Genomic DNA, 82,389 nt, shown 5'->3' with positions numbered 1-82,389 from the left:
GGAGGCCACCTGACGCTGCGGACAAAGCCGATCAAGCAGCACGCTTGCGGTAGACACCCCCCCCGTTCGACATGTGGCCAAGGCATTCGTATTGACCAAACAGCGCGTCGAAACGCGGGGTGATCTGCGACAACCAGCGCCGCGCCCGCGCAGTGCGGGGATGGCGCCAGTCACTCTCCCAATAAGGTCCATCCTCGCGCTCGGCCATCCACACGGCGACGAGACTGCCGTACATCGACATCCCGAAATCCGCATAGGCGTTGCGCAGCAGAATGCGGTCTTCACGGCCGCGCCATCCTTGCTGGGGTTCCAGCGACGGAAACGCTGCCCTTGCGCGCTCGACAAGGTCATCGCGCAGCCATTCGAGTTCGAAATCCCAGTCGCCGTCATCGTCGATGTCGAGCACCTGAAATGCGACGACCGCACCGGCGGGATAGCTGACAGAACGTCCCATCAATCCTCTCCCCTCAGGCGGCCAGCGCGTCGGCGGCGTCATCGCCGAGCGCATCGCTGATGTCGTCGCCGTCGTCAGCGAGGGTGGTTCGGCCGCCAAGCTTCAGCAGCAGACTGGCCGCCTCCTCTGCACGCGCCGCTGCGGTCAGGATCGCGCGGTCGTCGTCCTTCAGGAGTTTGAGCCAGTGTTCGATGTAGCTGGCATGATTGTCGAGATGCGCCACCGGAAGGCCGAGTTCGGCTCCGAGCATCGCGCTCGACAGCTCGGCGATCAGCTCCTCGGCGGCATAGGCCGCGCTGCCGAAGCGGTTCTTGAGATCGCGGCCCAGACGGCTGTGGTGCCCGGTCCAGTGCGACATCTCGTGTGCGAGCGTCGCGTAGTAGTGGTCGAAGCCCGTGAACAGGCTTGCCGGCGGCATCGTGATCCGGTCGATGCCGGGCTCGTAGTAGGCCTCTGAGCCAGCGTTGCGGAGGTTTGCCGGGATTGCCGCGAAGAACCGGTCGAGGTCGTCCTCGCGGCCCTCCGGCTCAACGAGCTCGAGCGATGCGACGGGACGAAAGTAGGTCGGCAGGCCTTCCACCTGATCGGCATTGAAGACCGGGTAAGATTTGAGCACGCGGCGGGCTTCCTCACTGCGCTCGCCGGTATCCGGTGCCTCGACCTCCTTGGTGTAGCTCTTGTAGAAAATCGCGATCGTCGACTTCTCGCCCTTGCGGACTTGTCCGCCGAGTTCCTGCGCCTGGCGATAGGTCATCCAGAACGGAGAGGCGTAACCGCACATGTCGGCGACCATCCAGAGCCAGAAGCAATTCATGCCACGATAGGGAATCCCGCAGGCCCGCAAGGGCCGCGAGACCGGCACACCGCGCCATGGCTGGACCCAGGGCTTGGTGCCGGCTTCGAGCCGGGCGATGATTTCCTGGGTGATACGTGCGGCGGGCGAAATGGCACTGCGCTCGCGAGAACGGAACTTGGACATGGGGCTTCTCCTGATCGGTATCCCCGTGGGCGCTCCTGCCCACGGCTTCCGCCCTCAGGGGCGCCTCCTCTCCTCTGGCCAAAAAAGAGAAGCCGCCCCTCGGGATGTGCCCGAGGGACGGCTTCGAGGTTCGCGACCATCAGCCTGTCAGGAGGAGGTCAGGCTGCCAGATCGCGGGGGGACTCATCGGCTTGTTGGAGTTCGGGTTCGGCGTCCGGACTAACGCTGAGCGGTTCACCGGACAGCAGTTCGGACGAAGCGACCTGTTCGTCGCCGGCAGCAAGGCTGGGGAACCGCATGACATCGGGCACCCAGGCCAGCGCGCGTTCCCGTTCCGCGACTTCGGCAATCGTCGCTCCGGCAAAGATGCGCTCGGCGCTTGCTGCAAGATCCGCCTTCTTGACCGAGACATAGCGCGCCGCGAGCTCCGCGCCGCCGACTTCGCCCAGCGCCTCGAGAATGACCTGCTTCGGCACGCGGTCGAAGAAGTTTGCCGCCGTCGGCCGCCACCACTGCGCGATGTCGATGCCGATCAACGCGCCGAGATGATCCTGGAACGGGATCCGGCGTTCGCCGCTCATGTTGAGGCTGGCTTCCAGTGATCGGGCGACAACGTGCCCAAGCCAAGCCGCACGGGCCTGGTCACCGAGCGCCCGGAACCGGTCGAAGCGCTCAAGCTGATCGGACCCGGCACGCCAGCTTTCATCCAAGGCCGACCGGAGTTCTGCAAGTGCGCCGGTTGCAGCCGCGTCGGCAGGCTCGAAGCCGACCAGCGGACCACTGGGGACACCGCCACGGATGGTCGATGCGCTGCGCGCCTGCCAGTCGTGGCTGTCGGCATCGGCGAGCGTGAAGACCATGACGTCGAGTGCAAGCGCCGGGTCCGATGCCAGGTGCAGCGCAAGCACGTCGCGGCGCTGCATGGCAAGTTCGTCCACGAGACGCCGCGAGAGCGTCGCGCGGCGCGGTCCCGCATCACCCTCGGAGCTGACCACTTCGATGCCATCGCCATCGCCTTGTGCCGATTGCTCCCGCTCGCCGTAGAAGACCGGCTGCAGCACGGGCGTGCCGTCGCGCGACAGCGTGAGGATCATGCCTGCCGAACCCTTCTGCTCCTCAGGCAGGACCGGCTTGCGACTGCGGATGTCCTGCGTCTCGCGTTCGATCGCCGCGATGGCCGCTTCCGCGGCTTCGACCGCTTCGGGCGCGCTCTGCTCATCCTCGAGGATCGCGGCGTGTTCGTCCCACGAAGCATCGAGCTCTTCCAACCGGGTCATTTCGGCTTCGCTGAGCGGCGCAGGCTCCGCCGGCAGCCGCACCAGACCCTCGACAAGATCATGGCTGGCGTAGGGATCGAGCGTCGGCTTGACCCAGGCCACGCCGTGCTCAGCGGCGAGCGCGCGGGCTTCCTCTTCCATCTTCGCCGCAGCCAGTGTCTCCAACAGGGTAACATCGACCCATGTCTCGGTGTCGGCATCGTCGAAGAGTTCGCGCTCGATCCGGCCGCCCGCCGCAAGGTAGGCGTCGCGTCCGACAAGCTTCGCCCGCGGATCACTGCCGCGCACTGTGCCGGTAAGCACCATCCGCCGGATGCTGTCGGCGTTCGGCGCGTAGTAGGCACCTGACACCTCCGAGAAGACGCGTGCCTGGATCTGTTGGTCCGACGTTGCACCATAGGCCTTGGCCATATCGAGCGTGATCTCACCGGCAGCCAGTGCTTCGAACACCACCGGTGCGAGCGTCGCCAGACGCAGGCGACCTTCGACGAAGCGCACCGTGAGGCCGAAGCGGCGCGCGACCTGTTCGGTCGACGCCCCGCCCTCGACGAGCGCGGCGAAGGCCTGCGCTTCGTCGGCGGGGTTCATGGCGAGACGGTGGAAGTTCTCCGCCAGGCTCGCTTCGGGTGCGGTTTCGTTGTCGGCGCTGAGCACGAGGCACGTGACCTGATGGTCGCGGGGGAGGACCTTGTCATCGACCAGCGCGAGCATTGCGCGGCGGCGGCGCTCACCGGCTTCGACTTCGAACCGGCCCTTGGGCGCGGCTCGAACCACGAGGTTCTGCAGCAAGCCGTGCGCCGCCATGCTGGCCTTGAGTTCGGCATCTGCGGCCGGGTCGCTATGACGGCGGACATTGCGGGGGGAGGCAACTAGCTTGCCGAGAGGAATTGTCTGGAACATCGGTTTCACTCCTGAACTGAGCCGTTCGCGTGCGCCGACCATCGACGCCTGACAGGCTCAATCAGGGCAAAGCCCCCTCCCCTCTTCGATCAAAGCAGAGCGGTCTCAGATTTCTGTTTTGGCCAATGACTATATTGGCGGCCGATCAGGACCGGCGGCTTCGAAAACGCTGCTACCGGGGAAGCCGACATTCGGATGCATCAGGGCGCGCTCCTGGATCCGACCGAGGCTGGGTACAGATGCACCTAGGCGATAGCGGAAAATTCTGGTGGAATGAGTGGCTGGGGCCCATTTTGCCTAAGGCTTTGGCCGCGATCAGGTGTGGATCGCTGCAATGAGTGGCCGAATGGCCATGAACTTGATCATCCCTTTCATGTTGTAGGCCAATTTTCTCGGAGGTGGCCTGGCGAATCTGCACAGGGTGATAAGTGGATATTCTGCCTGACGGTGGCGACTGTGGCCGCATCGCATCGAAGTGTTCAAACTTGAAAACTCAACTCTCGCCAAATCTGCGGCGACCGTCCTTGACTTCACGGTGCTCGGCGGGCAGCCGCCTATATCGATAACGGAAGAAACCACGGGGGCAAATTTATGAAGTTTTTGACGAGCGGACCCGTCGCGTTTCTGTTGCTCACGACTGGTGCGCAAGGCCAGGTCTCGCCAGCGCCTGCGCAAGCCATGACCGTCGCGCCGGTTTCCGACAATGTCCTTCGAACCGGAACAGAAGTTCAGCTGAAGCTGAGTGAGCCGCTTTCGACAAAAGGGAAGAAACTGCGTGTCGGACAGCATTTTCAATTGTCTGTCCTGGAAGCCGTGTCGGTGGGCGGCAATGTTGTGATTCCGGTGGGATCGCCAGCCGTTGGGGAAATCACCGAGGTCCGAAACAAGGGAATGTGGGGCAAGTCCGGCCACCTGACCGCAAGTCTCCTCCACGTAAGCGTGAATGGCCGCCAAATTCGGCTCAACGGTACGTTTGACGATAAGGGCGTTACAGGGACTGCTGGCGTCGTTGCGGCTGTAGCTTTCGTGCCAGTCGTTGGCTTCTTCACCACCGGCACCAGCGCCCAAATCGATGCTGGAACGCAGATCAAGGGTTTCGTCGGCGAGGACGTGCCGTTGGTTTTTGCTGCTGCCCAATCTCCCAAACCGCTTGAAGTGCCGGTTGCAGTTCCGGCCGTTCAAGTGGCTGCCCCGTCAGCCGCTACGCCGACTATCGGCTCTGCCCCAAACCAAAACTAGGGCCAGCGCGAGCACGCAAACCCGACGAAACGACAGGAACCTAAGCAAATGCGTCTAGCCCTTTTCGTAGCAATGAGCCTCACCGCCACTTTCCCCGCTTACGCTGAGACAGCTCCGGCCGGACCGGCAGCTGCCGCTGCAACGGGCGAGTTCGGGGTGCCCGTCTATCCATATGATATCACTGACCGCGCTTACGTCGTTGTCGGCGAGGTCCAGGCGGGCGTGCGCAAGGCCACGGTGTTTTCAAAGTCGCCGTCACAAGAAAAAATCTATCGGGAATTGTGGGAACGCGCCAAGAAGCTCGGGGCAGACGCTGTTATAAAGGCCCAATATGGTGATGCTCATGTCTCTGCCATGAGTTGGGGTAAAACCAATGCAACTGGTGTTGCGATCAAGTTTACTCCTCCAGGCACAACCAGCGGATCACCCCAATCTGCTCCGGCGAATTGACACAAGCCAATGCGCACGACGACCTCTCTGGTTGCCATGCTGGCGCTTTGCCTAGCCGCGTCTACAAAAGCTCAGACTAGTATTTCTTCTCCGGCACCGGCCGAGGCTACTGGTTCCAACGCCGCGCCACGCTGGATCAGAGGCACAGCGATCGAGCTGATGGTACTCAAGGAGGTCAACAGCCGGACTGCGAAGGCTGGAAACAGCGTAATCCTTCGCGTGAACGCGCCGGTTAAGATTGGTGGGGTGATTGTCATCCCGGTCGGCGCGGCAGCTCGCGCTGAGGTCATTGCTGTATCTGGAACCAGCGCAGCTGGCGGCAAAGGCCAGCTTAGCCTTCGATTGAGCAGCGTCGACACCCAATGGGGCTCAGTCAGGTTAGCTGGAACCAAAGGAACCCAAGGTGCGAGCAACACGGGCGGCGTCGTTCTGGGTGTGCTTGGCTTTGGCTTGGCTGGCCTCCTGACTAAGGGCGGCAACGCCACCTTCAAAGGCGGCGAAATCATCACAGGATTCATTGACGAAGGTGTAGATCCTATCGGCGAGCCGCTTCAGGTTCCGACGTCAAACCCACCGCCGCTATCAAACTGAATGGCATAGTCTGTCGATGGCCGTGGACCTCAACGGTCGCCTCGTCCCACTACTGCCGATTCAAAGCAAACAGCAGCAAGCGACCAGAGCCGGTCGCTCAGATCAGCCAACGCGAACGTCTGCTCCTGACAAAAGCTGCCGTTTGGATGTCCGAAGCGGACAGTCGGCAAAGCGCCCCGATTCAAGACGCCCGGCTGCCCCAAGTCAGATCCCAAAAGCCGCCTTTCATTGAGGGTGTTGATTTCCGCTGTGAGTTGACCCGGGATTTGCAGCGGATCCGGCGTATGAGAGAGAGGCCGTTCAGGGAGCGCCGGCCGTCTTTCGATCGTTCCATGAAAACGAATAGCTATTGTCAGGCGGAGAGCCAGACGCCGATCGGAAGATTGGTGTTGGAAAGCTGCGGGGTCTTGGCATGACCGCTCCTACCACCCATGCTGATATCATGCGGCCCGAAGATATGCAGGAAAGGCTGGTGGCAATGGACGAAGGTCTAGGCAGCGATCACGCAATGACAGTGGCAACAAAGCCGGGTCTTGAGGCTGCAAAGTGAGCATCCGGTCTGTCGACACCGGCTATGTGCATGAACTGCTGCGCATGGTGGCGCTGCTTGTCGATGTCACTGCCGCTTGTTTCTACTTCGTCGACAAGGCCAATCGGCCCCACGGGCATATCCTGCACAACCTCGATTATCGCGCCCTTTCGGATTATGTGAACGCCTATCAGGCACTCGATCCATTCCATCCAAGCCGCCTTGCAAGTTACAAGCGCAGCATCGCGACGCTTGAGGATATCTCGCCGGTCTCCGCGCTGACCAGCCAGGCCTATTTTCGGGATTTCATGCACGGCCAGCAGATCGAACATGAAGCCGAAGTCCTGTTTCGCGACCAAGGCGTGCTGGTTGCAGGCATTTCGTTGTTGCGCTCGGGAAAGCGCGGCCCGTTCCTGAAACCAGAACTGACATCATTGTCGAAGGTACATGCGTTTCTCGAATACTCTTTGGTCAAGCTGTATCTGCCGCATGTGCACGCAGACCAGGCGCGGCTGGAAAACGACTTTGGCTTCAGCGAGCGGCAGATCGCCATCGTCCGAATGCTGCGCAATGGCGCCAGCAACGACGAGATCGTGCGCAGTCTCTCGATCAGGTTGCCGACGGTGAAGACCCATTTGCAGAAGATTTATGCCAAGGTAGGCGTAAGTTCCCGGACCGAGCTCGTCGCCAAAATCTATCTCTCCGACCGCCAAGCAAAGGAGTAAAACCATACTTTAGGATGATTCCACAGCCGGTTCGGGCCGACCGATAAGCTGCTTTGACGCCTAGCGAAGGATATGGTCATGGTTGAGGAAACATCGCGCCCCGTTCTGGTGTCCGGCGGCACCATCCTGACCGGCGGGCCCGAATGGAGCAGCGCGGAGGCGCTCGTTGCGCGCGATGGGCGAGTGGTGGCCACGGGCACTCTGGACGAGATGCAAAACCTTGCCGGCAACGATCCCCGGAATATCGATCTTGATGGCGCAACGGCCATGCCAGGCCTGATCGACAGCCACCCGCATGCCATGCATTTCGCCGCCTTTCAGACCGGGCAGGTCGATCTGCTCAATGCTATCGATCATGCCGATATTCTGGCACGCATCCGGGCGAGGTTGCCGATGTTCCCGCCGGGTAGCTGGATCCAGTGCACGCCAGTCGGCGAACCGCATTACTTCATCCGGCGCTGGTACACCGATCTTGCCGAAGGTCGCTTGCCAAACCGCTGGGAGCTTGACCAGGCGAGCAGCGTGCACCCGATCATCATAACCGCCTGGGGACCGCGCACACCCAATATCGTCGCGATGAACAGCCTTGCGTTGATGATGGTCGGAATCGGTTCGATCACGCCCGACAGGGTCTGCGATGTCGAAATCGAGAAGGACGCCGCCGGCATTCCGACCGGCATTCTGCGCGGCGCGGTCAACAATTATTACACGCTCGATCCTTACTGGATGTCGATCAATACCCGTCTGGGCGCGCCGCCGCCCGAACTGTGGGAGATCGGCGGCCTTGTCGGTCAGCAGCAGATGCATGCGCTGGGGGTCACCGCAGGCTATGAAGCGCATGCGATGGAGCGTGATCACGTGCTTGCCTGGCGCGCTCTGCGCGACAAGGGCCAGTTGACGATGCGGGTGCATTGCGCGGTCGACTATGCACTGGTGTTCCAGCCGCAGGTCGATCCGAGCGAGGAGGAGATCCTGGCCCGGCTCGCCAATGCGCTGACGCTGCGCGGCGGCGATGACGACATGTATAGTTTCGAAGGGCTGTCGTACGGCAATGGCGGGCCATGCGCGCCGGGGTTGATGCGCACCACCTTTCCCTATCGTGACCATCTTGGGAGGGAGACCTTTGGCCACCAATTCTTCTCCGATGCGACCGAGCGCCGGATCATCGAATTTTGCCTCGACAATGATGTCCGGCTGAATGTCGTCCAGGGAGGCGACAGGGATCAGGACATGTTTTTCAAGCTGCTGGCCGAGGTGCTGCAGGGCCGCACCCCCAAGGGCCGTGGCTGGGTTTCACAGCACAACATCATCATCCGCGAACAGCATATCCAAAAACTCGCTGAACTCGGCATCGACGTTTCCTCGAGTATCAGTTTCCTGTGGGGCAAGGGCGATCTTTATGCCGAGCGTATCGGGGCACATATCCATGACGACCAGGTGCCGATGAAACGGATGTGGGATCATGGCCTGACGGTCGCCAACGGCACCGATTGGGGACCGAAGAATGTCTTCGAGCACATCGCGCTTCAGGAAAGCTGCCGGTTTTGCGGTAGCAACCACAGCGTCGCGCACTTGCCCGGCCACGGCCTCACCCGCCAGCAATCGCTCAGCGGCTGGACGGCCAATGGTGCCAAAGTGATGGGGCGCAGCGACATCGGCGCGCTGCGGCCGGGGATGCACTTCGACATGACCATCGCCGACCGCAACCCGTTGACCGCGAGACTTGAAGATCTGCCGGGGACCCAGGTTCTGCAAACCATCGTTGGCGGCCGAACGGCGCATTCCGCAGGTGCCCTGGCAACTCTATAACGCAGCTGTTCAGGCGGCAAAAATTCCCGGACGCCGGCCGGACCAAGGCCGGGATACCTCCAGCTCTGCGGCAATCGACAGCAAAAGCGCCTCGCCGCCAAGGTCGGCCGCCAACTGGATGCCGATTGGCAGGCCGGCGCTGCTCTGGTGCAACGGTACCGAAATTGCTGGGCCGCCCGTTACATTGAACAGCGATGTGAAACCGACATAGCCGAACAGTTCGGGGCCCCATTCAGCGAGACTGCGGCCAGCAAGGACGACGGCGGGTGTCCCGATACGCGGGGTCAACCGCGGCACCACTGGCGAGAGCAGAAGATCGAACCCGCCCATTTGCGCGGCAATGTTCTGCCGCACCACATTGAGCGCCGCGTAAGCGCCGAAGATTTCCGTCGCCGAGAGCGACTTGCCGTGGTGATAGGCCTGCAGATTGGCAGACTCGATCATCGTCTTATTGATGGGGCGGCCGGTCGCCGCCGCAACGCTGTCGATGATGAATGCAATGCCGCCACACCAGATGGCCATGGTCGCCCAGACGTAATTGGACCAAGGCACACCGAACGCCAATTCGATCCGTTCGACGCCATGGCCAAGCGCCGCCAGATGATCAGCCGTATCCCGCAGCGCGGCGGCGATGTCGGGATCGATTGCACTGCCATCGAAGGACTGTTCGACAACGCCGATGCGCATGCGCCGATGGGGCGGTCGCACTGCTTCGACAAAGGGCACGTCCGGGCCGGCGATGCCATAGGGATCACCGGGGCACTGACCGTGCGAGATATCGAGCAACAATGCGGCATCGCGCACGGTTCGTGTTACGACATGATCCACGCCCAACCCGCCAACCGCCTCGGCCATGCCTGGCCCGACGGAGATCCGTCCGCGCGATGTTTTCAGGCCGACAAGGCCGCAGAATGCCGCCGGAATCCTGATCGATCCGCCGCCGTCATTGGCATGGGCGGCCGGAACGGCGCCGGCTGCAACCGCCGCCGCCGAACCGCCGCTGGAACCGCCCGGTGTGAACAGCGGATTCCACGGATTGCGCGCCGGCCCATAGAGCAGAGGCTCGGTGGTCGCACTGAAACCGAATTCGGGAGATTTGGTGCGGCCAAGAATGACAAGCCCGGCGCCAAGATAGCGATTGACGAGGTGCGAGTTGGTTTCGGGCACATACCCCTGGCACAGGCGGCTGCCGGCCTCGGATTTCATACCGGCCAATGCTGGCCCCAGATCCTTGATCAGGAACGGCACGCCAGCGAGCAGCCCGTCGCCTGCCGGGTTCGGCACTTCGGCCGCGACATCGAGCACGGCTTCGATCTTCGGATTGACAGCGGCAATCGCCGCAAGCGCGGCCGCGCCGACTTCGGCTGCCGAAACCGCGCCCGAGCGAATCAGCGCTGCGAGGCCCGTTGCATCCTGGCTGGTGTATTCGTCGATCTGCACGGGCGTCTCCTATTCAAGTGCCGAAAGATTTTCCGGCAGCAGTGCGCCGCCATCGACGATGATCGTCTGACCGGTCACAAACGCAGCAGCATCTGACGCCAGATACTGCATCGCGAAAGCGATCTCTTCGGGCCGGCCAAGACGGCGCAGCGGAATGGCACGGGCCATGCCGGCGACAGCGTCGGCATCACCCAGTGCGTCGATCGCATCCGTATGGATCAGTCCTGGTTCAACGCCGTTTACGGTGATGCCTTCACGCGCATACTCCATCGCGGCGGCGCGGATGAAGCCATTGAGTCCGGACTTGGAGGCCGCATAATGGGCCAGCCCCGGGAGGGCCACGCGCGGGCCGGTGACCGACGAAGTGACCAGAATGCGCGGCGCCGGTGATTTGCGCAGATGCGGCAATGCCGCTGCCGTCAGCCAGAACGCGGCCTTCAAATTGACCGCCAGCGTCTCGTCGAGCATGTCTTCACTGAGCTCGGCTATCGGACACATCGGATAGACAGCAGCGTTGTGCAGGACAATGTCGATGCGGCCAAAGCGCGACAGCGCCGCATCGACCAGCAAGGCTGCGGTCTCACGCTTTGCGACATCACAGACAATCAGGCTGGCGTTGCCGCCTTTTGCGGTGATTTCGTCAACTGTCGCCTGGCCATTTGCTTCGGTTCGTGTGCCGACAACGATGGACGCACCCGCCGCCGCAAAGACCATGGCAATGGCGCGGCCAATGCCCTTGCCGGCGCCGGTGATGATCGCAACACGCCCGGCGAGACTGAACGCCTGAGCGGAGCCGGCGAGGGGAGCGATGATCGTCATCGGTCATTTGCTAATCGGCACTGCTCGCTGCCGACATCGTCCGAAAGGATGATAGCAACGAATCCGCGATCTAATAGCTTTGGTACCAGACGCGAGGATCCGCAAAAGGAGTGACAATGGCCCTGTCAGCAGTGGCATGAACGCTGCCTTGGCCGCCACGCTCGAGGCCGAAACCGCTGGGCACGGCATCTCGTTACTGGCGCTGACCTTGATTGCTACGAAGTGATCTTTGACGCGCTCATCACCGAACTTCAAACCTGAGGATTAAACATCGATGCCGTTCATCCGCAACCTCTGGTACGTCGCCGCCTGGAGCAACGAACTTGGCGAAGTGCCGATTGGCCGTACCATTCTGGGTGAGCCGATTGTGTTGTTCCGGACGGCCGACGGGACCGCAGCAGCCATGGAAGACCGTTGTCCGCATCGCCATGCGCCGCTGTCGCTCGGCCGTGTCGAGGGGGATTTCCTGCGCTGCATGTATCATGGCATGCGTTTTGCTGCCGACGGCAGTTGCGACAAGGCACCCGGCACAACGACGACCCCCGCAGGATGCCGCACGCGCAGCTTTCCGATTGCCGAAAAATCAAGCTGGATCTGGGTATGGATGGGCGATGCGGCACTGGCCGATCCGGAACGCATCCCCACTGGCTTCGGGCTCGATAGCCCCGAATGGGCTCTGCGCGAAGGTGTGCTCGACTACGCCGCCAATTACGAGCTGATCAACGACAACCTCTGCGATCTGTCGCACCTCGATTTCGTTCACGAGAAGACACTTGGCTACGCGACAGGCGCCAAATGGATGCCGGTGCAACCGCGAGTCACCAGTGTCGAGGACGGACTCACCGTCGAACGCTGGTTTTGCGACCACCTCTTGTCGCCGATGGCGCCCGACCGGGTCGATTCCTGGAACATGTATGAATATCTGTTGCCAGGCGTATTTCTGATGACGACCCATGCCTTTCCTGTCGGCACCGCGGCGGCGTGCAATTTTGAACGCAGCACCGCAATGCCGGTCTATCGCCGCGTTGAACAACAGGCGGTGACCCCCATCGATGAGCGCCAGACGCGCTATTTTTATGCCTCTGGCGTCGATGCGCGGATTGCCAGCCCGGAATTCCTCGATGGCCTGATGGTCGTGATCAACGCTGCCTTTGCCGAAGACCGCGCCATGATCGAAGCCCAGCAACGCATCTGGGACCGGACGCCGGCAGACCTGCAAAAGGTATTCATGCCGCATGACAAGGCGCCGGCGCTGTTCCGGCGACTTGTCGCCCGTCGGCTGGCCGCCGAAGCACTGGATTCCCGATCAACCAGAGAGGAGGACGATGCCGCATGCTGAATCCGTCGATCGGATGGCTGGCCCGGTACAGTTCTGGCAATTGCGCCCGGGTTTTCTGAAGGTCGCCGAACATACCGGGCCAAGAGCCCTTAACGACCTCAAGCCGGCGACCGGCACGCTCGACATAGATGGCCGCTTACCTTCATGGCGGACCCGAAAACTGCCAGTCCGAAACCGGCCCAGCTTAAGTCGTTCTGCAATGCTGGTCGGCGGGCGCTGAACGACGACTTCTGACAAGAGCTGCCGTTCGACATGCCGCATACGAACGGCGGAAATGTCCCAAACCCGGTCGATCAATGGCGCTCAATGCTCGCCACAACCTCAGCAGCACCCTCCAGCGGAACGAACAGACGCGTCTGGAACCGGATAATGTCCGTGAAGCAGCCCTGCGCCTTGTACCAGTCGAGCCGGCTTGCCGACCAACCGGTCAGTTCAAGCCGCTGCGCGCCGTTGACGAGGCTCCGTTTGAGCAGAAGCGTCTCCCTCGCCTTGACCGGCATGGTACGGCCACTCGTAAGAACCGCCGCAATGAGGCTCTCAGGTGCAATCTCGGGTGCGGCATCAAGACCGAGCGCGTTGCATATCTCGCCGACGGCATGCAGTGGGACCTCGCGGCCCAGCAGCGAGCGGCCATCGCTTGCGGAGATGCGGCTCACCCGAACATAGTCAGTTGGCAGCTTATCCCAGACCGGGAGTAGCAGGCCCGTAGCCAGATGCAGGCGTTCGCGCTTGAGCGAGGACAGAGCTTCGTCGACTTCGCTTTGCCATGCACCGCGGAAAGCGGGCTCATCGACCGGCTCCCAGCTGCTCTCTGCAAGTTGATCGTCGGACAGGTATCCACGCTTCAACGGGCGCACCAGTTCGTGGCGCGTGATGCGGCTCCCGTCATCGGCAAGCAGGCTGCGCGCTGGCACCACCAACGCCGCCCTGCCCGAGCGCGTGTTACGCAGGAACCGATGGCGATGGCCCGATGCTGCTTCCAGCTGAACGAGCCGCTCCAGCGTTAGCGGTTTGAGCGCGCGGGCGATCTCGAGTTCAAGCAGGTGCGTCGTGGCCCCGGACACATTGTCGGTCCTGAGGAGAGTGTCAGACACGACCTCGAAGCTCTCGACCGCGATGGTCTCGAGCCCGAGATCGAGCGTGCCGGCGGCGCGGGCCGCGTCGATCCTCGCTTCGACAAGGCCGAGGAATTCGTCGAAGATCCCGTTCTGGAGTCCGATCGGCAAGGCAAGGATGCGGTTGAGCCAGCGCTGGATTGTCGGCAAGTCGTCGACCATGCCGCCGTCGGGACTTTCGATCTTGAGACCAGTCAGGTCCTGGAAACGGGCGAGGCCCACGGCCTCGAGCTTGCCCTGGAACAGCAGGCCGAACCAGCGGTTGAGCGCATCCTTCGCGTATACGCTTTCGAGATTGTCGGCGGGGTCAAACAAGTTCTGCCCGCCGGTCTGGCGCTGGCCGCGTGTGAGCGCACCAAGGCTGTCGAGGCGCCGGGCGATGGTCGAGATAAAGCGGCGCTCGCCGCGAACATCTGTGGTCACGGGGCGGAACAACGGGGCTGAGGCCTGATTGGTGCGGTTCGTGCGGCCAAGGCCTTGAATGGCCGCATCGGCCCGCCAGCCTGGTTCGAGCAGAAAGTGGACGCGGCGGGCCTGGTTCTTGGCGGCAAGATCGGCGTGATAGCTGCGCCCCGTGCCGCCGGCATCCGAGAACACGAGAATACGCTTGTCGCCGTCCATAAACGCCTGGGTCTCGGCAAGGTTGGCGCGCGGGGTGCGGGACTGCAACTTCTGGCGCCCGTCAGATCCGACGACGAGCCGCTTGGTGCGGCCAGTGACTTCAGCGACTTTGTCGGTGCCAAAGCGTTCGATGATGGCATCGAGCGCGGTGGCGATCGGCGGCAGCGCGCAGAGCTGCTCGACCATCCGCTCGCGCGCGGCGAGCGCTGACTGGCACAGCACGGGTGCGCCGTGTTCGTCGCTCATCGGCTCGGAGCGCGGATTGCCGTTCTCGTCGGTGAAGACAGCCATCAGCCGCACGGGGAAGCTCTTCATCAGGTAGTCAACCACGTATTCACGGGGCGACAGGTCGATCTCCAACTCTTCGCGTTCTTCATCGGACAGATCGGCGAGGCGGCGGTCAAGCATGGCCTCGGCCGTCGAGACCAACTGCACGACGACTGCGTGGTTTTCCTGCAGCGCCGCGTCGATTGCCGGGAGCAGACTCGGCAGCTTCAGCGACAGCAGTAGCTGCGCGAAGAAGCGTTGCTTGGTGCCTTCGAAGACCGAGAGCGCGGCCGATTTTGCTCCGCTGTTGAGCGTCCCTCCGGTTTCACAATCGACAATGCGTGTGGCCTCGAGCGCCTCGCGCAGATTGGCGTGGATGATCGCCCAGGCATCGGCATAGGCATCGTAGACCGCGATTTGATCTGCGCTGAGGTGATGCTCGAGGATCTCGTATTCGACACCCGCGAATGAGATAGCCCTCGCAGTGTAGAGCCCGAGCGCTTTCAGATCGCGGGCGACGAGTTCCATCGCGGCAATGCCGCCTGCGCGGATGTCGGTGACGAACTCCTCGCGGGTGGCAAAGGCCGTTTCCGGTCCCCAGAGGCCGAGACGTGTGGCGTAAGCGAGATTGTTCACGTCCGACGCACCGGTGGCCGAAGCATAGAGGACGCGTGCTCGCGGCAGCAGGTTCTGGAGGCGTACGCCAGCGACACCTTGTTCCGAGCCCTTCGTTTTGCCTCGCGAGCCTTCGCCGCCCGCAGCGTTGGCCATGGCGTGGGCTTCATCGAAGACAATAACGCCGTCGAAGTCTTCGCCCGCCCAAGCGAGGATCTGATCGAACCGGGTGGCGTCCGCACGTCCCGAGCGAAGCGTCGGATAGGTCACGAACAGGATGCCCTCCTGCATCGTGACAGGGCTGCCGAGCTTCCAGGTCGCGAGTGGCTGGATATCGATCGCCAAGCCGCCAAGCGCCGACCAGTCGCGGCGTGCGTCTTCGAGCAGCGCCTCATTCTTGGATATCCAGATATGGCGGCGCCCGCCCTGCACCCAGCGATCGAGAATGACGCTGGCGACCTGACGCCCTTTGCCAGCGCCAGTCCCGTCACCCAGGAAATAACCCATGCGGTACGCCTTGCCTTCGGCGCTGGCCTTGATCGTGCAGCCTTTGTCCTCGGGCGCAAACAGGCCGGGCAAGTCCCGCGCGTGAGCGCTGACGGCGTAGACAAGAGTCTCGATCTGCGCTGCCGAGAGCAGCCCGCGCGCTACAACCCCGCCGGGCAGCTTCGGCACTATCGTGGGCACTGGCGCTGTGATCGAGCCCATAGCGACTGATTCAACCAGAGGCGTGGGGTGTTGAGCAGCCCCCGCAATCTCGATCCGACTGGGCCGGTAGGGCAAATAGTGACCGACCTGCTCAGGCGTCGGGGCCGGCACATCGAGCGCTTTGTAGGTTACCGGCGCGGCCGCTCCACTTGCTGCAGGAGACTTCGCCACCACTCGCAATGGACGAAGCCCCGGGCGCAGCCGCGGCAGGCCCTTGAGAGGGAAAAGCGGCGTTGCCGCTACAGCTGGGGTTGTGGCGCGAGCTGGGACCGCATCCACCAGAGCACAGAGCTCTGCAAAGTCCGAGGTCCGAGCGATGACCGGTTCGCTGGCCGCATCGACCTTGTCGAGCACCAGCAGCCGCGTGGTGATCGAGGTGCCCTGGGCAACGAACCCGCGCTCGATGGCGACGTTGAGGCGGAGCGCCGCTGGGCCGGTCATGCGGCGCAAAAACCGGCCGATGTCGAACCACTCGGGCATGATCGCGGTGAGCCGCCCACCAGAGGCAAGGCGGTTCCATGCTGAACGCAGGTGCCGCGCGCACGTGCGGCCGTCGTGACCGCGTTCTGCGCCCATGGAATAGGGCGGGTTCATCAGGACTACCGCTGGCCGAGGCGCCGCGCCCAAGAGGTCGTCGATCAGTTCTGCGTCGTGGCCCGTAATGCTGGCCGCTGGAAACAGGCGACCGAGACAATCCCGCCGCAGCGCGGAGATCTCGTTGAGTGCAAGCTTTGCTCCCGCCTTGTCCGCCCAGAGGGCCAGCATTCCGGTTCCGGCGGAAGGCTCGAGGACCAGATCTCCGCGTTCGACGCCACAGGCTCGTGCCGCCAGCCAGGCAAGACGTGGTGGGGTTGCGAACTGCTGTAGCTCGATCTGCTCGTCGCTGCGCGTGGTCTGACGCGGCACCAAGACATCAAGAAGGCCGAAGAATTCTGCAGCTGCGATGGGATCGGCACGCAGATCAAGTGTCGTCTGATCCTGCAGCCATACGACTTGCGCCAGTTCGAGCGCTGCATGCGCGTCGCGCACAGACCAGCGGCCAGCTGCATCGCTGCCACCAAAATACGCGGACAGCTCACCATTGAGGGTAGGGCGTGTGATGGCCTCGGATCGGGTAAACCGAGCTGCAAGGGCATGCGCGACTGACAGCACAAGGGGCTGCCCACCAAACGGCAAGGCGAGAACGGGGAAAGTGGACATGCGAAACCTCCTGACGAGACCAGCGCCATGCAGGGCTCAAAAGGCCCCAAGCCACCTTTCCTCTCTGCGACGCTCAAACCGTCGCGCGCAATCGCCGCATAAGCACGTCATTCCAGTCCTCGTCAGCACGCTCAGGGCGCTGGGTTACGATCCGCCGATCCATTTGGGCATAGGCTTCACGAGCGCGTTCTTCTGCGAGCAGGCCGCCAGCATCGTTGTCGACGAACAGAATGAGTTCGCGCACCGACTCCGGGATCGTGACCAGTCCGAAACGCTCGTTGCCCAGAGTCGCCCAGCAAGGAATTCCGAAAAGTTGCATTGCTGAAAGCGCGCTTTCGGCACCTTCGGCGAGGCCGAGGCGCGCCGTTCGCGGGAACGCCAGGCGCACCGCGCCAGAACCGAGACTGCCCAGTGCTCGCTTGGGCTGGTCGAACTTTGCAAGACCGTCGCCATCGGGGTTGAGGAAGGTGCGGTGCAGCGCCAAGATTCCGGCATCATTGCGCACCGCCGCCACCATCGCCGGAAGGAACTGCACGGAGCCCTTGGGGCCAAGCGGCATACGCGGATGAAAGCGCAGCTCGGACGATGCGACCGTGATACCTCTTGCCGAGAGGTAGCGAGCGGCCGAGCTGCCCGTAAGGGGTGAGGCCTCGAGCCATAGCCTGAGTGCGTTGCGGTCGGCGATTTCGTGACGCGGCTTGGCTGCGATCGGGCCGCCCGAACCGTCGAACAGGTCCGAAATCCGCACCCCAAGCTTGGCCATGCTCTGTATGACGGCCTCATTGGTGCAGCCAGCAAAGCAATGAACCAGGATCGCGCGCTTACCAAGCGTGATGCTGAGTGATGGGGTACGATCAGCGTGGGCCGGGCAGCAACACATACCGCGCGAACGGGACCACTTCCCACTCAGTGCCTCGACGATCATGCGAGCGCGGACTTCGAGCGTTTCGCGACTGTGAACTTGGGGCATGGGACATCTCCATTCTGGCATGCCTCCACCCGCGCAGCCTCCGCTCTGCGCTGCCATCAATGCGTTTTCCTACACATCTTGTTCTTTATATGTTCCAGACCGATTCGGATATAGAAGGAATCGATTCATGAGGCTGAGATGGGCAACGTTTGCTGCGGCGGTGACGGGACTAGCGGTTATCGCCCCCGCTCAAGCGCGGGAGGAAGCGATCACTGGAGTTGCCACTGCCCCTGAGATGAGACCTCAGGGCTTCCATGTGGCCGAGGCGTCAAACGGTTTCCAATTGGTCGAGCATGGTATCTGGAAACGTCCCAAAGATAATACCTTGCCCGCCGCCGCTATCGTCGAAGCTGGCCGGATCCACTTTCCCTATCGCTATGCGAAATCCGAAAGCAGGGGACCGTCGGGTTTTCGCCGAGCAAGTTACCTCCCCCATGTCTACGCTGCTGAGACGCAATATGCGTTACCGGCGGGCCTTCTCGACGCGTTGGTATGGACAGAGTCCCGGTATAATCCATTGGCGATTAGCAAGGCTGGTGCCGCTGGGTTGGGACAGCTAATGCCCGGAACTGCTCGCGATCTTGGCATTTCAAACCGCTTCGATCCAATGCCCAACATCTTCGGCGCAGCGCGGTATCTGCGCCAAATGCTCGACAAGTTCGGGGTAGTGCATCTGGCTATCGCTGCCTACAATGCTGGTCCTGGCGCAGTAGAACGAGCTGGCGGCATCCCGCACAATGGCGAGACGCCGACCTATGTGCGCGATGTGCTGCGTCATTGGCGTTTCTGAAAAGGAGGTGGTTGTGAGTTCCAGTCGAATACGCGTGTCTGGAATGCTGAGCCGCGGCAGTCGCGGGATGATCCTGACCACGAAAGCCGACGAGGTCTGGATTGTCGAAAGCGAGATGCCCACTGATAATCTCGTTGGCTCAACGATTGTCGTCGAAGGTACCATCGCGGGCATCGACCGCTTGCGTGCAGATTGGATGGGCGTCGCAGAGACCAGTGCGTAACAAGCGTGGCTATGCGACTGCCGACAGAGGTGGACTGCCGTCGGCGGCGAGCGGGATAATTGCCTGAGCCGCCAAGGTATCAAGACCATCTGCAATATGGCGAGCGTAGTGCCGCTCGATCATGACGATGCTAGTGTCATGGATGGCAGCAACCAGACGAGTTGGGAGGTTCGCGCGGATGCCTCTCACAATCGAGGAATGCCGAAGGGCGTAGGGAATGACGTCGGGAAGACCGGCTTTCTTTCGGATGTCTCCCCAGGGACGCACGATCTCGCCTGGTGTCTGCCATGGTCCCCGCAAAGACCGAGCCCAGCGTATCGTTCCGGGCTGCTGACTGTAGCGCCAGCGCTCAAACAAGGGCGCTCCCTTGGGCCGCCCCACAACTATGGGGACCAGAACCTCAAGAACGTCACGTCCGATCGGCACAGGGATCAAGCGCGCCTTCCCTCCCCGCCCTTTTCGGCTTGGCGGCATCATCAAGCGCCCCGACGCGGTTTGAACGTCCATCACTCTTAGCCGAGTAACCTGAGAAAAGCGGGCACCGGTTGCTGCCATGACCAAGATGAGCCGGTATAGGTCACCTTCCCAACCTTTCGCGCGATCGATTTCAAGCGTTGCCGACATTAGACTGGCGACCTGGTCGTCAGAAAGGATCTGGTTTTCCCGGGCAACCAAAGCATCATCGTCTTCGTCCGCCTCGTGGACGATTGTGCGCAATCCGCGCTTGATGGTGCTCATGAGGCCTGATGGCAGACGGGAGTAGTGTCGCTCAGCACAGCTATTCAATGCAGCCTTGAGGTCATTCACTACCCTCTGAATTCCGGTCGGCTTGAAGTCAGTTGGCAGGCTTGCCCGCCAAGATTGAAGATCATCTTCGGTCAGCTTGTGAAGGGGAATCTCCGCTAAGCTGCTAGCAACTATTGCTGCCCGCTTACCGCGGGAAGGACGCCCAATGACCAACTTTTCCAGCCGGCGTGCTGCGTCCGAGCGAATATCCCTACCGGTCCGACGTCTCTCGCGCGCATCGCGGGATTCAATATAAATCTCGACGGCTGAACGAACCGTCAGCGGCGGTCCGTCGGCAGCGGCCTTTGCTTCTGTACGAGCATCCGCAACCTGCGCGACGGCAGCTTTAGCGGCCGATCGATAATCGAGGGTGCCCACATCGATTGTGTCGTCGGCGGTTCCAAGAGAAGACTGACGATATCCCTGACCGGTTCTCCAGCGAACGAGCCAGGTGCCGGCGCGCTTTCCCTTGCGGTAACCCAAGTGTATGTCAGCGTCCAAGCTACGCCAGTGAAGACCGACGTCCAAACGACGGCGAGCTTCGCGGGTGGTCAGTGGTGCATCGTCGATCGTTCGGGACATGTCGGATTCCGCAAAAACGTCAAATATACGTCAAATAAGCCCATGCGTGATTTTGAGGATAGATGTGGACGTTTCGGATTGCAAGTGGATGATAAATATGGATGTTTACGGAAGCGAGCGGACCAATCAGATGGTCAAAAAACGCCGATTTTTGTACCCTCTCACGGCTGAAACACGGGTTCGATTCCCGTAGGGGTCACCAGCCGGGCAGGCTGGTGCTGCATCACACCGATCTGTAACAATCGTCCGCCATCGCGGCGCGGCGTCCGGACCGCATGGCCGACGATGGCCCGGGGACATCATGGAATTAAATTCAGTCAGCTACTTTGCCGCTTTCGCCGGAACAGGTGCGACTGCGGTTGTGGCAGCGCTCTTTGCCATGCTGCGCGAACGCGCCCAGCGGCGGCGGCGCGATCTCGACCGGGTCAGCCTGGTGCCCTGGGGCTTGCTCTCGGTTCTGTTCCTGCTGCTGGCGATCATTCTGCTGGCAACGGCGGCCAAGATCGCGTTCACGTCCGAAGCCTGAACCGGACCGGGCGATGTTGCAGCTCCGTGTCGCCCGCGCGCCCTTACGCAAAACTTGTTTCAGAAACCGACACAAAAGCGCAGCCTTTTGCCGTAATGACCGACTTCGGCCCGCGGATTGGCCGGTACAGGAATAGAGCGGCGGATATGTACGGCTTGAAGGCAGATATTGGATGACAGGCCCGTCACTCCCCTGGCCAAGCGTGATTGTCGCTATTGGCACCTGCCTTGCCATGATGATCGTCGGCGCAAGTGCGGGCCTTGCCATTGCAGTGCTCATCGTCTGGCTCGGCACGCTCTGGCTCTCGCGCCCCGAACCGGTGGTCGAGGTGCGCATAAGCGACGAGGGCTCGGTCTCGCGCCAGGCCATGGTGGAACTGGTCGAACCATTCAGCGTGCCAGTGCTCATGCTCGATCGCCAGCGCATCGCCGCTGCCAATGCCGCTGCGCGCGAGGCGCTGGGCCCGCATATCGTTGGGCAGGACGCCCGCGTGGCGCTCCGCCACCCCGAGGCGATCACCCTGCTCGACAAGCCGCAAGGCACCGCCATGGTGCGCGGCCTCACCGGCTCGCGGAGCATCTGGCAGGTGCGCCGCGTCAGCATCGACCAGCGCTACTCGCTGATCGAAATGGTCAATCGCACAGCCGAGGCGGACATCAGCCGCTCGCATACCGATTTCGTCGCCAATGCCAGCCACGAACTGCGCACGCCGCTCGCCTCGATCATCGGTTACATCGAGACGCTGGCCGACCCTGACGCCAAAGTCGATGCGGCGACAGCGACCCGCTTCCACGCCACCGTGCTGCGCGAGGCCAAGCGGCTGCAGAGCCTCGTCGAGGATCTGATGTCGCTCTCGCGCATCGAGGCGGAAAAGCACGATCTCCCGCGCGAGCAGATCGACCTTGCGCAGCTTGCCGCAAGCATCGGCTGCGAGGTTGGCGCCACAGTGGGCGAGGACCGCATCACGGTCAGCGTGGCCGATGCGGTCGTCACCGGCGATCGCCAGCAGCTCGACCAAGTCATCCGCAACCTGATCGATAACGCGCTCAAGTACGGCGATCCGGCCCAGCCGGTGCGGGTCGAGGTGACGCGCGAAGGGACTGAGGCGGTACTCTCGGTGACCGACCGGGGCGAGGGCATCCATGCCGACCACATCCCCTACCTGACCCGGCGCTTCTACCGCACCGACCCCGGCCGCAGCCGGGCGGCAGGCGGCACCGGGCTTGGCCTTGCCATCGTAAAGCACATCGTCGAAAGACACCGCGGCAAGCTCGACATTTCAAGCCGTCTGGGCGAGGGCACCACCGTTACGGTGCGCCTCGCGCTGGTGGTGACAGCGCTGAAGGAAGTGTCATAGGCCTGTCACCGAGTGGTCGCATTGCCCGGGGGGCCGGGGATGTAGGGGAAACAGACAATGCCTGCGAATCGTTTCACTGCCGGATCGGTACTGGTGCTTGCCACGCTGGGCCTGGCCGCCTGCGGCGGACAGCAGAGCTCCACCCGCGATCAGGTGCGCGCAGTCGGCTCTTCAACCGTCTATCCCTTCGCCAAGGCGGTAGCGGAATCGCTCGCCAAGTCCGATGCCACGATCAAGGCCCCGATCATCGAATCGACGGGCACGGGCGCAGGCATGAAGCTGTTCTGCGCCGGCGTCGGCCCGCAGCACCCCGATATCGAAGATGCCTCGCGCCGGATGAAGAAATCCGAGTTCGACGAATGCGTGAAGAACGGGGTCAAGGAGATCGTCGAGGTCCAGGTCGGACTTGACGGCGTTGCCTTTGCCGAGGGCACCAATGGTCCCGGCATCGTGCTCACGCCGGAAGATGTTTACAAGGCGCTGGCCAAGACCCCCTTCGGCAAGCCCAATACCGCCGTCACCTGGAAGGACGTGAACCCCGCCCTCCCTGACGAGCGGATCCTGGTCTACGGCCCGCCCTCCACCTCGGGCACGCGCGATGCCTTCAAGGAACTCATCCTGGTCAAGGGCTGCGAGAGCGATCCCGCGATGAAGGCGCTCAAGGATACCGACAAGGACAAGCACGACGCCTTCTGCGGCGAAGTGCGCGAGGATGGCGCCTACGTCGATGCCGGCGAGAACGACAACCTTATCGTCCAGAAGATCGAGGCCAATCCCAAGGCCATCGGCATTTTCGGCTTCTCCTATCTCGAGGAAAACCGCGACCGGCTCAAGGGCCTGACGATGAGCGGGATCGCGCCTTCATACGACACGATCAGCAACTTCACCTATCCCGGTGCGCGGCCGCTCTACATCTATGTGAAGAAGGCCCACATCAAGGCGATCCCGGGCCTGCAGGCCTACGTGAACGAGTGGTCGAAGCTGTGGAGCAAGGGCGGCGTGCTCGCCAAGGCGGGCATGGTGGTCGCGCCCGACGACGTGCTGGCCGCGAGCGCCAAGGCGGCCAGCGAGCTGCCGGTGCTTGACGGCACGCAGCTGAAGTAAGGACCGGTCAGGGACCATGTCGCCGTCAATTCTGTTCTTTCTGGCCTTCGGGCTGGGGCTGGTCGGCTGGCTGGCAGGGCGCTCGCGGGCCTGGGCGTTCCGCCGCGCCGCGCCGGGCGGGCGCATACACTCGCTGCCCGATTTCCATGCCTGGTACGTTGGCCTCTGGGTCGCGGTGCCCGCGCTGCTGTTCGCGCTGCTGTGGGATGCGATCAGCCCCGCGCTCATCCTGCAGCACGTGCTTGCCGATCCCGCCGCCGCCGCGCTCCCCACGTTCGGCTTTGAGCGCGAGGCCCTGATGGGCGAAGCGCGCGCAGTGGCCTCGGGCGCGGCGCGCGCTGTGTTCAACAGCGAGGCCGAAGGGCTGGTCGAACCCTATCGCCTCGCGCTCACGCGCTACAACACGATCGGCCTTGTCGTAACGCTGGTAATCGCCTTTGCCGGCGGCGCCTTCGCCTTCCTGCGGCTGCGCCCCGATTTCACTGCACGCACCCGGGTCGAACGCGCGGTCATGTCGCTGCTGCTGATCGCCTCGCTCGTCGCGATCCTCACCACGGTGGGCATTGTCGTCAGCCTGGTGTTCGAGACGGTTCGCTTCTTCGGCATGGTCTCGCCGGTCGATTTCCTGCTCGGCACGCACTGGGCGCCTGATCCGATGAGCAGCGGCAAGGCCGATGGCAGCGCTTTCGGCGCGATCCCGCTGTTCTGGGGCACGATCTACATCGGCGCGATCATCGCCATGGCGGTTGCGATCCCGCTCGGGCTGATGAGCGCGGTCTACCTCACCCAGTATGCCGAACCGGGCGTGCGCCGCATCGTCAAGCCGCTGCTGGAGATACTCGCCGGCGTGCCGACCGTGGTCTACGGCTATTTCGCTGCGCTTACCGTGGCGCCGGCAGTGCGCGACGCGGCACAGGCGGTCGGCATCGCCAATGCCTCCACCGAAAGCGCCATGGCTGCCGGCCTCGTCATGGGCGTGATGATCATCCCCTTCGTCTCCTCGATGGCAGACGACAGCATTGCCGCGGTTCCGCAGGCCATGCGCGACGGCAGCCTCGCGATGGGCGCCACCCGGGCCGAAACGATCCGCAAGGTGCTCATCCCCGCCGCGCTGCCGGGCATTGTCGCGGGCATCATGCTCGCCATCAGCCGCGCGATCGGCGAGACCATGATCGTCGTCATGGCCGCAGGCGCCTCGGCCAACCTGACTGCCAATCCCTTCGCCTCGATGACCACGGTGACCTTCCAGATCGTCGCCATGCTGACCGGCGAGGGCAGTTTCGATCATCCCGCCACGCTGTCGGCGTTCGCGCTCGGCATGGTGCTGTTCCTGGTCACGCTCACGCTCAATTTCATCGCGCTGCGCGTGGTCAAGCGGTACCGCGAAGCCTATGAGTAACGCTATGATTGAGCTCGCAAGGTACAGGGCATGAGCCTCACCTCCGATCCGGCCGCGCTCGAGGAGCTGCGCGCGCGGCGCCTGGCGCGCATGCAGGCAGGCCTCGCGCGCCGCTACCGGGGGGACCGCCTGTTCCGCTGGCTCGGCTTTGGTGCGGTCAGCTTCTCGGCGCTGATCCTCGTGCTGCTGCTCGTCTCGATGGCCTCAAGCGGCTGGGCCGGGTTCCACCGCAGCGAGTTGCGCCTGACCGTGCCGCTGAGCGGGCGTATCCAGATCGATCCCGCACGCCTTGCCCAGCCCGATCCGCTCGGCGGGCTCGAAGTGGCAGGCCTGCCGGCGCTGGTCGATGCGGCCGCGAACCAGACCTTCGGCAAGGGTGGTGACGAACTGCTCGCAGACGGAGCCTGGCGTGAGATGGGCGCAAAACTCATCGCCGATCCTGCGCTGCTGACAAGCAAGGACATTGCCGTGTCGCTGCCCGCAAGCGACGATCTCGCCAATGCCACGCGCGGCGGCGGCGATCCGGCGCTGCAGCAGACCGCGACCGACCTTGCGCGCAAGGGTCAGCTGGTGCGCGCGTTCGATACCGGCTTCCTCGTCCGCGCCGATGCCACCAACCCGCAGAGCGTCGGTATCTGGGGCGCGCTCAAGGGCTCGATGATGACCATGCTGGTCACCCTGCTGCTCGCTTTCCCGGTGGGCGTGCTCTCGGCGCTCTACCTTGAGGAATACGCCGGGCGTAACCGCTGGACCGACCTGATCGAGATATCGATCAACAATCTTGCGGCGGTGCCCTCGATTATCTTCGGCCTGCTCGGGCTTGCCGTGTTCCTTGCGTTATTCCCGAACTACCGCTCCGCCCCGATCATCGGCGGTATGACGCTCGCGCTGATGACCATGCCGGTCATCGTCATTTCCGGGCGCAACGCGATCAAGGCGGTGCCGCCCTCGATCCGCGACGCCGCTTTGGCCATGGGCGCCAGTCCGGTGCAGGTCGTGTTCCACCACGTGCTGCCGCTTGCCCTTCCCGGCATTCTCACCGGCACGATCATCGGCATGGCCCGAGCCCTTGGCGAGACCGCACCGCTGCTGATGATCGGCATGCGCGCCTTCGTCGCCAGCCCGCCGAGCGATTTCACCTCGCCCGCCACGGTGCTGCCCGTGCAGATCTTCCTGTGGTCCGACGAGATCGACCGCGGCTTTGTCGAGCGCACCAGCGCCGCAATTGTCGTCCTGCTGATCTTCCTGCTCCTCATGAACGGTATCGCGATCTACTTGCGCAACCGCTTCGAGAAACGGTGGTAGTAACATGAACGCGCCCGTCCCTCCTGCCGACATGCCGGCCTCGCCGGTGTTCCCCGATCCGGTTGGTCCGTCCAAGATCAGTGCGCGCAGCGTTTCGGTCTTCTACGGCCAGAAGCGCGCGATCGACACTGTCTCGATCGAGATCCCGCAGAACTACGTGACCGCCTTCATCGGCCCTTCGGGCTGCGGCAAGTCCACGTTCCTGCGCAGCCTCAACCGCATGAACGACACCATCACCAATGCGCGCGTTGATGGAGAGATCCTGCTCGACGGGGTCGATATCTACCGTTCGGGCATGGATGTGGTCCAGCTGCGCGCGCGGGTTGGCATGGTCTTCCAGAAGCCCAATCCCTTCCCCAAGTCGATCTACGAAAACATCGCCTATGGCCCGCGCATCCACGGGATCACCGGCAGCAAGGGCGAGCTTGACGGGATCGTCGAGCAATCGCTCCAGCGCGCCGGCCTGTGGGACGAGGTCAAGGACCGGCTGACCGAAAGCGGCACCGCGCTGTCCGGCGGCCAGCAACAGCGCCTGTGCATCGCCCGCGCCATCGCGGTCGATCCCGAGGTCATCCTGATGGACGAACCCTGCTCCGCGCTCGATCCCATCGCCACCGCGCGCATCGAAGAACTGATCGACGAACTGCGCGGCCGCTATGCTATCGTCATCGTCACGCACTCGATGCAGCAGGCCGCCCGCGTTTCGCAGCGGACCGCGTTTTTCCACCTCGGAAAGATCGTCGAATACGGTACCACCTCGGATATCTTCACAAATCCGCGTGAGGAAAAGACCAAGGATTACATCACCGGCCGGTACGGCTAAGGATCATGATGACCGAACACACCGTCAAGGCCTTCGACGAGGACATCACCCGCTTGCGCGGCCTGGTCGCCGAGATGGGCGGCCTCGCCGAGCTTTCGGTGGCTGAGGCGATGGATGCTCTGGTCAGCGGCAATCAGGACATGGCCGACGGTGTGATCGCGCGCGACAAGCGCATCGACCATCTCGAGGCCGAAGTCGACCGACTCGCCGTCCGCGTGCTCGCGCTGCGCGCGCCGATGGCCGATGATCTGCGCGAAGTTATCGCCGCGCTCAAGATTGCCGGGGTGATCGAGCGCATCGGCGACTACGCCAAGAACATCGCCAAGCGCGTCGGCCATATCGAGGGGCGCAAGCGCTTCGAACCGCTTACGCTGCTGCCGGTGATGAATGAACTCGCAGGCGACATGGTACATGATGTTCTGACCGCCTATGCCGCGCGCGATCCCGTGGCGGCGGCCGAAATCGTCAAGCGCGATGCCAAGGTCGATGCCTTCTACGACAGCGTGTTCCGCAATTTCGTCTCCTACATGGTCGAAAACCCGGCCACGATCAGCTCGGTTGCGCAGCTCATGTTCGTCGCCCGCAATATCGAACGGATCGGCGACCACGCCACCAACATCGCCGAAATGGTGCACTACGCCGCGACCGGAACCTACCTGCCCGAGCGCGACGAAGTCATTCCGCCGGTCTGACCGGGCCCTACAAGGGCCAAGTCACAACGCGGTAACAAATGTCGTGTCTGCGCAACTTGACCGTCATGACTGTCACATCAGGGGTAATCGATGTCCGCGCCGAAACTGCTTCTGGTAGAGGATGATACGGCGCTGGCCGAACTGGTCGAGTACCGGTTCCGCGGCGAAGGGTACGATGTGCGTACCACCGACGACGGTGACGAGGCATTGCTGCTCGCCGCAGAGGATACGCCTGATCTCGTGCTGCTTGACTGGATGATCGGCGGCACCAGCGGAATCGAGGTCTGCCGCCGCCTGCGCCGCAGCAAGGCGACCGCGCATGTGCCGATCATCATCCTCACCGCACGCAGCGACGAGGACGACCGCGTGCGCGGGCTCGAAACCGGCGCCGACGACTATGTAACCAAGCCCTTCTCCCCGCGCGAGCTGATCGCCCGCGTCGGCGCGGTGCTGCGCCGCGTGCGCCCGGCGCTGGCCGGCGAGACGATCACTGTCGGCGATCTCTCGCTCGATCCCACCGCGCACCGCGTCACCCGCCGCGGCCAGTCGATCAAGATCGGGCCGACCGAATTCCGCCTTCTGCGCCACTTCATGGAGCATCCGGGCCGTGTGTTTTCGCGCGGGCAACTGCTCGATGCGGTGTGGGGCAGCGGCAGCGACATCGAGCTGCGCACGGTCGACGTCCATATCCGCCGCCTGCGCCAGGCCATCGCGCTTCCCGGCGCAGCCGACCCGGTACGCACGGTGCGATCTGCGGGATATGCGCTCGAAGGGGTCTGATATCCCTATCCACCCCACTACTGCTCACCCAGAGCCAGTCGAAGGTGGTTGCCTCAAATCCCCAGCAGGGGCGCGATATCGAGGTCCTCGATCGTGATCCAGCGGTTCACATAGTTGGCGTAATAGAGGCCGCACATCACGGCCGAAAGCAAGGTCGCGCGCAGCGCGACCCGGCGGGGGTTGAAGTTCGCCGGGGCACTCAGTGCCTGCCCCGGCACTTTCTCGACGCCCATTTCATCATGGGTCCGCACGCCAAACGGCATCACGAGGAACGCCGCCAGCACCCAGAACAGCGCATAGATCGCGATGATCGATGTCCACTTCACCGGCTCACTCCTCCCGCAGCAAGACCTGGACAACCGGCTTCTTGCCCGACCAGCGCTGCGCCGCGCGCCGCACCGTCAGGCGCACCGTCTCGGCAATAGCCGCCCGGTCGCGTGCCTTCTCACCCTTGAGGCTGCGCACCGCCTTTTCAACGTCGCCCTGCGCCTCGGCCACGAACTCGTCCATGTCCTCTTCGAGCGGCAGCCCCACCGCGGCGATGTTGACCGCCGAAATCAGTTTGCCCGCCGCCGTCACCGCGAGCGTCGCCACCACGACGCCGCTCTCCCCCAGCTTGCGCCGCTGCGCCATGGCCCCGCCATCGGCCGGCGCGATGATGTCGCCATCCAGCACCAGCCGCCCGGCGCGCACCGAGGTCACCTTGTGCGGACCGTCGGGAGCAAGGCGGACGACATCGCCGTTCTTCTGCACGATCGTCCGCTTGATCCCTTCGGCCTTCCCCAGCCGCGCCTGCTCGGCCATGTGGCGCATCTCGCCATGGACGGGGACCAGCATTTCGGGCTGGATCCACTTGTAGAGCGCGGCAAGTTCCGGCCGCCCGGGGTGGCCCGAAACGTGAATCATGCCCTGCCGGTCGGTCAGGATTTCCACGCCCTTCTCTGCCAGCATGTTCTGGATACGTCCGATGGCCAGTTCGTTGCCGGGTATCTGGCGGCTCGAAAAGATCACCGCATCGCCCTTCTCGAGCCGCACCGGATGCGTGTCCGAAGCGATGCGCGCCAGCGCCGCGCGCGCCTCGCCCTGGCCACCGGTCGCGAGCACAAGAACCTCGCCGCGCGGCAGGTCCATCGCCTCGTCCATGCTCACCGTTTCGGGAAAGTCCTTAAGGTAGCCGCTCGCCTTGGCAACGCCGATGATCCGATCGAGCGAGCGCCCTGCCACGCACAATTGCCGCCCGGTCGCCTCGGCGACTTGCGCGAGCGTTTGCAGCCGCGCCACGTTGGAGGCGAACGTTGTCACCACCACGCGCTTGCCCTTTAGCCCCGCCACCATCTCCATCAGCCCGTCGCGCACCGCGCCTTCCGAACCCGACGCCTTGGGATTGAACACATTGGTCGAATCGCACACCAGTGCGAGCACGCCCTCATCACCCAGCGCGGTCAATTCGGCTTCGGTCGCCGGCACGCCGATCAGCGGCTCGTCATCGAGCTTCCAGTCACCGGTGTGGAAAATCCGGCCATGCGGCGTGTCGATCACCAGTGCGTTGCCCTCGGCAATCGAGTGCGCGAGCGGCACATAGCGGATGTCGAAGGGCCCGATGCTCAGCGAGGAATCATTGGGCACCATCTTGAGATCGACTTGCTTGGCGATCCCCGCCTCGTTCAGCTTCTCCTGCACCAGCCGCGCGGTGAACGGTGTTGCATAAAGCGGCACCCCCAGATCGAGCGCGAAGTAGGGCACGGCGCCGATATGGTCCTCGTGCGCATGGGTCAGCACCACGCCGAGCAGGTCGTCCAGCCGTTCCTCGATGAACGAGAGGTCGGCAAACACCAGATCGACGCCCGGATAATACGGGTCGGCAAAAGTCATGCCGAGGTCGACCATCAGCCACTTGCCGTTGCAGCCATAGAGGTTGACGTTCATGCCGATCTCGCCCGATCCGCCGAGCGCGAGAAACAGCAATTCGTTACCGGGTTTCACAAGAATTTCCGTTCAATTTTAGGTTCTATCAGACACTTGCTCCCTCCCCTTGAGGGGAGAGACACGAAGGCTTGGCAGCGTTCTGCCCAGCCGGAGTTGAGAGGGAAAGGACCTGCTCAGGCCCTTCTCCCGGGCCAACTCCCATGAAAGGGAGAAGGCTTCGTCTCCGCAAACTCAATCAGCGCGCGGCAACGCGTTCCGCCAGAATGGCGATGCCATCCAGCGTCAGGTCGGTATCGACATGGTCGAAGATCGTGGTGTGCTGGTCGAAGAGCACGGCAAGGCCGCCAGTGGCGACGACCTTCACGGGGCGCCCGATTTCGGCGCGCAAACGGGATATCAGGCCTTCCATCATCGCCACATAGCCCCAAAACACCCCGATCTGCATCTGATCTTCGGTGTTACGGCCGATCACGCTGCGGTTGTTCCCCTGCGGCGGCGCAATGGCGATACGCGGCAGCTTGGCCGCGGCCGTGACCAGCGCGTCGAGCGAGAGATTGATGCCCGGCGCGATGATTCCGCCCTTGTAGGCCCCGTTCGCGTCCACAACGTCGAATGTCGTGGCAGTACCGAAATCGACCACGATCAGATCGCCGGCATACTTCTCGTGCGCGGCGACCGTGTTGACCGCGCGGTCCGCCCCCAGCGAGCGCGGCTGCTCGACATCGGCGATGAAGCCCCACTCAACCGGCGGCTGGCCAGCCACCAGCGGATCGATCGCGAAATACTTCTGCCCCAGCACCTGCAGGTTATGCAGCGCACGCGGCACCACGGTCGAAATCAGGATCTGCCGCACCGAGTCGGGCTCGAAGCCCTGAAGCTTCATGAGCTGCAGCAGCCATACTGCATATTCGTCCGCAGTTCGGCGCGGGTCCGTAGCCACGCGCCAGCGCGACTTGATCTCGCGCCCCTTGAACAGGGCGAAGACGACATTGGTGTTGCCCACGTCAACCGCGAGAAGCATCGTTTCCTCCTCCCGCCCCTGCTGAGCTTTGGCCGATCAGTTCGACATCCCCGGCGTGGATGGCACGGACCGCACCATCCGCCAAGCGCAGAAGCACTGCCCCATCGGGCTCGAGCCCGGCAAACCCGCCGATGACATGACCCTCCTCCGCCAGGTTTACGCCCAGCAGCGTGCCCCGGGGCAATGCGCGCGCCAGCCATGCCTCGCGCAGCATCGGCCAGCCGCCGGCATGCCACGCCGCCAGATCCTCGGCCCAGCAAGCGGCAAGTGCCGCAGCGAAGGCATCGCGGCCGATCGCATGGCCCAGCGCCGCCAGCGAGACCGTTTGCCGCCCCGGTACCTGGGGCGCTTCGGCCAGGTTGATGCCGATGCCGACGACCACAGCGTCGCTCTGCCGCTCGAGCAGGATGCCGCCGATCTTGGCCTCGCTTACCAGCAGGTCATTGGGCCACTTGAGCACGAGGCCCGCCAACTCAGGCACCACGCTAAGCAGCGCGCGGTGGGCAGCGACTCCCGCCACCAGCGCCAGCGTCTGCGGCAGCGCCTCGCCATCGCGCAGCGCCACGGCGGTCGACCCCATGAAATTGCCAAACCCGTCGGTCCACACACGCCCTGCGCGCCCGCGCCCGGCGGTCTGGCGGTCGGCCACCAGCCAGTGGCCTTCCGCCGCAACCTCACCCGCCGCCAGCCGCGTTAGCAGCGCCGCATTGGTCGAGCCGATCTCGGCGACGACCTTTATGAGCGGATCGGGAATCAGAGGATCACCCGAAGTGGAACAGCGCGGCGGCGGCATGCCCCGCCAGCACATCGAGCGCGCCGGTCAGGCGATAACCGAGCGGCGAGATCGCCACCACCGATACGAACAGCAGCACTCGCTGCGCCAGATCGCTCTTGCCGCGCACCACATTGGCCGCCTCGTCGAAGTACATCACTTTGACGACCTTGATGTAGTAGAACGCGCCAATCACCGAAGCAGCGATACCGATGGCCGCCAGCGACAGCAGGTTCGCTTCGACTGCCGCGCGGAACACGAGGAACTTGCCCCAGAACCCGAACAGCGGCGGAATGCCGGCAAGACTGAACATGACCGCCGCCAGCGCCAGCGCCAGCATCGGCCGCGTCGTCGAAAGCCCCGCCATCGCCGCGATCGATTCTACCGGTGCGCCGTCCTCGTCGCGCAGCATCAGCACCGCGACAAAGGCCGCGACCGACATCGCGACGTAGATCAGCAAATAGACCAGCATCGCCGACGCACCTGCCTGCGTCGTGCAGGCAAGGCCGATCAACATGAAGCCGACGTTGTTGATCGAGGAATAGGCAAGCAGGCGCTTGATGTTGTCCTGCCCGATCGCGCCCAGCGCGCCGATCACGATCGAGAGAAGCGCAACGAAGATAACAATCTGCTGCCAAGCCCCCGGCTGCGTGCCGAAGGCATCGAGGCTGACGCGCATGAGCAGGCAAAGCGCCGCCACCTTTGGGGCGATGGCGAAGAAGGTCGTCACCGGGGTCGGCGCGCCCTCGTAGACGTCGGGCGTCCACATGTGAAATGGCGCCGCACTTACCTTGAAGGCAAGGCCCGCCAGCACGAATACCACGCCGAAGGTCGCGCCCATCGACAAGGGGCCGGAAAGCGCCTCGCGGATGCCGGCAAAGCTGGTGCTGCCGGTGAAGCCGTAAGTCAGGCTTACTCCGTAGAGCAGAATGCCCGAGGCAAGGCTGCCCAGTACGAAGTACTTGAGCCCCGCTTCAGCCGAACGCTCGTCGCTGCGCAGGAAAGCCGCCAGAACATAGGCGGCAAGGCTGTTGAGCTCGAGCCCGATATAGAGCGAGAGCATGTCGGTCGCAGACACCATCATGCCCATGCCCATCGAGGCGAAGAGCACGAGCAGCGGGAACTCGGCACGCATCGCGCCGGTGCGTTCGAAGAAGGCCGGAGCCACGATCAGCGTGACCGCCGCGCCCACGTAGATCAGCAGCTTGGCGAAGGCGGCAAAGGCATCGCCCTTGAACTGCCCGCCCCACGCGGCCGTCTCGGCCCCCATGGCGCCATGCCACAGCGCCGGCACGGTCAGCACGGCACAGACGGTGAGCACAGCCACCGCCGCGATCGAAATCACGCGGCTGGCCTTGTCACCGCCCCAGGCGGCGGCAAGAAGCAGGATCAGGCCGGATACGCTCAGGACTTCCTCGGTCCCGGTGATGGCCAGCGAACGCAAGAGGTCCATCAGCGTGCTCCCCCGTGCGCGGCTTCAGCCCCGTGTTCCATTGCTTCCCCATGTTCCTGTTCCGCGCCAGCGAGCGGGAGGGCGCCCGCCCGCCATTCGGCATCGCCCTTGGGCCGCGCCTGCGCCAGCCGCGCCTCGAGCCCGGCGATATCCTTGCGCATCGGCGCGAGGAAGGTTTCGGGATAGACGCCCATCCACAGCACCGCGAGGCCCAGCGGCACCATCATCGCCCATTCGCGCCTGTCGAGATCGGGCATGGCCGCAGCGTCAGCGTTCTTCTGCACACCGAACACGACGCGGCGATAGAGGTAGAGCATGTAGGCCGCGCCGAGGATGATGCCGGTCGTGCAGACCAGCGCGACCCAGCTCGACTGCGCGTAGATCCCCATGAGCGAGAGAAACTCGCCCACGAAACCGCTCGTGCCCGGCAGACCGACCGAAGCCATCGTGAAGAGCATGAAGAACAGTGCATAAGCCGGCATGTTGATCGCAAGCCCGCCGTAGCGGTCGATCTCGCGGGTGTGCAGCCGGTCGTAGATCACACCGACCGCAAGGAACAGCGCGCCCGAGACGATGCCGTGACTGAGCATCACGATCATCGAGCCTTCAAGGCCCTGCCGATTGAAGGCGAAAAGCCCCACCGTCACGATCGCCATGTGCGCGACCGAGGAATAGGCGATCAGCTTCTTCATATCGTGCTGCACCAGCGCGATCAGCGAAGTGATCACCACCGCCGCCATCGAGAGCCCGTAGATCAGCGGCGCGAACTGGGCGGAGGCCTCTGGAAACATCGGCAGCGAGAAGCGAATGAAGCCGTAGCCGCCCATCTTGAGCAGCACGCCCGCAAGGATCACCGAGCCCGCCGTAGGCGCCTGCACATGCGCATCGGGCAGCCAGGTGTGTGTCGGCCACATCGGCATCTTCACCGCAAAGCTGGCAAAGAAGGCCAGCCACAGCCACGTCTGCGCTTTCACCGGGAAGCTGTATTCCATCAGCGTCGGAATGTCGGTCGTGCCCGCCTCGTTCGCCATCCACATCATTGCGATGAGCATCAACACCGAGCCGAGCAGCGTGTAGAGGAAGAACTTGTAGCTCGCGTAGATGCGGTCCGCCCCGCCCCAGATGCCTATGATGAGGTACATCGGGATAAGGCCGGCCTCAAACATGATGTAGAACAGGAACAGATCCTGTGCGGAGAAGACGCCGATCATCAGCGTCTCCATCACGAGAAAGTTGGCGTAATACTCACCCGCGCGCTTCTCGATCGCGTTCCAGCTCGCACCGATGCAGATCGGCATGAGGAACACTGTCAGCGCGATCAGCAGCAGCGCGATCCCGTCAATGCCCAGCTTCCATTCGAAGCCGGAAAAGACTGCGGCATGTTCCTGGAACTGCCACTGCGGCCCTCCGATCTGGTAGTGCGACCAAAGCACCGCGCCCAGCACGAGATCGACCAGCGTCGCCGCCAGCGCAATCGCCCGCGCCTGTTCACGCCCGGCCATGAGGCACGCCACCGCGCCGATCAGCGGCACGAGCAGCATGAGGGAGAGAATGGGAACCCCGTTCATTTCGCAATCACCCAGCTGACCGCGCCGACAAGGCCGACGAGCATGACCAGCGCATAGCTGTTGAGATATCCGGACTGCAGGCGCACCGCGATCCGGCTGCTGCGGGCGACCACCCAGGCCGCGCCGTTGGGCCCGAAGCGGTCGATGATCCCGATGTCACCGATCTTCCAGAACACCCGGCCCAGCGCCATCGCGGGCTTCACGAACACTGCATTGTAAAGTTCGTCGAAGTACCACTTGTTCAGCACGAACCGGTAGAGCGGCCCGATGGCACCGGAGAAAGCGGCCGGAATGCCCGGCTTGGCGATGTAGGCTACATAGGCCGCAGCAAGGCCGGTGGCCATCACAGCAAACGGCGCCCACTTCACCCATTCCGGCACTTCGTGCATCGCGTGGATCAGGTGCTCGCTGAATGCGACGCTGCCCTTCCAGAACGCGCCCTCGCCGTCGCTGATGAAGGCGCCGTGGAACACAAAGCCCGCAAGCACCGCGCCGACCGACAGCAGCGCAAGCGGCAGCAGCATCGAAAGCGGGCTCTCGTGCGGGTGGTACCCGGCGGTGCCATCATGGCTGTGCGCATGCCCGTGGCCGTGATCATCATGCCCGTGCCCATGTGCATCGTGAACCGCATGCTGGATATGCTCGGACTGATCCCAGCGCGGCTTGCCCCAGAACGTCAGGAACATCAGGCGCCACGAATAGAAGCTCGTCAGCAGCGCCGCGGTGATGCCCATCCAGAAGCCGAAGTGCCCGCTTGCCGTGCCTGACCCATAGGCCGCCTCGAGGATCGAATCCTTCGAATAGAAACCCGCAAACCCGAACACGTCGACAATGCCGACGCCGGTGATCGCCAGCGTGCCCATCATCATCGCCCAGAACGTCAGCGGGATGTGCTTCCGAAGGCCGCCGTAGAACCGCATGTCCTGCTCGTGGTGCATGGCATGGATGACCGAGCCGGCGCCGAGGAACAGCAGCGCCTTGAAGAAAGCGTGCGTGAAGAGGTGGAACATGGCCGCCCCCGGCGCGCCGACGCCCGCCGCCACGAACATGTAGCCGAGTTGCGAGCAGGTCGAATAAGCGATGACGCGTTTGATATCCCACTGCGTCGTGCCGATCGTCGCCGCGAAAAACAGCGTCGCCGCGCCGACATAGGTCACCACATGCATCGCGGTCTCGCTCGCCTGGAACATCGGCGAAAGGCGGCAGACCATGAACACGCCCGCGGTCACCATGGTCGCCGCGTGGATCAGCGCCGAAACCGGGGTCGGGCCTTCCATCGCGTCGGGCAGCCAGGTGTGGAGCCCGAGCTGCGCCGATTTGCCCATCGCGCCGATGAACAGCAGGATGCACAGCACCGTCATCGTGTCGAAGCGGCTCCCGAGGAAACCGATTGTGCTGCCCGCCATGCCCGGCGCCGCCGCCAGGATCGCCGGGATCGAAACGGTGCCGAACACCAGGAACGTTCCGAAAATGCCCAGCATGAAGCCAAGGTCACCCACGCGGTTGACCACGAAAGCCTTCATCGCGGCGGCGTTGGCCGAGGGCTTGCGGAACCAGAACCCGATCAGGAGATAGGAGGCCAGGCCCACCCCTTCCCAGCCGAAGAACATCTGCACGAGGTTGTCCGCCGTCACCAGCATCAGCATCGCGAAAGTGAACAGCGAGAGGTAGGCGAAGAACCGCGGCTGATCCGGGTCCTCGTCCATGTAGCCCCAAGAGTACAGGTGGACGAGCGCCGAGACGCTGGTGATTACCACCAGCATGATCGCGGTCAGCGTATCGACGCGCAGCGCCCACGCAAAGTCGAGATCGCCCGAACGCACCCACTGCAGCACCGGCGTCACGCTTTCGTGGCCGCTGCCGGTCAGGAACGAAAGGAAGATCGGCCAGGACAGCGCGCACGAGGCAAACAGCGCCCCCGTCGTCACCACCTTGGCTGGCACCTTGCCGATCAGCCGGGCGCCCAGCCCTGCGACCAGCGCTGCCAGCAGCGGCAGGAATACGATCAACTGGATCGGATGCACGGTTCGATTACCCCTTCATCCGGTTGACGTCATCGACCGCGATCGTGCCGCGGCCGCGGAAGTAGATGACGAGAATGGCAAGGCCAATCGCCGCCTCACCCGCCGCCACGGTCAACACGAACATCGCGAAGATCTGGCCGACAAGGTCGTGCAGGAAGGCGCTGAACGCGACGAAGTTGAGGTTCACCGAGAGCAGGATCAGCTCGATCGCCATGAGGATGATGATCACGTTCTTGCGGTTGAGGAAAATCCCCAACACGCCGAGCACGAACAGGATCGCGCTCACGACGACATAGTGCTCGATGCCAATCACAGCGTAACCCCCTGGCCCACGGCGGGCTTCACATTCACTGTCGCCTCTTCCGGACGCCGCGCGACCTGCCGGCCCACGTTCTGCCCGCGCGTGTCGCGGCGCTGGCGGTGCGTCAGCACGATGGCGCCGATCATCGCGACAAGCAGGATGATCCCCGCCGCCTCGAACAGGAACAGGTAGCGCGTATAGAGCAGTGCGCCGATCGCGGCGGTGTTCGAAAGGCCCTCTGGCGTCGCCGATGCGCCGTTCGCGACGCCCAGCGGAAGCGCGCCGGTCTTCCAGGCGCCCACGCCCAGAACCAGTTCGCACAGCAGCACGAGCGCAATCATCAGCCCCAGCGGCGCGTTCTTGATGAAGCCTGCACGCATTTCCGAAAAGTCGATGTCGAGCATCATCACGACAAACAGGAACAGCACCGCGACCGCGCCGACGTAGACAATGACCAACAGCATCGCGATGAATTCCGCGCCCACCAGCACCATCAGCCCCGCCGCGTTGAAGAAAGCGAGGATCAGCCACAGCACCGAGTGCACCGGATTGCGGGCGAGAATGGTGATCGCGCCCGAGGCAATCACGAGGCTCGCAAAAAGGTAAAAGGCGAATGCCTGTATCATGTTGCGCGGCCCCTAGCGGTACGGTGCATCGGCTTCAAGGTTCGCGGCGAGCGCCCGCTCCCACTTGTCCCCGTTCGCGAGCAGCTTGGTCTTGTCGTAGAGCAGTTCCTCGCGCGTTTCGGTCGCGTATTCGAAGTTCGGCCCCTCGACGATGGCATCAACCGGGCAGGCTTCCTGGCAGAAGCCGCAGAAGATGCACTTGGTCATGTCGATATCATAGCGCGTGGTGCGGCGGCTGCCGTCCTCACGCGGTTCGGCCTCGATGGTGATCGCCTGCGCCGGGCACACCGCCTCGCACAGCTTGCACGCGATGCAGCGCTCCTCGCCGTTGGGATAGCGGCGCAGCGCATGCTCGCCGCGAAAGCGCGGGGAGAGCGGGTTCTTCTCGAACGGGTAGTTGATCGTCGCCTTGGGCTTGAAGAGGTACTTCAAGGTCAGCCAGTGCGCCTTGACGAACTCCCACAGCGTGAAGCTCTTGATGATCTGCGAGACGGTCATTCTATTGCTCCACCGGCTTGGCCGGTTCGGTCACGGACTGACACCCATATCCGGGCATCTGGAACAGAGATGGGTGCTTCATTGAAAGCCAGAAGAACGCCCCCTGACCGTCTGAATGAACATCGGAAAAGCAAGTAAAGGCAACGCGGCGCTTGGCACCTTCGGACCAGACGAGGCCATTGGACCTGCCCATGCAGCCAAACGACACCTCGGCCTGTGCTGCGGCCACGGTCCGGTTGTCCGGCCAAGTCAACGTCCAGCTCTTTCCGTCGCCATGTTCAACCAACGTCAGGTCTACGCGCGAAGCAGCCTTCTTGAGTTGGCCGGGGCTGGTGAAATACTGGCATGAGTAGATCTGGTCAGCGGCATAGGCGTTGGCAGGTGCCCACCCGGCACAAAGGGCAGCCGCCAGGCTCATGACCAAGGAGCGTGTGGAGGTAGCGTGCATCACGCGAAATGCCCCGTAGCCATCAGCCAACCGCTGATCACGACGACGAAAAACAGCGAGAGCGGCAGGAAGATCTTCCAGCCCAGCCGCATGAGCTGGTCATAGCGGTAGCGCGGCACTGTCGCCTTGACCCAGCTGAAGATGAAGAAGAAGCCGCAGATCTTGATCATCAGCCACACCACACCGGGCACGTAGTAGAGCACCGGAATGTCCAGCGGCGGCAGCCAGCCGCCCCAGAACAGCGTGGCGTTGAGCGCGCACATCAGCAGCACGTTGGCATATTCGCCCAGCCAGTAGAGCGCGAAGGCCATCGACGAGTATTCGGTCTGATAGCCCGCAACGAGCTCGCTTTCCGCCTCGGTCAGATCGAACGGCGCGCGTGCGGTTTCGGCCATGCCGGAGATCAGGAACATCACCCAGACCGGGAACAGCAGCGGGTTCGCAACGAAGCCGTTGATGATCCAGACGTGATTCTTCTGCGCCTTGACGATGTCGTTCAGATTGAACGAGCCTGCCCAGAGCACCACGCAGATAAGGATGAAGCCGATCGAGACTTCATAGGAAATCATCTGAGCGGACGCCCGCATCGCGCTGAAAAACGGGTATTTCGAGTTCGACGACCAGCCCGCGATCACCACCCCGTAAACCCCCAGCGACGAGATCGCGAGGACATAGAGCAGGCCGACATTGATATCCGCCAGCACCGCGCCCGAATTGAACGGGATCACCGCCCAGGCCATCAGCGCCACGGTAAAGGTGATGATCGGCGCGATCAGGAACAGGCCCTTGTTCGCCGCCGAGGGAATGATGGTTTCCTGCAGGAACACCTTGAGGCCGTCAGCAAACGACTGGAGGATGCCGAACGGCCCAACCACGTTGGGCCCGCGCCGCAGCGCCATCGAAGCCCAGATCTTGCGGTCCGCATAGATGACCAATGCCACCGCCAGCATCACCGGCAAGGCGATCAGCAGGATTTCCGCAATCGTCGAGACGGTCCACGCTGTCTCGAACGACAGGCCCCGCGCTTCAAAAAACGGGATCACAGCGCACCCCCTTCAACAACACTTATCGTCACCCCGGACTTGATCCGGGGTCCCGCTTGCCGCTCACGCCGCGCCTGAATGGCAGCGGGACCCCGGGTCAAGCCCGGGGTGACGGGATTGGTATGGGGAGATGCTGCGCCCATCATTCCGCGGCCTCCGCAAAGCTTTCCCCATGCAGCAGCTCCGCCGAACAACGCTGCAGCGTCGGGCTCGAACGCGCGATGGCATTCGTCAGGTAGTGATCCTTGATCGGATAACCCGCGATCACGCCCTCAGCCTTGGGCCCCGCAGGAGCCGCAGGCAGCGCGCCATATTCGGCCAAACCTTCCGAACCCAGCGCCGGCACTTCGGCAATCATCGCCGCGCGCAGCTGCTCGAAGCTGTCGAAGGCGACCGCAACGCCCAGCGCATCGGCCATCGCGCGCAGGATCGTCCAGTCCTCGCGCGCGTCGCCCGGCGCATAGACCGCGCGCTCCGAATACTGCACCCGGCCCTCGGTATTGACGTAAGTGCCGTCCTTCTCGGTGAAGGCCGCCGCCGGCAGGATCACATCGGCCGCATGCGCCGCCTTGTCGCCGTGATGGCCGATATGGACGATCATCGAGCCCGCGAACGTCGTGTAGTCCACCTCGTCCGCACCCAGCGAGATCACCATCTTCGGCTTCGCCGCGACCAGATCATTGAGGCCGCCCAGCTGCGCATAGCCCAGCATCAGCCCGCCCATACGGCTCGCCGCCATGTGGAGCACGTTGAAGCCGTTCCACTCATCGGTCACCAGCTTGAAACGCTCGGCAAACACCAGACCCGCTTCGAGCGCGCCCTTGGCCAGCCCAGCCCCGCCGATAATGATCGCAGGCTTCTTCGCGCCCTCGAACGCGGCGACAACTTCAGCCGGCACATCATTGAGAAGCCCCGCATCTTCGCCAAGGAACGTCGCCGGATACGTCGGGTCCCACGCCGCGCCGATCACGAAGACCTTCCCGCCCTTCTTGGCCGCCTTGCGCAGACGCGTGTTCACCAGCGGCGCTTCGTCGCGCACGTGGCTGCCCACGATCAGCACCGCATCGGCTTCCTCGATGCCGTTCAGCGTCGAATTGAACGCCACCGCCGCCATGTTGCTCGCGGTATAGGCCAGCCCCGTCTGACGGCCTTCAAGCAGGCTCGAACCCAGCGCGCGCGCCAGTGCCTTGGCGGCAAACATCGTCTCGCAATCGACCTGATCGCCTGAGATGACCGCCACCGAAGCGCCCGGGTTGATCGCCGCAACCGCGCTGAACGCCTCGGCCCAGGTCGCCGCCGTCAGCTTGCCATCCTTGCGCAGCCACGGCTTGTCCAGGCGGCGACGCGTCAGCCCGTCCACGACATAGCGCGCACGGTCCGACAGCCATTCCTCGTTCACGTCATCGTTCACGCGCGGCAGGATGCGCAGCACTTCGCGGCCCCGGCTGTCGATGCGGATGTTGGAGCCGACCGCGTCCGACACGTCGATGCCCAGCGTCTTCTTGAGCTCCCACGGCCGCGCTTCGAACGCATAGGGCCGCGAAGTCAGCGCGCCGACCGGGCACAGATCGATCACATTGGCCGAAAGCTCGTGCTTCGCCGCGCCCTCGAGGTACGTCGTGATCTGCATCCCCTCGCCGCGATAAAGCGCGCCGATCTCGTCCACGCCCGCGATCTCTTCCGAGAAGCGCACGCAGCGGGTGCAGTGGATGCAGCGGGTCATCACGGTCTTGATCAGCGGACCCATGTACTTTTCGGTGACCGCGCGCTTGTTCTCGTCATAGCGCGACTTGCCGCGGCCATAGGCGACCGACTGGTCCTGCAGATCGCATTCGCCGCCCTGATCGCAAATCGGGCAATCGAGCGGGTGGTTGATGAGGAGAAACTCCATCACCCCTTCGCGCGCCTTCTTGACCATCTCGCTGTCGGTGCGGATTTCCTGCCCCTCAGACGCGGGCAGCGCGCACGAAGCCTGCGGCTTGGGCGGCCCGGGCTTCACTTCGACCAGACACATGCGGCAATTGCCTGCAATGGACAGCCGCTCGTGATAGCAGAAGCGGGGGATTTCCTTGCCGGCCAGCTCGCACGCCTGCAGGACCGTCGCGCCTGCGGGGACTTCGAGCTCTACGCCGTCTACTTTGAGCTTAGGCATTCACCAGCCCCTCGAAAAAGATCATCGTCACCCCGGGCTTGACCCGGGGTCCCGCTTGCCGCCCGCACCGCGCCCGCAACGCAGCGGGACCCCGGGTCAGGCCCGGGGTGACAAAGGAAGGCAGTTGGAAGGTCAACGTCACTCTGCCGCCTCCCGCTGGTTCTCGGCAATCCGGCGCTCAATCTCAGGCCGGAAGTGCTTGATCAGCCCCTGGATCGGCCATGCCGCCGCGTCGCCCAGCGCGCAGATGGTGTGGCCTTCGACCTGCTTGGTCACCTGCTGAAGCATGTCGATTTCCTCGACCGCCGCATCGCCGGTGCGCAGGCGTTCCATCACGCGCCACATCCAGCCGGTGCCCTCGCGGCACGGGGTGCACTGGCCGCAGCTTTCGTGCTTGTAGAAGTAAGAGAGGCGGGCAATCGCTCGGACGATATCGGTGGACTTGTCCATCACGATCACCGCCGCCGTACCGAGGCCCGAGCCGACGGCCTTGAGCCCGTCGAAGTCCATCGGCGCGTCCCAGATCTCCGCCGCCGGCACCAAGGGCACCGAGGACCCGCCGGGGATCACCGCGAGCAGATTGTCGCGACCGCCGCGAATGCCGCCGCAGTGCTTCTCGATCAGCTCGCTGAACGGGATGCTCATCGCTTCCTCGACCACGCAGGGCTTTTCGACATGGCCGCTGATCTGGAAGAGCTTAGTGCCCTTGTTGTTGTCGCGCCCGAAGCTCGAAAACCACGCCGCACCTCGCCGCAGGATCGTCGGCGCGACCGCGATGCTCTCGACATTGTTCACCGTCGTCGGGCAGCCATAGAGGCCCGCGCCGGCCGGGAATGGCGGCTTGAGGCGCGGCTGGCCCTTCTTGCCCTCGAGGCTCTCGATCATCGCGGTCTCTTCGCCGCAGATGTAGGCGCCCGCGCCGCGGTGGACGAAGACGTCGAAATCATAGCCCGAACCGCAGGCGTTCTTGCCCAGCAGCCCCGCCTCGTAGGCTTCGGCGACCGCGGCAAACAGCGTCTCGGCCTCGCGGATATATTCGCCGCGAATGTAGATATAGGCCGCCCGCGCGCGCATCGCATAGCCTGCCACCAGCGCGCCCTCGACCAATTTGTGCGGATCGTGGCGGATGATCTCGCGGTCCTTGCACGAGCCCGGCTCGCTCTCGTCGGCATTGATGACGAGGAAGCTCGGACGCCCGTCCTTCGATTCCTTGGGCATGAACGACCACTTCATGCCGGTGGGGAACCCCGCCCCGCCGCGCCCGCGCAGGCCGCTCGCCTTGATCTCGTCGATGATCGCGTCCTGCCCGCGCTCCATCAGGGCCTTGGTGTTGTCCCAATCGCCGCGCGCCTGCGCCGCCTTCAGGTTCCACGGCTGGTAGCCGTAGAGGTTGGTGAAAATCCGGTCCTTGTCAGCCAGGCTCACAGAGCGCCTCCAGAAACACGCACCACACTCGTCATTGCGAGCGTAGCGAAGCAATCCAGGGCGGCAGTGCGCAGCGCTCTGGATTGCTTCGTCGCTTCGCTCCTCGCAAAGACGAGGCAACGCATTGCAGGAACTTCAGCGAGCATCGTTCGCTCCGTTCTTCTTCGGCGCATCGCCGCGCGTCGCAAAGGCGATCAGCACTGCGGCAACGGCAATCGCCCAGCTTCCCAGCGAGCCGTCACGCGCCAGATCGAGGAGCCCCAGCCCCATCAGCACCGCACCCACGGCAATCAGGATCTGATTGAGGGCCATCACCATTCCCCCCGGTAGTCGTGATTGGCCTCGGCCATCGCCGTCAGCGTGCTGAGCGCGCCCACCGGCTCGACCGTATGGCGCCCCGGCAGCTGTGTGCCCGTCTTGGGCTGCTTGCCCGCCGCCAGTTCATCGAGGATGCGCGTCATGTCTGCCGCGGTCAGGTCCTCGTAGTTGTCGTCGTTGATCTGGACCATCGGCGCAGAGGCGCAGTTGCCCATGCATTCCACTTCGGTCAGCGTGAACAGGCCGTCCTCGGTCGTGTGGCCCTTGTGAAGCCCGCGCGCCTTGCACGCCGCCATGATGTCGTCAGAGCCGCGCAGCATGCACGGCGTCGTCGCGCAGACCTGCACGTGGAACCGGCCGATCGGCGCGATGTTGTACATCGTGTAGAACGTCGCGACTTCGACCACGCGGATGATCGGCATGTCGAGCTCTTTGGCGACATACTCCATCACCGGAATCGGCAGCCAGCCTTGCGTGTTCTCTTCCGCGCCGACCTGACGCTGCGCCAGATCGAGCAGCGGCATCACCGCCGAGCGCTGCCGCCCCGCAGGATAGCGCGCGATGATGTCCTTGGCCTTCTCGGCGTTTTCCGCCGTCCAGGCAAAGCTGCCCCAACGCGCCCGGAGCTCGGGGGTATCAGGTTCGATATGACGGTCAGCCATCAGCGAATGAACTCCACGCGAGAGCACTTCTCGCCTTCGAAAGAATAGACCGCGACGACGTCGAACGGCTCGACCAGCGCCGAACCGTCGGCCGCAGGCCCGCGCGTCACGTGTTCGCGCATCAGCACGTAGTTGCCGATGGCCAGCGCGTGCGTGATCTCGGCATGGTTCTGCGGCCAGCGCGCAAACGCGGCGGCAAGGCCCGAACGCGTGCCCTCCTTGCCTTCGCGCACGACATCCCCGCGATAGTTCGCCTCGCAGGCATCGTCGGTCATGTACGAGACATACGTGTCCACATCCTGAGCATTGTACGCGGCGATCATGGCCGTGGCGGTGGCGAGTTTGCTCACCGGTCGCACTCCCCGAACACCACGTCGATCGCGCCCAGAATGGCGGTCGCGTCGGGCAGCATGTGGCCCTTCGACATGAAGTCCATCGCCTGCAGGTGGCTGAACGCCGTCGGGCGGATCTTGCAGCGATACGGCTTGTTCGAACCGTCCGAGACCAGATAGACGCCGAATTCGCCCTTGGGGCTTTCGGTGGCGACGTAGACTTCGCCCGTCGGCACGTGGAAGCCTTCGGTGTAGAGCTTGAAGTGATGGATCAGCGCTTCCATCGATTGCTTCATTTCGCCGCGCTTGGGCGGCACGACCTTGCGGTCGCTGCTGGAGATCGGGCCTTCCGGCATCTCGGCCAGGCACTGCTTCATGATCCGCGCAGACTGGCGCACTTCCTCGACGCGGACCATGAACCGGTCGTAGCAGTCCGAGCGCGTGCCCACCGGAATCTCGAAATCCATCCGGTCATAGACATCGTAGGGCTGGCTCTTGCGCAGGTCCCACGGAATGCCCGCCGCGCGGATCATCGGGCCGGAGAAGCCCCAGGCAATCGCGTCCTCGCGGCTCACAATCGCGATATCGACGTTGCGCTGCTTGAAGATGCGGTTGTCGACCACGAGGCTCATCGCGTCCTCGAACAGTTGCGGCAGGCGGGTATCCAGCCAGTCAGCAATGTCGGTCAGCAGCTTGAGCGGCACGTCCTGGTGCACGCCGCCGGGGCGGAACCACGCCGCATGCATCCGCGCGCCCGAAGCGCGTTCGAAGAAGTTGAGGCAATCCTCGCGGATCTCGAACATCCACAGGTTCGGCGTCATCGCGCCGACGTCCATGACGTGCGAACCAAGGTTCAGCATGTGGTTGCAGATGCGCGTCAGCTCGGCGAACAGCACGCGCAGATACTGGGCGCGCAGCGGCACCTCGATATTGAGCAGCTTCTCGATCGCCAGCACATAGGAGTGCTCCATCGCGAGCGGCGAGCAGTAGTCCAGCCGGTCAAAATAGGGCAGCGCCTGCAGATAGGTCTTGTGCTCGATCAGCTTCTCGGTGCCGCGATGCAGCAAGCCGACATGCGGATCGATCCGCTCGATGATCTCGCCGTCCAGCTCCATCACCATGCGCAGCACGCCGTGAGCCGCCGGGTGCTGGGGCCCGAAGTTGATCGTGTAGTTGCTGATGACCTCGTCGCCGGTGGTCGGCGACTGTTCAAGGCTCAGGCTCATGCTCGGTCCTCCCCGTTTTCGCGGAGCGCAAATGGGGAGGTGGCAGCACGAAGCGCTGACAGAGGGGTAAAGACCCCACCACCACCCACTGCGTGGGCGGTCCCCCTCCCCATTTGTCCTGCGGAAAAATGGGGAGGACAAAGAAGAGACACAGCGCTCACGCCTCGTCCTCCTTCTTCTTGCGAGTCCGCTTGGGCTTCTCGGCCGCAGCCTCACCCTCGGCGGGCGCAGCCTTCTTCGCGCGCGGTTTCTTGGCCGGTGCAGGTGCCTCGTCGGTCACGACCGGTGCCGGTTCATCCTTCACCGGTTCCGGCTCAGGCGCGGGCGGCGGAGGGGGTGGCGGCGGCGGAGGTGGCGGCGGCGGAGGAGGCGTCGCAGCCTTCTCGTCACCCGGCAGCACGTAGTCTGCGCCTTCCCACGGGCTCATGAAATCGAACTGCCGCAGGTCCTGCGCCAGCTCGACCTTCTCGTAGACGACGCGCTTGTCTTCTTCCGAATAGCGCAGCTCGACATAGCCGGTCAGCGGGAAGTCCTTGCGGAACGGGTGCCCCTGGAAGCCGTAGTCCGTCAGGATGCGGCGCAAGTCCGGGTGCCCGGCAAACAGCACGCCGTACATGTCGTAGACTTCGCGCTCGTACCAGTTAGCGTTCGGCCACAGCACCGTCGCGGTCGGTACCGGCGTCGCCTCGTCGGTCGAGACCTTGACGATCAGGCGGTGGTTCTTCGTGAGCGAAAGCAGACAGTAGACCACCTCGAAGCGCTCGGCGCGCGAGGGATAGTCCGCGCCCGCGATATCCATCAGCTGCTGATACTGATGCGTGTCCCGCAGCGCCTTGAGCGCCTCGATCACCCGCTCGCGCACGACATGGATCACGATCTCGCCATGCTGCTCGCGCGCGGAGACGACCATATCGCCCAGTGCGGCGGTCAGCGTCTCTAGCACTCCGTCGAATGGAGCGTAGCGGGGGGCGGAATGATGCACGGTCATCTCTGCAGGGCCCCTCAGCGCTCGATCGTTCCAACGCGGCGGATTTTCCGCTGCAGCTGCATCACGCCGTAGAGCAGCGCCTCGGCGGTTGGCGGGCAGCCCGGCACGTAGATATCGACCGGCACGATCCGATCGCAGCCGCGCACAACCGAATAGCTGTAGTGGTAATAGCCGCCGCCATTGGCGCAGCTGCCCATCGAGATGACGTACTTGGGGTCCGACATCTGGTCGTAGACCTTGCGCAGCGCAGGGGCCATCTTGTTGCACAGCGTGCCTGCCACGATCATCACGTCCGACTGGCGCGGGGAAGCGCGCGGGGCGACGCCGAAGCGCTCCATGTCATACCGCGGCATGTTGACGTGGATCATCTCGACCGCGCAGCAGGCGAGGCCGAAGGTCATCCACCACAGCGAGCCGGTGCGCGCCCACTGGAACAGCTCCTCGGTGCCGACGACAAGGAAACCCTTGTCCGAAACCTCGGCATTGAGGCCGTCAAAAAAAGCCTGATCCGGCGCGGTCGGCAGGCCTGCCGCAGTCGCCGGGATGATCGAAGAGTTGGCCGCAGAGGGTGACATTGTGCTCATTCCCAGTCCAACGCCCCTTTCTTCCACGCGTAGATGAAGCCGATGATCAGTTCGAACAGGAACAGCATCATCGTGCCCCAGCCAGCCCAGCCGCTTTCTTTCAGGCTCACCGCCCAGGGAAAGAGGAACGCCGCTTCAAGGTCGAAGATGATGAACAGGATCGCGACAAGGTAGAAGCGCACGTCGAACTGGCTGCGCGGGTCCTCGAACGCGGGGAAGCCGCATTCATACTCGCTCAGCTTCTCGGCGTTGGGGTTGTGCGCCCCAGTCAGCCGCGCGACGCCCATCGGAAGGAACACGAAGGCGCAAGAAAGCGCGAGCGCGATGCCGAGAAAGATGAGGATCGGCAGGTATTGCGAGAGATAGGGCAGTTGCTCGGCCAAGGGATTGACTCGCCTGTTTCCAATGCCCCGCGCCCTAGTCCCGGGCGGGATCATGTGCAAGTGCGGCATGACCCGATGAGGCTCAAAATCCAAGCTTTTGTCTGTGGATGGCTTGCTCTGCCCCGGTTTTCAGTGCCGTTCGGGGGTGCACGCGGATGATCAAGGCGTAATAATGATTTGCAATATCAAAGCCCCTGCCACAGGTACACCGGCCAAGCCGCTGCGGCCAGCAAGGTCCCCAGCGGCAGCATCGTGTCGGGCGCGATGCGCCGACCCACGCGGTGAAGCACGGCGGCGACCGCCAGCCCGCCAAGGCTCGCCACCAACAGCGTGTGGATCACCCCCAGCGGCCCCAGCCAGAGCCCGATCGCGCCGAGCAGCGGCGGATCGCCCCCGCCCAGCCCCTCGCGCCCGCGCCAGGCCAGATAGCCCTGCCCTAGCAGCCATAGCGTCGCAAAGCCGAAGACACCGCCTACCATGGACTGGACGAGGATCATGACGTCTCCGGTCCAAGAGGTCATCACGAGCGCGAACAGCGCACCGCTGGCTGCCAGCAGGGCGGATAGCTTGCGCGGCAGCCACATGTGGCCGAGGTCCAGCAGGGCGAGTAGCAGGAGTTGCCAGCCGAGCAGCATTGCCCAGACCGGAAAAGGGCTGAGGCCCATTGCCACGGCGCCGATCAGCGCACCGCCCAGCTCCGCCGCCAGCTGCCAGCGGTTGATGGCCGAGCCGCATGCCCGGCATTTGCCGCCCTGCACAACCCAGGAAACCACCGGGATCAGCTCGGCCGGCGTCAGCGCCTTGCCGCAGCCGTCGCAGGCCGAACGTCCGGTCAGCACCGACCGCCCTTCAGGCAGGCGCACCAGCGTCGCGCCGATGAAACTGCCGATCACGGCACCCAGCACCGCGGCGGCAAGGATCAGCATACCTGTCATGCCGCCAAGTCCCCGGCCCTTCCTCTCATCGACCGCGTCCCCGCGAATTGAATTCGTGCGCCCCGACGGCTACATGAAGGCAAGCCCCGGGACCGCACAGCGTCCCTAGCACAGGAATCGCCCCTATGGTCCAGTTCTCCGCCGCAGATCCCGTCGTCATCCTGTCGTTCGCGCGCACGCCGATGGGCGCCATGCAAGGCTCGCTCGCCGATGTCCCCGCGACCCAGCTTGGCGCCACCGCGGTGAAAGCCGCGGTCGAGCGCGCCGGCATCGCGGGAGACAAGGTCGAGCGGCTCTATATGGGCTGCGTTCTCCCCGCCGGTCTTGGCCAGGCCCCTGCGCGTCAGGCTGCGATCCACGCGGGCCTGCCGACTTCGGTGCAGGCCACCACAGTCAACAAGGTCTGCGGCTCGGGCATGCAGGCGCTGATCATGGGCGCCGAGGCGCTTGCCTCGGGCAGCATCGACATAGTTGTCGCGGGCGGCATGGAAAGCATGACCAACGCGCCCTACCTCCTCAAGAAGCACCGCTCGGGCGCACGCATCGGCCATGATACCGCCTATGATCACATGTTCCTCGATGGCCTTGAAGATGCCTACGAGCCCGGCCGCGCCATGGGCACCTTCGCGCAGGACACCGCCAACGAATACCAGCTGACGCGCGAGCAGCAGGATGCCTACGCGATCGAATCGCTCCGCCGCGCGCAGACCGCAATTGCCGAAGGCGCCTTCGTCGCCGAAATCGCACCGGTAAAGGTGGTCAGCCGCAGTGGTGAAACCGTGGTCGATACCGACGAGGCCCCCGGCAAGGGCAAGCCGGACAAGATTCCGGCCCTGAAGCCTGCCTTCGCCAAGGACGGCACGATCACCGCCGCCACGTCGTCCTCGATCTCGGACGGTGCCGCCGCGCTCGTCCTCACCCGCGCCAGCGTCGCCGAAGCCGATGGCCTGAAGCCCGTCGCCCGCGTCGTCGCCATGGCCGCACATGCACAGGCACCCAAGGACTTCACCACCGCCCCGGTCGGCGCGATCACCAAGCTGCTCGAGCGCGCGGGGTGGAGCGTGGCTGACGTCGATCTGTTCGAAGTGAACGAGGCGTTCGCCTGCGTCGCCATGTTCGCGATGCACGATCTTGGCATCCCGCATGAGAAGATCAACGTCCACGGCGGCGCCACCGCGCTCGGCCACCCGATCGGCGCTTCGGGCGCACGCATCGTCACCACGCTGATCGGTGCTCTCCAGCGCCACGGCAAGAAGCGCGGCGTCGCCAGCCTGTGCATCGGCGGCGGCGAGGCCACTGCGGTCGCAGTCGAACTGATGTGAACGGATAGAGGGGAAGATAGGGCCCAAATACCGGAACGGGCCCTATTCTTCCCTCAATCAGCGCCCCACACTGCGGCTTTCGCCACAAACCCGCGCCGCCCGTCGATATCGAACTTGCACCACGCCGGGCCGCAATCGCCCAGTTTGCCCGTAACGCCCGGCTCCGCACGCCACAGCAGCCGGCCCGTGCCATCGGCGTTCTCGCGGATTTCAGCCATGCCGCCTTTGACCGTCGCGCTGCGGGTGCGGACGAGAAACTGAGACAGCATCCAGCCCCGCGCGCCGTCGATATCCTCGACCAGTCGCCACCCGCCAATCGTGCGCAAGACTTTCATCGGCAGCCCGGCGCGCATGTAGACCCAGCTGATGCGGTATTCACGCCCCGGGCCCACGCGCAGGTTCGCCGGCTGGTTGCGCAGCGAGGCCCAATAAGGGGCATTGTCCTCGTCCGCCGCTTGCGCCGGAGCTGTCGCGAAAAGGCCGGGCACGGCCGCCAGTGCCAGAAGGAAAGCAAACGGGGTTACGGACCGGGGCACGACCAACCTTCCTCCATCAACACGGCCAAAACACATTGTTGCGATACAGCATTCGCAGCGCTCGGCAACCGGGTGCTTGACCGAGCGGCGATTGGCGGCATAGCGATAGTACATGCCCGCTGCCAACCAGAGCGACTATCGGCCCACGCGCCGGATCGAAGGCCGCCCCCGCGTCTTCGTCACTCGCCGCCTGCTGCCCGAGACCGAGGCACGCATGGCCGAACTGTTCGACGCCACGCTTAACCCTGACGATCGTCCGCTCTCGGCCGATGAGCTAAAGGCTGCAGTGCAGGACGCTCATGTCCTTGTTCCCACGGTGACGGACCGGATCGACGCTGAACTGATCGCCGCCTGCGGCCCACAGCTTGGCCTCATCGCCAGCTTCGGTGCGGGGACGGACCACATCGACCTTTCGGCGGCGCGTGCGCGGAAAATCCTCGTCACCAATACTCCCGGCGTCTTCACCGACGATACGGCGGACATGACGATGTCGCTGATCATCGCAGTCTCGCGCCGCCTGGCCGAAGGTGGCCGCGTGATCCGCTCGGGCGACTGGGCCGGCTGGGCGCCGTCCACGCTGCTTGGCCACCGCATCAGCGGCAAGCGGCTCGGCATCATCGGCATGGGCCGCATCGGCCAGGCAGTTGCGCACCGCGCGCGCGCGTTCGGGCTCGAAATCGTCTACAACAACCGCCAGCGCCTGCCCGAAGCGTTCGAGCGCATGGTCGGCGCGCGCTACGAGCCCGATCTCGACACCCTGGTGCGCGAGGCGGACATCGTCACGCTCCACTGCCCTTCTACACCCGAAACGCATTTCCTGATGGATGCGCGCCGCATCGCGTTGATGAAGCCCGAGGCCTATCTCGTGAACACCGCCCGCGGCGACGTCGTCGACGAGAACGCACTGATCGAGGCGCTGCAGGCAAACCGCATCGGCGGTGCCGGGCTCGATGTCTTCGCGCACGAACCGAAGATCGATCCACGCCTGCTCACGCTCGGCAATGTCTCGCTCTTGCCGCACATGGGCAGCGCCACGTTCGAAGGACGCACCGCCTCGGGCAGCAAGGTCATTGCCAATATCCGCTTCTGGGCCGACGGCCATCGTCCGCCCGATCAGGTACTTGAAGGCTGGGCATAACCGCAAAGAAGCCAGCCCGGGAGAGAGACAGAACAATGAAAAAGGCTTTTGCGATGGCCCTTGCGGCCAGCGCCCTCACTCTGCCCGGGCTGGCCCATGCCCAGGTGACCGAGGCACTTGATGTAGGCGACAGCGGCGATACCGCGTGGCTGCTCGCTTCGTCCGCGCTCGTCCTGCTGATGACGCTTCCGGGCCTCACGCTGTTCTATGGCGGACTGGTGCGCGCCAAGGGCTTCCTTGCCGTTGCGGTGCAGATCGGCGCCATTGCGGCAATGGCCTCGCTGCTCTGGATCGCGGTGGGCTACACGCTTGCGTTCGGCCCGGTCTCCAGCGGCTGGATCGGCGGCGGGTCAGCCTGGATGCTGCTCGTACTCGGCAATGTCCGCGAAGGCACTGCCGTCCCGGAAAGCGCGTTTGCGCTGTTCCACATGATGTTCGCCGCGATCACGCCCGCGCTCATGGTCGGCGCATGGGTCGACCGCGCGCGCTTCGGCTGGGTTATTGCCTTCACCGCGCTGTGGAGCCTTATTGTCTATGCCCCTGTCGCGCACTGGGTCTGGGGCGGCGGCTGGCTGGCGAGCCGCCTCGGCACCATCGATTTTGCCGGGGGCATAGTCGTCCACACCACCGCAGGCGTCTCGGCGCTGATTGCCGCCCTGCTGATCGGCAAGCGCACCGGCTTTCCCAAGATGCAGATGCTGCCCCATTCGCCCGCACTCACCATGGTCGGCGCAGCCATGCTCTGGGTCGGCTGGTTCGGTTTCAACGGCGGCTCGGCGCTTGCCGCTACCGATGATGCCGCCTCCGCCATCATCAACACGCACGCCGCCGCAGCCGCCGCAGCGCTCGCATGGCTGCTGATGGACAAGATCAGCATCGGCAAGCCGACCTCGGTGGGCTTTGCTACCGGCGCGGTCGCGGGCCTTGCCGCAGTTACGCCGGCGGCGGGCTATATCGCACCGGGCGCGGCCATCCTCTTCGGCCTTGGCGCCGCGGCGCTGTGCTACCCGATGATTCTCCTCGTCAAGCGCCGCCTCGAGATCGACGATTCGCTCGACGTCTTCGCGGTCCACGGTGTGGGCGGCATGTTCGGTGCGATATTGCTGGCGGTGTTCCTCGAGCCCTCGCTCGGCGGCACCGGCTATGGCGAGGGCATGAGCCTCTTGCGCCAGCTCTTCGCGCAAGGCGCAGGCGTTGGCATCGTGGCGGCATGGAGCGCACTTGGTACGGTCATCTGCGCGCTTGCGGTCTCGATGGTCATCCCGATGCGTGTAACCGAGGACGAGGAGCGCGAAGGGCTCGACTTCTCCAGCCACGGAGAACGCGCCTGGGAGTTCGAGTGAGGTGAGCGGGCGCAAGGCCAAACTCGCCGCCTTCATCGAGGCTGTGTGGAACCGGGGCGATGCCGCTGCCGTGCCTTGCTATCTCGCAGACGCCTACACCATCCACCACGATCCCGGCGATCCGTGGGAAGGCCGCACGCTCGACCCCGCCGCCTTCACCGAGCGCCTGCTGCAATCGCGCGCGCCTTTCCCCGACCAGCGCTTCACCGTGCTGCGCATGGCTGCGGACGCCGATTCGGTGATCATGACCTGGACCTGGGCCGCAACCCACCTCGGCGACTTTCCCGGCTTCCCCGCCACCGGCCAGACGATCCGCATGTCCGGCGCGACGGCCTACGGCTTCAATGCGGACGACCGCCTTACCGGCCACTGGCAAATCGCCGACCGCCTCGGCGTGTTCCAGCAATTGCAGGCGAACCGGGGCTGAGTTGGTCGGAGACTCGCGCAAAGGGCGGAGAGAGAGTCTGGCTCGCCAAAGGACGCGAAAATCCGGAAAGAAGGTTTCGCGGAGAGACCGCTGAGTTGTCCGACTTTCGGCGCAGCCGCTATGCGAGCCGTGCAGCGTTTCGATCATCTCGAGTGATTTCTTGGCGGTCCCTGCGATCACGGCACGAACGAGAAAAAAGGACCCGGCGCTACCCCAATTCCTCGCGCAAGATCCGCAAGATCTCCGCCACCGCCCCGCGCGCGCTTGCCAGTTCGAAGTGCTTGTAGGGCACCTCGATCACCCGGTCCGATTGCCCCGCCTCGCCCGCCGCGCAGTGCGGCGCCACGATCCCGTCACGCGCCGACCAGACCGCGACCGTGCGCACAGACGGCTTGGCGCCCGGGTCCTCCGCAAAAGGCGGCTCGTCTACCTTGTGGTTGTTGAGCGCTTCATAAAGCCGCCAGGCGTTGTTCGCGCGCCGGTCGCCGGAAAAGGGCGAGCCGAGCGTCAGCACCAGCCGACACGCTTCGGGATGGCGCTGTGCCAGCACCCGCGCAAAGAGCCCGCCAAGGCTCCAGCCGATCAGCACCACCGGCTCGCCCGAATGCGCCGCCAACTGGCAGAGCCGCTGTTCCAGCCGCGCGATCTCGGCAGGCCGGGCTCCGGTATTCATCCCTTCTTCCCAGCCATGCGCGTCGAAGCCGGCGGCCTTGAGCGAGGCGCGCAGCAACGCGGTTGCGCGGTCGGCCGACATCATGCCCGGTATCACGATCACCGGCCGACCCCGCCCGAATGGCGCAACACGCACCGGCGCGCGGAAAGGCGCGGCGTGGATCTTGGGCAGAGCGAGGAATTCCAGCGCCCAGCGCCAGCGCGGCGGAGCCCCGGTCATGGCAGCGCAGGGCCCATCCCCACAGGCTCAATCGCCCGTGAGAATGCGGTCCACCAGCTGCTTCACAGTGGGCGTGAAGTTGTTCGAATAGAACGGGTCCTGCTTGAAGCGGTAGGCCGCGTGTCCGGCGAACATCAGGTTCTGGTCGATCGGTCCGCCGTGCGCGATGTCCTGCAGCGTCTTCTGAATGCAGAAGCTGCGCGGATCGGCCAGCCGTCCGGTGGTATAGTCGTCGTGGTCCTTCCACGAGGAGAACCCGCAGTGCGAGAGGCAGCCCATGCAGTCCTTCTGGTCCTGCTGGATCTCCTCACGCTCCGCCGTTGTCACGAACACCACCGTATCGTCAGGCGTGCGCAGCGCATGGACAAAGCCCGCGCCGTGCCAGGTGCGCGCCCGGTCGCGGTCGGCAGGCGTGACCCAGAAGTTCTTGCCCTTGACGCCGACGTCGAGCTGCACCGTGTGCTCGCCCGCCGAAACCTTGGAATAGGGGACCTGCCGCTCCGAGCGTGCCTCCAGCGCGCGCAGATAGGGGTTGCGCACCGCAGAGGAATAGAAGCCGGTGGGCGAGAAGCGGTGCAGCAGCACGTCGCCCGGCTCGAGCGTGCGCAGATGCTCCTTCCACGCCAGCGGGATCGGGCTTTCCTCGGTCAGCAGCGGACGCGTGCCGAACTGGAAGGCGATGCCGCCGAGCTCGGGATTGTCGATCCAGTTTTCCCACTCGCGCAGGAACCAGACGCCGCCCGCCATCACGATCGGTACGCTGTCGGGCAAGCCCTCGGTGCGCATAACATCGCGCAGCGCTTTCACGCGCGGATAGGGGTCTTCGGGCTTCCTCGGATCCTCGGCATTGGAAAGGCCATTGTGCCCGCCGGCAAGCCACGGATCTTCATAAACCACCGCGCCGAGAAGATCCGGCACCTTGTGATAGGCCCGCTTCCACAGCGCCCGGAACGCGCGCCCTGAAGATACGATGGGCAGGTAGTTCACCCCGTACCGCGCCGCGATCTCGGAGAGCTTGTAGGGCATGCCCGCACCGCAGGTCACACCGGCGACGAGGCCGCGAGTCTTCTCCAGCACGGCTTCGAGGATCGGCTGCGCGCCGCCCATTTCCCATAGCACGTTGATATTGATCGCGCCCTTGCCGCTGGCCAGATCATAGGCGCGGCGCACCTGCTCGACCGCGCCGTCGATGGCGTAACGGATGAGCTGCTCGTGGCGTTCCTTGCGGGTGAGCTGGGCATAGACCTGCGGGACGATCTTGCCCGTTGCGTCATAGCTGTCGGCATTGACCGCGCTGACCGTGCCGATGCCCCCGGCCGCAGCCCACGCGCCCGAGCTCATGTGGTTGGTCGCGGCCACACCCTTGCCGCCCTCGATAAGGGGCCACACTTCGCGGCCGCCATATACGATCGGCTTCAAACCCTTGAACGCAGACATTTTCTTCCCTTAGAGACCCCCGCCCTTATCCATGCCGGCACCGGTGCCCGCATGGCAGGATCGCATTCGGCTCGGCTCAGGCGGCCCGCTGCCTGCGGGTACGAACTGAGCGTAATAGCCTGACACGTGCGGCTTACGGCGAAACGCAGCCAAGCGAAAGCCCGCTGTCTCGAATTCGCAAAAAAGCAGCGCTGCGGGCGTGCCATGCTTGTCGGTCGGACGGTCGGCATCGATCACGATGACCGAACCACCCGGCTTGAGCGCGGGCCACAGCCGCCACAGGAATGGATAGGGCTCGGCGATCTCATGGTACATGTGGATCATGAAAACGCGGTCGAAGCTATTCGCCGGCAGCCGTGGATCATCGGGCGCGCCCTGCTTGATCGAGACAGTCGCAAGTTGCTCGCGCTCGATCCGCGCGCCCAGTCGCCGCAACGCGCCCGCGTCGATATCCTGCGCCAACACGCGCCCCTTGGGGCCGACTCGCGCAGCGAGGCGCACGGTGTAATAGCCCTCGCCCGCGCCGATATCGGCAACCGTCATGCCCGGGGCGACCTCGGCCTCGTCCATCACGCTCTGCGCCTCACCCTGCTTGTCGCGCTGCTCCTCTGGCGCCCACTGGGTCGAGACGACGCTCGCCACCGGCCGCTCGGGGCGCGGGAAGGCACGGTCTTGCGGCGCGCGGTCATCCGGCGCCGCGCCGCGGCACGCCGCCAGCATCGCCACCATGGCAAGGAGGGCGCCGCCCCGCCTCAATCGTCGTCTTCCACAGTCACCTTCTCGCCTGTCACCCGCTGGGCGAGCGCGGCGGCCATGAATGGATCAAGCGCGCCGTCGAGCACGTCGGTCGGGTTGGTGCTGACGACACCGGTGCGCAGGTCCTTCACCTGCTGATAGGGCTGCAGCACGTAGGAGCGGATCTGGTGACCCCAGCCGATCTCGGTCTTGGCGGCATATTCCCCGCTCGCCGCCGCCTCGCGCTTGGCCAGTTCCGCTTCGTAGAGCCGCGCCTTCAGCATGCCCATCGCGGTTGCGCGGTTCTTGTGCTGCGAGCGGTCGATCTGGCTCGCCACGACGATGCCCGAAGGCACGTGGGTAATGCGCACAGCCGAATCGGTGGTGTTGACGTGCTGCCCGCCCGCGCCGGATGCACGGTAAGTGTCGATCTTGAGGTCGGCGGGATTGATCTCGATGTCGATGTTGTCGTCGATTTCGGGATAGACCCAGACCGAACTGAACGAAGTGTGCCGCCGCGCCGAACTGTCATAGGGGCTGATCCGCACGAGCCGATGCACGCCGCTCTCGGTCTTCGCATAGCCGTAGGCGTTCTCGCCCTTGATCAGCAGCGTCGCGCTCTTGATGCCCGCAGCTTCGCCTGCATGATAATCGAGCAGGTCCACCTTGAACCCGTGCCGCTCGGCCCAGCGCGTGTACATGCGCTGCAGCATTTCGGCCCAGTCCTGGCTTTCGGTGCCGCCCGCACCCGCGTGGACTTCGAGGAACGCGTTGGAGCCATCCGCCTCGCCTGCCAGAAGCGCCTGGACCTTGTCCGCATCCGCCCGCTCGGCCAGCGCCGCAAGGCTTGCCAGCCCCTCGGCCACGGTCGCCTCGTCGTCTTCCATTTCGCCCAGTTCGACGAATTCGATCGCATCGGCCATTTCGGCGCTGATCTGGTTCACCGTGCCGATCGAGGCGTCCAGCCGCCGCCGCTCGCGCATCACCGCCTCGGCCGCCTTGGGATCGTCCCACAGCTTCGGGTCCTCGACCCGCGCGTTCAGCTCGTCGAGCCGCCGCACTGCGCGGTCCCAGTCAAGGAACTTGCGCACGAGCCGCAGCGCGGCTTCGATGCGGTCGATATGGGCCTGCCCTTCGGCACGCATGATGGGTCTCACTCCAGGTTCCGGGAGCCAAGCCGCTTAGCGAAGCGGCGCGCCTTGTAAAGCCCCGCGCGGAGCCCGGCGCGGCGTTCAGCCAGCCGTCTTGAGCTTCTGCACTGCCTCAAGCGTCAGCCGCACATGGTCGCGGTAGTCCATGTCCGAATGGACCATGACGATATGACCGTCCTTTGCGATCACATAGCTCGTGCGCTTGGTGAGGCCGCTCGGCACGCCGGCGATCTTGAGCGCCACGTCATAGGCCTTGATCACGGCCGGAGACGCGGCAGCCACGGTAAACTTGTCGCGGCATTCGGCGGTGGAAAACTTCTGCAGCGTCGGCAGATCGTCGTTCGACATGCCGATCACAGTCGCGCCGGCTGCAGCGAAATCACCGCTCGCCTCGGCAAATGCGTGCGCTTCCAGCGTGCAACCTTGGGTGAAGGCCTTGGGATAAAAATAGAGCACCACCGGCCCCTTCGCCAGCAGCGCCTTGAGGCTGACCGACAGCGGCTTGCCCGCCAGCGCGCCCTGCGTCGTGAAGTCGGGGGCCGTGGCTCCCTGATTGAGCTCGGCCATGGCTGAACCGGGGACGATGAGGGCGAGCGCTGCTGTGGCGGCGAGGAGGATCTTGTTCATGACTGCAAGACTATCAGCAAGAAGGCGGGGCGTGAACCGGCAATTGGTGCAGGCGGGCACGCCTAGTAGATCCCGCCCTTGTCCTCGACGAAATCACCTTCCTCGACCGGCACGTCCTCGCCGGCAGCGTCGCCCTGCGCGGCTCGCGCCTTGCGGATCGCCTCGAGCACCGCCTCCTTCAAGGTCTGGTCCTCGGGCCGGAAAGTGCGCGCCGGTTCGCTGTTGGGCTTGAACGCCTCCCAGATCACCGAGGCCTGGCGTACATAGTCCTGCGGCTCGCCGCCAAACACCTGCCGGCCGGTCACCCGGTCGATCTTCACCATGCGAATGCCCTCGGGCACGGTAAAGGGCGCGTCGCTCCAGCGCTTGCGGGTCAGTTCCACGAACTGCTTGAAGATCGGCGCGGCGATGCGCCCGCCCTGCGCATAGCCGCCCAGGCTGCGCGGCTGATCATAGCCGAGATAAAGCGAACCTACGATGTCTGGCGAACCGCCGGCGAACCACACGTTGGTCGGGCCCGAAGTCGTGCCCGTCTTGCCGAAAAGCGGCAGCTTGAGGTCCGCAAGTGTCAGCGCGGTGCCGCGCACCACCACGCCTTCCAGCATATGCACCACCTGGTAGGCAGTGCGCGGGTCCATCACCTGCTTGCCGGTCGGCGCGATCCGCGGCATCGGTCGCCCATCCCACTGCGCCATGTTGCACCCGGCGCAATCGCGCGTATCCGCCTTCCAGATCACCTTGCCGTCGCGGTTCTGGACGTAATCGACCAGCGTCTGCTCGTGCTGGCGGCCATGGTTTGCAAGTGCGGCATAAGCATTGGCCATGCGCGACGCGGTCGTATCGCCCGCGCCCAGCGCCATCGAGAGATAGGGCTGGTAGTTCCCGATGCCCACGCCCTTGATCGTGCGCACCACCTTGTCCATGCCAACGTCATTGGCGATGCGCACGGTCATCAGGTTGCGCGATTGCTCAAGACCCCAGCGCATGGTGTGGCTGCCCGAGCCGCCTTCGCCGCCGAAATTCCTGAAGCACTTCTGCCCCAGCGCCGCGCCCTGATAGACGCAGAACGTGCCGTCGAGCACCATCGAGGCGGGCGTCATCCCGTTGTCTAGCGCGGTCGCATAAACGAAAGGCTTGATCGTCGAACCGGGCTGACGCACCGCCTGCGTCGCGCGGTTGAACGAGCCCAGCCGCGAATCGAAGCCGCCCTGCATGGCGAGCACGCGCCCGCTCTGCGGCGCCTCGACCACCATGCCGCCCGAAACTTCCGGCACCACGCGCACCGCCCAGCCGCCACCCGAAGGCGCCGCAGCAATCACATCGCCCGGCTTCATCGCGCTCGGCATGGCCCAGAGTGGCCCCGTGCTGCCGTCGGAAAAACCGATCCGCCCATCGTTTCCGCGTCGCTCAAGCACCACGCCGATCCGCCAGTCGGCATAATGGATCGAAAGGTTGCTTGTAATGAGCTCGGTCTGCCAGTTGCCCGAAACATCGAGCTTCGCGATCGGTCCGCTCCAGGCCCGACCCGCGCTGAAGCGCAGCAGCCCTGCCCGCAGCGCCGTCTGGGCGCCGGTCTGCAGTTCGGTATCGAGCGACGTGCGCACCCAGAGGCCGCCCGCATAGACGCTGTTGGGCCCATTGTCGGCATTCTCGCCGAACTTGTCGATGAGCTGGCGGCGCACTTCCTCCAAGAAATAGCCCGCATCGGCCGTGTAATTCTCGGCCCGCCGCTGCACCAGGCCAAGCGGCTGCGCCTTGGCTTCAGCGGCTTCGGCCGGAGTGGCCCAGCGGTTCTTGACCATCTGGTCGAGCACATAGCTGCGCCGTTCGAGCGCCTTGTCGGCAAACTTTGCGCGGCCGTATGTCTCAGGCGCCTTGGGCAGGATCGCCAGGAACGCCACCTCATGCAGCTTGAGGTCGCCCACGTCCTTGTCGAAATAGGCCCGCGCCGCCGCCTGCACGCCGAAGCTCTGCCGCCCCAGCGGGATCTCGTTGAGGTAGAGTTCGAGGATCTGCTGCTTGTTCAGCACGCTTTCGATGCGCCGCGCGAGGATCATTTCCTTGAGCTTGCGCGTGACGGAGTATTCGTTGCCGATGAGGATGTTCTTGGCAACCTGCTGGGTAATGGTCGAGCCGCCGCGTGCCCGCTCGCCCGATCCGTACTTGGTCGCGTAGTCCACCATCGCGCCGACAAGCCCGGTGAAATCGACGCCGCCATGGCTGAAAAACGACTTGTCCTCGGCCGCGAGGAACGCATTGATCAGCGGCTCGGGAAAATCGACGAAGCGAAGCTGCACCCGCCGTTCGCGCGCATAGCTCGAGACGATCTCCCCGTCGTTGCCGCGCACCATGGTCGGCAGCGGCGGCTGGTAGGTCAACAGCTTGTCGGCCGATGGCAGCGTGCGGATTACCGCGACCCAAAGGATCAGGTACAATACCGCCAGCACGCCAAGCGCATAGCCCGCGCGCCGCACCCATACCTGCCCGCGCCACAAGTCACGCGCGCGGGAAAGCAGCCCCGCAGCGCCGCGCCGGATACGCCAGCGCGCCGAAGTGCCATCGGGCCCGGGAAGGGAAGGATCATTCGCCATCTGCGCCGCGCCTTAGCATGGCCTTTTGCCGCAAGGCCAGTGGGGAGCAACAGCCAAATTCCCCGGCCTTGCGCCGGTGCCCGGGAAGCCGGGCAGCCTAGCCCCCGCCATCCCCGGCAGTGGTGCGCGCAAGGTATATCTCGATTGCCTCGGCCACCGCTTTCGAGAAACCCTTGCGCCACGCCGCATTGCCCAATGCGCGCGCGTCGTCGGGGCTGCTGATATAGCCCGCCTCGATCAGCGCCGAAGGCAGATCGAGCGATTTCAGCACAACGAATGCTGCCTCGCGCTCGGGGTCGCTGTGAAAGCGCACCGAGGTGGCCCCCTCACGCAGCACCAGCGCGGCGAAGCGCTTCGAGCGCTCACGCATTTCGCGCTGCGAGAGATTGACGAGGATCGCGGCGACCGCATCGGATTTGCCGCCGAGTTCGACCCCGTTGACCATATCGGCGCGGTTCTCGCGCGTCGCCACCGCATCGGCCACCGCGTCCGATCCGCGGTCGGACAAGGTATAGACAGTCGCCCCGGTCGCATCCGGCGATTCCGAGGCATCGGCGTGGATCGAGACAAAGAGGTCCGCCCTCAGCCGCCGGGCAATGCCCGATCGCTCCTCGAGCGCGAGAAAGCGGTCGCCGTCGCGGGTCAGCGCCACGCGCACCCGTCCGCCTTCGAGCAGCGCATCGCGAAGGCCGAGCGCCAGCGCGAGCGTGATCGTTTTTTCCTTTTCGCCGCCCAAGCCGCTCGCACCGGGATCGTGCCCGCCGTGCCCCGCGTCGATCACCACCAGCGCACGGCTCGCATCGGCAGGGCCCTCGATCCGGGGCAAGCCGATTTGGGCGGTGCGCTCTGGCAGCACGATCCGCACGACGTAGTCGGGTACATAGTCGGGCGCGGCCGAGGCCAACGCGAACAGAATGCCAAGCGCGGCCAGCGCGGCCAACGGCACGCCAAGTCCCACGGCGATCAGGGCACCCCACTTCATGACGTCAGGCTATGCAATGCCGGGATCATGCCGGTCCAGCACCAATTGCGGCGGAAGCGGACCGGGCCGACATCCCACCGCAGCCATCCTGTCATGGTTTTAATTGCTGGTTGGCAAATGAGGTGCTAGCAGAGCCGATCTGGAACGAGCCCCGATCGGCCTCGGCTCCGCCCCAAATCCTGCGGCCCCGCGCTTTTCCGTTCGGTTTGTCGCTGCAGGTACAAGGCGTTGCCTCGGCGCGGATTATCTTGCCCGCTCCGGAAACGCACGCGTCAGGAACCGGCCACGAGCCATCCCTGTTCGCGCCAGAGGTTGATGTCTTGATGGAAAGCCGTGCACCGTTAGAGCCGAGGCCCCTTTACGGGGACCGTGCGGGCTTGGCGGTCATCGGTCCGTGCCAGTCGCCACGGACCGTCCACAAGGCAGACACGCACCAACCGCCGCCGGGCGGCGAGCGCACAAGGCCAGCAACTGTGGCCTTCCCCGCGCTCCGAACCGGCACATCCGCATTCGCGAAACGCCCCGCTCCGGCTCCGGCCCAGTGCAATTCTGGGTCCGGGCCCGGCCATGGCGGCTATCGCGCTTTCACATTGAACCGCGCCCAGTTCCCGGGTTCCGACCCGTGGCCGCGCGGCTGGAGACTTTATAATGACCACGCGCATGCTTATCGATGCGCGCCACCAGGAAGAAACCCGGGTGGCGGTGCTAAATGGCAACCGGATTGAGGAATTCGATTTTGAATCTGCCGATCACAAGCAGATCAAAGGCAACATTTACCTCGCCAAGGTAACTCGCGTCGAACCGTCGCTTCAGGCGGCCTTCGTCGATTTCGGCGGCAATCGCCATGGCTTCCTCGCATTCAGCGAGATCCATCCCGATTACTACATGATCCCCAAGGAAGACCGCGAGGCGCTCCTTGCCGAGGAAGCTGCCCACGCCGAGGAAGAAGCCGCGCTGCGCGCCGCCGACGAGGCCGAGCACGGTGATCTCGACGAAGAGGGCGGCGACGACCGCTACGACTACGATGGCTACGATGGCGACGAGGGTGTGACCGAGGTCGATACCTCGGAAAAGGACCAGGTCGCGACGATCGAAGGCGGCGTCGTTGAAAACGGCTTCGAGGACGAAGACGCCAACGGCAACGGCGATGACGGCGAGGATCGCGACGGCGAAGAGGACAATGATCGTCCCCGCCGCCCCCGCCGCCAGCGCGCACCCCGCGCCCAGGCGCGCGAGGCCGACGACTTGCGCGCCCGCCGAATGGCGCTGCGCCGCCGCTACAAGATCCAGGACGTGATCCAGCGCCGCCAGGTGCTGCTCGTCCAGGTCGTCAAGGAAGAGCGCGGCAACAAGGGCGCCGCCCTCACCACCTACCTCAGCCTTGCCGGCCGCTACTGCGTGCTCATGCCCAATTCGAGCCACGGCGGCGGCATCAGCCGCAAGATCAACTCGGCCGCAGACCGCAAGCGCCTGAAGTCGATCATGGCCGAGCTGGAACTGCCCCGCTCGATGAGCTGCATCGTGCGCACCGCAGGCCTCCAGCGCACCAAGCCGGAAATCAAGCGCGACTTCGACTACCTCGCCCGTCTGTGGGACGAGATCCGCGAACGCACCTTGAGGTCCTCGGCGCCCGCGCTGATCCATTCGGACAGCGACCTGATCAAGCGCGCGATCCGCGACATCTACAATCGCGACATCGAGGAAGTGGTGGTCGAGGGCGAGCACGGTTACCGCGCCGCCAAGGACTTCATGAAGCTCCTCATGCCAAGCCACGCCAAGCGGGTGAAGCAGTACGCCGATCCGGTGCCGCTGTTCCAGCGTTACGGTGCAGAGGATCAGCTCACCGCGATGTATGATCCGGTCGTGCAGCTCAAAAGCGGCGGCTACCTCGTGATCAACCCGACCGAGGCGCTTGTCTCGATCGACATCAACTCGGGCCGCTCGACCAAGGAGCACGGGATCGAGGCGACTGCGGTCAACACCAACCTCGAAGCTGCGCGCGAGATCGCCCGCCAGCTGCGCCTGCGCGACATGGCAGGCCTCGTCGTGATCGATTTCATCGACATGGAGTACGGCTCCAACGTCCGCAAGGTCGAGAAGGCGATGAAGGACGCGCTGCGCAATGACCGCGCGCGCATCCAGGTCGGCCGCATCTCGGGCTTCGGCCTTATGGAAATGAGCCGGCAGCGCCTGCGCACCGGCGTGCTCGAGGCCACCACCCGCGCCTGCCCGCATTGCGACGGTTCGGGCCTCGTGCGCACCGCTTCCTCGGCAGGTCTCTCGGCCCTTCGCATGATCGAGGACGAGGCTGCCAAGGGCAAGGGCACGATCATCACACTCTATGCCAGCCAGGAAGCGGCGATCTACGTGCTCAACGCCAAGCGCGCCGATCTTGCCGAGATCGAGATGCGCTACGGTGTCACCGTCGAAGTGATCCCCGAAGGCGAGAACGAGGGCGCCAAGATGCGCGTTGCCTCGCGCGGGCCCAAGCCTTCATTCGTGCCGCGCTTCGAACCGATCGTGGAGCCCGAAGAGGACAACCTCGACGAGGAAGAATACGCCGAGGACGACGAGGACGAGGAAGCCCAGGACGAAGGCCGCGGCGAGCGCCCGCAGGGCCGTGACCGCGAGGAGGGCGATGGCGATGGCGGTCGCCGCAAGCGCCGCAAGCGCCGGCGCGGCCGTGGCCGCGACCGCGAGGGCGGCGAGGCTGCTCCTGCCGGCGAGACCGGGAGCGATGCGGCGGACCTCGATGGCGATGACGACGAGGAAGGCAGCGAAGGCGCCCCCGAGAACGAGGAGCGGGGCGAAGAACGGGGCGGCGAGGAACGCGGTCCGCGCAAGCGCCGCCGTCGCGGTCGCCGTCGGCGCGGTGGCCGTGAAAACGGCGAAGGTCAGCCTGGCGACGCACAGGCTCAGGACGAGACCGGAGCCGAAGGCGATGATGGCGAGCCCGCCGAAGTCGCTGCCGAAGTGCCCGAAGCAGCGACTGAGCCCGCTGCCGAAGCACCTGCGAAGCCCAAGCGTACGCGCCGCAAGAAGGCCGATGCCGAAGCCGGCGAGGCCGAAGCTGCTGCGCCTGTCGCCGCGCCGGAGCCGGCAGTCGAGCCGGTGAGCGCCGAGGCCGAAGCCCCCGCCAAGCCCAAGCGTTCGCGCCGCAAGAAGGCCGATGCGCCTGAAAGCGAAGCGGTCGATGCACCGGCTGCCGAAGCCCCTTCGGCCGAGGTGCAGATCGAGGCACCGGCAGAAGCCGAAGCCCCGGCCAAGCCCAAGCGCACGCGCCGCAAGAAGGCTGATGCGCCCGAAAGCGAAGTGATCGCCGCCGAAGCACCGGCAGCGGCCGAGCCTGTCGCCGAGGCCGAACCGGCGCCGGCAACCGTGGCTGCAGAGCCTGCTCCGGCTGACGAGCCTGCCCCGGCTGATGAAAAGCCCGGCGAGCCGCGTCGCGGCTGGTGGCAGCGCACCTTCGGCGCCTGACATCAGGCAGCCTCAAGGCGAATCAGGCCCTCCCCGCTCAGCCCGAGCGGGGAGGGCCTTTTCTTTTCAGTCGGCCCGGGTCGCCACGCCCCATTCCATCCACGCCGCCCAGCGCGGATTGCCGGGCAGATAGCCCTTGCCCAGCGGCTCGACCGCAAAGCCGGCGTGGCGCACAGCGGCGGTGACCGGCCGGGTCAGATGGCAGCCGCCGGCGATCGGTTTCCAGAACGGTTCGATGCGGTCCTGCCAGCGCTGCACGTCGGCATCGGGCGCGCTGCCATGCTCGAGGAACAGCATCCGCCCGCCGGGTTTCAGGATGCGGCGCATTTCGGAAAGCACGCGCTGCGGGTCCGCGACGGAGCACAGCGTATAAGTGCACACCACAGTGTCGAAGCTCTCGCTGGCGAAGGGGATCGCCTCGCCCACGCCGGCGCGTATGTCGGCCGCCCAGCCCTTCTTCGCCGCTTCCGCACGGGCAAAGTCGAGCAGCTTGTCGGAGGGGTCGATCCCGGCAAAGGACGTTACCGCATCGCGGTCGTAGAACCGCTGGTTGTAGCCGCCGCCGCAGCCGATCTCGAACACCGCGCCCCTCGCACGGGGCACTACTTGCCCGCGCAGCTCCATGATCGCCTCGGCACCGCAACATGTGCGGATGAGGCGCGGCACCATGTGCCTGTCCCAGAAGGCCTTGAAACCCATTCCTGTATCCTTTTCCCACCGCTCTGCCGCTTATCCTGCACGGCCCGGCGCCACCACGCAAGCGGCTGGGCGGGCCGGATTCCCTGAGTCGTTTTTTGCTGCATCATGTCTTTTGCTCTTACCAATTCCCCTGAAGCATCCATCTAAATATCGGTTTTATTTATGAATATATCTTGTTTCAGAATTGACATGAGCGCCCGGGCGTTAGGGGATTCTTAGAAGGTTGTGCGTAGATAAGACCTTGCTCACCACGGAAGACACAGGGGGTGAGTGGCGCGTGGGGCGCCAACTCAGGAGATCGAACATGACGCTTTTCAAGAACCTGCTCGCTAACGAAGATGGTGCCACCGCGATCGAATACGGCCTGATCGCCGCTCTTATCGCTGTCGCCGCGATCACCGCCATGGGCGCGCTCGGCAACTCGCTGTCGAACACCTTCAACCTGGTTTCGACCTCGATGAACAACGCTTCGGACGGCAAGCTCTAAGAGCTAGTCGCAAGCGACAACGTTTGGGGGCGGGGAACGAAAGTTCCCCGCCCCTTTCGTTTGTGGAGAGCAAACACGCCGGCGCTTGCCCTGTCACCTTGGGCAGGGATTCAGGCCGTCCTGCCCCTTGCCCGGCGCGACGGTTTCGCTAAGGACTGTTCATTCGAATTTTCGAACCAGATCAGCGAACCAGCTTAGAGAGGGACGGCGCGATGGCGACCTTCACGCTTCCGAAGAATTCCAAGGTCAATGGCAAGTCGCGGCATTTCCCGGCGGCCACGCAAGGGAAGATCCAGAAGTTCAAGGTCTATCGCTACGATCCCGACAGCGGCGAGAACCCGCGCTACGATACGTTCGAGATCGATCTCGACCAGTGCGGACCGATGGTGCTCGATGCGCTGATCAAGATGAAGAGCGAGGCGGACCCGACGCTCACCTTCCGCCGTTCCTGCCGCGAGGGCATCTGCGGCTCGTGCGCGATGAACCTCAACGGCCGCAATGGCCTTGCCTGCACCACCGCGATTGCCGACCTCAAGGGCGAAATCCGCATCACCCCGCTGCCGCACATGGAAGTGATCAAGGACCTCGTCCCTGATTTCACGCACTTCTACGCGCAGTACGCTTCGATTCGCCCCTGGCTGCAGACCGTCTCGCCCACGCCTTCGGGCAAGGAGCGCCTGCAGAGCCCCGAACAGCGCGAGAAGCTCGACGGGCTCTACGAATGCATCCTTTGCGCCTGCTGCAGCACCTCGTGCCCCAGCTACTGGTGGAATTCCGACAAGTTCCTCGGCCCGGCGATCCTGCTTCAGGCTTACCGCTGGCTGGCCGACAGCCGCGACGAGATGACCGGCGAGCGGCTTGACGAGCTCGAAGATCCCTTCCGCCTCTATCGCTGCCACACGATCATGAACTGCGCCAACGTCTGCCCCAAGGGCCTCTCGCCAGCGCGGGCGATCGCGGAAATCAAGAAGATGCAGGTCGAACGCGCGCTCTGAGGCGAGCGACTTGCCGCTGCCTGCCATGCCCGTCGATAACGCCGCCTTCACCTATGGCCCCTCTGCGGACCATCCCGGCTGGTATACCTGGGACCTGAAGGATCAGGACCGGTTCAACGCCTATGTCATGGGCCCGTTGCTGGTCCGGCTCGAGGACCTGCCCAGTGGCGGCCCGGCGGTGCGTCTCCGGATGTTTCCGGAGCGTCGGCACAGCAACCTGCTCGATGCGGTCCACGGCGGGATCACGCTGTCGCTGATCGACGTTTCGCTGTTCGCCTGCATGCGCCACGCGATCGACGGCGATGCCGCGGGATCGGTCACGCTTGATCTCTCCACCCAGTTCATCGGCGCAGGCATTGTCGGCAAGCCGCTTGATGCAGTGGTCGAAGTCCTGCGCGAAACCCGCAGACTTCTGTTCTTGCGCGGCACGGTGGTCCAGGAAGACCACCTCGTAGCCGCCTTCAACGGAACCGTGCGCAAGCCCTCGGCGCGATGAGCGGACTTGCGGCCCGCTACGCCGCGCTTGTGGCAGCGGGCGAATTGAAGCCCGATCCCGAACAGGCCGCCGCTGCTGCCCGCCTCGATGCCCTCCAGCAGGAACTGGAGCGCCCGGCCCAAAAGCCCGGCTTCGTGAGCTGGTTGCTCGGCAGCAAGCCCGCGCCGCCGCCGCGCGGCCTCTACCTGTGGGGCGGCGTCGGGCGCGGCAAGTCGATGCTCATGGATCTGTTCCACGACACGCTGGAAGCAGGCCCCAAGCGCCGCGCGCACTTCCATGAGTTCATGCTCGACGTTCACGCGCGCCTGCGTGTCGAGCGCCAGAAGGAGCGCGGCGATCCCATTCCGCCGGTCGCCGCTGCGATCGCCGCCGAGGCACGCGTGCTCGCCTTCGACGAAATGGTGGTGAACAACAGCGCTGATGCCATGATCATGGGCCGCCTGTTTACCGCGCTGATCGCCGATCTCGGCGTTACCGTCGTCACCACGTCGAACCGGGCGCCAGGCGAACTCTATAAGGACGGGCTCAACCGCGAGCATTTCCTGCCCTTCATTGCCCTCATCCAAAGCCGACTCGATGTTGTCGCGCTTAATGGCCCCACCGACTACCGCATGGCCCGCATGCAGGGTGTGGGCACATGGCACGTACCCAACGGGCCGGAAGCCACCGAAGCAGTGCGAGAGGCGTTTTTCCGCCTCACCGATTATCCGCCAGAGGACAGTGTCCACGTGCCCACAGGCGCGCTCGATCTGGGTGGCGGGCGAGTGCTGCATGTGCCCAAGAGCCTCAAGGGCGTTGCGGTGTTCAGTTTCAAGCGCTTGTGCGGCGAAGCGCGCGGCGCGGCGGACTACCTCGCCATTGCGCGCAATTATCACACGGTCATCCTCGTCGGCATTCCGCGGCTCGGGCCTGACCAGCGCAACGAGGCGGCGCGCTTCGTCACGCTGATTGACGCGCTCTACGAGCACAAGGTCAACCTGATCGCTACCGCCGATGCCGAACCGGCAGAGCTCTATCCGGCTGGCGACGGACGCTTCGAGTTCGAACGAACCGTCAGCCGCCTGATCGAGATGCAGAGCCGCGATTACCTCGCGCTCGGCCACGGCGAGGATTGAGGATACGCGAGCGGAGGGGAACCCGCCCTTCCCGCATGACTACCGCCAAAATCGAAGCGATTCTTGATCGCCTTCCGGCCAGCCAACGCGCCCAAAACAGCGAATCACACCCTCAAAAACGAAGGCCCAAAGTTAACACCTTGGGCCCCTGATTCGCTTTTTGCTATTTGCGCCAGGTTCAAAACCACCCAAAACTGGGCGGTTTTGCCATGCTCACTTGTAGAACCAGTGCCAGAACATACGTGCCTCCTGAAGATCGGATGGCATCGAATTATCATTAATGGCCTTGGTTAACAACTCTTAAACAGACTGGCGCCTCCCCGAGAGGCTGGCGTCGTACTCTATCTCGAACTGCGCGTAAGGCAGCGGCTTGCCAAGATGATAGCCTTGCGCACTGTCGCAGCCCAGGTCCCGCAGCAGGCCAAGCGTGGCCGCATCTTCGATCCCCTCGGCCACTACAGATTGGCCAAGAGCATGAGCCAGAGTGATTGTGTTGGCCACGATCGTGCGGTCGCGCGAGCTAGAGGTGATCTTCGAGACAAACCGCCGGTCAATCTTCAGTTCGTCGCTGGGCAGATCGGCAAGGTAGGCAAGGCTGGCCTCGCCAGTTCCGAAGTCGTCGATGGAAAGCCGGAAGCCGAGTTCGCGCAGCCGGGTCAGGTTCTGGCAGGCCACGGGCCGATTGCGCACGCTGCAGGTTTCGGTGATCTCGACGGTCAGCAGCGAGGGTTCGATCCCGCGCCGACGCATGATCTCGGCAAAGTTCGCGACCAGGTCGGGCTTGTCCACCATCTGCGCCGATAGGTTGATACTCATCTGGAAGCGCGGCCCGCGGGCATTGAGCGCGATCGCGGCAGTGATCGCCAGATCGAGCACCCAATACGTCAGGGCATCGATGCGTCCGGCACGCTCGGCCTGGAGGATGAAGGCATCGGGTGCAATGGGGCCGCGCGTCGGATGGTTCCAGCGGATCAGCGCCTCGCCCCCGGAGATGCGGTTCTCGCGCAGATCCCATTGCGGCTGGAACGCGAGCCAGATCTCGCCGTTCCTGAGGCCCTCCTCGATCCGCGCATGAAGCGAAAGTTCCCACGGCGCTTCGGCCAGCCGGCTCGCCTCGAACAGCTCGATCGAACGTCCGCTCGCCATGGCCTGGTTGGCACTGGCAAGCGCCGAGTTGACCCGGGTCGGAACATCGAGCCCCTCGTTCCGGTCGAGGCCGAAATGAATATTGGTATCAAAGGTATGCGTACCGATCTGCAGGGGCGACGCAAACAGGGCCCTGAGGCCCTCCAGATGGTCGAGCTGCATGTCGAGCGGGCGCGCTTCCTCGCACCACGCGAATTGGCCGCCCTCGCCGTGGTAGATCGTATCCGCACCGGAACCGGCGGTAATGCGCCGCGCAATATGGCGGGCAAATTCGCCGTGCAGGTCACGCGGCAACGTGGCCAGCATTTCCTCATAGCGCGCGACAACCGCCACCACCATGTCAGAGCCGACGGGAATTAGGCCATTGGTCAAGGCGAGCAGGTTGGGCAGCCCCGAGGCGCTGGTCAGCTGAATGCGGCGCGCACGCTTTTGCCAAAGGCGGATGACACTGTAGATGACCATGAAGATCAGCGCGCAGTCGGGCGCGAATACGATGCCGTGCGTGCGCAGGATCACCGGCAGCACCAGCGCCGAGATCACCGCCAGGCTATAGTAGGCCAGCTTCAGCCGCCGCTTGGCGCGCCCACCGCGCGCCACGAGGAGTGCAGCCAGCAGGAGCATCGGGATCGAGCCGTACTTCGGCCCGAGCGAGAGCGAGAACGGCAAGGCGAGGCCCTCTGCGCCCGCGACATCGAGGGCGACTGCCGGGGCGAGCCGGTGGCCGAAGTAAAGCACGGGGGCCACCCGCTCGAACGAGCTGACGATCACCGTGCGCCCGGCAAGCTGCTCGGGAAGGGTCTTGCCCTGCAGCAGGTCCTGCGAGCGGACCTGCGGAATGGATTGTGGCGCAACCGAGAAGTCGGGATAATAGTCCGCTTCGAAGCCGTCATGGATTCCGGCAATCTCGGCACTCAGGGTCGGATAGTTGTGCCCGCGGATCGCGATCTCGAACGGTGCCGAGATAGCATAATAGACGAAGTTGCTGCGCCATGCCGACGCGACGATCTTCGTGCTCCGGACAATGTCGGCCGGTGGAAACGAAAAGGACTGATCGTCGAAGTCATCGACTTTCTCGGCCCGCGCTACGACCGCGATATCGGGTCCGAAGCTCTGGAAGGCTTGTGCCAGTGCGGCATCGCCGGTGCGGCTTTCGCCAGCTGGAATGGCGGCATCAAAGAACACCCGCCGCGGCATTTGGCGCCGAATCTTCTCGACCAGATCAGCCTGCTCAGCAGTCGTCCAGCCCCGGTGGTCGTCAACGGTGACGAGAACTGTCGACGCCGAAGCATTGCGCCGCACGCTTTTGAACACGACGTTCCAATAGCCATGCGCCAAAGGCTCACCGGCCGCAAACACTGCCAGAAGCAGCGATGCGAGCAGGGAGAACCCTAGTGTGGAACGCAAAAACTGCCGCATGGGCCGCCCAGAACGGTTGGTGACGATTGGGCCTAGTCCGAATTGGTTGAGATTGCTTTAACAATTTGCGCCCAGATTCACGTGTGTATGCAAATATCTTTTTGATTTCAAATGACTATTTGCAAACTGCGCTCCAGCATCAATAATTGCCAGATCAGCCGGCTGTGATCGCTCGTTCCAGCGATATGCGCCTCGGCCAGCTTGGCCAGACGCGCGGTGTCGAACCAGCCGGAGCGCGCCAGCGCTCCGCCCGATGCCACGCGGCGAGCTTCCCCGGCAAGCGGCCCGCGCAGCCATGCGGCGATCGGGGTGACAAAGCCCATCTTCGGCCGGAACAGGATATCCTCGGGCAGATAGCGGCGCATGGTCCGCTTCATCAGCCATTTGCCGGTCGCGCCGCGCACCCGCATGCTTTCGGGCAAGCTGGCCCCAAACTCGATCAGGCGGTGATCGAGCAGCGGTTCGCGCGCCTCCAGGCTGACAGCCATGCTAGTGCGGTCGACCTTGGTCAGGATGTCGCCCGGAAGGTAGAACTTGAGATCGGCATATTGCGCGCGATCGAGCCCGCTGCGCGCCGGGGCGCATCGCATCAGGTCGACAAACGGCTGCTCGGCCCGGTAATCGCCGCGCAGGCGGCGAAATTCGTCCGAATAGAGACTGGCGCGCAGTTCCGGCCCCGTCACCGCCAGCGCCCGGGCATAGCCTTCCTCCCCGCTTGCCGCGAGGCTCAGCAGCGTGGTCTTGGCGCGCAAGGGGCGCGGCGCCCAGTCGAGCTTGGGATAGAGCGCACCGAGCCCGCCCAGCAGCGGGCGGCGCAGGGCGGCAGGCAGGAACGCGCGGGCCTGCTCTTCACGGTGATGGAAGGTCTGGCGGCGATATCCGGCAAAGGCCTCGTCCGCCCCGTCGCCCGAAAGCGCCACGGTCACATGCTCGCGCGCCAACTGCGAGACGCGGTAGGTCGGCAGCGCCGAAGCATCAGCGAAGGGCTCGTCGAACATCGCGGCAAGCTTGTCCACGAGCACGAAGTCATCTGCACCGACGGTGCGCTGGTGATGTTCGGTGCCATATTGCTCGGCGATCCGGGAGGCATATTCGGTCTCGTCGAGCGCCTTGACGTCAAAACCGATCGTGCAGGTCTTGACCGGTTCGCGGCTCGCCTCGGCCATGAGCGCGACGACGCTCGAGCTGTCTACCCCGCCCGAAAGAAATGCGCCGAGCGGGACGTCCGCGACCATGCGCGAAGTCACCGCCTCGCGCAGATGGTGGAGAAGATGCGCGCCGAGATCGGCCTCGCTCCCGCGCTCGCGCTTTTCGAACGACACGTCCCACCACTGGACCGGCGGCGGCGGCGGCGCATCATGGCGCAGCAGGCGGTAATGCCCGGCCGGCAGCTTTTCGACGCCCTTCAGGATCGAACGGGTATCCGGCACGAAGCCCCAGGCGAGATAGTCCTCCACCGCCATGGGATCGAGCTCGCGCCGCAGCGAGGGATGCGCGAGGAGCTGCTTGAGTTCCGAACCGAAAATCACACTGCCATCGGCCAGAGTGGCCATGTGCAGCGGCTTTACCCCAAGCCGGTCGCGCGCCAGCAGCAGCGTGCGCTGCCTGAGGTCGTAGAGCGCGAAAGCGAACATGCCGTGGAGCCGCGGCAGGCAGTCCACGCCCCAGCGCTGCCATGCCGCGAGAATAACTTCGCTGTCGCCATCCGTACGGAAGGTCGCACCCTCTGCCTGCAGCTCGCGGCGCAGCTCGCGGAAGTTGTAGATCTCGCCGTTGAACACCAGCATCGCCGACCCGTCCGCCGAAGCCATCGGCTGGGGCGATCCGGCAAGGTCGATGATCGCAAGGCGCAAGTGGCCCAGCCCCAAACCAGGTGCGGTCCAGACCCCCTGCCCGTCCGGCCCGCGATGCGCCGCGACCGCGCACATCCGCGCGACCCGGTCCGGATCGACGGGCTTGAGGCCCTCGGTATGGAAGATCCCGGCAATGCCGCACATGGGCTCGCGCTTACCGGATGCGCGCCATGCGGTCCATCCATGGCGCGACCGGTCCGGTGGCGTCGAGGAAGGCTCGGATGGCTTCGTCGGACGAGGGGCCGGCCCCGGCCTCGGCGGATAGGATCAGCGTCATTGTCGGACGCGGGCGCAAGAGCAGACGGTCCTCCATATTGGCGAGCTTCAACCGGGTGTTGCTTCCGGTCAGGAGATCGCCCGAACGCAGCCACGTCACGGCAAGGCGGTGGACCGGCCCCGGCGCCTGTATCACGTCGCTCTTGGCATCGGCAAAGGCCGGGCCAGGCGCTTCCCAGGCCCAGTGGCTGCCAAGTGGCTGCGCACCCTCGCCAAAGCCGCCCGCTTCCTTGCCATCGCCTTGCGCCGCATAGAGCGCGAAGGAGAGATCGACGGTATGGCCCTTGCCATCTGCATAGCGAGCCTTCAGCCGGTGATCGGCGCCAGTGTGGAGCGGCGCCCATTCCGCCTTCGGACTGCCCGGATCGAGCTGCCAGCCAGGCACTTGCGGCAGCACGATAAAGTCGGGCATCGGTGCGGCAATCCGGCTTGCTGCCGCGCTCCAGGCAAGGCCGGCCAGCGCCAGCGCCGCGATCACGCCAAAGGCCGCCGGCGCCGGCAGCGCCATGCGTTCGAGCCGGCCGAGCAGCGGCGAGGCTGCGATGGCCGCGCCGTCGATCAGCGGCGCATCGACTTGCCGGTCAAAGAAACGCCAGCCTGCGGCCATGACCAAGCCCATGACCAGCGCGAAAAACACCCAGCCGTAGAACACGTGGTCGAAGCTTGCGGCAAACTCGATCCCGCGCCAGCGCGCGATGTAGATCGTTCCCCAAGCACGCACACCGTTCGCCAGCACCGGCACGAGGAGCGAAAGCACCATGAACGCGGCGCGCCGCCCCCAGCTGGCAAAGCACACGTTGCACACGAGGATGCCATAGGAGACCATGGCGATCAGGAACTTCACCCCCGAACAGGCCTCGGCCACCTCGAAATAGCCGAAACGAGTGGAGATGAACACGCCGTCGATGCTCGCGGGCACCTGGCTCAGTGCCAGCAGCACCATGGTCAGCTTGGCGGTTATCGTCTGGAGGAAGGGAATGAGCTCGTCGCCGAAGGGCACCAGCGTCAGCATGTAGCCCAATGGAAAGAGCTGCGCTGCCGCCACGCGGGGGCCCAGCAAGGCCAGCGCCGCGCCTTGCAGCATCACTACCACGCCGAGTTGTCGCGCGAGGTTGAGGCCCGAAAAGTCTCCCAGCACCCACAGGAACACCGCGCCGCCGAGTACAACCAGGCCGGGCCACCACGCCCGCGGGACAAGCAGCGCCGTCTCTGTCCCGCGCTGCATCGCCAGCCACACGAGGATCGGCGGAATCAGGAGGATATGGTTGTAGGTGGAGCTGTCCCACCACTGCCAGGCCATATCGCGCCAGTCGCCGAAGAACAGCACGACAAGCGCCGACCACGCCGCCGCCAGCTGCAGCAGCGGCGCGCGCCAGTGCATGGGCACGCGGGCCATGAAGGCCATCGGTGCCGCGGCCGGCATAACGGCGCTTTCAGGCGGCATTGCCGAGACTTTCCGGCGCGCCTTGCAGTAAAGTACGCAAGGGCGCGAGCACACGATCCCAACCGCATTCCGCAATGACATAGCGCCGGGCCGCCGCGCCCATGCTTTCGGCCGCCGCGCGGTCCGAAAGCAGCGCCAGCGCCTTTTCCGCCAACATGGCCGGCGCTTCGGCCAGCGCAAACTGCACGCCGTCCGCAGCGCCGATGCCGGTGGCTGCCGCAGGCGTGAGCAGCACCGGGCGCGCCATGGCCATGGCTTCGAGCACCTTGTTCTGCACGCCGCGCGCAATGAGGAGCGGAGCAGTCACCAGATCGGCGCCCGCCAGCCACGGCCGCACATCAGGCACCGCGCCGGTCACGACCGTGCCATGCAGCCCGCCCAGTGCCCGCACCGCCGCCGTCGGCGCGCGGCCCACCACGGCGAAGCGCGCCCCTGGATGAACATCGCGAATGCGCGGCATGACCTCGTGCGCGAACAGCTCCACGGCGGTCACGTTGGGCGGATAGTCCATCTGCCCGGTGAACACGATACCCGGCCCCTCACCCGCCAGTTCCGGCGCCGGGTTCACGGCAGCAGGGTCGAACAGCTCGGTGTCGATCCCATTGCCCAACGCGCGAACATCGGGCAGCGCCCCCTGCTCCAGCCGACTCTCGAACAGCGCGCGCTCCTCTGCGGTGATGAACAGGCTCGTCGTGACCCGCCGCGCGGTTGCCTCCTCGAAGCGCCGCAAGAGCCGCGCCTCGCGCGCATAAAGCAGGCGGCGTGGCAGCGCGCCGGTCTGGGCATAGGCCTCGAACTTGGCCGAATCGACATCGACAAAGTCCATCACCACCCGCCCGCGGAAGGCAGGCGGGACATATTGCGCCATCTGCCCCGAAAACACGAAGATCGCCGCGATGGGCCGCGTTTCCAGCACATGCGCCACCCAGCGCTTCAGCTTGGCCGAAGCAAATGCGGCAAGGCTCACCGGCACGCCCTGCCCCAGCGCCGCCAGCGCGGCGAGCGGCAGCGGCGCGGTGCGGCGAACGAGGCAGTGGCTCGCGGCAATCGCGGCCAGCTCATGCTCCTGCGCCATATCCGCCGCATCGTCGGCAAGCGCACCGACATGCACCGGCGCGATCGAGGCAATGCGCCGCAGCAAGTGGTTAGAGCGGATCTTGTCCCCCCGGTCAGGCGGGAACGGCACGCGGTGCGCGAGGAACAGGATCTCGCTCATGCAAGGCCTTGCGCGATCAGCGGCCCAATGCGGTTGGCAAGGCTGAGGGGCAGCTTCTGCCACAGCGCGATCTTCGCCTTGTAGCGGGGCGAGAGCGGATTGACGTCACGCGGCGCGGCGCCATCGGCGGTCCAGACCGCATAGCTGAGCGGCTGCGGCGCAAAGCCCCAGTTGCGCTTGAAGTGATAGGCGCCGGTATCGGTTTTCGAGCGGCCGAAATCGAACCTGTCGCACCCCCGCGCACGGGCATGGCACATCAGCGCGTAGTACATGACGTCGTTGGCGCGCAGACCTCGCGCCGCGTTCACGCCTCCGCCCCAGTAGGGCATGACCGCGCCGCGGTGATAGAGGCTGAGCACCGAAGCCACGGCGCGGCCTTCATGCAGCACCGTCAGGATATCGGCATCCTCGCCGAAGGCATCCAGAACCGCCTCGAACAGCGCGCGCGGGAACACCGGCGTGCCAAGATTGCGCACTGACTCGGCATAGACCGCGTAGTGCAGGTCCCGGTCTTCGGCCCCGCGCCCGGTGCGCACCGCCATCGCGTTTGCCAGGCCCTTGCGCACTTCGGCGCGCTGTTTGCGGGGAATCCAGGTGAGCTGCGCCTCGTCGTCGGCAGCAAGCGGCGCGACGAATCCGGCGTGGCTGTCCTGCTTGATATGCCAAGCGCCATCCTCGGGCATCACCCCGCCGCGCACCTCGAGCGTCGGGCAGCTGAGCCGCCGCGCCAGCTCGCACGCCGCAGCGAGGAGCGCAGGCGCCGCATCGGCATCCCCCAGCACGCCTCCGCCCACGGCAAACCCGCTTGAAACCAGCGCCCGGCCAAACAAGGGCGAATGCACCGCGTGGCACGGTAGCAGCGCAGACAGCGATCCGCCGCGCTCGGCCAGCAGCACATGCGCCGGATGGCCCGCTGCGCGCGTCACGGCCTCGAGCCACTCGGGCCGGTGAAACGGCGTTGCTCCCTCCGCCTCGGCCACAAAGCGCGCGATCGCGCCCCGGTCACCCGGATCGGCAAGGCGAACCTGCATCAGCGATGGGCGGAACGGCGCGTTCATGCCGCCACCCGCTCGGCATCGAGCCGTGCCGCTTCGGCCGCGACCACTTCATCCATGCGCCCCCATGCGAAGGCGCCGAGCAGGCGCTTGAGCTTGCCCGCCATGGCGGAAAGGTTGGTGTAGTGCCGCAGCCGCGAGCGCAGCGGCGCGTCGTTCCGGCGCGGCTGCCCGGGATCGACTTCCCAGGGATGGAAATAGAATGCCGCCGGCCGGCCATCGTGCCGGTTCACCCGCTCCACCGCCCAGTGCGAGACGCCATAAGGCAGCAGCCGGAAGAACCCGCCGCCTCCCGCTGCCATGCGCCGCCCGGCGAGTTCCACCGTCGTCACCGGCACTTCAACAAGGGCCGATCCCGCCACCGGGCGAAACGCAAAGCGCGGGGCCTCGCGCCAGCCGTAGTGATCGTGGACAATCGGCGCGACGCTGGAGGAATAGGCATAGCCCTGCCGCGCCAGCACTTCATGCGCCCAAGGCGTGCGCGCATCGATCGAGAAACTCGGCGCCCGGTAGCCGGTCACCGCACAGCCGCTGGTGTCTTCGAGCACCGCGCGGGCCCGGGCGATATCCTCCGCAAAGGCCGCCTCGCCCATCACGAACACGCGCTGGTGGTCCCAGCCGTGGCTGGCGATTTCGTGGCCGGCGGCAGCGATCCGGCGCATCATCGCCGGATGCCGCTCGGCCACCCAGCCCAGCGTGAAGAACGTCGCCTTGACCCCCGCTTCGTCGAAAAGCGCCAGCACCCGGTCGCAGTTCGCCTCGACGCGGCGTTCAAGACCGTCCCACTCACCGCGGGCGATCACGCGCTCGAACGCGCCGACCTGGAACCAGTCCTCGACGTCGACCGACATGCCGTTCAGCATGCCGCCTGCGGGGATTGATGGTAGCGGACCGGGACCGGACATTGCGGTATCAAACCTTTCAGTCTGCGCGGATCAGGCCGCGCGGCGCGGCGATTCGCTCTCGAGCCACTCGATCAGCATGGTCAGCACATGGCGGATCGCCTGCTCCTGCTCGGCGCCGCGCGCCTCGATCGCGACGATGCGCTGCTGCAGGGCACCCAGTGTATCGGCCAGCGCGTCGAGCCGGGCATCAACCACCAGACTGGTGCCGGATGCAGCGGGCATGTCGGCGAGTTCGAGTACGGCTTTCTGCAGCTCCACGATCTGCTCGGCATGCGCGGCGATCGCCTGCTGCAGCCCGGCGAGCCCGGCCAGCGCGGCTGCGGGCAGCACGGCCTGGGGTGCCGCAGACGGAACCGGCGCGGCCAGCGGCGCCGGAGCCGGTGCGGGCGCATCGGGATCCGACAGCGTGCCGTCTCGTTCGAGATCGGCGATCACTTCTGAAAGCATTGCCGGCTCGATCCGCGCCTTCTGCTCGACCGCGCCCATCAGCAGTAGACGGCCGACGACCTGGTTGATCCGGCGCGGCAGGCAGCCGGTCGCGCGGGCGAGATCGGCGAACACGCGGCTGTCAAACGCCGGGTTGCCGTTCCAGCCGACGCAGGCAAGCCGGTGCAGGACATAGGGACCGACCTCTTCGGGCTCCATCGCCTCGAGGTGGTGCGTCGCGATCACACGCTGGCGAAGCTGCTCGAGCCGCGGCGAGGTCTGGAGGAGGTCGCGGAACTCGGGCTGGCCGAGCAGCAGGATCTGCAGCAGGGGATGGGCACCGAGCTGGAAGTTGGAAAGCATCCGCAGCTCTTCCAGCGCCTCGACCGCAAGGTTCTGCGCCTCGTCCACCACCAGCAGGCAGCGCCGCCCTGCGCGCGCTTCCTCGTGGAGGAACGCCTCGATCAGCGCCAGCGCGCTGGCCTTGTCATGACCCGCGACACCAAGGCCAAAGGCCCGCGCGGCCATATGCACCAATTCCTGCCCGTCGAGCCGGCTCGTCACGATCTGCGCAGCGGTCAGGCGCTGGCGGTCGATCGTGGCAAGCAGATGCGCCGCAAGCGTCGACTTGCCCGCGCCCACCGCGCCGGTGATGACAATGAAGCCCTCTCCCTGCGCGAGGCCATAACCAAGGTAGGACAAGGCCTTGCGGTGCGTTCCGCTCTCGAAATAGAATTCGGGATCGGGGGTAAGCTGGAAGGGCCGCCCGGTCAGCTTGTAGTAGGTGTCATACATCTTGGGGCACGCCCTTCTTCAGAAATTGTAACGCAGACCGACCTGCCCGGTCGCAACCAGCTCGTCGGGCAGAACCTTGCGGTTGAGCGAGTCGAGCCCGACCGCCGCGCTGCCCACCAGCCGGTTGGTGAACTGGCGCGAGATGCCGCCATTGATGCCCGCCGTGTTGACGTCGGCGAGCGGCGAGACGCCCGAACGATACCAGCTGTCATAGACACCAATGGTAAAGCCGGTGAACCGGTCGATCGGGCCGGAGAGCGAGCCGTTGACGTAGATCGTCTCGTCCGTGCGGCCATTGGCGCCGGCGAGCACGGTGCCGCGCGCGCCGATGAACTTGCGGCGCATGTAACCCGCGCCAAGGCCCATGCGCAGGCGCCCGGCCATGTGGCTGTAGGAGGCCGAAACGCCGCGGCTGCGGAACGAGGACGAAGCGATAGACCCCAGCGCGCCGTTGACGCATCCGCCGCCCTGCGCGCCCGCCGCGCAGCCGGAGATATCGCCGCTGAACGGGTTGCGGTCGGTGGTGAAGTCGGTCGGCAGCCCGCGCACCGCGTTGCCCACGGTCGAACCGAAGCCGGAGACCCCGTCGAACACGTTGATGTTGAGCGAGCTGCGCTCGTTCGGGTTGTAGGCGAGCGAGCCGTAGTAGGTCATGCTGTCATAGCGGCGGCCGACAAAGGCGCCGAGCGAAGTGCGCCGGCTCGGGCGCCACATCACGCCAACATCCCAGGTCAGCCCGCTCACGTCGTAAGCGATCTGGCGCGGTTTGGACTTGTCGGTCACATAGCGCCCGTCGCTGCCGACCACCGGCACGCCGCCGGGGCCGCGCACCGCATCGCGCGAGGAAACCTTGACGTCTTGCCAGCCAACATCGCCCACCACCGCCAGTTCGGAATTGACCGGCAAAGTCGCCTGAACCCCGGCACGCAGTTCGCGCACGCGCTGGTCAAGGTTGGAGATATCTTCCTGGTTGTAGCCCGCGCTGGCGCTGAGGCCGACCGGCAGCACCGTGCCCGGCGCGAACCCGGCCGAGACTTGCGCCGACTGCGCCACCGAATGATCAAAGATGTCGCCCTGCGGCTGCGGCTGCCCCTGCGGCGCGCCCGTCGCCTTGAGGCGCGGCGTGTTCACCTTGGTATAGCCGAGCAGGTACGAACCCTTGAGCGCAACATCACCCACATGAGTCGAAACTGCGGGCCCGGCGTAGAGCGAATAGACCTGCGCCACCCGGTCGCCGGTTTCCACCGATGCGCCGAGGCTGGAGGCCCCGCTCGCTTCAAAGCGCGTACGCGTGGCAAGGCCGCCGGCCTCGATCGTCAACTGGCGCGGGATCAGGTCATGGCGCACTCGCGCCAGGCCCGAGATCGTGTCATTGCTGGGAACACTGCCGACACTGCCGGAATTGCGCGTTTCGGCAAACCGCCGCTCATAACGCACCGAGACCGAACCCTCGGTGCGCCGCCCCGCGAGCGACATGTCGACGCCCGCCGCCACGCTGCTGTAGGTCAGCACCTCGTGCGTCGGCTCGAGCCGCGCGAGCACGCTTTGGCTGATTTCGATGTAAGGCTGAATCCGCATCCGCGCGCCGCCGCTGGCAGTGCCGATGCTGCGACTGCCGCGTGCGCCGGATGCATCACCCCGCCCGCTATCGCCGCCGGAAACGGTGTCGCTGTCACCAGGATCGCCATAAGGCAGCGACTGGGCGTGAAGGTCTCCCGCCGCGAGGGCAAGAGCCAGTACGCCGGCCGCGAATGCATGGGTCGAGATGCGGACCATGGTCATTCCTTGTACCCGTAGTAGGTGCCGAAGCGGCGACCGGTGGGTGAGAAGCGGGTGCAGTTGAGCAGCAGCTTGATGTCATCGCAGCCCGACAGCATGCTCACCGCATCGCGCAGTGCGGCCTCGCCGGTCTGGTCAGCGCGCACCACCATCAGCGTCTGGCCGACATGATGTGCCAGTTCGGACGCGGGCGAGGCGGCCAGCACCGGCGGACTGTCGAAGATCACGATGCGGTTGGGCGCCTGGAAGGTCAGCCGGTCGAGCACCTGCACGGTATGCGCCGCGGCAAGGTATTCGGTGTCCGACCCGGTGGAATTGCCTGCGGGCAGCACGAACAACCCTGCTATGTCGGTGCCGATGATGCAGTCCTCGACTGCGACCGTCGGATCGGCCAGCGCGTCCATCAGCCCCGGGCCGCCCGGCAGACCGAGCGCCGAAAGCACGCTCGGCTTGGCAAAGTCGGCATCGACGAGAAGCACCTCGGTGTCCTTCTCCGCCGCCATCGAAAGCGCGAGATTGACCGCACAGA

General features: G+C 64.7%; 74 protein-coding genes (1 of these 74 running past the window's edge). 26 read left to right on the top strand and 48 right to left on the bottom strand.

Features of this window, described 5'->3' with window-relative positions; genetic code table 11:
- Positions 1–31: 31 nt before the first annotated feature.
- From WCL10_RS09610 to WCL10_RS09600, 3 genes are all read right to left on the bottom strand, one after another.
- Entirely contained in the window at positions 32–454 is a 423-nt protein-coding gene (locus WCL10_RS09610) for a hypothetical protein (protein WP_336895406.1), read from the bottom strand.
- A 13-nt stretch (positions 455–467) separates the two neighbouring features.
- Positions 468–1,433, bottom strand: a complete 966-nt coding sequence (locus WCL10_RS09605; RefSeq protein WP_336895405.1) for a zincin-like metallopeptidase domain-containing protein — start codon at positions 1,431–1,433, stop codon at positions 468–470.
- A 158-nt stretch (positions 1,434–1,591) separates the two neighbouring features.
- Positions 1,592–3,610, bottom strand: coding sequence for a ParB/RepB/Spo0J family partition protein (locus WCL10_RS09600; RefSeq protein ID WP_336895404.1), 2,019 nt, complete (start codon positions 3,608–3,610; stop codon positions 1,592–1,594).
- Between the two features lie 678 nt (positions 3,611–4,288).
- On the opposite strand from WCL10_RS09600, the gene WCL10_RS09595 reads away from it, so the two are divergent.
- From WCL10_RS09595 to WCL10_RS09570, 6 genes are all read left to right on the top strand, one after another.
- On the top strand, positions 4,289–4,849 hold the full coding sequence (locus tag WCL10_RS09595; protein ID WP_336895418.1) for a hypothetical protein: 561 nt from the start codon (positions 4,289–4,291) through the stop codon (positions 4,847–4,849).
- Between the two features lie 72 nt (positions 4,850–4,921).
- Positions 4,922–5,299, top strand: coding sequence for a hypothetical protein (locus tag WCL10_RS09590; RefSeq protein WP_336895403.1), 378 nt, complete (start codon positions 4,922–4,924; stop codon positions 5,297–5,299).
- Between the two features lie 9 nt (positions 5,300–5,308).
- A complete protein-coding gene (locus tag WCL10_RS09585) occupies positions 5,309–5,890 on the top strand; it encodes a hypothetical protein (protein WP_336895402.1) in 582 nt (193 codons plus the stop codon).
- A 412-nt stretch (positions 5,891–6,302) separates the two neighbouring features.
- A complete protein-coding gene (locus WCL10_RS09580) occupies positions 6,303–6,440 on the top strand; it encodes a hypothetical protein (protein WP_336895401.1) in 138 nt (45 codons plus the stop codon).
- Entirely contained in the window at positions 6,437–7,144 is a 708-nt protein-coding gene (locus WCL10_RS09575) for a helix-turn-helix transcriptional regulator (RefSeq protein ID WP_336895400.1), read from the top strand. Before WCL10_RS09580 ends, WCL10_RS09575 begins: the two co-directional genes overlap by 4 nt.
- 72 nt (positions 7,145–7,216) lie before the next feature.
- Complete coding sequence (locus tag WCL10_RS09570; protein ID WP_336895399.1) at positions 7,217–8,953, top strand: amidohydrolase family protein; 1,737 nt, start codon at positions 7,217–7,219, stop codon at positions 8,951–8,953.
- Between the two features lie 9 nt (positions 8,954–8,962).
- On the opposite strand, the gene WCL10_RS09565 is transcribed toward WCL10_RS09570, so the two are convergent.
- Complete coding sequence (locus WCL10_RS09565; RefSeq protein WP_336895398.1) at positions 8,963–10,393, bottom strand: amidase family protein; 1,431 nt, start codon at positions 10,391–10,393, stop codon at positions 8,963–8,965.
- A 9-nt stretch (positions 10,394–10,402) separates the two neighbouring features.
- Positions 10,403–11,212 (bottom strand): SDR family oxidoreductase, encoded by an 810-nt coding sequence (locus tag WCL10_RS09560; RefSeq protein ID WP_336895397.1) that lies wholly within the window; start codon positions 11,210–11,212, stop codon positions 10,403–10,405.
- Positions 11,213–11,486: 274 nt separating this feature from the next.
- On the opposite strand from WCL10_RS09560, the gene WCL10_RS09555 reads away from it, so the two are divergent.
- On the top strand, positions 11,487–12,551 hold the full coding sequence (locus tag WCL10_RS09555; protein WP_336895396.1) for an aromatic ring-hydroxylating dioxygenase subunit alpha: 1,065 nt from the start codon (positions 11,487–11,489) through the stop codon (positions 12,549–12,551).
- Positions 12,552–12,844: 293 nt separating this feature from the next.
- On the opposite strand, the gene WCL10_RS09550 is transcribed toward WCL10_RS09555, so the two are convergent.
- Both WCL10_RS09550 and WCL10_RS09545 read right to left on the bottom strand, forming a co-directional pair.
- Positions 12,845–17,077, bottom strand: coding sequence for a strawberry notch family protein (locus WCL10_RS09550; RefSeq protein WP_336895395.1), 4,233 nt, complete (start codon positions 17,075–17,077; stop codon positions 12,845–12,847).
- A 73-nt stretch (positions 17,078–17,150) separates the two neighbouring features.
- Positions 17,151–18,047 carry a toprim domain-containing protein gene (locus WCL10_RS09545; protein ID WP_336895417.1) on the bottom strand — a complete coding sequence of 299 codons (897 nt, stop codon included), beginning with the start codon at positions 18,045–18,047 and terminating at the stop codon, positions 17,151–17,153.
- Positions 18,048–18,174: 127 nt separating this feature from the next.
- On the opposite strand from WCL10_RS09545, the gene WCL10_RS09540 reads away from it, so the two are divergent.
- Positions 18,175–18,837 carry a lytic transglycosylase domain-containing protein gene (locus WCL10_RS09540; RefSeq protein WP_336895394.1) on the top strand — a complete coding sequence of 221 codons (663 nt, stop codon included), beginning with the start codon at positions 18,175–18,177 and terminating at the stop codon, positions 18,835–18,837.
- Positions 18,785–19,060: a DUF5818 domain-containing protein gene (locus WCL10_RS09535; RefSeq protein WP_336895393.1), complete on the top strand. Its 276-nt coding sequence runs from the start codon at positions 18,785–18,787 to the stop codon at positions 19,058–19,060. Before WCL10_RS09540 ends, WCL10_RS09535 begins: the two co-directional genes overlap by 53 nt.
- 9 nt (positions 19,061–19,069) lie before the next feature.
- Here the strand turns inward: WCL10_RS09535 and WCL10_RS09530 are convergent, their stop codons facing one another.
- Entirely contained in the window at positions 19,070–20,428 is a 1,359-nt protein-coding gene (locus WCL10_RS09530; protein ID WP_336895392.1) for a tyrosine-type recombinase/integrase, read from the bottom strand.
- 301 nt (positions 20,429–20,729) lie between these two features.
- Here WCL10_RS09530 and WCL10_RS09525 point away from each other — a divergent pair, with 301 nt between their 5' ends.
- The 8 genes from WCL10_RS09525 (at position 20,730) to phoB (ending at position 28,414) form a co-directional block, all read left to right on the top strand.
- On the top strand, positions 20,730–20,954 hold the full coding sequence (locus tag WCL10_RS09525) for a hypothetical protein (RefSeq protein ID WP_336895391.1): 225 nt from the start codon (positions 20,730–20,732) through the stop codon (positions 20,952–20,954).
- A 172-nt stretch (positions 20,955–21,126) separates the two neighbouring features.
- A complete protein-coding gene (locus tag WCL10_RS09520) occupies positions 21,127–22,311 on the top strand; it encodes an ATP-binding protein (protein WP_336895390.1) in 1,185 nt (394 codons plus the stop codon).
- A gap of 57 nt (positions 22,312–22,368) precedes the next feature.
- Positions 22,369–23,415, top strand: coding sequence for a substrate-binding domain-containing protein (locus tag WCL10_RS09515; RefSeq protein ID WP_336895389.1), 1,047 nt, complete (start codon positions 22,369–22,371; stop codon positions 23,413–23,415).
- Between the two features lie 16 nt (positions 23,416–23,431).
- On the top strand, positions 23,432–24,814 hold the full coding sequence (pstC, locus tag WCL10_RS09510) for a phosphate ABC transporter permease subunit PstC (RefSeq protein ID WP_336895388.1): 1,383 nt from the start codon (positions 23,432–23,434) through the stop codon (positions 24,812–24,814).
- 90 nt (positions 24,815–24,904) lie between these two features.
- On the top strand, positions 24,905–26,119 hold the full coding sequence (gene pstA / locus WCL10_RS09505) for a phosphate ABC transporter permease PstA (RefSeq protein WP_336895416.1): 1,215 nt from the start codon (positions 24,905–24,907) through the stop codon (positions 26,117–26,119).
- Between the two features lie 31 nt (positions 26,120–26,150).
- Complete coding sequence (pstB, locus tag WCL10_RS09500) at positions 26,151–26,942, top strand: phosphate ABC transporter ATP-binding protein PstB (RefSeq protein ID WP_336895415.1); 792 nt, start codon at positions 26,151–26,153, stop codon at positions 26,940–26,942.
- Between the two features lie 5 nt (positions 26,943–26,947).
- On the top strand, positions 26,948–27,634 hold the full coding sequence (gene phoU, locus WCL10_RS09495) for a phosphate signaling complex protein PhoU (protein WP_336895387.1): 687 nt from the start codon (positions 26,948–26,950) through the stop codon (positions 27,632–27,634).
- 90 nt (positions 27,635–27,724) lie between these two features.
- Positions 27,725–28,414, top strand: coding sequence for a phosphate regulon transcriptional regulator PhoB (phoB, locus tag WCL10_RS09490; protein WP_336895386.1), 690 nt, complete (start codon positions 27,725–27,727; stop codon positions 28,412–28,414).
- Between the two features lie 53 nt (positions 28,415–28,467).
- Here phoB and WCL10_RS09485 read toward each other — a convergent pair whose 3' ends face one another.
- The 22 genes from WCL10_RS09485 to WCL10_RS09380 form a co-directional block, all read right to left on the bottom strand.
- On the bottom strand, positions 28,468–28,740 hold the full coding sequence (locus tag WCL10_RS09485; RefSeq protein ID WP_336895385.1) for a DUF1467 family protein: 273 nt from the start codon (positions 28,738–28,740) through the stop codon (positions 28,468–28,470).
- Between the two features lie 4 nt (positions 28,741–28,744).
- Positions 28,745–30,397 (bottom strand): ribonuclease J, encoded by a 1,653-nt coding sequence (locus tag WCL10_RS09480; RefSeq protein WP_336895384.1) that lies wholly within the window; start codon positions 30,395–30,397, stop codon positions 28,745–28,747.
- Between the two features lie 178 nt (positions 30,398–30,575).
- The gene (locus WCL10_RS09475) at positions 30,576–31,361 is read right to left on the bottom strand and encodes a type III pantothenate kinase (RefSeq protein WP_336895383.1); all 786 of its coding nucleotides are present in this window, start codon (positions 31,359–31,361) and stop codon (positions 30,576–30,578) included.
- Positions 31,345–32,154: a biotin--[acetyl-CoA-carboxylase] ligase gene (locus tag WCL10_RS09470; protein WP_336895382.1), complete on the bottom strand. Its 810-nt coding sequence runs from the start codon at positions 32,152–32,154 to the stop codon at positions 31,345–31,347. The genes WCL10_RS09475 and WCL10_RS09470 overlap by 17 nt, the downstream gene beginning before the upstream one ends.
- Positions 32,123–33,586, bottom strand: coding sequence for an NADH-quinone oxidoreductase subunit NuoN (gene nuoN / locus WCL10_RS09465; protein ID WP_336895381.1), 1,464 nt, complete (start codon positions 33,584–33,586; stop codon positions 32,123–32,125). Before nuoN ends, WCL10_RS09470 begins: the two co-directional genes overlap by 32 nt.
- A complete protein-coding gene (locus WCL10_RS09460; protein ID WP_336895380.1) occupies positions 33,586–35,154 on the bottom strand; it encodes an NADH-quinone oxidoreductase subunit M in 1,569 nt (522 codons plus the stop codon). The genes nuoN and WCL10_RS09460 overlap by 1 nt, the downstream gene beginning before the upstream one ends.
- A complete protein-coding gene (gene nuoL / locus WCL10_RS09455) occupies positions 35,151–37,178 on the bottom strand; it encodes an NADH-quinone oxidoreductase subunit L (RefSeq protein ID WP_336895379.1) in 2,028 nt (675 codons plus the stop codon). The genes WCL10_RS09460 and nuoL overlap by 4 nt, the downstream gene beginning before the upstream one ends.
- Positions 37,179–37,185: 7 nt before the next feature.
- Positions 37,186–37,491: an NADH-quinone oxidoreductase subunit NuoK gene (gene nuoK, locus WCL10_RS09450; protein ID WP_336895378.1), complete on the bottom strand. Its 306-nt coding sequence runs from the start codon at positions 37,489–37,491 to the stop codon at positions 37,186–37,188.
- Entirely contained in the window at positions 37,488–38,105 is a 618-nt protein-coding gene (locus WCL10_RS09445; RefSeq protein ID WP_336895377.1) for an NADH-quinone oxidoreductase subunit J, read from the bottom strand. The genes nuoK and WCL10_RS09445 overlap by 4 nt, the downstream gene beginning before the upstream one ends.
- 12 nt (positions 38,106–38,117) lie before the next feature.
- Positions 38,118–38,603, bottom strand: a complete 486-nt coding sequence (gene nuoI / locus WCL10_RS09440) for an NADH-quinone oxidoreductase subunit NuoI (RefSeq protein ID WP_067908828.1) — start codon at positions 38,601–38,603, stop codon at positions 38,118–38,120.
- Position 38,604: 1 nt separating this feature from the next.
- Entirely contained in the window at positions 38,605–39,021 is a 417-nt protein-coding gene (locus WCL10_RS09435; protein WP_336895376.1) for a hypothetical protein, read from the bottom strand.
- Positions 39,022–39,050: 29 nt separating this feature from the next.
- Positions 39,051–40,094, bottom strand: a complete 1,044-nt coding sequence (nuoH, locus tag WCL10_RS09430) for an NADH-quinone oxidoreductase subunit NuoH (RefSeq protein ID WP_336895375.1) — start codon at positions 40,092–40,094, stop codon at positions 39,051–39,053.
- A gap of 142 nt (positions 40,095–40,236) precedes the next feature.
- Positions 40,237–42,246 carry an NADH-quinone oxidoreductase subunit NuoG gene (gene nuoG, locus WCL10_RS09425; protein ID WP_336895374.1) on the bottom strand — a complete coding sequence of 670 codons (2,010 nt, stop codon included), beginning with the start codon at positions 42,244–42,246 and terminating at the stop codon, positions 40,237–40,239.
- Between the two features lie 138 nt (positions 42,247–42,384).
- A complete protein-coding gene (nuoF, locus tag WCL10_RS09420; protein WP_336895373.1) occupies positions 42,385–43,671 on the bottom strand; it encodes an NADH-quinone oxidoreductase subunit NuoF in 1,287 nt (428 codons plus the stop codon).
- 135 nt (positions 43,672–43,806) lie between these two features.
- Complete coding sequence (locus WCL10_RS09415) at positions 43,807–43,983, bottom strand: hypothetical protein (protein WP_336895372.1); 177 nt, start codon at positions 43,981–43,983, stop codon at positions 43,807–43,809.
- On the bottom strand, positions 43,983–44,651 hold the full coding sequence (locus tag WCL10_RS09410) for an NAD(P)H-dependent oxidoreductase subunit E (RefSeq protein WP_336895371.1): 669 nt from the start codon (positions 44,649–44,651) through the stop codon (positions 43,983–43,985). Before WCL10_RS09410 ends, WCL10_RS09415 begins: the two co-directional genes overlap by 1 nt.
- Positions 44,651–45,001 carry a nuclear transport factor 2 family protein gene (locus tag WCL10_RS09405; RefSeq protein WP_336895370.1) on the bottom strand — a complete coding sequence of 117 codons (351 nt, stop codon included), beginning with the start codon at positions 44,999–45,001 and terminating at the stop codon, positions 44,651–44,653. The genes WCL10_RS09410 and WCL10_RS09405 overlap by 1 nt, the downstream gene beginning before the upstream one ends.
- Positions 44,998–46,209, bottom strand: a complete 1,212-nt coding sequence (locus tag WCL10_RS09400; RefSeq protein ID WP_336895369.1) for an NADH-quinone oxidoreductase subunit D — start codon at positions 46,207–46,209, stop codon at positions 44,998–45,000. The genes WCL10_RS09405 and WCL10_RS09400 overlap by 4 nt, the downstream gene beginning before the upstream one ends.
- Before the next feature lie 157 nt (positions 46,210–46,366).
- Complete coding sequence (locus WCL10_RS09395; protein ID WP_336895368.1) at positions 46,367–47,197, bottom strand: NADH-quinone oxidoreductase subunit C; 831 nt, start codon at positions 47,195–47,197, stop codon at positions 46,367–46,369.
- Between the two features lie 14 nt (positions 47,198–47,211).
- Positions 47,212–47,772: an NADH-quinone oxidoreductase subunit B family protein gene (locus WCL10_RS09390; RefSeq protein WP_336895367.1), complete on the bottom strand. Its 561-nt coding sequence runs from the start codon at positions 47,770–47,772 to the stop codon at positions 47,212–47,214.
- A 5-nt stretch (positions 47,773–47,777) separates the two neighbouring features.
- Positions 47,778–48,152, bottom strand: coding sequence for an NADH-quinone oxidoreductase subunit A (locus tag WCL10_RS09385; protein WP_336895414.1), 375 nt, complete (start codon positions 48,150–48,152; stop codon positions 47,778–47,780).
- A 197-nt stretch (positions 48,153–48,349) separates the two neighbouring features.
- Positions 48,350–49,099: a prepilin peptidase gene (locus WCL10_RS09380; protein WP_336895366.1), complete on the bottom strand. Its 750-nt coding sequence runs from the start codon at positions 49,097–49,099 to the stop codon at positions 48,350–48,352.
- Between the two features lie 125 nt (positions 49,100–49,224).
- On the opposite strand from WCL10_RS09380, the gene WCL10_RS09375 reads away from it, so the two are divergent.
- On the top strand, positions 49,225–50,421 hold the full coding sequence (locus tag WCL10_RS09375) for an acetyl-CoA C-acyltransferase (RefSeq protein ID WP_336895365.1): 1,197 nt from the start codon (positions 49,225–49,227) through the stop codon (positions 50,419–50,421).
- A gap of 53 nt (positions 50,422–50,474) precedes the next feature.
- Here WCL10_RS09375 and WCL10_RS09370 read toward each other — a convergent pair whose 3' ends face one another.
- The gene (locus WCL10_RS09370) at positions 50,475–50,957 is read right to left on the bottom strand and encodes an SH3 domain-containing protein (RefSeq protein WP_336895364.1); all 483 of its coding nucleotides are present in this window, start codon (positions 50,955–50,957) and stop codon (positions 50,475–50,477) included.
- 112 nt (positions 50,958–51,069) lie between these two features.
- Here WCL10_RS09370 and WCL10_RS09365 point away from each other — a divergent pair, with 112 nt between their 5' ends.
- The 3 genes from WCL10_RS09365 to WCL10_RS09355 are packed head-to-tail and all read left to right on the top strand — an operon-like array spanning position 51,070 to position 53,865.
- Positions 51,070–52,095 (top strand): D-glycerate dehydrogenase, encoded by a 1,026-nt coding sequence (locus WCL10_RS09365; protein WP_336895363.1) that lies wholly within the window; start codon positions 51,070–51,072, stop codon positions 52,093–52,095.
- 35 nt (positions 52,096–52,130) lie between these two features.
- On the top strand, positions 52,131–53,438 hold the full coding sequence (locus WCL10_RS09360) for an ammonium transporter (RefSeq protein ID WP_336895362.1): 1,308 nt from the start codon (positions 52,131–52,133) through the stop codon (positions 53,436–53,438).
- A gap of 1 nt (position 53,439) precedes the next feature.
- Entirely contained in the window at positions 53,440–53,865 is a 426-nt protein-coding gene (locus tag WCL10_RS09355) for an ester cyclase (RefSeq protein WP_336895361.1), read from the top strand.
- Between the two features lie 208 nt (positions 53,866–54,073).
- Here the strand turns inward: WCL10_RS09355 and WCL10_RS09350 are convergent, their stop codons facing one another.
- From WCL10_RS09350 to WCL10_RS09320, 7 genes are all read right to left on the bottom strand, one after another.
- Positions 54,074–54,757 carry an alpha/beta fold hydrolase gene (locus WCL10_RS09350; RefSeq protein ID WP_336895360.1) on the bottom strand — a complete coding sequence of 228 codons (684 nt, stop codon included), beginning with the start codon at positions 54,755–54,757 and terminating at the stop codon, positions 54,074–54,076.
- A 27-nt stretch (positions 54,758–54,784) separates the two neighbouring features.
- Positions 54,785–56,194, bottom strand: coding sequence for a nitronate monooxygenase (locus WCL10_RS09345; protein ID WP_336895359.1), 1,410 nt, complete (start codon positions 56,192–56,194; stop codon positions 54,785–54,787).
- A 9-nt stretch (positions 56,195–56,203) separates the two neighbouring features.
- Positions 56,204–56,914 (bottom strand): class I SAM-dependent methyltransferase, encoded by a 711-nt coding sequence (locus WCL10_RS09340; RefSeq protein WP_336895413.1) that lies wholly within the window; start codon positions 56,912–56,914, stop codon positions 56,204–56,206.
- 32 nt (positions 56,915–56,946) lie between these two features.
- Complete coding sequence (prfB, locus tag WCL10_RS09335) at positions 56,947–58,074, bottom strand: peptide chain release factor 2 (protein ID WP_336895358.1); 1,128 nt, start codon at positions 58,072–58,074, stop codon at positions 56,947–56,949.
- 87 nt (positions 58,075–58,161) lie between these two features.
- Positions 58,162–58,707 (bottom strand): peroxiredoxin, encoded by a 546-nt coding sequence (locus WCL10_RS09330; RefSeq protein WP_336895357.1) that lies wholly within the window; start codon positions 58,705–58,707, stop codon positions 58,162–58,164.
- Between the two features lie 62 nt (positions 58,708–58,769).
- Positions 58,770–61,298: a transglycosylase domain-containing protein gene (locus WCL10_RS09325; protein WP_336895356.1), complete on the bottom strand. Its 2,529-nt coding sequence runs from the start codon at positions 61,296–61,298 to the stop codon at positions 58,770–58,772.
- Positions 61,299–61,395: 97 nt separating this feature from the next.
- Complete coding sequence (locus WCL10_RS09320) at positions 61,396–62,280, bottom strand: N-acetylmuramoyl-L-alanine amidase (RefSeq protein WP_336895355.1); 885 nt, start codon at positions 62,278–62,280, stop codon at positions 61,396–61,398.
- Positions 62,281–62,928: 648 nt separating this feature from the next.
- On the opposite strand from WCL10_RS09320, the gene WCL10_RS09315 reads away from it, so the two are divergent.
- Complete coding sequence (locus tag WCL10_RS09315) at positions 62,929–65,757, top strand: ribonuclease E/G (RefSeq protein WP_336895354.1); 2,829 nt, start codon at positions 62,929–62,931, stop codon at positions 65,755–65,757.
- A 66-nt stretch (positions 65,758–65,823) separates the two neighbouring features.
- On the opposite strand, the gene WCL10_RS09310 is transcribed toward WCL10_RS09315, so the two are convergent.
- Positions 65,824–66,456 (bottom strand): class I SAM-dependent methyltransferase, encoded by a 633-nt coding sequence (locus WCL10_RS09310; RefSeq protein ID WP_336895353.1) that lies wholly within the window; start codon positions 66,454–66,456, stop codon positions 65,824–65,826.
- A gap of 304 nt (positions 66,457–66,760) precedes the next feature.
- On the opposite strand from WCL10_RS09310, the gene WCL10_RS09305 reads away from it, so the two are divergent.
- The 4 genes from WCL10_RS09305 (at position 66,761) to zapE (ending at position 69,549) form a co-directional block, all read left to right on the top strand.
- Positions 66,761–66,943 (top strand): Flp family type IVb pilin, encoded by a 183-nt coding sequence (locus tag WCL10_RS09305; protein WP_336895352.1) that lies wholly within the window; start codon positions 66,761–66,763, stop codon positions 66,941–66,943.
- A 212-nt stretch (positions 66,944–67,155) separates the two neighbouring features.
- Positions 67,156–67,938 (top strand): succinate dehydrogenase iron-sulfur subunit, encoded by a 783-nt coding sequence (locus tag WCL10_RS09300; RefSeq protein WP_336895351.1) that lies wholly within the window; start codon positions 67,156–67,158, stop codon positions 67,936–67,938.
- A gap of 25 nt (positions 67,939–67,963) precedes the next feature.
- Positions 67,964–68,434 (top strand): PaaI family thioesterase, encoded by a 471-nt coding sequence (locus tag WCL10_RS09295; RefSeq protein WP_336895350.1) that lies wholly within the window; start codon positions 67,964–67,966, stop codon positions 68,432–68,434.
- Positions 68,431–69,549: a cell division protein ZapE gene (gene zapE / locus WCL10_RS09290; protein ID WP_336895349.1), complete on the top strand. Its 1,119-nt coding sequence runs from the start codon at positions 68,431–68,433 to the stop codon at positions 69,547–69,549. The genes WCL10_RS09295 and zapE overlap by 4 nt, the downstream gene beginning before the upstream one ends.
- A 300-nt stretch (positions 69,550–69,849) precedes the next feature.
- On the opposite strand, the gene WCL10_RS09285 is transcribed toward zapE, so the two are convergent.
- From WCL10_RS09285 to WCL10_RS09245, 9 genes are all read right to left on the bottom strand, one after another.
- Positions 69,850–72,111, bottom strand: a complete 2,262-nt coding sequence (locus WCL10_RS09285) for an EAL domain-containing protein (RefSeq protein ID WP_336895348.1) — start codon at positions 72,109–72,111, stop codon at positions 69,850–69,852.
- 107 nt (positions 72,112–72,218) lie between these two features.
- On the bottom strand, positions 72,219–74,108 hold the full coding sequence (locus WCL10_RS09280) for an XrtA/PEP-CTERM system amidotransferase (RefSeq protein WP_336895347.1): 1,890 nt from the start codon (positions 74,106–74,108) through the stop codon (positions 72,219–72,221).
- A gap of 10 nt (positions 74,109–74,118) precedes the next feature.
- The gene (xrtA, locus tag WCL10_RS09275) at positions 74,119–75,663 is read right to left on the bottom strand and encodes an exosortase A (protein WP_336895346.1); all 1,545 of its coding nucleotides are present in this window, start codon (positions 75,661–75,663) and stop codon (positions 74,119–74,121) included.
- Positions 75,664–75,673: 10 nt separating this feature from the next.
- A complete protein-coding gene (locus WCL10_RS09270; RefSeq protein WP_336895345.1) occupies positions 75,674–76,900 on the bottom strand; it encodes a TIGR03087 family PEP-CTERM/XrtA system glycosyltransferase in 1,227 nt (408 codons plus the stop codon).
- Positions 76,897–77,958, bottom strand: coding sequence for a FemAB family XrtA/PEP-CTERM system-associated protein (locus tag WCL10_RS09265; RefSeq protein WP_336895344.1), 1,062 nt, complete (start codon positions 77,956–77,958; stop codon positions 76,897–76,899). Before WCL10_RS09265 ends, WCL10_RS09270 begins: the two co-directional genes overlap by 4 nt.
- Positions 77,955–78,818 (bottom strand): XrtA system polysaccharide deacetylase, encoded by an 864-nt coding sequence (locus tag WCL10_RS09260; protein ID WP_336895412.1) that lies wholly within the window; start codon positions 78,816–78,818, stop codon positions 77,955–77,957. The genes WCL10_RS09265 and WCL10_RS09260 overlap by 4 nt, the downstream gene beginning before the upstream one ends.
- Before the next feature lie 72 nt (positions 78,819–78,890).
- Positions 78,891–80,081 carry an XrtA/PEP-CTERM system-associated ATPase gene (locus WCL10_RS09255; protein WP_336895343.1) on the bottom strand — a complete coding sequence of 397 codons (1,191 nt, stop codon included), beginning with the start codon at positions 80,079–80,081 and terminating at the stop codon, positions 78,891–78,893.
- An 18-nt stretch (positions 80,082–80,099) separates the two neighbouring features.
- Positions 80,100–81,857, bottom strand: coding sequence for a preprotein translocase subunit YajC (locus WCL10_RS09250; protein ID WP_336895342.1), 1,758 nt, complete (start codon positions 81,855–81,857; stop codon positions 80,100–80,102).
- Positions 81,858–81,859: 2 nt separating this feature from the next.
- Positions 81,860–82,389: the 3' portion of a capsular biosynthesis protein gene (locus tag WCL10_RS09245; RefSeq protein ID WP_336895341.1), read on the bottom strand. Its footprint extends 439 nt past the window's final position; the window shows 530 of its 969 coding nt (coding positions 440–969); the start codon falls outside the window, past its right edge — the gene reads right to left on this strand; its stop codon occupies positions 81,860–81,862.

Origin of the sequence: Novosphingobium sp., from assembly GCF_037133355.1 — a bacterium.
Taxonomy (GTDB): domain Bacteria; phylum Pseudomonadota; class Alphaproteobacteria; order Sphingomonadales; family Sphingomonadaceae; genus Novosphingobium.
The sequence above is the reverse complement of the archived record's forward strand: the minus strand, read 5'-3'. Positions and strand labels throughout refer to the sequence as shown.

Bases quoted from the DNA above. Each gene is read 5' to 3' on its own strand.
- WCL10_RS09610 (WP_336895406.1), bottom strand. From the start codon at position 454: ATGGGACGTTCTGTCAGCTATCCCGCCGGTGCGGTCGTCGCATTTCAG.
- WCL10_RS09605 (WP_336895405.1), bottom strand. From the start codon at position 1,433: ATGTCCAAGTTCCGTTCTCGCGAGCGCAGTGCCATTTCGCCCGCCGCA.
- WCL10_RS09600 (WP_336895404.1), bottom strand. From the start codon at position 3,610: ATGTTCCAGACAATTCCTCTCGGCAAGCTAGTTGCCTCCCCCCGCAAT.
- WCL10_RS09595 (WP_336895418.1), top strand. From the start codon at position 4,289: ATGACCGTCGCGCCGGTTTCCGACAATGTCCTTCGAACCGGAACAGAA.
- WCL10_RS09590 (WP_336895403.1), top strand. From the start codon at position 4,922: ATGAGCCTCACCGCCACTTTCCCCGCTTACGCTGAGACAGCTCCGGCC.
- WCL10_RS09585 (WP_336895402.1), top strand. From the start codon at position 5,309: ATGCGCACGACGACCTCTCTGGTTGCCATGCTGGCGCTTTGCCTAGCC.
- WCL10_RS09580 (WP_336895401.1), top strand. From the start codon at position 6,303: ATGACCGCTCCTACCACCCATGCTGATATCATGCGGCCCGAAGATATG.
- WCL10_RS09570 (WP_336895399.1), top strand. From the start codon at position 7,217: ATGGTCATGGTTGAGGAAACATCGCGCCCCGTTCTGGTGTCCGGCGGC.
- WCL10_RS09560 (WP_336895397.1), bottom strand. From the start codon at position 11,212: ATGACGATCATCGCTCCCCTCGCCGGCTCCGCTCAGGCGTTCAGTCTC.
- WCL10_RS09555 (WP_336895396.1), top strand. From the start codon at position 11,487: ATGCCGTTCATCCGCAACCTCTGGTACGTCGCCGCCTGGAGCAACGAA.
- WCL10_RS09550 (WP_336895395.1), bottom strand. From the start codon at position 17,077: ATGTCCACTTTCCCCGTTCTCGCCTTGCCGTTTGGTGGGCAGCCCCTT.
- WCL10_RS09545 (WP_336895417.1), bottom strand. From the start codon at position 18,047: ATGCCCCAAGTTCACAGTCGCGAAACGCTCGAAGTCCGCGCTCGCATG.
- WCL10_RS09540 (WP_336895394.1), top strand. From the start codon at position 18,175: ATGAGGCTGAGATGGGCAACGTTTGCTGCGGCGGTGACGGGACTAGCG.
- WCL10_RS09535 (WP_336895393.1), top strand. From the start codon at position 18,785: ATGGCGAGACGCCGACCTATGTGCGCGATGTGCTGCGTCATTGGCGTT.
- WCL10_RS09530 (WP_336895392.1), bottom strand. From the start codon at position 20,428: ATGTCCCGAACGATCGACGATGCACCACTGACCACCCGCGAAGCTCGC.
- WCL10_RS09525 (WP_336895391.1), top strand. From the start codon at position 20,730: ATGGAATTAAATTCAGTCAGCTACTTTGCCGCTTTCGCCGGAACAGGT.
- WCL10_RS09520 (WP_336895390.1), top strand. From the start codon at position 21,127: ATGACAGGCCCGTCACTCCCCTGGCCAAGCGTGATTGTCGCTATTGGC.
- WCL10_RS09515 (WP_336895389.1), top strand. From the start codon at position 22,369: ATGCCTGCGAATCGTTTCACTGCCGGATCGGTACTGGTGCTTGCCACG.
- pstC (WP_336895388.1), top strand. From the start codon at position 23,432: ATGTCGCCGTCAATTCTGTTCTTTCTGGCCTTCGGGCTGGGGCTGGTC.
- pstA (WP_336895416.1), top strand. From the start codon at position 24,905: ATGCAGGCAGGCCTCGCGCGCCGCTACCGGGGGGACCGCCTGTTCCGC.
- pstB (WP_336895415.1), top strand. From the start codon at position 26,151: ATGCCGGCCTCGCCGGTGTTCCCCGATCCGGTTGGTCCGTCCAAGATC.
- phoU (WP_336895387.1), top strand. From the start codon at position 26,948: ATGATGACCGAACACACCGTCAAGGCCTTCGACGAGGACATCACCCGC.
- phoB (WP_336895386.1), top strand. From the start codon at position 27,725: ATGTCCGCGCCGAAACTGCTTCTGGTAGAGGATGATACGGCGCTGGCC.
- WCL10_RS09475 (WP_336895383.1), bottom strand. From the start codon at position 31,361: ATGCTTCTCGCGGTTGACGTGGGCAACACCAATGTCGTCTTCGCCCTG.
- WCL10_RS09470 (WP_336895382.1), bottom strand. From the start codon at position 32,154: ATGCCGCCGCCGCGCTGTTCCACTTCGGGTGATCCTCTGATTCCCGAT.
- nuoN (WP_336895381.1), bottom strand. From the start codon at position 33,586: ATGGACCTCTTGCGTTCGCTGGCCATCACCGGGACCGAGGAAGTCCTG.
- WCL10_RS09460 (WP_336895380.1), bottom strand. From the start codon at position 35,154: ATGAACGGGGTTCCCATTCTCTCCCTCATGCTGCTCGTGCCGCTGATC.
- WCL10_RS09445 (WP_336895377.1), bottom strand. From the start codon at position 38,105: ATGATACAGGCATTCGCCTTTTACCTTTTTGCGAGCCTCGTGATTGCC.
- nuoI (WP_067908828.1), bottom strand. From the start codon at position 38,603: ATGACCGTCTCGCAGATCATCAAGAGCTTCACGCTGTGGGAGTTCGTC.
- WCL10_RS09435 (WP_336895376.1), bottom strand. From the start codon at position 39,021: ATGAGCCTGGCGGCTGCCCTTTGTGCCGGGTGGGCACCTGCCAACGCC.
- nuoG (WP_336895374.1), bottom strand. From the start codon at position 42,246: ATGCCTAAGCTCAAAGTAGACGGCGTAGAGCTCGAAGTCCCCGCAGGC.
- WCL10_RS09415 (WP_336895372.1), bottom strand. From the start codon at position 43,983: ATGGCCCTCAATCAGATCCTGATTGCCGTGGGTGCGGTGCTGATGGGG.
- WCL10_RS09410 (WP_336895371.1), bottom strand. From the start codon at position 44,651: ATGGCTGACCGTCATATCGAACCTGATACCCCCGAGCTCCGGGCGCGT.
- WCL10_RS09400 (WP_336895369.1), bottom strand. From the start codon at position 46,209: ATGAGCCTGAGCCTTGAACAGTCGCCGACCACCGGCGACGAGGTCATC.
- WCL10_RS09395 (WP_336895368.1), bottom strand. From the start codon at position 47,197: ATGACCGTGCATCATTCCGCCCCCCGCTACGCTCCATTCGACGGAGTG.
- WCL10_RS09390 (WP_336895367.1), bottom strand. From the start codon at position 47,772: ATGTCACCCTCTGCGGCCAACTCTTCGATCATCCCGGCGACTGCGGCA.
- WCL10_RS09380 (WP_336895366.1), bottom strand. From the start codon at position 49,099: ATGACAGGTATGCTGATCCTTGCCGCCGCGGTGCTGGGTGCCGTGATC.
- WCL10_RS09375 (WP_336895365.1), top strand. From the start codon at position 49,225: ATGGTCCAGTTCTCCGCCGCAGATCCCGTCGTCATCCTGTCGTTCGCG.
- WCL10_RS09365 (WP_336895363.1), top strand. From the start codon at position 51,070: ATGCCCGCTGCCAACCAGAGCGACTATCGGCCCACGCGCCGGATCGAA.
- WCL10_RS09360 (WP_336895362.1), top strand. From the start codon at position 52,131: ATGAAAAAGGCTTTTGCGATGGCCCTTGCGGCCAGCGCCCTCACTCTG.
- WCL10_RS09350 (WP_336895360.1), bottom strand. From the start codon at position 54,757: ATGACCGGGGCTCCGCCGCGCTGGCGCTGGGCGCTGGAATTCCTCGCT.
- WCL10_RS09345 (WP_336895359.1), bottom strand. From the start codon at position 56,194: ATGTCTGCGTTCAAGGGTTTGAAGCCGATCGTATATGGCGGCCGCGAA.
- WCL10_RS09340 (WP_336895413.1), bottom strand. From the start codon at position 56,914: ATGCTGGCGGCGTGCCGCGGCGCGGCGCCGGATGACCGCGCGCCGCAA.
- prfB (WP_336895358.1), bottom strand. From the start codon at position 58,074: ATGCGTGCCGAAGGGCAGGCCCATATCGACCGCATCGAAGCCGCGCTG.
- WCL10_RS09330 (WP_336895357.1), bottom strand. From the start codon at position 58,707: ATGAACAAGATCCTCCTCGCCGCCACAGCAGCGCTCGCCCTCATCGTC.
- WCL10_RS09325 (WP_336895356.1), bottom strand. From the start codon at position 61,298: ATGGCGAATGATCCTTCCCTTCCCGGGCCCGATGGCACTTCGGCGCGC.
- WCL10_RS09320 (WP_336895355.1), bottom strand. From the start codon at position 62,280: ATGAAGTGGGGTGCCCTGATCGCCGTGGGACTTGGCGTGCCGTTGGCC.
- WCL10_RS09315 (WP_336895354.1), top strand. From the start codon at position 62,929: ATGACCACGCGCATGCTTATCGATGCGCGCCACCAGGAAGAAACCCGG.
- WCL10_RS09310 (WP_336895353.1), bottom strand. From the start codon at position 66,456: ATGGGTTTCAAGGCCTTCTGGGACAGGCACATGGTGCCGCGCCTCATC.
- WCL10_RS09305 (WP_336895352.1), top strand. From the start codon at position 66,761: ATGACGCTTTTCAAGAACCTGCTCGCTAACGAAGATGGTGCCACCGCG.
- WCL10_RS09300 (WP_336895351.1), top strand. From the start codon at position 67,156: ATGGCGACCTTCACGCTTCCGAAGAATTCCAAGGTCAATGGCAAGTCG.
- WCL10_RS09295 (WP_336895350.1), top strand. From the start codon at position 67,964: ATGCCCGTCGATAACGCCGCCTTCACCTATGGCCCCTCTGCGGACCAT.
- zapE (WP_336895349.1), top strand. From the start codon at position 68,431: ATGAGCGGACTTGCGGCCCGCTACGCCGCGCTTGTGGCAGCGGGCGAA.
- WCL10_RS09285 (WP_336895348.1), bottom strand. From the start codon at position 72,111: ATGCGGCAGTTTTTGCGTTCCACACTAGGGTTCTCCCTGCTCGCATCG.
- WCL10_RS09280 (WP_336895347.1), bottom strand. From the start codon at position 74,108: ATGTGCGGCATTGCCGGGATCTTCCATACCGAGGGCCTCAAGCCCGTC.
- xrtA (WP_336895346.1), bottom strand. From the start codon at position 75,663: ATGCCGGCCGCGGCACCGATGGCCTTCATGGCCCGCGTGCCCATGCAC.
- WCL10_RS09270 (WP_336895345.1), bottom strand. From the start codon at position 76,900: ATGAGCGAGATCCTGTTCCTCGCGCACCGCGTGCCGTTCCCGCCTGAC.
- WCL10_RS09265 (WP_336895344.1), bottom strand. From the start codon at position 77,958: ATGAACGCGCCGTTCCGCCCATCGCTGATGCAGGTTCGCCTTGCCGAT.
- WCL10_RS09260 (WP_336895412.1), bottom strand. From the start codon at position 78,818: ATGCTGAACGGCATGTCGGTCGACGTCGAGGACTGGTTCCAGGTCGGC.
- WCL10_RS09255 (WP_336895343.1), bottom strand. From the start codon at position 80,081: ATGTATGACACCTACTACAAGCTGACCGGGCGGCCCTTCCAGCTTACC.
- WCL10_RS09250 (WP_336895342.1), bottom strand. From the start codon at position 81,857: ATGGTCCGCATCTCGACCCATGCATTCGCGGCCGGCGTACTGGCTCTT.